Consider the following 115343-nt stretch of genomic DNA (forward strand, 5'->3'; position numbering starts at 1 on the left):
AGATTCAGACGCAAGTGCGCAATAGTTTGCACAGCAGCAAGGCGGCAAGCGAAGTAAAGGAAGGAGCATACAAAGGTATGTGACTGAGTTTACGAGAGCAGCCAACGCGGCTGATGTGATAAATTATTGCGTACAGAGCACCAAGAATTTGCCTGGCGGCTGTAGCGCGGTGGTCCCACCTGACCCCATGCCGAACTCAGAAGTGAAACGCCGTAGCGCCGATGGTAGTGTGGGGTCTCCCCATGCGAGAGTAGGGAACTGCCAGGCATCAAATTGAAAAACCTGAAGTAGTCTTCGAGGCAGTTCACTACTCGATGAGAGTAGGACAAAAGCAAAGCTTTTGAACGTTGCGAAGCAACGGCCCGAAGGGTGAATCACGAAGTGATTCATAAACTGCCAGGCATCAAATTAAGCAGTAAACTGGTGTCAAAACCAGTGGTTGTAGAAAAATTCGGTGGAGCGGTAGTTCAGTTGGTTAGAATACCTGCCTGTCACGCAGGGGGTCGCGGGTTCGAGTCCCGTCCGTTCCGCCACCCTAATTAGGGGCGTAGTTCAATTGGTAGAGCACCGGTCTCCAAAACCGGGTGTTGGGAGTTCGAGTCTCTCCGCCCCTGCCAGAAAATAATCCTTAGCATTTGCTAAGGATTTTTTTTGTCTGTAGAAAACCACTTCAGATACCGATCTCCTCCTTTTCTGGCATCCTTGCCAGCGTCATTTTTACTTACTCTTCCAGCACATCTATCTTTAGAAGATCTTTGATCAGCGCATGTTTATCACTATTTTGCAGCCAGATAGCGTACAACGGACGCGAAAGCGTTGCGCTGTCTGCAACGGTATGCAACTCACCCTTTTCTTTGGCCCAACGCGTGGGTAACCAGGTGCAACCATTCAGAGCGTGAAGTTGCTGTCTGGCCAGTTCAGCAGAACTGGTGGTCAGTACCGGGACTTCATCGGCGGCAATTAATCCCACTTCATGTTGTTGAAAGTCCGGCCCCCACTCCAGACGCAGATAATTCAGCGCCTCTTTCATCGTCGAAGGGCTGGCGCAATAGAGTGCCAGGGTGAAATACCCCAGCAACTGGCTGCTGAACTCATCCATTTTTGGGGCTTCTGTGGTGATAAGCAGATCAAGCTGGCGTTCATGCAACTGTTTTACCAGTGACTGACGCTGTGCGATGCGGGCTTCGAATTGCAAACCGTTCTGGGGCTCTTGTGCCTGGTACAAGCGTCCTAACCAGTCGTTGAGCATACACTCCCACAACGACGCACTGGCACCGATTGAAAACTCATTATGCCTTGATGTATGGGCGACCTCTTTACGTGCCGCCTGCCATGTATTCATCAACGTTTCTGCATAGGGCAGAAGCTTCTCGCCGGCCGCCGTTAAGCGGATATTATTTCTGTGGCGGGTAAAAAGATTCACACCGAGTTGGTTTTCCAACTGTCTGATGCGAAAGCTGACCGCCGACTGAGTCAGGTAGAGCGCTTCCGCAGCCCGGCCAAAATGGCGCGTTCGGCTAACTTCCAGGAAAGTTTTTAACAATTCCGTATCCACAGTGCTCTCCGCAAAATTATTTGTCGTTATGATTTAAATGTTTTGTTTTACACTCTGTCAAGCGTAACTAATACTCCGCGCCATAAATAGCTCGGCCAAAAGAATTAGGAGCGTGCAGGATGGCGGAAAGCTTTACGACGACTAATCGATATTTCGACAATAAATATTATCCACGCGGTTTCTCTCGTCATGGTGATTTCACCATCAAAGAGGCGCAATTGCTTGAACGTCATGGTTATGCCTTCAATGAGCTGGATCTGGGCAAACGTGAGCCGGTTACTGAAGAAGAGAGGCTCTTTGTTGCGGTATGTCGTGGTGAACGTGAGCCAGTGACCGAAGCGGAACGCGTCTGGTCTAAATACATGACGCGTATCAAGCGTCCAAAACGTTTTCACACCCTGTCTGGCGGTAAACCGCAGATGGAAGGCGCTGAGGACTACACTGAGTCTGATGACTAATAAAAAAGGGCCCCGGCCCTTTTTTTATGTCAGTTGCTTCTGCAGGTGAGCAAGCAGTCGATCTATCGCCCGGTAGCTGACTGCTTCCTGCAAGTGTCGTCGTGAAATATGTTCGGCTTGCGCAAGATCGGCAATGGTCCTTGAGACCTTCAATAACCGCTGCCAGGCCCGTATAGACAACCCAAGATGGATGAGTGTCTCCTCAAGCCATTGCGCGTCTTCATCCGCTAACGGACAGTGTTCACGTATCTCCCTGTTTTGCAGGTGTGCATTCAGTTTGCCCTGGCGTTTATGCTGACGTTCCTGCGCGGCAATGACCCGCTGTTTAACCGTAAAGCTGTTTTCTCCTTTTACACCGGGTTGGCTGAGTATGCCTGGCGGAGGCAAAGGGATCTCGAGAGAAAGATCAAAGCGGTCCAGAAAGGGGCCAGAGAGTCGACTGAGATAGCGTAATGTCTGTTCAGGTGTACTCCGGTTATGGTTACCCTGATAGTGTCCTGTAGGACTGGGATTCATTGCAGCCACCAGTTGAAAGCGCGCAGGATAGGTGATCTTAGCGCGCGTGCGCGAAAGGTGGATCTGGCCAGACTCTATGGGTTCACGTAGGGCATCTAATGTCCGTCGTTCAAACTCAGGCAACTCATCAAGAAACAGTATTCCGTTGTGCGCCAATGAAATTTCGCCTGGCGCGGGGAAGGTACCGCCACCAACCATCGCGGTCAGGGATGCGCTGTGGTGCGGTGCGCGAAAAGGTCGTTGCTTCCACCGTTTTTGCACGCTGGTTGAGTTGACCAGGCTGAGGATGGCGGCGCTTTCCAGGGCTTCTTTGTTACTCAACGCCGGTAACAGGCCATTAAGGCGGCTGGCAAGCATCGTTTTTCCTGTACCCGGTGGGCCAACCAACAGCAGGTTATGCCCGCCCGCGGCGGTGATCTCAAGGCTGCGTTTTCCTTGCTCCTGACCAATAATATCGCTGAGATCGTCAGATGACGCGCAGGCCACCCTGTCGCTGACTCCGGGATGGCTAAGATCATGCTTTCCTTCCAGGAAGGCACAGACGGCTTGCAGATGATCGGCAATCAGACATCCCTTGCCATCAATTAATCCGACCTCTTCTTCATTCTCTTTAGCCACAATAATGCATCTTCCCGCTCGTATCGCTTCGGTTGCACTGGATATGGCACCGGGAACGCCGCGTAATGCACCTGTAAGCGCTAATTCACCCACTAACTCATATTGGTCGAGTTTATGTGTTGTAAGCTGCTCAGAGGCAACCAGAAGCGCCACAGCAATAGGTAAATCATATCTCCCGCCCTCTTTGGGAAGATCGGCAGGGGCGAGATTGATGGTGATTTTCTTTGCGGGAAAGTCATACCCGCTATTAATGATCGCGCTGCGTACCCGGTCGCGCGCCTCTTTAACGGTTGTTTCTGGTAACCCCACCAGTGTTAAACCGGGCAGGCCGTTACTGATATGCACTTCGATGGTAATCGCCGGTGCATTCACCCCCAGCGCTGCGCGTGTATGAACAATTGACAGTGACATAATCCCTCCCGATGCCACTATTATGTCTGAACTCTTCTATGCAGTATTATTGCTAAATGACGTTTATTCGCTGCGGTTTCCGCACTTTTAATGCAATTTGTCTGCATTTTCTCTTTTACTGGAAGGGCGCTCGCAGTCCGCTTTCCATCACCTTTGGCGTTCTGAAAAAGGGTTTTACTTCCGCCCCGAAAGTGAAATTTTTTCAATTCCTGGTTTTTGTATAAAAAACAATGGTTTTTAGCTAATCCGTTAGCTGAGTCAGAAAAATGAAAAGAAAAAAATCTTGTGCTATTGGCGAAATCTATGGTAACTCTTTAGGTATTCCTTCGAACAAGATGCAAGAATAGACGAAAATGACAGCCCTTCTACGAGTGATTAGCCTGGTCGTGATTAGCGTGGTGGTGATTATTATCCCATCGTGCGGGGCTGCACTTGGACGAGGAAAGGCTTAAAAATCAAGCCTTAACGAACTAAGACCCCCGCACCGAAAGGTCCGGGGGTTTTTTTTGACCTTAAAAACACAACAGAGGAACAGAAAATGAATAACAGCATAAAATTCTGTTTCTTAAGATTTACGACGGGGAACTAACTATGAATGGAGCACAGTGGGTGGTACATGCGTTGCGTGCACAGGGTGTCGAGACAGTATTCGGCTATCCCGGTGGCGCAATTATGCCGGTCTACGATGCATTGTACGACGGTGGCGTGGAACACCTGCTGTGCCGACACGAACAGGGGGCGGCGATCGCGGCCATTGGTTATGCCCGTTCCACCGGTAAAACAGGCGTTTGCATCGCCACCTCTGGTCCGGGGGCAACCAACCTGATCACCGGCCTTGCCGATGCGCTGTTAGATTCGGTCCCTGTTGTGGCGATCACCGGGCAGGTTGCTGCGCCGCTCATTGGCACCGACGCGTTTCAGGAAGTGGACGTATTAGGACTGTCTCTGGCCTGTACCAAGCACAGTTTTCTTGTGCAGTCGCTGGAAGAGTTGCCACGCATCATGGCTGAGGCGTTTGAGGTTGCTAACTCTGGCCGTCCTGGCCCGGTTCTGGTGGATATCCCAAAAGATATCCAGTTAGCCCGCGGGGCGCTGGAACCGTATTTCACAACAGTCGAAAACGCGGCGGTTTTCCCTCATGCCGACGTTGAGCAGGCGCGAAAAATGCTGGCCCAGGCGCAAAAACCGATGCTGTACGTGGGCGGTGGCGTCGGGATGGCGCAGGCGGTTCCGGCGCTGCGTGAGTTTATTGCGGTAACGCAAATGCCGGTTACCTGCACGCTGAAAGGGCTGGGCGCTGTCGAGGCGGATTATCCCTACTATCTGGGGATGCTGGGCATGCATGGCACCAAAGCTGCGAACTTCGCCGTGCAGGAGTGTGATTTGCTGATTGCGGTTGGTGCTCGTTTTGATGACCGGGTGACCGGCAAACTGGATACCTTCGCGCCGCATGCCAGCGTGATTCATATGGATATCGACCCGGCTGAACTGAACAAACTGCGCCGGGCGCATGTCACCTTGCAGGCCGATTTGAATGCGTTGCTGCCAGCTCTGCAGCAGACGATCAACATTGATGAATGGCGTCAGCGTAATGCGGAACTGCGTACTGACCACACCTGGCGCTACGATCATCCAGGGGAAGCCATCTATGCGCCACTGTTGTTGAAACAGCTGTCGGAACGAAAACCCACCAACTGTGTGGTGACGACGGATGTCGGTCAGCATCAGATGTGGTCCGCGCAACATATGACGTACACTCGCCCGGAGAATTTCATCACCTCCAGCGGCTTAGGGACGATGGGTTTTGGTTTACCGGCTGCCGTTGGCGCGCAGGTTGCGCGACCGGACGACACCGTTATCTGTATCTCCGGTGACGGCTCCTTCATGATGAATGTTCAGGAGCTGGGCACCGTAAAACGTAAGCAGTTACCGTTGAAGATAGTCTTACTGGATAACCAACGGTTAGGCATGGTTCGACAATGGCAACAGCTGTTTTTCCAGGAACGATATAGCGAAACCACCCTCACCGATAACCCCGATTTCCTCACGTTGGCCAGCGCCTTTGGCATCCCTGGCCAACACATCACCCGAAAAGACCAGGTTGAAGCGGCACTCGATACCCTGTTGAGCAGCGACGGGCCATACCTGCTTCATGTCTCAATCGACGAACTTGAGAATGTCTGGCCACTGGTGCCGCCTGGCGCCAGCAACTCTGAAATGCTGGAGAAATTATCATGATGCAACATCAGGTCGCCGTAGAAGCCCGCTTTAATCCGGAAACACTGGAACGTGTATTACGTGTGGTACGCCATCGTGGTTTTCAGGTGTGCGCCATGAATATGGGTTCCGCTCGCGACGCGCAGAATATAAATATTGAATTGACCGTTGCCAGTCCGCTGTCGGTCGACTTACTGTTTAGTCAGTTAAGTAAGCTGGTCGATGTGGCACATGTTGCCATCTGCCAGAGCACAACCACATCACAACAAATCCGCGCGTAAGCGCAACAGGAAGAAGAAATGACGACGAAAAAAGCTGATTACATTTGGTTCAATGGCGAGATGATTCGTTGGGAAGACGCGAAAGTTCACGTGATGTCCCACGCGCTGCACTACGGTACGTCTGTCTTTGAAGGCATCCGTTGCTATGACTCGCACAAAGGCCCGGTGGTGTTCCGTCATCGCGAACACATGCAGCGCCTGCATGATTCAGCCAAAATTTATCGTTTCCCGGTCTCTCAGAGTGTGGATGAGCTGATGGAAGCCTGCCGTGAGGTGATCCGTAAAAATAACCTGACCAGCGCCTATATTCGTCCACTGGTGTTTGTTGGTGATGTGGGGATGGGCGTGAATCCACCTCCGGGATACTCCACCGACGTTATTATCGCTGCGTTCCCGTGGGGCGCGTACCTGGGTGCCGAAGCGCTGGAACAAGGGATCGATGCGATGGTGTCCTCGTGGAACCGTGCCGCGCCGAACACCATCCCGACTGCGGCAAAAGCCGGTGGTAACTACCTTTCGTCACTGCTGGTGGGTAGCGAAGCACGTCGTCATGGCTATCAGGAAGGTATTGCGCTGGATGTGAATGGTTACATTTCCGAAGGTGCCGGTGAAAACCTGTTTGAAGTGAAAGACGGTGTGCTGTTTACCCCGCCGTTTACCTCTTCCGCGCTGCCGGGGATCACCCGTGACGCCATCATCAAACTGGCAAAAGAACTGGGTATTGAAGTACGCGAGCAGGTTCTGTCCCGCGAATCCCTGTATCTGGCGGACGAAGTGTTTATGTCCGGTACGGCGGCGGAAATCACCCCGGTTCGCAGCGTTGACGGTATCCAGGTGGGCGAAGGCCGCTGTGGTCCTGTCACCAAACGCGTCCAGCAAGCCTTCTTCGGTCTGTTTACTGGCGAAACCGAAGACAAATGGGGTTGGTTGGATTCAGTAAACCAATAACAAAATTAATATTTCCCCCAAATACTTCACGTTGCAGCCAACGCACCTGCAGCGTGAAGTATGCAGGGGAAAGACAGACGGGAGTTAATCAAGCATGCCTAAGTACCGTTCCGCCACCACCACTCATGGCCGCAATATGGCAGGAGCCCGCGCGCTGTGGCGCGCCACCGGAATGACCGATGCCGATTTTGGTAAACCGATCATTGCCGTTGTGAACTCATTCACCCAGTTTGTGCCAGGGCACGTGCATTTGCGCGACCTCGGTAAACTGGTCGCCGAACAGATTGAAGCATCGGGCGGCGTGGCTAAAGAGTTCAACACCATTGCTGTCGATGATGGTATCGCCATGGGCCACGGGGGCATGCTTTATTCACTGCCGTCGCGCGAGCTGATCGCCGATTCGGTGGAGTACATGGTGAATGCCCATTGCGCCGATGCAATGGTTTGTATCTCCAACTGCGACAAAATCACCCCAGGGATGCTGATGGCCTCCCTGCGCCTGAACATTCCGGTGATCTTCGTTTCCGGCGGTCCGATGGAGGCCGGGAAAACCAAGCTTTCTGACAAAATCATCAAGCTCGATCTGGTTGATGCCATGATTCAGGGCGCGGACCCGAAAGTTTCTGATGACCAGAGCAATCAGGTTGAACGTTCCGCCTGCCCGACCTGCGGGTCCTGTTCCGGGATGTTTACCGCAAACTCGATGAACTGCCTGACCGAAGCGCTGGGCCTGTCGCAGCCGGGTAACGGTTCACTGCTCGCGACCCACGCCGATCGTAAGCAGTTGTTCCTCAATGCCGGTAAACGCATTGTTGAGCTGACTAAACGTTACTACGAGCAGGATGATGCCTCCGCGCTGCCACGCAATATTGCCTGCAAGGCGGCGTTTGAAAATGCGATGACGCTGGATATCGCGATGGGCGGCTCCACCAATACTGTTCTGCACCTGCTGGCTGCGGCGCAGGAAGCAGAGATCGACTTCACGATGAGTGATATCGACAAGCTTTCCCGCAAAGTCCCGCAGCTGTGCAAAGTGGCGCCGAGTACGCAGAAATATCACATGGAAGATGTTCACCGTGCGGGCGGCGTGCTGGGGATTCTGGGCGAACTGGATCGCGCGAGCCTGTTGAACCGGGACGTAAAAAACGTGCTGGGTCTGACGCTGCCGCAAACCCTTGAGCAGTACGACATCACGGTGACACAAGATGACGCCGTGAAGCTGATGTTCCGCGCAGGCCCGGCGGGTATTCGCACCACAGAAGCATTCTCGCAGGATTGTCGCTGGGATTCGCTGGATGACGATCGCGCCGAAGGCTGTATCCGTTCTCTGGAACACGCTTACAGCAAAGACGGTGGCCTGGCGGTACTTTACGGTAACTTCGCGGAAAATGGCTGCATCGTTAAAACCGCCGGCGTGGATGACAGCATTCTGAAATTCACTGGCCCGGCCAAAGTGTATGAAAGCCAGGATGAGGCGGTTGACGCAATCCTCGGCGGCAAAGTGGTGGAAGGCGACGTGGTTGTGATCCGCTACGAAGGGCCAAAAGGTGGGCCGGGGATGCAGGAAATGCTCTACCCGACGACTTTCCTCAAATCGATGGGTCTGGGCAAAGCGTGCGCGCTGGTCACCGACGGTCGTTTCTCTGGCGGCACCTCCGGACTTTCCATTGGCCACGTCTCACCGGAAGCGGCCAGCGGCGGCAATATCGCGATCATTGAAGATGGCGACATGATTGCTATTGATATTCCAAACCGTGGCATTCAGTTGCAGTTGAGCGATGCGGAAATTGCGGCGCGTCGTGAAGCGCAGGAAGCGCGCGGTGACAAAGCCTGGACACCGAAAGATCGTCAGCGTCAGGTGTCGTTTGCGCTGCGCGCCTATGCCAGCCTGGCGACCAGCGCAGATAAAGGCGCGGTACGCGATAAATCGAAACTGGGAGGCTGATGATGGCCGAATCACAACCTCTGTCAGCTGCCCCGGAAGGGGCAGAATATCTGCGTGCGGTGCTCCGCGCGCCGGTATACGAAGCGGCGCAGGTGACACCGCTGCAAAAAATGGAAAAGCTTTCGTCGCGCCTTGATAACGTGATCCTTGTGAAGCGCGAAGACCGGCAGCCGGTTCACAGCTTCAAGCTTCGCGGTGCTTACGCGATGATGGCGGGGCTGACCGAGGCGCAAAAAGCTCACGGGGTGATCACCGCGTCTGCGGGCAACCATGCCCAGGGCGTGGCGTTCTCTTCCGCTCGTCTGGGCGTGAAGGCACTGATCGTGATGCCGGTTGCGACGGCGGATATCAAAGTCGATGCCGTTCGTGGTTTCGGCGGCGAAGTGCTGCTGCATGGCGCAAATTTTGATGAAGCGAAAGCGAAAGCGATTGAACTGTCGCAGCAGCAGGGCTTTACCTGGGTTCCACCGTTCGATCACCCCATGGTGATCGCCGGTCAGGGGACGCTGGCGCTGGAATTGCTCCAGCAGGATGCCCATCTCGATCGCGTGTTTGTGCCAGTCGGCGGCGGCGGTCTGGCGGCGGGCGTCGCGGTTCTGATCAAACAGCTGATGCCGCAAATCAAAGTTATTGCGGTGGAGGCGGAAGACTCCGCCTGTCTGAAAGCGGCGCTGGAGGCGGGTCATCCGGTCGATCTTCCCCGCGTCGGTCTGTTTGCGGAAGGCGTGGCGGTGAAGCGCATTGGGGATGAAACTTTCCGCCTTTGTCAGGAGTATCTCGACGATATCATCACCGTGGATAGCGATGCGATTTGCGCGGCGATGAAAGACCTCTTTGAAGATGTGCGCGCAGTGGCGGAGCCTTCCGGTGCGCTGGCGCTGGCGGGAATGAAAAAGTACGTCGCCCAACACAACATTCGCGGCGAACGCCTTGCGCATATCCTTTCCGGCGCTAACGTCAATTTCCATGGCTTGCGCTATGTTTCTGAGCGTTGTGAACTGGGCGAACAGCGCGAAGCGCTGCTGGCAGTGACCATTCCGGAAGAAAAGGGCAGCTTCCTGAAGTTTTGCCAGTTACTGGGTGGTCGCTCAGTTACCGAGTTTAACTATCGCTTTGCCGATGATAAGAATGCCTGCATTTTTGTCGGCGTCCGGTTGAGCAGGGGCATGGAAGAGCGCACCGAGATCCTGAATCTGCTGCGCGACGGCGGTTATAGCGTGGTCGATCTCTCCGATGACGAAATGGCGAAACTGCACGTGCGCTACATGGTTGGCGGGCGTCCCTCCAAACCGCTTCAGGAGCGCTTATTCAGCTTCGAGTTCCCGGAATCTCCAGGTGCGCTGCTCAAGTTTTTGCATACGCTGGGCACCCACTGGAATATCTCGTTGTTCCATTACCGCAGCCACGGTACGGACTATGGCCGCGTACTGGCTGCGTTTGAACTGGGCGAGCACGAACCGGATTTCGAAACGCGCTTGCAAGAACTGGGTTATGAGTGTCACGACGAAACAAATAACCCGGCATTCCGTTTCTTCCTCGCGGGTTAAGTGTGTTGGCATAAGCCTGATGGCGTCGTGCTTTGCGCCACCATCAGGCAATTATTTATAGAGGCAAGCAGATGGCTGGACGCTTTCAGGGATTTGCGCAGGAAGGGCTGACGTTTCTTCAGCAGGTAAAAATTGAAAACGATAAAACGTGGTTTGAGGAGCACCGTTTTATTTACGATCGCAGCATACTCACGCCGTTTCGGGCGCTGGTGGACGACTTAGCGCCGGTGATGTCAGAGATTGATCCGCTGCTGGAAACCCGTTCCGCCATCGGCAAAACGCTATCGCGCATTCACCGTGATACCCGTTTTTCCAATGACAAATCGCTTTATCGCAGCCGGATGTGGCTGACCTTCAAACGTTCAGCTAAAAACTGGACCGATGCCCCCGCGTATTTTTTTGAAATCAGCCCCGATACGTTGCGTTATGGACTGGGTTATTACAGCGCCAGTAAGCCGACGATGGATCTGTTTCGTCATACGCTAAAACAGCGACCCACGCAGTTTCTGGAAGTGGCTGACTGTTGTCGGGCGCCGTTTGAACTGGTGGGGGAGCGCTATAAGCGGCTGCTGGTAAAGGATCTTGATCCGACGATTTCCGACTGGTATCACCGCAAATCCTTTGCAGCAATGGCTACGGATACCGACGTGGAAAAACTCTTCCGCGCCGATCTGGTGACGCTGCTGGCAGACGGTTTCCGTCAACTGGAACCGCTGTACCAGTGGTTAATACAGGTGGAAACCCTGAAGCAAATTGACCCGGCGGATCTGTAACCGTTACCGACTTTCGTCGATTTTCCTCTCGAGGACAATTTTCCAGAACGCATCGATGAGCGGCTCATGCAGCCGCTTTTTCGGCGCGCAGACGCCCAGCTCAAACGGCGTTTTCTCGTCGCTACGCTCTAAAATCATCACGCGATTGCGCACCGGTTCGGGGCTGTTTTCCAGTACCACTTCGGGCAACAACGCCACGCCGCAGCCAAGCGCGACCATCGACACCATCGCTTCATGACCGCCCACGGTAGCGTAAATTTGCGGATTGCTGATTTTATGGCGACGGAACCACAGTTCAATGCGGCGGCGCACCGGTCCCTGATCGGCCATGATGAATGGCACTGTAGACCAGTCGGGTTTCTCCACCGAAACCTGATTGCGTACCGGGCAGGGCAGCGCCGGGGCAATGAGCACCACCGCCAGATTTTCCAGCATCGAAAACGCCACTGCGCCGGGCAGCGTTTCCGGTTTCCCGGCTATCGCCAGATCCGCTTCGCCGGTCACCACCTTTTCCATGGCATCGGCGGCGTCGCCAGTGGTGAGTTTAATTTCTACCGAGGGATGCTCAGCGCGAAATCTGTCGAGGATCGGCGGCAGATGGCTATAGGCTGCGGTCACCGAACAGAAAATATGCAGTTCCCCCGACAGCGACGGGCCTTGCTGATCGAGGGTGTGGCGTAATTGCTGATACTGCAACAACGTCTGCTGGGCAAACGTCCGCAGCTCTTCACCTGCTTCGGTCAGCGTGACCGTGCGGTTATCGCGAACAAACAGCGGTTGGCCGAGATCTTCCTCAAGGCGCTGGATCTGCCGTGATAACGTAGAAGGGCTGACGTGCATCGCCCGCGCGCTGCGGCCAAAGTGACGGCTTTCCGCCAGATGCAGGAACATTTTCAGGTCGCGTAAATCCACGGACTCCACTCCACCTTTTTACATTGCATAAATTGCAACGTGACGTTGTGAATATATCAATTTCCGCAATAAATTTCCTGTCATATAGTGGGTTCATTCTCTCTTGCCATGACACGGCAAGCGAACCGAACAATAAAGCACGACAAAACAACATCACGAGGAATCACCATGGCTAACTACTTCAACACACTGAATTTGCGTCAGCAGCTGGCGCAGCTGGGTAAATGTCGCTTTATGGGCCGCGACGAATTTGCCGATGGCGCAAGCTACCTTCAGGGTAAAAAAGTGGTCATCGTCGGCTGTGGCGCGCAGGGTCTGAACCAGGGCCTGAACATGCGTGATTCCGGGCTGGATATCTCCTATGCGCTGCGTAAAGAGGCGATTGCTGAGAAGCGCGCGTCCTGGCGTAAAGCGACTGAAAACGGCTTCAAAGTCGGCACTTACGAGGAGCTGATCCCGCAGGCGGATCTGGTGGTTAACCTGACGCCGGACAAACAGCACTCCGACGTGGTGCGTTCCGTACAGCCGCTGATGAAAGACGGCGCGGCGCTGGGTTACTCTCACGGTTTCAACATCGTTGAAGTGGGCGAGCAGATCCGTAAAGACATCACCGTGGTGATGGTGGCACCGAAGTGTCCGGGTACCGAAGTGCGTGAAGAGTACAAACGTGGTTTCGGTGTGCCGACGCTTATCGCCGTTCACCCGGAAAACGATCCGAAAGGCGAAGGCATGGCGATTGCGAAAGCCTGGGCCGCGGCGACCGGCGGTCACCGTGCGGGCGTACTGGAATCTTCCTTCGTTGCAGAAGTGAAATCCGACCTGATGGGCGAGCAGACCATTCTGTGCGGCATGCTGCAGGCTGGTTCTCTGCTGTGCTTCGACAAGCTGGTGGAAGAAGGCACCGATCCGGCCTATGCCGAAAAACTGATTCAGTTCGGCTGGGAAACCATCACCGAAGCGCTGAAGCAGGGCGGTATCACGTTGATGATGGACCGCCTGTCCAACCCGGCGAAACTGCGCGCTTATGCACTCTCCGAACAGCTGAAAGAGATTATGGCGCCGCTGTTCCAGAAACATATGGATGACATCATCTCCGGCGAATTCTCTTCCGGCATGATGGCGGACTGGGCCAACGACGATAAGAAACTGCTGACCTGGCGTGAAGAGACCGGCAAAACCGCGTTTGAAACCGCCCCGCAGTTTGACGGTAAAATCGGCGAGCAGGAGTACTTCGATAAAGGCGTACTGATGATCGCAATGGTGAAAGCGGGCGTTGAACTGGCGTTCGAAACCATGGTGGATTCCGGCATCATTGAAGAATCTGCGTACTACGAATCACTGCACGAGCTGCCGCTGATTGCGAACACCATTGCGCGTAAGCGTCTGTACGAAATGAACGTGGTTATTTCTGATACCGCTGAATACGGTAACTACCTGTTCTCTTACGCTTGCGTACCGCTGCTCAAAGAGTTCATGACCACGCTGCAGGCAGGCGATTTGGGTAAAGCGATCGCCGAAGGCGCGGTGGATAACGCTCAGTTGCGTGATGTGAACGAAGCCATTCGCAGCCATGCTATCGAGCAGGTAGGTAAGAAACTGCGTGGGTATATGACCGACATGAAGCGTATTGCAGTCGCGGGTTAATCCTGGCAAGAATTGCCGGATGGCGGCGTAATCGCCTTATCCGGCCTACAAAAAAATGACCGTTTCGTAGGCCGGATAAGCGTAGCGTCATCCGGCAAAAAAAGCCCAGAGTCTGAACGCTCTGGGCTTTTGCTTAATTACGGTACAGCACTTTAATGATGTGGTAACCGAACTGGGTATGCAGCGGACCGGTAGGCTCCAGCACCGGGCAGGAAAAGACCACTTTATCGAACGCCGGAACCATCTGGCCCTGGCGGAATTCGCCTAAGTCACCGCCTCTTTTGCCTGACGGACAGATAGAGTGTTTCTTCGCCAGCTTGCCAAAGTCGGCGCCGTTTTTAATCTGCTCCAGAAGATCCTGTGCCAGTTTCTCTTCTTTAACAAGGATATGCAGTGCTGCTGCGGTTTTTGCCATTATTACGTTCTCATCTCTCAAAGGTTGCCCGCTACTTTATCATTCCTCCGGGCGTCAGACATATACTCTTCGCCAGCGCAGGACAGATGTCTCATCGGGTGTATGCCAGTTTGCTGCTTCAGGTGTTCTTCTTTGCAGCGCAGGTATGCGTGTCGTCGCCAGAATGAGGAACCAGGGGCAGCAAACGCTGGTTCTGGGCATTGTTGTCTTGATCCACAAGTATGTGGAAAACGGGTTGCTGTGGGGGGCTAATTGATGTCATTAGCGTGGTGATCTCTGCTTACCCGGTATCGGGATGAGGTTTGCCATCACTTTCAGGCTGCCTGACAGGCAGCCTGTTTCTCCCTCTGCCTCGCTTTCTGCTACAATCCCTCCCCCGTTCGAAGATTGAGCACTTTTTCCTATGCGTTTAAACCCCGGCCAACAACAAGCTGTCGAATTCGTCACCGGACCTTGCCTGGTGCTGGCGGGTGCGGGTTCCGGTAAGACACGCGTTATCACCAATAAGATTGCTCACCTGATCCGTGGCTGCGGCTATCAGGCGCGACACATTGCGGCCGTGACCTTTACCAACAAAGCGGCGCGCGAGATGAAAGAGCGTGTCGGACAGACGCTGGGACGCAAAGAGGCGCGCGGGTTAATGATCTCCACTTTCCATACGCTGGGGCTGGAGGTGATTAAACGCGAATACGCCGCGCTGGGGATGAAATCGAATTTCTCGCTGTTTGACGATACGGACCAGGTTGCGCTGCTAAAAGACCTGACGGAAGGGCTGATTGAAGACGACAAAGTGGTGCTGCAACAGCTGATCTCGACGATCTCGAACTGGAAGAACGATCTCAAAACGCCAGCGCAGGCGGCCGCCAGTGCGAAAGGCGAACGCGATCGGATCTTCGCGCACTGCTACAGTCTGTACGATGCGCATATGAAAGCCTGTAACGTCCTCGATTTTGACGATTTGATTTTGCTGCCGACGTTGCTGCTACAGCGCAATGAAGAGGTGCGCGAGCGCTGGCAGAACAAGATTCGCTACCTGCTGGTGGATGAATACCAGGATACCAACACCAGTCAGTACGAACTGGTGAAACTGCTGGTGGGAAGCCGGGCGCGATTCACCGTCGTGGGGGATGACGATCAGTCAATCTACTCCTGGCGCGGTGCGCGTCCGCAAAACCTGGTACTGTTAAGTCAGGATTTCCCGGCGTTACAGGTGATCAAACTGGAGCAAAACTACCGTTCTTCCGGACGGATCCTGAAGGCGGCGAACATCCTCATTGCCAACAACCCGCACGTTTTTGAAAAGCGTCTCTTTTCCGAACTGGGATACGGTGCGGAGCTTAAAGTCCTGAGTGCGAATAATGAGGAACACGAAGCCGAGCGGGTAACCGGGGAGCTGATCGCCCATCACTTTGTGAATAAAACGGAATATAAGGATTACGCCATTCTGTATCGCGGCAACCACCAGGCGCGGGTGTTTGAAAAATTCCTCATGCAGAACCGTATTCCATACAAAATCTCCGGCGGGACGTCGTTCTTCTCGCGTCCGGAGATTAAAGATTTGCTGGCTTACCTGCGGGTATTGACCAACCCGGATGATGACAGCGCGTTCCTGCGGATTGTGAATACGCCAAAGCGCGAAATCGGCCCCGCCACGCTGCAAAAGCTGGGCGAATGGGCGATGACGCGCAATAAAAGCCTGTTTACCGCCAGTTTTGATTTGGGGTTGAGCCAGACACTCACCGGGCGCGGCTATGACTCGCTCACCCGTTTTACCCACTGGCTGGGCGAGGTTCAAAGGCTGGCTGAACGCGAGCCGATTGCCGCCGTCCGCGATCTCATCCACGGAATTGATTACGAATCCTGGCTTTATGAAACCTCGCCCAGCCCAAAAGCGGCTGAAATGCGTATGAAAAACGTCAACCAGTTGTTTAGCTGGATGACCGAAATGCTGGAAGGGAGCGAACTGGATGAGCCCATGACGCTCACTCAGGTTGTCACCCGTTTCACGCTGCGCGACATGATGGAGCGCGGCGAGAGCGAGGAAGATCTGGATCAGGTGCAACTGATGACGCTGCACGCCTCGAAAGGGCTGGAGTTCCCGTATGTGTTTATGGTGGGAATGGAAGAAGGATTCCTGCCGCACCAGAGCAGTATCGATGAAGACAACATCGACGAAGAGCGGCGTCTGGCCTATGTCGGGATCACCCGTGCGCAGAAAGAGCTGATTTTTACGCTGTGTAAAGAGCGGCGTCAGTACGGTGAACTGGTGCGCCCGGAGCCGAGTCGTTTCCTGCTGGAGTTACCGCAGGACGATCTGATCTGGGAGCAGGAGCGTAAAGTAGTGAGCGCCGAAGAGCGAATGCAGAAAGGGCAAAGCCATTTGGCGAATCTGAAAGCCATGATGGCGGCAAAGCGCGGCCAATAAAATAATGCCGGGTGGCGGCTTCGCCTTACCCTGCCTACAATTTATTTATATATCAACGAATTGAAAAAAACTCTCTGTAGGTCGGATAAGCGTAGCGCCATCCGACATCAGGTTTACCAGCCGCTTTCTTACTGTACTTCTAAAGGCCAGTGGACATAGCTCTGCCACTGGCTTTCTTGTTCAATCAACTCTTTGCCCAGCGGATGCTGTTCCAGCCAGTCCGGCGGCAGCGTTAACGCGAGAATTTCATTCGACGCACGCAGCGTAATGGCTGGCACCAGATCGTCACGACGGCGACTGGCAAAGATAATCGCCAGTCTGAGCAGACGACAGAGATGCTCCGCCACGCGCGGCGGTACGGCGTTTTGCTGATGCAACGACGAGAGATCGACCGGGTTGGTCTGATTTAACAGCAGCGTGGCGAGCAGTTTTTTCTGCGCTGGCGTGAAGCCCGGCAGATCCAGATTGCGGACCAGATAGGCGGCATGCGAAGGCGCTTGCTTGAAATCAACGCTCAGACCTATCTCGTGCAACTGACAGGCGCTGATCAGCAGTTCGCGGCTGATCGGTTCAAGGTGCCACTCATTTTCGACCTGATCGAGAAAACTCACCGCCAGATTTGCGACGCGATGCGCCTGATCGGTATCCACCATAAACCGGCGCTGAATGTTACGCAGCGTGCGGCTGCGAATATCCTGATCCACCGCGAGATGCAGCATTCCGTAGACCAGTCCTTCACGCAACGCTCCACCGGCCAGGGTCATGCACTGAATATTCAGTTCGGTGAAGATCGCGATCAGAATGGCCAGTCCGCTGGGGAACACCAGCGCGCGTTCCAGCGTTAACCCTTCAATTTCCAGCTCTTCCAGACGGCCACAGTGAATCGCTCGCTGTTTCAACTGCTGCAGTTTCGCCAGCGTGATGCGCTCATCCATTCCCTGCGCCATCATGATTTCCTGCAACGCCTGAACGGTCCCAGAGGCGCCGACGCAGACTTTCCAGCCGTGATAGCGAAGTTCATCGGCAACCGGACGCAGCACATCGCGCGCCGCTTTTTCCGCTTCATCGAAATTTTCTTGCGCCAGATTGCGATCGGTAAAGTAACGTTCAAGCCAGGTGACACAGCCCATCGACAGGCTAAACAACGAGGTGGTTTGCGCGCCCGTTCCGGTGACCAGTTCGGTACTGGCGCCGCCAATATCAACGACCAGACGCTGATCCGCGCCGCCAGTGGTGTGCGCCACGCCCTGATAAATCAGGCGCGCTTCTTCTTCACCGCTGATGACCTGAACCGGACAACCGAGGATTTCCTGCGCTTTAGCGATAAATTCGCTGGCATTCACCGCGATACGCAAGGTTGCCGTGGCGACCACGCGAATTTGAGGTTGTGGAATATCCTGAAGGCGCTCGGCGAACAGACGCAGGCATTGCCAGCCGCGCTCCATTGCATCAGCAGAAAGGACATTGTGACTGTTCAAACCAGCGGCCAGACGCACCTTGCGTTTAATGCGCGTGAGCGTCTGGATGCTACCTGCCACCTCGCGTACTACCAGCATGTGAAAACTATTGGAACCGAGATCGATTGCTGCGTACAACGAGGTCGAATTCATACACTTCATCCTTCAACCCGTATCTGTGTTGGCTGCGTTCTCTCACCCGAATCACTGACCAAAGTAAGCTCATCGGGATTCGTTTTCTTGCCGCCTTGATACAGGCTGAATGATTTTGTGTATGGCATAACTTTTCTTAACCTGAACGGCGACGATTGCGCGGGGCACCGCCAGAGCGACGCGGGCCATTGCCAGGACGCGTGCGTGTCAGACGCAGCGGCTTCGGCAGATTGTTCATCAACGCATCCGGATTATATTTACTCACCGGAATCGAGTGACCAATGTAGGTTTCAATCGCAGGCAGGTTCAGGGCGTACTCTTCACAGGCCAGACTGATGGAGTGACCGCTTGCGCCAGCGCGGCCCGTACGACCAATACGGTGTACGTAGTCTTCGCAATCGTCAGGCAGATCGTAGTTAAAGACGTGCGTGACGGCAGGAATGTGCAGGCCGCGCGCGGCGACGTCGGTTGCGACCAGGATATCCAGATCGCCACGGGTGAATTCGTCGAGGATACGCAGACGTTTTTTCTGCGCTACGTCACCCGTCAGCAAGCCGACGCGATGACCGTCAGCGGCAAGGCTACCCCAGATATCTTCGCAACGGTGTTTGGTGTTAGCGAAGACAATGGCGCGATCCGGCCACTCTTCTTCGATTAGCGTTTGCAGTAAGCGCATTTTCTCTTCGTTAGACGGATAGAAAAGCTCTTCTTTAATACGGTGACCCGTTTTCTGTTCCGGCTCGACTTCGACGTATTCGGCGTTGTTCATTTGTTCGAACGCCAGTTCACGTACGCGATAAGAGAGGGTAGCAGAGAACAACATGTTCAGGCGCTGGTTGGCCGGCGGCATGCGGCGGAACAGCCAGCGGATATCTTTAATAAAGCCAAGATCGTACATGCGATCGGCTTCATCGAGGACCACCACCTGGATGGCGCCCAGATTGATGTGATTCTGTTTCGCGTAGTCGATCAGACGACCCGTGGTGCCGATTAAAATGTCGACGCCGCTTTCCAGCACCTTCAGCTGTTTGTCGTAACCGTCGCCGCCGTAAGCGAGGCCCAGCTTCAGACCCGTCGTCTGTGCCAGCGGCTCGGCATCGGCGTGGATCTGCACGGCTAACTCACGCGTCGGCGCCATAATTAAGGCGCGTGGCTGGTTCACCTTGCGATCATCAATCGCGGGATGAGAGAGGAGATAATGAAACGTTGACGTCAGGAACGCCATCGTTTTTCCGGTACCGGTTTGCGCCTGCCCGGCAACATCGCGACCAGCCAGCGTAAGCGGCAGTGCGAGGGCCTGAATGGGCGTGCAGTTATGAAAGCCTTTATTTTCAAGGGCTTCGATAACCTTTGGGTGCAGGGCGAAGTCGGAAAACTTCTGTTCTGTTAAATGTGTTTTGCTCATAGTGTGGTAGAATATCAGCTTACTATTGCTTTACGAAAGCGTATCCGGTGAAATAAAGTCAACCTTTAGTTGGTTAATGCTATACACAAATCATTCATGATGCGTCGAGCCGGCAAGTGAATCAGTCCACAGAAGCGTACAGAGTACGTGACTGGGGCGATGAGCGAAGCCAACAAAGAGGCAGCTTGAAAGAGGATGTGTATATACCAACACACCAGGCTTTTTCCTGTGGAGTTTATATGAGCGATAAAATTATTCACCTGACTGACGACAGTTTTGACACGGATGTACTCAAAGCGGACGGGGCAGTCCTCGTTGATTTCTGGGCAGAGTGGTGCGGACCGTGCAAAATGATCGCCCCGATTCTGGATGAAATCGCTGACGAATATCAGGGTAAATTGACGGTTGCTAAACTGAACATTGACCAAAACCCAGGCACTGCGCCGAAGTATGGTATCCGCGGCATCCCGACCCTGCTGCTGTTTAAGAACGGTGAAGTTGCCGCGACCAAAGTGGGCGCACTGTCCAAAGGTCAGTTGAAAGAGTTCCTCGACGCTAACCTGGCGTAAGCCGGACGTCTCATGTTCGGGTGACCAGGATCCTAAATGATTCGGATGACTGGACGCCCGACGTGAGTCGTGCTAAGTTAGTGTTGACTTCGTATTAAACATACCTTATTAAGTTTGAATCTTGACAATTCCAATACTTCCCGTTTTTTCTCGCACGTGAAGTGGACAGATTCCTGGCTTATCATTCAATCCGTCTTGTCGTTTCAGTTCTGCGTACTTTCCTGTGACCAGACAGCGAACAGACATGAGTTGATGGCCGTAAACAGGCATGGATGACCCTGCCATACCATTCACAAATTAAGTTCGAGATTTACCCCAAGTTTAAGAACTCACACCACTATGAATCTTACCGAATTAAAGAATACGCCGGTTTCTGAGCTGATCACTCTCGGCGAAAATATGGGGCTGGAAAACCTGGCTCGTATGCGTAAGCAGGACATTATTTTTGCCATCCTGAAGCAGCACGCAAAGAGTGGCGAAGATATCTTTGGTGACGGTGTGCTGGAGATATTGCAGGATGGATTTGGTTTCCTCCGTTCTGCAGACAGCTCCTATCTCGCCGGTCCTGATGACATCTACGTTTCCCCCAGCCAAATCCGCCGTTTCAACCTCCGCACTGGTGATACCATCTCTGGTAAGATTCGCCCGCCAAAAGAAGGCGAACGCTACTTTGCGCTGCTGAAAGTTAACGAAGTTAACTATGACAAACCGGAAAACGCCCGTAACAAAATTCTCTTCGAAAACTTAACCCCGCTGCACGCAAACTCTCGTCTGCGTATGGAACGTGGTAACGGTTCTACCGAAGACTTAACGGCGCGTGTTCTGGATCTGGCTTCGCCAATCGGTCGTGGTCAGCGTGGTCTGATCGTCGCACCGCCGAAAGCCGGTAAAACCATGCTGCTGCAAAACATTGCGCAGAGTATTGCTTACAACCACCCAGACTGTGTGCTGATGGTCCTGCTGATTGACGAACGTCCGGAAGAAGTGACCGAGATGCAGCGTCTGGTGAAAGGTGAAGTTGTCGCTTCTACCTTTGACGAACCGGCATCCCGTCACGTTCAGGTTGCGGAAATGGTTATCGAGAAAGCGAAACGTCTGGTTGAACATAAAAAAGACGTTATCATTCTGCTCGACTCCATCACCCGTCTGGCGCGTGCTTACAACACCGTGGTTCCGGCCTCCGGTAAAGTACTGACTGGTGGTGTGGACGCTAACGCCCTGCATCGTCCGAAGCGTTTCTTCGGTGCGGCACGTAACGTGGAAGAGGGCGGCAGCCTGACCATCATCGCCACGGCGCTGATTGATACCGGCTCTAAGATGGATGAAGTCATCTACGAAGAGTTTAAAGGCACCGGTAACATGGAATTGCACCTCTCTCGTAAGATTGCTGAAAAACGCGTCTTCCCGGCTATCGACTACAACCGTTCCGGTACCCGTAAAGAAGAGCTGCTCACCACCCAGGAAGAGCTGCAGAAAATGTGGATCCTGCGTAAGATTATTCACCCGATGGGCGAAATCGACGCAATGGAATTCCTCATTAATAAACTGGCAATGACCAAGACTAACGACGACTTCTTCGACATGATGAAGCGCTCGTAAACTCGCTCTCAGCCGAAAACGCCACGTTTTTACGTGGCGTTTTGCTTTTATGTCTGTAATCTTAACGACACGCTAACAAATAATGGATTATCACCCCTGACGCGCACACGGTAGTCATCAAGTGCGACGCATGGTTAATAATTATACAAAACAGACGGTTCGGGATGGAGTTTCCCTTCTGAATACAGACCGTCGTGGTTATACTTCTGCTAATAATTTTCTCTGAGAGCATGCATTGTGAATTTACTGACAGTCAGTACTGATCTCATCAGTATTTTTTTATTCACGACACTGTTCCTGTTTTTTGCGCGCAAGGTCGCAAAAAAGGTCGGTTTAGTGGATAAACCCAACTTCCGTAAACGCCACCAGGGATTGATACCGTTAGTTGGGGGCATCTCAGTTTATGCGGGGATTTGTTTCACATTCAGCATTGTGAATGTCTATATTCCCCATGCGGCTCTCTATCTGGCTTGTGCAGGTGTTCTGGTTTTTATCGGCGCACTGGACGATCGTTTTGATATTAGCGTAAAAATTCGTGCCACCATTCAGGCCGCTATCGGCGTGATCATGATGGTGGTGGGAAAACTCTATCTCAGTAGCCTCGGCTACATCTTTGGTCCGTGGGAGATGGTGCTCGGGCCGTTTGGTTATTTCCTCACACTCTTCGCCGTGTGGGCTGCGATCAACGCATTCAACATGGTGGATGGTATCGACGGCTTATTAGGCGGACTCTCAAGCGTCTCATTTGCTGCGATGGGGCTTATCCTGTGGTTTGATGGACAGACAAGTCTGGCTATCTGGTGCTTTGCCATGATCGCCGCCATCCTGCCGTATATACTGCTGAACCTCGGTGCGCTTGGCCGTCGCTATAAAGTGTTTATGGGCGACGCGGGCAGTACGCTGATTGGTTTTACCGTTATCTGGATCCTGCTTGAAACCACCCAGGGGCGAACGCACCCGATAAGCCCGGTTACCGCACTGTGGATCATCGCCATTCCGCTGATGGATATGGTGGCCATCATGTACCGTCGTCTGCGTAAAGGGATGAGCCCGTTCTCGCCAGACCGTCAACATATTCATCATTTGATCATGCGCGCAGGGTTTACTTCACGTCAGGCGTTTGTCCTGATAACGCTTGCCGCTGCGATACTGGCCTCGATTGGCGTGCTGGCGGAATATTCTCATTTTGTCCCGGAATGGGCCATGCTGGTGCTCTTTTTGCTAGCATTCTTCCTCTACGGTTACTGCATTAAACGTGCCTGGAAGGTGGCGAGGTTCATCAAGCGCATGAAGCGCAGATTACGAAGAAACCGTGATAACAATCCGAAATTAACCAAGTAAATGAGGGTGCGATGACTCAACCATTGCCGGGGGCACACGCTGTGAGCGCTGAGAATGAACTGGATATACGTGGGTTGTTTCGTACCTTGTGGGCCGGGAAGGTGTGGATTGTCGGTATCGCGCTGTTATTTGCGCTGATCGCGCTGGCGTATACGTTTTTTGCTCGTCAGGAGTGGAGTGCGACCGCGATCTCCGATCGCCCCACGGTGAACATGCTGGGCGGTTACTACTCCCAGCAGCAGTTTTTGCGCAATCTCGATACGAAAGCCGACAACGCATCAGGTGAGCAACCTTCGGTCATGGATGAAGCCTATAAAGAGTTCGTCATGCAACTGGCCTCCTGGGATACGCGTCGCGATTTCTGGCTGCAAACCGACTACTACAAGCAGCGGATGGTCGGCAACAGCAAAGCCGATGCCGCGATGCTGGATGAGCTTATCAATAACATCCAGTTCACCCCCGGTGATTTCGCCCGCGCGATTAACGACAGCGTCAAACTCATTGCCGAAACGGCGCCTGATGCAAACAATTTGCTGCGCCAGTATGTGGCGTTCTCCAGTCAGCGTGCGGCAAGCCATCTCAACGAAGAACTGAAAGGCGCGTGGGCCGCGCGGACTGTGCAAATGAAGGCGCAGGTCAAACGTCAGGAAGAGGTGGCGAAAGCCATTTTCTCCCGCCGCGTGAGCAGCATTGAGCAGGCGCTTAAGATTGCAGAACAGCACAATATCTCCCGCAGTGCGACAGATGTGCCGGCAGATGAATTACCGGATTCTGAGCTGTTTCTGCTCGGACGTCCGATGCTCCAGGCACGCCTTGAAAATTTACAGGCGGTTGGCCCCTCCTTCGATCTGGACTACTTCCAGAATCGAGCCATGCTAAATACATTGAATGTGGGTCCAACTCTGGACCCGCGTTTTCAGACCTATCGCTATTTGCGTACGCCGGAAGAACCGGTAAAACGCGATAGCCCACGCCGTGCCTTCCTGATGGTGATGTGGGGCATCGTGGGGGGGCTTATCGGCGCAGGTGTTGCGTTAACCCGCCGCCGCACGATTTAGCACGACTGCCGCAGTGAGGGGCTGGGCCCTCACTGACTATTCGAAGAGAATCGATGTGAAAGTACTGACTGTATTTGGCACGCGACCGGAAGCCATAAAAATGGCGCCTCTGGTGCATGCGCTGGCAAAGGATCCTGATTTCGACGCAAAAGTCTGCGTCACCGCGCAGCACCGGGAGATGCTCGATCAGGTATTGAACCTCTTTTCTATTGTCCCTGACTACGATCTCAACATCATGCAGCCAGGTCAGGGATTGACAGAAATTACCTGTCGGATACTGGAAGGGCTGAAGCCTATCCTCGCAGACTTCAAGCCGGATGTGGTGCTGGTTCACGGAGATACCACGACCACTATTGCGACTAGCCTGGCCGCGTTTTACCAGCGTATACCGGTTGGTCATGTCGAAGCCGGGTTACGCACTGGCGATCTCTATTCCCCGTGGCCGGAAGAGGCAAACCGTACGCTGACCGGGCATCTGGCGATGTATCACTTTGCGCCGACAGAGAATTCGCGGCAAAACCTGCTGCGCGAGAATATTGCCGATAACCGCATCTTTGTCACCGGCAATACGGTGATTGATGCGCTGATTTGGGTGCGCGACCGTGTTCTGGCGAGCGATACGCTGCGTTCAGAACTGGCCGAGCAGTATCCGTTCCTTAGCTCGGATAAAAAGCTGATCCTGGTGACCGGTCATCGTCGCGAAAGCTTTGGTCGCGGATTTGAGCAGATTTGCCATGCCCTGGCGGAGATTGCGGCCGCTAATCAGGATGTGCAGATTGTTTATCCGGTGCACCTGAACCCGAACGTCAGCGAGCCGGTCAACCGCATTCTCGGCCATGTTGAAAACGTGACGCTGATTGAACCGCAGGACTATCTGCCTTTTGTCTGGCTGATGAATCACGCCTGGCTGATTCTGACGGACTCCGGCGGGATTCAGGAAGAGGCACCATCACTGGGTAAACCGGTACTGGTGATGCGTGAAACGACCGAACGGCCCGAGGCGGTTACCGCGGGTACCGTGCGTCTGGTGGGGACAGACTCACAGCGCATTGTTGAAGAAGTCACGCGTTTGCTGCATGACGAAAACGAATATCAAGCCATGAGCCACGCCCATAACCCATACGGCGACGGGCAGGCCTGTGGCCGCATTTTACACGCGTTAAAAAACAATCGGGTATCGCTATGAGTTTTTCTACCATTTCTGTTATTGGGCTGGGATATATCGGTTTGCCGACGGCGGCTGCCTTTGCTTCGCGCCAAAAGCAGGTCATTGGGGTGGACGTTAACCCGCATGCGGTGGAGACCATCAATCGCGGTGAAATCCATATTGTTGAGCCGGATCTGGATAAGGTAGTGAAAACGGCGGTGGAAGGCGGCTTCTTGCGCGCTACCACTACGCCTGTCGACGCCGATGCGTATCTGATTGCGGTGCCGACGCCGTTTAAAGGCGAGCATGAGCCGGACATGACCTATGTCGAAGCGGCGGCGAAATCCGTTGCGCCGGTACTGAAAAAAGGCGCGCTGGTGATCCTCGAGTCGACCTCTCCGGTTGGTGCGACCGAACAGATGGCGGTGTGGCTGGCAGAAATGCGTCCGGATCTCACCTTCCCGCAGCAGGCGGGAGAGCAGGCGGATGTGAATATCGCCTATTGCCCTGAGCGCGTTCTGCCGGGCCAGGTAATGGTTGAACTGATTAAAAATGACCGGGTGATCGGCGGCATGACGCCGGTGTGCTCGGCGCGCGCCAGTGAGCTGTACAAGATATTCCTTGAAGGCGAGTGTGTAGTGACGAATTCCCGTACGGCCGAAATGTGCAAGCTGACGGAAAACAGCTTCCGCGACGTCAACATCGCTTTTGCCAACGAACTGTCGCTGATTTGCGCCGAACAGGGGATTAACGTCTGGGAGCTTATTCGCCTGGCGAACCGCCATCCGCGCGTCAACATTCTCCAGCCGGGACCGGGCGTCGGTGGGCACTGTATTGCTGTCGACCCGTGGTTTATCGTGGCGCAGAATCCGCTACAGTCGCGTCTGATTCGTACCGCGCGCGAAGTGAATGACGCTAAACCACACTGGGTTGTTGATAAGGTTAAAGCCGCCGTTGCGGACTGCCTGGCAGCGACGGACAAGCGCGCCAGCGAAGTGAAAATCGCCTGCTTTGGCCTTGCATTCAAACCTAATATCGACGATCTGCGTGAAAGCCCGGCGATGGGGATTGCGAAGAGTATCGCCCAGTGGCACAGCGGTGAAACGCTGGTGGTGGAACCGAACATCCACCAGTTGCCGAAAAAGCTGGATGGTCTTTGCACCCTGGCAGAACTGAACGACGCGCTGGCGACGGCCGACGTGCTGGTGATGCTGGTCGATCACAGCCAGTTTAAAGCCATTCAGGGTGATGCCGTGCAGCAGCAGTACGTCGTGGATACCAAAGGAGTGTGGCGTTAATGAAACGGATTCTGGTGACCGGTGGCGCAGGTTTCATCGGCTCAGCGGTGGTACGGCATATCATTAATGAGACGGCAGATGCGGTGGTGGTAGTGGATAAACTCACCTACGCCGGCAATCTGATGTCGCTGGCGCCGGTTGCGCAGAGCGATCGTTTTGCCTTCGAGAAGGTGGATATTTGCGATCGCGCCTCGCTGGATCGGGTTTTTCAACAGTATCAACCAGACTGCGTGATGCATCTGGCCGCCGAGAGTCATGTCGATCGCTCTATCGACGGCCCGGCGGCGTTTATCGAAACCAACATTGTGGGCACCTACACGCTACTGGAAGCGGCGCGGGCGTACTGGAGTGAACGGGCTGACGAGAAAAAATCGGCGTTTCGCTTCCATCATATCTCGACGGATGAAGTGTATGGCGATCTGCACTCGACGGATGATTTCTTTACTGAGACGACGCCGTACGCCCCAAGCAGTCCCTATTCCGCGTCAAAAGCCAGTAGCGATCACCTGGTGCGCGCCTGGCTGCGTACTTACGGTTTCCCGACGCTTATCACCAACTGTTCCAACAACTATGGCCCATACCACTTTCCGGAAAAACTGATCCCGTTGATGATTCTCAATGCGCTGGTGGGTAAACCGCTGCCGGTGTATGGCAACGGACAGCAGATCCGCGACTGGCTGTATGTGGACGATCACGCCAGAGCGCTGTACTGCGTGGTGACCACCGGGGAAGTCGGGGAAACGTATAACATTGGCGGTCATAACGAGCGTAAGAACCTGGACGTGGTGGAGACGATTTGCGACCTACTGGAAGAACTGGCACCGAATAAACCGCAGGGTATCGCGCGCTATCGCGACCTGATTACCTTTGTGGATGACCGTCCGGGTCACGACGTACGCTACGCCATTGACGCGTCGAAAATCGACCGTGAGCTTGGCTGGACGCCGCAGGAAACCTTTGAAAGCGGCATGCGTAAAACCGTGCAGTGGTATCTGGCGAATGAGGCATGGTGGAAGCCCGTGCAGGACGGCAGCTATCAGGGCCAACGTTTGGGTCTGAAGGGCTGATTACCCGGAGGAGGAAGGCATGAAAGGTATCATTCTGGCGGGCGGTTCTGGCACCCGTTTGCATCCTATCACGCGCGGCGTGTCTAAACAGTTGCTGCCCATTTACGATAAGCCGATGATTTATTATCCATTATCGGTGCTCATGCTGGCAGGTATTCGCGAGATCCTGATCATTACCACGCCGGAAGATAAAGGGTATTTTCAGCGTCTGCTGGGTGACGGTTCCGAATTCGGCATTTCTCTGCAATACGCTGAACAACCGAGTCCGGATGGTCTGGCACAGGCGTTTATCATCGGTGAGACGTTCCTTAACGGTGAGCCTTCCTGCCTGGTGTTAGGCGACAATATCTTCTTTGGTCAGGGGTTCAGCCCCAAATTGCGTCATGTGGCTGCGCGTACCGAAGGGGCGACCGTGTTTGGCTATCAGGTGATGGATCCAGAACGGTTTGGCGTAGTGGAGTTTGATGACAATTTCCGCGCCATCTCGTTAGAAGAGAAACCGAAACAGCCTAAATCTAACTGGGCGGTGACCGGGCTCTATTTCTACGACAGCAACGTGGTGGAGTACGCAAAGCGCGTGAAACCCTCCGAGCGCGGCGAACTGGAGATCACCTCTATCAATCAGATGTACCTTGAAGCAGGCAATCTGACGGTTGAGCTACTGGGGCGCGGTTTTGCCTGGCTCGATACGGGAACGCATGACAGCCTGATTGAGGCGAGTACCTTTGTGCAGACGGTTGAAAAGCGTCAGGGATTCAAAATTGCCTGTCTGGAAGAGATTGCCTGGCGCAATGGCTGGCTGGATGATGACGGTGTGAAACGTGCCGCCAGCGCCTTAGCGAAAACGGGCTACGGCCAATATTTGCTGGAGCTGCTTCGTGCACGTCCGCGCCAGTATTGAGCCGCTGGGCTGGGAAAATCGCTTCTTTGGCGTCAACAGCGCGATTGTCCGGCTGGATCCCGCCGCGCCGTTATTAACCGCAGACGTCTTACAGCCCTGGTCACGGGTGCAGGCTAAAATTCCGGCGGCCAATACCGCCGGTCTGGATGTTCTGCAACAGCTGGGTTTCTCGCTGGTGGAAGGGGAAGTGGATCTTGCCGTCAGCGTCGGGGAAACCGGCGGGCAAACTGGCGCAGAAATTGCACAACTGACGGACATTCCGGCATTGCGTCAACTCGCTGCGGCGGCCTTTGCGCAAAGTCGTTTTCGTGCGCCGTGGTACGCGCCTGATGCCAGCGCCCGCTTTTATGCGCAGTGGATTGAAAACGCGGTACACGGCACGTTTGATCATCAGTGTCTGGTTCTTCGCACCGCAAACGGCGCTATTCGCGGCTATGTTTCGCTGCGTGAACTCAATGACCGTGAGGCGCGCATCGGCTTACTCGCCGGGCGTGGCGCAGGAGCCGAACTGATGCAGGCGGCGCTGAGCTGGGCGCAGGCGCGCGGCAAAACAACATTGCGGGTGGCGACCCAGATGGGCAACACCGCCGCGCTTAAACGTTATATACAAAGCGGTGCGAATGTAGAAAGCACCGCGTACTGGTTATACAGGTGACAACATGATTCCGTTTAACGCACCGCCGGTGGTGGGAACCGAACTCGATTATATACAGTCCGCGATGGGCAGCGGCAAACTGTGCGGCGATGGCGGTTTTACTCGTCGTTGTCAGCAGTGGCTGGAGCAGCGTTTTGGCAGCGCGAAGGTGTTGCTGACGCCTTCCTGTACCGCTTCCCTGGAGATGGCGGCACTGCTGCTGGATATCCAGCCTGGCGATGAAGTGATCATGCCGAGTTATACCTTCGTATCGACCGCGAATGCGTTTGTGCTGCGCGGCGCCAAAATCATCTTTGTGGATATCCGTCCGGATACCATGAACATCGACGAAACGCGTATTGAAGCGGCGATCGGCGAAAAAACGCGGGCGATTGTGCCTGTGCATTACGCGGGTGTGGCCTGTGAGATGGACACCATCATGGCGCTGGCGGAGAAGTACAACCTGTTTGTCGTGGAAGATGCCGCGCAGGGCGTCATGTCGACTTACAAAGGCCGTGCGCTGGGAACGATAGGCCACATCGGCTGCTTCAGTTTTCACGAAACGAAAAACTACACGGCGGGTGGCGAAGGCGGCGCAACGTTGATTAACGATCGCAGCCTTATCGAGCGTGCGGAAATCATTCGCGAAAAAGGCACTAACCGCAGCCAGTTCTTCCGCGGTCAGGTCGACAAATATACCTGGCGCGATATTGGTTCCAGCTATTTGATGTCCGATCTACAGGCCGCCTATCTCTGGGCGCAACTGGAAGCGGCGGACCGCATTAATCAGCAGCGTCTGGCGCTGTGGCAGACCTACTACGATGCCCTCGCGCCGCTGGCGCGCGCCGGCAGAATTGAACTGCCGTCCATTCCGGATGACTGTAAACAAAACGCCCATATGTTTTATATCAAGCTGCGTGACATTGACGATCGTAGCGCGCTGATTAACTTCCTGAAAGAAGCCGAAATTATGGCGGTGTTCCATTACATTCCGCTGCATGACAGCCCGGCTGGCGACAAGTTTGGTGAGTTTTGCGGCGAGGATCGCTACACCACCAAAGAGAGTGAACGCCTGCTGCGCTTACCGCTGTTCTATAACCTGTCGGCAGTGAATCAGCGTACGGTGATAACGACATTGCTTAACTATTTCGCCTGATATGTCGCTTGCGAAAGCGTCCTTGTGGACGGCGGCCAGCACGCTGGTCAAAATTGGCGCGGGGTTACTGGTCGTTAAGTTGCTGGCGGTGTCTTTCGGTCCGGCGGGCGTCGGGCAGGCGGGAAACTTCCGTCAGATGGTCACCGTACTCGGTGTTCTGGCGGGGGCCGGGATTTTCAACGGCGTCACCAAATACGTTGCGCAGTCCCATGATAATCCGGAACAACTGCGGCGAGTCGTCAGTACGTCCTCGGCTATGGTGCTGGGATTTTCGACGCTGCTGGCGCTGGTCTTTCTGCTCGCGGCGGCACCGATTAGCCAGGGGCTGTTCGGCCATACTCAGTATCAGGGGCTGGTGCGCTTAGTGGCGCTGGTGCAGATGGGGATAGCCTGGGCCAACCTGCTGCTGGCGTTGATGAAAGGATTTCGTGATGCGGCCGGAAATGCGCTGTCACTGATTGTCGGCAGCCTGGTGGGTGTTGTTGCTTACTATGGCTGTTACCGGTTGGGAGGCTATGAAGGCGCGCTCCTCGGTCTGGCGTTGGTGCCCGCGCTGGTGGTGATCCCTGCGGCGGCCATGCTGATGAAACGCGGGATGATCCCGCTGTGCTATCTGCGACCATCCTGGGACAAGGGGCTGGCGGGGCAACTCAGCAAATTTACGTTGATGGCGCTCATCACCTCCATCACGCTGCCCGTGGCGTATGTGATGATGCGAAACCTGCTGGCGGCGCACTACAGTTGGGACGACGTCGGGATCTGGCAGGGGGTGAGCAGTATTTCGGATGCTTATCTACAATTTATTACCGCTTCGTTCAGCGTCTACCTGTTGCCGACGCTGTCGCGCCTCACCGAAAAGCGGGATATCACGCGAGAAGTGGTGAAGTCGCTGAAGTTTGTTCTGCCTGCGGTAGCCGTCGCGAGTTTCACCGTCTGGCTGCTGCGTGATGTTGCTATCTGGTTGCTGTTCTCTGAGAAATTCACCGCCATGCGCGATCTGTTTGCCTGGCAGTTAATCGGAGATGTGTTGAAAGTCGGGGCGTATGTCTTCGGTTATCTGGTGATCGCCAAAGCATCACTGCGATTTTATATTTTGGCTGAAATCAGCCAGTTCATTTTATTGACGGCATTTGCGCACTGGCTGATCCCGGCGCACGGCGCGTTGGGTGCGGCACAGGCCTATATGGCCACGTACGTCGTCTATTTCTCTCTGTGTTGTGGCGTATTTTTACTCTGGCGTAGGCGGGCATGACTGTACTGATTCACGTACTGGGATCGGATATCCCTCACCATAATCAAACCGTGCTGCGGTTTTTCAACGATACGCTGGCATCAACCAGCGAGCATGCTCGTGTCTTTATGGTTGCCGGTCAGGATGGCGGGCTGACGGAAAGCTGCCCGGCGCTGTCCCTTCGTTTCTTCAGCGGTAAAAAATCGCTGGCGGAGGCGGTGATTGCGCAAGCCAAAGCGAACAGACAGCAGCGCTTCTTCTTCCACGGTCAGTTTAATACGACGCTGTGGCTGGCATTACTGAGTGGCGGAATCAAGCCCAGCCAGTTTTACTGGCACATCTGGGGCGCGGATCTGTATGAAGTCTCCAGCGGACTGAAATTCAAACTGTTTTATCCGATTCGTCGCCTGGCGCAAAGCCGTGTCGGGGGCGTTTTTGCCACCCGGGGCGATCTGAGTTATTTCGCCCAACAGCACCCGCGCGTGCCGGGTGAACTGCTCTATTTCCCGACGCGAATGGATCCCTCGCTCAACAATATGGTGAACTTCCGCCAACGCAGCGGAAAAATGACCATTCTGGTAGGCAACTCAGGCGATCGCAGTAACGAGCATATTGCCGCGCTGCGGGCGGTGCATCAGCAGTTTGGCGACACGGTAAACGTGGTGGTCCCGATGGGTTATCCGGCGAACAACGAGGCGTATATTGCGCAAGTCCGCCAGGCGGGGCTGAGCTTGTTCAGCGCAGATAACCTGCAGATCCTCAGCGAGAAGCTGGCGTTCGACGACTATCTGGCGCTGCTGCGTCAGTGCGATCTCGGATACTTTATTTTTGCCCGTCAGCAGGGAATTGGCACCTTGTGCTTGCTGATTCAGGCTGGCGTGCCGTGCGTGCTGAACCGCGAGAATCCGTTCTGGCAGGACATGGTGGAACAGCATCTTCCGGTGCTCTTCACAAGCGACGAGCTGAACGAACAGGTGGTGCGCGAGGCGCAGCGCCAACTGGCGTCCGTGGATAAAAATACCATTACCTTCTTTAGCCCGAACTATTTGCAGCCCTGGCATCACGCATTGCAGGTCGCCGCAGGGGAGGCGCTATGAGCCTGATGCAGTTCAGCGGCCTGTTTGTCGTCTGGCTCCTCTCCACGTTGTTTATTGCTACGCTGACCTGGTTTGAATTCCGCCGCGTGCGCTTCAACTTCAACGTGTTTTTCTCGCTGCTGTTTTTGCTGACCTTCTTTTTTGGCTTTCCGCTGACCAGCGTGCTGGCGTTCCGCTTTGACGTCGCCGTCGCGCCGCCGGAAATCCTGCTACAGGCGCTGCTTTCCGCCGCCTGTTTCTACGCGATTTACTATGTGACCTATAAGACCCGCTTACGCAAACGGGTTGCGGATGCGCCGCGCAAACCGCTGTTCACCATGAACCGGGTGGAAACCCATCTCACCTGGGTGATGCTGATGGGGATTGCGCTCATCAGCGTGGGCATCTTCTTCATGCACAACGGTTTCTTGCTGTTCCGCCTGCAGTCGTACAGCCAGATTTTCTCCAGTGAAGTCTCCGGGGTGGCGCTAAAGCGCTTCTTTTACTTTTTTATCCCGGCGATGCTGGTGGTCTATTTCCTGCGCCAGGACAGCAAAGCGTGGCTGTTCTTCCTGGTCAGCACCGTCGCATTTGGCCTGCTGACGTATATGATCGTCGGCGGTACCCGCGCCAATATCATCATTGCCTTCGCCATTTTCCTGTTCATTGGCATCATTCGCGGCTGGATCTCGCTGTGGATGCTGGCGGCGGCGGGCGTGCTGGGGATTGTCGGTATGTTCTGGCTGGCGCTGAAGCGCTACGGGCTGAACGTCAGCGGCGACGAAGCGTTCTACACGTTCCTCTATCTCACCCGCGACACGTTTTCTCCGTGGGAGAACCTGGCGCTGCTGCTGCAAAACTACGACAAGATCGAATTCCAGGGACTGGCGCCGATTGCCCGAGATTTCTACGTCTTTATTCCCTCCTGGCTGTGGCCAGGGCGACCGAGTATGGTGCTGAATACCGCGAACTATTTTACGTGGGAAGTGCTGAACAACCATTCCGGTCTGGCGATCTCGCCGACGCTGATTGGGTCGCTGGTAGTGATGGGCGGGGCGTTGTTTATCCCGCTGGGCGCAGTTGTGGTGGGGTTGATTATCAAATGGTTCGACTGGCTGTATGAGCTGGGTAATCGTGAGACCAACCGCTACAAGGCCGCGATTTTGCATAGTTTCTGCTTTGGCGCGATTTTTAATATGATCGTGCTGGCGCGAGAAGGACTGGACTCGTTTGTCTCGCGTGTTGTTTTTTTCCTGGTGGTTTTTGGTGCCTGTTTGCTGGTGGCAAAACTTCTGTTCTGGCTGTTTGACCAGGCTGGACTGATCCATAAACGTTTGCGAGCCCTGCCAGACAAACGGGTTGAAGGATAGCAATGACTGATAATACAACTGCACCGATTTACGATCTGCGCGGGCTCCAGTTGATTGGCTGGCGAGATATGCACCATGCGCTTGATTATCTCTACGCTGGCGGCCAGCTTAAGCAAGGTACGCTGGTGGCGATTAACGCAGAAAAGGTACTGACGGCGGAAGATAATCCGGAAGTCCGCACCCTGATTGAGGCGGCAGAGTATAAATATGCCGACGGGATCAGCGTTGTGCGTTCGGTACGCAAAAAATTTCCGGATGCCCAGGTTTCTCGCGTGGCGGGTGCCGATCTCTGGGAAGCGTTGATGGCCCGTGCGGGCGAGGAAGGCACGCCGGTATTCCTGGTTGGCGGAAAACCAGACGTGCTGGTGCAAACACAAGCGAAACTGCGCGCCCAGTGGAATGTGAACATTGTGGGTAGCCAGGACGGCTATTTTACGCCGGAGCAGCGTCCTGCGCTGTTTGAGCAGATCCATACCAGCGGGGCGAAAATCGTTACCGTGGCGATGGGATCGCCGAAACAGGAAATCTTTATGCGCGATTGCCGACAGGTACATCCGCATGCGCTTTATATGGGTGTCGGCGGCACCTATGATGTCTTCACCGGCCACGTAAAACGCGCGCCGAAAGTGTGGCAGAACCTGGGGCTGGAGTGGCTGTACCGCCTGCTGTCGCAGCCAAGCCGCATTACTCGTCAGCTCCGTTTACTGCGTTACCTGCGCTGGCACTACAGCGGAAATATCTGAAACCTCTTCCTCATGCCGGTAGCGCATTCTGCTCCATGCGCTACCTCACTGCCGCATTTTTGCTCCGTTATTACATAAAATATGCATTTTTTTAATGCTTCGTTTGCCATTTTGCCAAATTTGCGAAAACATGCGCCCCCAGCGATGTACCCATAACAATAACCGGTAATGCCGGAAAGCAAGCAAACACGACAAGAGGATTTATGGCAGAGAAAAAACCTGAGCTACAGCGTGGGCTGGAGGCTCGTCATATCGAATTGATTGCCCTTGGGGGCACCATTGGCGTCGGTCTGTTTATGGGGGCGGCAAGCACCCTGAAATGGGCGGGACCATCGGTGTTGCTGGCGTATATCGTCGCTGGCCTGTTCGTCTTTTTCATTATGCGCTCAATGGGCGAGATGCTGTTCCTGGAGCCCGTTGCCGGCTCGTTCGCCGTTTATGCTCACCGCTACATGAGCCCGTTCTTCGGTTATCTCACCGCGTGGTCATACTGGTTTATGTGGATGGCGGTCGGTATCTCGGAAATCACCGCGATCGGCGTCTATGTTCAGTTCTGGTTCCCGGATATGGCGCAATGGATACCGGCGCTGATTGCTGTCGGACTGGTGGCGCTGGCAAATCTGGCGGCCGTTCGTCTGTATGGCGAAATTGAGTTCTGGTTTGCGATGATTAAAGTCACCACCATCATCGTGATGATTGTGGTGGGGCTGGGTGTGATTTTCTTTGGCCTGGGCAACGGCGGTCAGCCGATTGGTTTTGGCAACCTGACTGAGCACGGCGGCTTCTTTGCCGGTGGCTGGAAAGGCTTCCTCACCGCATTGTGTATTGTGGTCGCCTCTTATCAGGGTGTGGAGCTGATCGGGATTACGGCGGGTGAAGCCAAGAACCCGCAGGTTACGCTGCGTAGCGCGGTTGGCAAGGTGTTGTGGCGTATTCTGATCTTCTATGTGGGCGCGATTTTCGTGATCGTCACTATCTTCCCGTGGAACGAAATTGGCAGCAACGGCAGTCCGTTCGTCCTGACGTTTGCCAAAATTGGGATCACCACCGCAGCGGCGATTATCAACTTTGTGGTGCTGACCGCTGCGCTGTCTGGCTGTAACAGCGGAATGTACAGCTGTGGGCGTATGCTCTACGCGCTGGCGAAGAACCGTCAACTGCCGGCGGCGATGGCGAAAGTCTCCCGTCATGGCGTTCCGGTGGCGGGTGTGGCGCTGTCGATTCTGATCCTGCTGGTCGGTTCGTGCCTGAACTACATCATTCCTAATCCGCAGCGCGTTTTCGTCTATGTTTATAGTGCAAGTGTGCTGCCGGGGATGGTGCCGTGGTTTGTGATCCTGATTAGCCAGTTGCGTTTTCGTCGGGCGCATAAAGCGGCGATGGCCAGCCATCCGTTCCGATCAATTTTGTTCCCGTGGGCAAACTATTTGACGATGGCCTTCCTGGTTTGCGTACTGATCGGCATGTACTTTAATGAAGATACCCGTATGTCACTGTTTGTCGGTATCATCTTCCTGTGCGCCGTGACGCTCGTTTACAAGGTTTTTGGCCTCAACCGTCAGGGTATTGCCCAGAAAACGGGGGAATAAGCGACAAAACGCGCAAAGCGTAACCAAACGCGCATTTTATTTAAAAAGGCACTAGACAGCGGGGTGTGAAGTCCGTATTATCCACCCCCGCAACGGCGCTAAGCGCCCGTAGCTCAGCTGGATAGAGCGCTGCCCTCCGGAGGCAGAGGTCTCAGGTTCGAATCCTGTCGGGCGCACCATTCACCCGGTGCTGGAGCTGCGGTGGTTTCGATACCGCGTAAAAAGATTTGTAGTGGTGGCTATAGCTCAGTTGGTAGAGCCCTGGATTGTGATTCCAGTTGTCGTGGGTTCGAATCCCATTAGCCACCCCATTATTAAAAGTTGTGAAATGCGAAGGTGGCGGAATTGGTAGACGCGCTAGCTTCAGGTGTTAGTGTCCTTACGGACGTGGGGGTTCAAGTCCCCCCCCTCGCACCACGACTTAAAGAGTTGAACTAAAAATTCAAAAAGCAGTACATCGGCGAGTAGCGCAGCTTGGTAGCGCAACTGGTTTGGGACCAGTGGGTCGGAGGTTCGAATCCTCTCTCGCCGACCAATTTTGAACCCCGCTTTGGCGGGGTTTTTCTTTTTCTGCATCACTCTCTTTCTTCTTCTTTTCTGCTGTTGCTTTCCTGAGACAACCCTGTTTGCCATTGTCGCCATTTGGTGACGATTAACATGCTGATATTTCAGCACTTTCGTGTATCGGATGAGATCTGTCTCTGCTGAGCGACAATTCATTGCGTGCCCAGCAGATAGAAAGAGGGAAAGCTGCCGACAACCCGCGCCAACACAGGGATCGTGAATTGTCTTAATCCCTATTTTTAGCGGTGCAATCCTGGCATGCAATGTGCAATAATAGACGGGTAGATGCTCATTCCATCTCTTATGCTCGCCATAGTGCCTCATAAACTCAGGAATGATGCAGAGCCGTTTACGGTGCTTATCGTCCAAAGACAGATGTCGCTTCGGCCTCATCAAACACCATGGACATAACGTTGAGTGAAGCACCCATTTATGTTGTCATACAGACCTGTTTGACGCCTGCTCCAAAAGAGCAGGCGTTTTTTTATTTCTGCGGTGGGGATATTTGTAGGCCCGGTAAGCGTCGCGCCACCGGGCGTTAGGGCGTTACTGCGGGGGTGTGTTCTGTAACGTCAGCATCAGACCGTCACGGCGCATGGTGGCCGCTTCTTCCGGCTGATGCAGGCGATCGAGCGCGTCGGCAAGCCAGGCGTAATCGTACGCGTCCGGACGTTGCTTGAGCGCCGCGCGGAAGGCGACGGTCGCTTCCTGCCATTCGCCGTGCTTCATCAGCGACTGACCCAGCGTGCTCCATAGCAACGGACGATCGCCGACGGTCTTGATCTGCTGGCGCAGCACTTTCTCCAGTTGTTCCGGGTTATTGGTTTTCAGACGCGGAATGGGCAGCACCAGGCGATCGTCATATTGACGCTTCAGGCCGTCGATAATAATCTGCTGCGCCATGTCGTGATCGTCGCATTCAATCAGATGCTCAGCCATTGCCACCTGCAGGGCGACCTGATGGCGGGTTTTACGGCTCTGGTTTTTCCACCATTCGCGTAGACCATCACTGCCCTGATCGGCACGTGCCTGATCCATCAAACCAATCCACGACTGCTGTTCAAGCATTGCACGATGCTCTTCATCACCGACGTTCGCTTTCGCCATTGACGGGATGATATCAAGCAGCGAACTCCAGGCGCCGGTGCGGATGTAGGCCTGTTCCGCCAGGCGTAATACTTCCGGATGACGCGGCGTCACCTCCAGCAGTTTATCCACGCCGTGGCGCGCGGCATGGTTCTCGTTGCGCGCCAGTTGCAGGCGGACACGCGCAATCTCAACCGGGATTGTGTCGTTGCCCGCGAGTTCTGCCGCGCGTTCCAGATGCTGGTTCGCGCGCGCTTCGTCACCGCGCTGTTGCGCTGCTTCTGCGGCGAGCAGGTAGTTCACCACCGGCTGTTCAGCATGATCGGCATTTTTCGCCATCAGCTTCTCAACCTGCTGATAATCACCTTCCGCCAGTTTCAACAGCGCCTGTTCAGTCTGTTTGCGGGCGCGACGACGTTTGCGGCCAACAAACCAGCCGCGCGTATGTGCGCCGGTACGGAAGATGCGGCGTAGCAGCCACTCAATGGCAAACAGGACGACCATCGCCAGGATCAGGATGATGACCAGTCCTGTTACGCTGGTTTCAATGTTGTACGTGTCGGTCTGGATCAGGACGTAACCCTGATGACCGGCAATCATTGGGCCTATCACGATACCCGCGATCAGCAGCACAAAGAGCAATAATACTTTTAGCATCATTATTCTCCTTGCGGCGCGGCTGCCGGGGTTTCTGCCTGCGGTGCTTCAGGCGCAGGAGCCGTGGCGGGTGCCGCTTCAGACGGTGCGGCAGCCGGTTGCGCCAGCAGGTTGCGCACGCGGGTTTGCATCAGTTTTTCGAGGATCGCCTGGCTTTGCAGCGTTTCCGGTACGTCCATCGTGATGCTCTGCTGGCTTAGCTTGTCCACTTCCTCAAGGAATGCTTTCGTCGTGGCGTCGTCGGTATCGTAGTAAGCGCGTACCCAGGTGGAGACGTTATCCAGCGCCTGACGGTAGGTCTCTTCCTGGTGGCGCGGCACCGCCTGTGCGGCAACCAGCAAACGAGAGCGGATGTTTTCTCGCAGATAAACATCCTGATTCGGCGCTAACAGCGGGACGGCGGTATCATCGCGACGGCGGATGGTGATAAAGCTGTCCATAAAGTTCTGCCAGCTTTTTTGCAGATTGACGCGCCACTCGCTGATCGAGCTGGAAAGCTCGGGGCTGTCGGAGTCCATCGGTGAACCGTCGCTGTCGTTGTCCGCCAGACGCAGGTTATCGATCTGGTTAGAAAGCTGGTTAATTTTCAGGATGATGCCGTCGTAATCGACCTGAGCCACAGAAGAAAGGCTGGCGATATCATCGGTGATTGCCCGGCGCGCGGTAATCAGGCTGGGATCGTTCATGTCCGCGAGGCTCGCATCCGCACTCTTCAGTAGCGCGGCCGCCGTTGTGACATCCTGATCGCTCCACAGCTTACGCCCGGCCAGTTTGACCAGGAAATCGGCCTGCGCGAGCAGCCAGGTTTTGGCATCGCTGCCGGAGATGGTGGCGATTTTCTGTTGGACTTCATCCAGCTGTTTCGTCAGCTCAGTTTGCTGACGGTTGGCCTGCTCCAGTTGTGCAGTCTGCTGTTTAATGACGCCTTCCAGCTCCGCTTTTTGGCTTTCCTGCGCTTTTTGCAGCGCGGTCAGCTGATTAGCCAGCGCATCGCTGGTCGCGGTCTGCGTGGTTGCCTGTTGCTTTCCCCAGCCATAGAGCCCAACACCGGCGGCCAGCGCAATGGCAATCGCCACCGCACTCAGTATCAGCGCAGTGCCGTTTTTACTCTTTTTTTCAGCAGTAGCTGGCTGTGGCTGAGTCTCCACGGCCTCCCTGGTCTCTTCAACCACGGCGGAGGATTTTTCTTGTTCCGTCATTATGGCTTCCCATTATGAGAGTTATTGTAATGCGCGCAGTAGCGCATCGTTGTCGGCGTTATCAGCGACCTTAATATCTTGCCAGCCCAGTTCCCGGGCGAGGTGCGCCAGACGCTCGCTGACGACGATAAGCCGACAGCGTAGTAACCAGTTTTCACGATACCACTGCGGGATCAGCGCGTTGAGCTGTTGCAGCATTTCCCCGCTGGTGACCACCACCGTTGTCACGCCGCGCGACTGCCAGCGCATCGCTTCTTGTGCGCCATCGTAATGTTTAGCACTGCGTTGATAACATTCATAAAACGTAACATCAGCGCCGCGTGCCGTCAGGGTTTCACCTAACAGCTCACGACCGCCGTTACCACGTAAAATCAGCGCACGTTTGCCCGCAATATTTTGTAATTCCGGTAATTGTAGCAAGACTTCGCTGATTTCCCGATCCAGCGGATAGCGAATGTCGTATCCACTGACGGTATGCAGTGCCAGCGCGGTCGTGCGACCAATGGCAAAATAGTGCGCGGCGGCGGGCCATTTCAGTCCTTCGCGTTCCAGTTGCGCGTGGGCAAAAGAGACCGCGTGCTGTGACAGTACAAAGAGCAGATCGTTATCGGTGATCGCCGAAAACGCCCCGGCCAGCCGCGATAAATCCCGACCCGGGGTAAATTCGATGAGCGGAAAACTCCAGGCCTCCTGCCCCAGTGTGCGCAGACGGCTCACTAACGCTTCCCCTGCGGGAGACGGGCGGGTGACCAGGATACTCATGCGGGAGATTCTCCGTTATAAACCTCGGTCAGAATGGCGCGCGCACCGTTGTCCAGCAGCTCTTCGGCCAGTGAAATGCCCATCTGTTCCGCCCGATCGGGCGAGCCACGGCGCTCTCCGCGTACCATTTGTGAACCGTCCGGCGCACCGACCAGCGCACGTAGCCATATCTCACCGTTATTGAATTCAGCATAGCTGCCAATTGGCACCTGACAGCCTCCTTCCAGGCGGGTATTCATCGCGCGCTCAGCTTTGACGCGAAGTGCGGTGATTTCATCATTCAGCGGCGCCAGCAACGCCTGAGTCCGGCTGTCGTCGAGGCGACATTCAATGCCAACCGCGCCTTGCCCCACGGCTGGCAGCGACACTTCTGGCGGTAGCGCAGTGCGAATACGTGATTCCAGCCCTAAGCGTTTTAAACCGGCAACGGCCAGGATAATGGCATCGTAGTCGCCGTTATCCAGCTTGCTCAGGCGGGTTCCTACGTTGCCGCGCAGTGAACGGATGACGAGATCCGGACGGCGTTCTGCCAGTTGACACTGGCGACGCAAACTGGAGGTGCCTACGATGCTGCCAGCAGGCAGGTCATCAAGGGTGTTGTAAGTGTTCGAGACAAAGGCGTCGCGCGGATCTTCGCGTTCGCAGATGGTGACCAGTCCCAGACCTTCCGGGAATTCGACCGGAACATCCTTCATCGAGTGCACCGCGATGTCGGCACGTTTTTCGAGCAGCGCCACTTCCAGCTCTTTTACGAACAAGCCTTTACCGCCTACTTTCGCCAGTGGGGTATCAAGAATTACGTCGCCACGCGTCACCATTGGCACCAGTTCCACGACCAGGCCGGGGTGGTTCGCCATCAGCGCATCTTTGACATAATGTGCCTGCCAGAGCGCAAGGGGGCTTTGGCGTGTGGCAATTCTTAAAACATTGTCTAACATGCTTGTTACCGTCATTATCGTCCGTGGCTCATCCTAACATCCTTACAAGTGGGATGTCAGTGTTAGGGTCAAAGGTAAGACAAGGATAAGACGCTGCGTTGCGGCTGGCACTATTTAATGACGAGAAACCGTCCGAGCGTACTTCAGAATTTACGCGAAGCGATTGGTGCTACACTTGTATGTAGCGCATCTTTCTTTACGGTCAATGAGCAAGGTGTTAAATTGATCACGTTTTAGACCATTTTTTCGACTGAACGCACAAAAAAAAGGTCGTAAAAGGTAACGGTTATTTTTGTCATTTGGTTTATCCCGAATGGTGGCGGTTGTTGGTAAGCGGATCGCGCGGCGACAATCGACAGCATGACGGGTAGCAACATCAGGCGATACGTCTTGTACCTCTATATTGAGACTCTGAAACAGAGACTGGATGCCATTAATCAACTGCGTGTCGATCGCGCGCTTGCAGCCATGGGCCCTGCTTTCCAGCAGGTGTACAGTCTTCTGCCGACATTATTGCACTATCACCATCCGCTGATGCCAGGGTACCTTGATGGTAACGTTCCCAGAGGCATTTGCTTCTACACGCCTGATGAAACCCAACGCCACTATCTGAACGAACTGGAACTGTATCGCGGTCTGGCGCCGCAGGATCCGCCAAAAGGTGAACTGCCGATCACCGGCGTTTACTCGATGGGCAGCACCTCCTCTGTTGGACAAAGCTGTTCGTCGGATCTTGATATCTGGGTGTGCCACCAGTCCTGGCTCGACAGCGATGAACGACAATTGTTGCAGCGTAAATGCAGCCTGCTGGAAAGCTGGGCCGCCTCGCTGGGAGTGGAAGTCAGCTTCTTCCTGATTGATGAAAATCGTTTCCGCCATAATGAAAGCGGCAGTCTGGGTGGTGAAGACTGTGGCTCGACGCAGCATATCCTGCTGCTGGATGAATTCTATCGCACCGCGGTGCGCCTCGCCGGTAAGCGTATTCTGTGGAATATGGTGCCGGGCGATGAAGAAGAGCATTACGACGACTACGTCATGACGCTCTATGCCCAGGGCGTGCTCACGCCGAACGAATGGCTGGATCTGGGTGGCTTAAGCTCGCTTTCCGCTGAAGAATATTTTGGCGCAAGCCTCTGGCAGCTGTATAAAAGCATCGATTCACCGTACAAAGCGGTGCTGAAAACGCTGCTGCTGGAAGCCTACTCCTGGGAATACCCCAATCCGCGCCTGTTGGCGAAAGACATTAAACAGCGCCTGCATGACGGTGAGATCGTCTCGTTTGGTCTTGACCCGTACTGCATGATGCTGGAACGCGTAACCGAATACCTCACGGCGATTGAAGACCCGACGCGCCTGGATTTGGTGCGCCGATGTTTCTACTTAAAAGTGTGCGAGAAACTGAGCCGCGAACGCGCCTGCGTGGGCTGGCGTCGCGAAGTGCTCAGTCAGTTAGTGAGCGAGTGGGGATGGGATGACGCCCGTCTGTCCATGCTCGACAACCGGGCAAACTGGAAGATCGATCAGGTGCGTGAAGCGCACAACGAACTGCTCGATGCCATGATGCAGAGCTACCGTAATCTGATCCGCTTTGCGCGTCGTAATAATCTCAGCGTCAGCGCCAGCCCGCAGGATATTGGCGTTCTGACCCGTAAGCTGTATGCCGCGTTTGAAGCGTTGCCGGGTAAAGTCACGCTGGTGAACCCGCAGATTTCGCCGGACCTTTCCGAACCGAATTTAACGTTTATCCATGTTCCGCCGGGCCGTGCCAACCGTTCGGGTTGGTATCTCTACAACCGTGCGCCAAACATGGATTCCATCATCAGCCATCAGCCGCTGGAATATAACCGCTATCTGAATAAGCTGGTGGCCTGGGCATGGTTTAACGGTCTGCTGACGTCGCGCACGCATCTGTTTATTAAGGGTAACGGCATTGTCGATCTGCCGAAGTTGCAGGAGATGGTGGCCGATGTGTCGCACCACTTCCCGCTGCGCCTGCCTGCGCCGACGCCGAAAGCGCTCTACAGCCCGTGTGAAATTCGCCATCTGGCGATCATCGTCAATCTCGAGTATGACCCGACGGCGGCGTTCCGCAATCAGGTGGTTCATTTTGACTTCCGTAAGCTGGATGTCTTCAGCTTTGGCGAAGAACAGAATTGCCTGGTAGGTAGCGTAGACCTGTTGTATCGCAACTCGTGGAACGAAGTCCGAACGCTGCATTTCAACGGCGAACAGGCAATGATTGAAGCGCTGAAAACGATTCTGGGCAAAATGCACCAGGACGCCGCGCCGCCGGACAGCGTGGACGTGTTCTGCTACAGCCAGCATCTGCGCGGTTTGATTCGTACCCGCGTGCAGCAACTGGTTTCAGAGTGCATTGAGCTGCGTCTTTCCAGCACCCGTCAGGAAACCGGCCGCTTTAAGGCGCTGCGCGTTTCCGGTCAGACCTGGGGTCTGTTCTTTGAACGCCTCAATGTGTCAGTACAGAAGCTCGAAAACGCCATCGAATTCTACGGCGCGATATCGCATAACAAACTGCATGGCCTGTCCGTTCAGGTGGAAACCAATCAGGTGAAACTGCCGTCGGTCGTGGATGGTTTCGCCAGCGAGGGAATCATTCAGTTCTTCTTTGAAGAGACGGGCGATGAGAAGGGCTTTAACATCTACATTCTGGACGAGAGTAATCGGGCGGAAGTGTATCACCACTGCGAAGGCAGCAAAGAAGAGCTGGTGCGCGATGTCAGTCGTTTCTACTCCTCATCGCATGACCGCTTTACCTACGGATCCAGCTTCATCAACTTCAACCTGCCGCAGTTCTATCAGATTGTGAACACGGAAGGGCGCGCACAGGTGATCCCGTTCCGCGCGCAGTCACTTGGCAACGTTCCGCCAGCCAATCAGGATAACGACACGCCTCAGCTGCAGCAGTATTTCTCGTAAGGGTTTTGCCGGATGTCATCCGGCAAATAAGACCTAACGGAAGCTGACTTCCTCGCCCGCCTGGTGCGTAGCCGCCTGTTCCAGCAGATCCCAGAAGGTTTCTCCGCTTCGGTCGCAAACCCATTCGTCGTCTTTCAGATCGAAATGGTAGCCGCCCTGTTTGGTCGCCAGCCACACCTGGTGCAACGGCTCCTGACGGTTGATAATGATTTTGCTGCCGTTTTCAAAGCTAATGGTCAGCACGCCGCCGTTGATTTCACAGTCGATATCGCTGTCGCCATCCCAGTCGTCAAGACGCTCTTCGATGGTCATCCACAGGGTATCGGCCAGGCGATGAAATTCACTGTCGTTCATTGTCGTTTCCCGTTTTTTCGTGATGGCGGCAGTATAACCTGAAACAAATCGCGTTGCAGATTACAGGCAAACTCTTGCTTTTACGCCTTCTCCTGCGATGATAGAAAACAGAAAGTATGAACTTACAGGCAATCCATAATGAAAAACGTGTTTCAGGCACTCGCTGTTCTTCTCACTCTGTTCAGCCTGACGGGTTGTGGCCTCAAAGGGCCGCTCTATTTCCCTCCGGCTGATAAAAACGCACCGCCGCCGACTAAACCGGTTGATACACAAACGCAATCAACAATGCCCGATCAAAACGATCGCGCCACGGGAGATGGGCCTTCCCAGGTGAACTACTGACGGTGTGTTTCTGTACCCGCGTGAACGGAGTGAATAATGCAATTCTCTAAAATGCATGGCCTTGGCAACGATTTTATGGTCGTCGACGCGGTAACGCAGAATGTCTTTTTTTCGCCAGAATTGATCCGTCGCTTGGCAGACAGGCATCTGGGGGTGGGATTTGATCAACTGCTGGTGGTTGAACCTCCGTACGATCCTGAGCTGGATTTTCATTACCGCATTTTTAATGCCGATGGCAGCGAAGTGTCGCAATGCGGGAATGGCGCGCGCTGCTTTGCCCGTTTTGTGCGCCTCAAAGGGTTAACCAACAAACGTGACATTCGCGTCAGCACGGCAAATGGACGGATGGTGCTGAGCGTGACGGACGATGAACTCGTGCGTGTCGACATGGGCGAACCCAACTTTGAGCCGTCGCAGGTGCCTTTTCGCGCTAACAAAGCGGAAAAGACCTATATTATGCGAGCGGCAGAACAAACAATATTGTGCGGTGTGGTTTCAATGGGCAACCCGCACTGCGTGATTCAGGTCGATGATGTTGATACGGCGACCGTGGAAACGCTGGGACCGGTTCTGGAAAGCCACGAACGTTTTCCTGAACGGGCAAATATTGGTTTTATGCAGGTCGTGAAGCGCGAGCATATTCGCTTACGCGTTTATGAGCGCGGTGCGGGAGAGACGCAGGCTTGCGGGAGCGGCGCATGCGCGGCCGTCGCCGTCGGCATCCAACAAGGTTTGCTGGCGGAAGACGTCCGCGTGGAATTACCGGGCGGTCGCCTTGATATCGCCTGGAAAGGCCCGGGTCATCCGTTATACATGACTGGCCCGGCGGCACATGTCTACGACGGGTTTATCCATCTATGAAGCAACCAGGGGAAGAACTACAGGAAACGCTTACGGAACTCGATGACCGGGCGGTCGTCGACTATCTGCAGAAAAACCCTGAGTTTTTTATCCGCAATGCGCATGCCGTGGAAGCGATGCGGGTGCCGCACCCGGTGCGGGGCACCGTCTCGCTCGTTGAGTGGCATATGGCCCGCGCGCGCAACCACATCAATGTTCTTGAAGAAAACATGTCGCTGTTGATGGCGCAGGCGAATGCGAACGAAAGTCTGTTTTATCGCCTGCTGCATTTGCAGGGGCGTCTGGTCGCGGCGACCAGTCTGGACGATATGCTGATGCGCTTTCATCGCTGGGCGCGTGAACTGGGCCTTGCCGGTGCGACGGTGCGTCTGTTTCCCGATCGCTGGCGTCTCGGCGCGCCGTCGAGCTATACCCATCTGGCGTTGAGTCGTCAGGCCTTCGAACCGCTGCGTATTCAGCGACTGGGGCAGGAACAGCACTATCTGGGTACTTTGAATGGTCCGGAACTGCTGGTGGTGTTGCCAGAGGCGAAGGCGATTGGTTCGGTGGCGATGTCGATGCTGGGACGTGACGGCGATCTGGGCGTCATTCTGTTCAGCAGTCGCGATGTACATCACTATCAGGCAGGCCAGGGAACGCAACTCCTGCATGAAATTGCGCTGATGATGCCGGACCTGCTGGAGCGCTGGATTGAACGCGTATGACGGATTTCACCACCGATGTCACCCGCTTTCTGCGCTATCTGGGCGTAGAACGTCAGCTTAGCCCCATTACGCTGAAGAACTATCAGCGTCAGCTTGATGCCATCATCGCCTTAGCCGGAGAAGCCGGACTGCAAAGTTGGCAACACTGTGACGCTGCAATGGTGCGCAGTTTCGCGGTGCGCAGTCGCCGTAAAGGGCTTGGGCCCGCGAGCCTCGCGCTACGTCTATCTGCGCTGCGCAGCTTCTTCGACTGGATGGTCAGAGAAGGCAAACTGAAAGCCAATCCGGCGAAAGGGGTGCAGGCACCTAAAGCGCCGCGCCATCTGCCGAAAAATATCGACGTTGACGACATTAACCGTTTGCTGGATATCGACCTTAACGATCCGCTCGCCGTACGCGACCGCGCGATGCTGGAGGTGATGTACGGCGCGGGTCTGCGTTTGTCGGAGCTGGTGGGGCTGGACATCAAACATCTGGACCTCGACACCGGCGAAGTGTGGGTGATGGGGAAAGGCAGCAAAGAGCGTCGCCTGCCCATTGGTCGCAATGCGGTGGCGTGGATTGAGCACTGGCTGGATCTGCGTGGGCTGTTTGGCAGCGATGAAGACGCGCTGTTTTTGTCAAAGCTGGGCAACCGTATCTCCGCGCGCAATGTGCAAAAGCGTTTTGCCGAATGGGGCATTAAGCAGGGGTTAAACAGCCATGTGCATCCACATAAACTGCGCCACTCCTTTGCCACGCATATGCTGGAGTCGAGCGGTGACCTGCGAGGCGTACAGGAACTGTTGGGGCACGCCAACCTCTCGACCACGCAAATCTATACTCATCTTGATTTTCAACACCTGGCCTCGGTGTACGATGCGGCGCATCCACGCGCCAAACGGGGGAAATAATGCGTTTTTACCGGTCTCCAGGACCCATCTCGGCGATCACGTTCGATCTCGATGACACCCTTTACGATAACCGTCCGGTTATCCTGCGCACCGAGCAGGAAGCGCTCGCGTTTATGCAAAACTACCATCCGGCGCTACGGACGCTGCAAAATGCCGACCTGCAACGTTTGCGTCAGGCGGTGCGTGAAGCGGAGCCGGAAATTTATCACGACGTGACCCGCTGGCGGCATCGTGCCGTCGAGCGTGCCATGCTGAACGCCGGGCTCTCTGCGGAAGAGGCGGTGGCTGGCGCGAACGCCGCGATGATGAACTTTGCGAAGTGGCGCAGTCGGGTCGATGTCCCGCAAGAGACACACGACACGCTGAAAACCTTAGCGAAAAAGTGGCCGCTGGTGGCGATCACCAACGGTAATGCGCAGCCGGAACTGTTTGGCCTCGGCGATTACTTCGAATTTGTACTGCGTGCCGGTCCGGACGGACGCTCAAAACCGTTCAGTGATATGTACTTCCTGGCGGCGGAAAAGTTGAATGTCCCGATCGGCGAGATCCTGCACGTGGGCGACGATCTGACGACCGACGTTGCCGGGGCGATCCGCAGCGGATTGCAGGCTTGCTGGATCAAGCCAGAAAATGCCGACCTGATGCACACCTTTGACAGTCGTTTACTGCCGCATATCGAAATTTCACAGTTGGCATCTCTGACCTCGCTGATATAATCACCAACAGTTCTGTATAAAATTCCAGGGTTTTGGCGGATGGCGCTACGCTTATCCGCCCTACGCTGACTGCGATCACGTAGGCCCGATAAGCGAAGCGCCATCAGGCATTTCGCAGTTTATCTATTCCTAACGCGGCGGTGCCAATGGACGTTTCTTACCTGCTCGACAGCCTCAATGATAAACAGCGCGAAGCGGTGGCCGCGCCACGTAGCAACATGCTGGTTCTCGCGGGGGCGGGGAGTGGTAAAACACGCGTGCTGGTACACCGTATCGCCTGGCTGTTGACGGTAGAAAATAACTCGCCGTACTCGATTATGGCGGTCACCTTTACCAACAAAGCGGCGGCGGAGATGCGTCACCGCATCGGCCAGATTATGGGCACCAGCCAGGGCGGCATGTGGGTGGGCACCTTCCACGGTCTGGCGCACCGACTGCTGCGCGCGCATCACATGGATGCGAATTTGCCGCAGGACTTCCAGATCCTCGACAGCGAAGACCAGTTGCGCCTGCTTAAGCGTCTGATCAAGGCGATGAATCTCGACGAGAAGCAGTGGCCGGCGCGTCAGGCGATGTGGTACATCAACGGGCAGAAAGACGAAGGTCTGCGCCCGCATCATATTCAGAGCTTCGGTAACCCGATTGAGCAAACCTGGCAAAAGGTTTATCAGGCCTATCAGGAAGCGTGCGATCGTGCGGGACTGGTGGATTTCGCCGAACTGCTGCTGCGCGCGCATGAGTTGTGGCTCAACAAGCCGCATATTCTTCAGCACTATCGTGAACGTTTCACCAATATCCTGGTGGACGAGTTCCAGGATACCAACAACATTCAGTATGCCTGGATTCGTCTGCTGGCTGGCGATACCGGCAAAGTGATGATTGTGGGCGATGACGACCAGTCTATCTACGGCTGGCGCGGCGCGCAGGTTGAGAACATCCAGCGCTTCCTGAACGATTTCCCTGGCGCACAAACGATCCGCCTTGAGCAGAACTACCGCTCAACCAGCAATATCCTCAGCGCAGCGAACGCCCTGATCGAGAACAACAACGGGCGTCTGGGTAAAAAACTGTGGACCGATGGCGTCGAAGGCGAACCGATTTCGCTCTACTGCGCGTTTAACGAACTGGATGAAGCGCGCTTTGTCGTCAACCGGATCAAAACCTGGCAGGATAACGGCGGCGCGCTTGAGCAGTGTGCCATTCTCTATCGCAGTAACGCCCAGTCGCGTGTGCTCGAAGAGGCGTTGTTACAGGCCAGCATGCCGTACCGTATCTACGGCGGCATGCGCTTCTTCGAACGTCAGGAAATCAAAGACGCGCTCTCTTATCTGCGTTTGATTGCAAACCGCAATGATGACGCGGCCTTTGAACGCGTGGTGAATACCCCAACGCGCGGGATTGGCGATCGGACGCTGGACGTGGTGCGCCAGGCTTCGCGCGATCGCCAGCTCACGCTGTGGCAGGCGTGTCGCGAACTGTTGCAGGAAAAAGCGCTGGCCGGTCGTGCCGCCAGTGCGCTGCAACGTTTTATGGAACTGATCGACGCGCTGGCCCAGGAAACCGTCGACATGCCGCTGCACGTGCAGACTGACCGGGTGATTAAAGACTCGGGCCTGCGCATGATGTACGAGCAGGAGAAAGGCGAGAAAGGCCAGACCCGCATCGAGAACTTAGAGGAACTGGTGACGGCGACGCGCCAGTTCAGTTACAACGAAGAAGACGAAGACCTGATGCCGTTGCAGGCATTTCTCTCCCATGCGGCGCTGGAAGCGGGCGAAGGGCAGGCGGATACCTGGCAGGATGCAGTACAGCTCATGACGCTGCACTCAGCGAAGGGGCTGGAGTTCCCGCAGGTGTTTATCGTCGGGATGGAAGAGGGGATGTTCCCCAGCCAGATGTCGCTGGATGAGGGCGGACGCCTTGAAGAAGAGCGCCGTCTGGCCTACGTCGGCGTGACTCGTGCGATGCAGAAACTGACCTTAACCTATGCCGAAACGCGCCGACTGTATGGCAAAGAGGTGTATCACCGTCCGTCGCGCTTCATCGGCGAGCTGCCGGAAGAGTGTGTTGAAGAGGTGCGTTTGCGTGCAACGATCAGCCGTCCGGTGAGCCATCAGCGCATGGGGACGCCGATGATGGAGAACGACACCGGATACAAGCTGGGCCAGCGTGTGCGTCATGCTAAGTTCGGAGAGGGTACCATTGTGAATCTGGAAGGCAGCGGTGAACACAGCCGGTTGCAGGTAGCCTTCCAGGGGCAGGGAATCAAATGGCTCGTCGCCGCGTATGCGAAGTTGGAAACGGTCTAACTTATAGATAAATATCACTTTAATTTCCCCCTCTGCTAACCTTTCTGCATAAGGGGAAATTATTACTTTTTCGCGTTTCGTTGCGTGTTGACGGCAAATTTTTGCTGGCGTAACATGCGCGCACGATTACGCTAAGAGGACATTCGCCTTGGACACACCCAGTAGATACTGGCTCATTATCCTGTCATCCAGGATCAACTCCTAAGGCTATCCCTTTTTGCTGATAGCCTTAGCGGTTGTCAGCGACCTTCTCTTCTTTTTCCCGTCGCGCTGAGTCAGGCTGTTTAATGGTCTGAAACCCAATTGTTTCTGTGTGCCCACCGAACTGTCCGATATTTTTAAGCATTGGGAGTCCCGGTCATGCTGAGCGCATTTCAACTGGAAAATAATCGACTCATTCGGCTGGAAGTCGAAGAGTCACAAACCCTGATTGATGCCGTCTGGGTCGACCTGGTCGAGCCGGACGACGACGAGCGACTGCGCGTACAATCTGAGCTGGGCCAGAGCCTGGCGACCCGTCCTGAACTGGAAGACATCGAAGCATCCGCCCGTTTCTTCGAAGACGAAGACGGCCTGCACATCCACTCCTTTTTCTTCTTCGAAGATGCGGAAGACCACGCGGGTAACTCCACCGTGGCATTCACCATCCGCGATGGCCGCCTGTTTACCCTGCGTGAACGTGAGCTGCCCGCGTTTCGTCTGTATCGTATGCGCGCCCGTAGCCAGGCGATGGTTGACGGTAACGCCTACGAACTGCTGCTGGATCTGTTCGAAACCAAAATCGAACAATTGGCGGATGAAATCGAAAACATCTACAGCGATCTGGAAGAGCTGAGCCGGGTGATTATGGAAGGCCATCAGGGCGATGAGTATGATGAAGCGCTTTCGACGCTGGCGGAACTGGAAGATATCGGCTGGAAAGTTCGCCTGTGTCTGATGGATACCCAGCGCGCACTGAACTTCCTGGTCCGCAAAGCGCGTTTGCCGGGCGGACAACTGGAACAGGCGCGCGAGATCCTGCGAGATATCGAATCCCTGCTGCCACACAACGAATCCCTGTTCCAGAAAGTGAACTTCCTGATGCAGGCGGCGATGGGCTTTATCAACATCGAGCAGAACCGCATCATCAAGATCTTCTCGGTGGTTTCCGTGGTTTTCCTGCCGCCGACGCTGGTGGCATCCAGCTATGGGATGAACTTCGAGTTTATGCCTGAGCTGCGCTGGAGCTTTGGTTATCCGGGCGCGATTATCTTCATGCTGCTCGCCGGTCTGGCACCGTATCTGTACTTTAAGCGCAAGAACTGGCTGTAATATCCTGCCCGGTGGCGCTACGCTTACCGGGCCTACAGACCCCAGGTTTGCTCATTCTTAACCTTCAGCAGATAGAACCAGATATTCGCTTTGAAACCGACTAATGCGGATATTGCGTATCCGATGATACTTATGTCATAGGCCATGGAGATAGCACCTACTGCCAGAAAGAGGAGTAATACGGTAATGCCTTTCTTCCACAGGCCTAAATAAAAAAGGTAAATGAAAGAAAACACTAATGCCCAAATATTTAACCCCATACTCATTTTCTGGCTGAAAGAGAGGGTTTTGTAGCCTGAAGCGTAAAGCGGGGGTGTCTTCCAGAAACCAGGAAGACCGTACTGGTCATAAAATGCAAATCTGGCCTGCCACTTTTCGCTAAGTTCTTCGATCCTATTCTCGTTCTTTTCCATAACATTCCCTTCTTCGCGACATAATAAACATGCTAAGCATTAGTCAGTGAAAAAAAGAACGAAACAAGATTATGGGGAAGTGGCGTTATTTCAGAATTTATAAAGATTTTTCCGGCAGAAGAACGTTGCCGGATGGCGCTTCGCTTATCCGGCCTACAAAAGTACATCATCGTAGGCCTGATAAGGCGTAGCCGCCATCAGGCATATCACGACTATATTCCCCTGCGCGTTCTGCGTTGCGTATAAATCGCATCCGTCACGAAGATCGCCAGCGCGACCCAGATAAAGGCGAACGTCACCATTTTATCCGATCCTGGCACTTCGCCGTAGAACGTCACGGCCAACAGGAACATCAGCGTCGGGCCGATGTACTGGAAGAAACCCAGCGTAGAAAGCCGCAGACGCGTCGCCGCACCGGTAAAGCACAGCAACGGAACCGTGGTCACCACCCCGGCGGCAATCAGCAGCAGGTTGAGCGACATCGGGTTTTGTCCCATATGGCTGGTTGAGCTGTCGGCGATACCGAACAGGTAGATTGCGGCAACGGGCAGCAGCCACAGGGTTTCCACCAGCATCCCGGTTTGCGCTTCAACGGCGATTTTCTTGCGCACCAGACCGTAAAACGCAAAGCTGAACGCCAGTCCCAGCGCAATGATGGGGAGCGAGCCGAAGGTCCAGAGCTGCACCAGAACGCCACAGGTCGCGAGAATTACCGCCAACCACTGCATCCGGCGAAAGCGTTCACCGAGGAAAAGCATCCCCAACACAATGTTCACCAGCGGGTTGATAAAGTAACCCAGGCTGGCTTCCAGCATATGGTGGTTGTTGACCGCCCAGATAAACAGCAGCCAGTTCCCCCCCACGAGCACCGCCGAGAGCGCCAGCAGGAAGATCTTTTTCGGCGTTTTCAGCAGCGCTTTTACGCTCGACCACTGCCGGCTGATGCTGATCAGCGCCACCATAAAGAAAAACGACCAGATCACGCGATGGGTCAGGATTTCATCTGCGGGGACGTAATAAATAAGCTTGAAGTACGCCGGAGCGATCCCCCAAATAAAATAGGCAGCAAGAGCGAGTAACACGCCCAGCCGCGTTTGTTTTGCATCCATCGGGAAAACTCATGTCTGAAATGTAACAACAGTTTACCTGTTTTTACCCCACCATATAAGTGGCGGTGGCGCTGGCAATATAAAGCTGGTCTTCGTTGTGCAATTCCACACGTGCCACGGCGACTTTGTTTCCCGCGCGCAGCAGACTGCTGGTGGCGGTAAAGCGATTGCCCCGACCCGGACGCAGGTAGTCCACGCGCAGATCGATGGTCCCCATGCGGGACAGACGCTGGCGCAGTTCGTCTTCACTGATGGTCTCGTGCCGCGTTAGGGTACTGCCGACGCACACCAGCCCGGCTGCCACGTCCAGAGCAGAGGCGATCACTCCGCCATGCAGAATGCTCTGCGCCCAGTTCCCGACCATCATTGGCTGATTATTAAAGGCCAGTTGGGCAAATGCTTTTTCGTAGCGTTCCAGTTCCAGCCCCAGCGCCCGATTAAACGGCATGTGATAGACAAACATTTCGCCCACGAGCTTCAGGGCTTGCTCAGCAGTCAGTACGGCAGACATACGATTCCGACACTCCATTGGTTAATAAAATGTTGATGTTATGCTTCTTAAATGTTGTTTTCCACTTTAAGACGGGATAACTAACGAGGTTGTGTGTAAATATGTAAAATGGTTGGCAGAATAATAGACAAATCAAAAATCTTTCGTTCAGGAGAACAACAAGAATGCGGGCGATTCTGGCTTGGTTGCTACCAGCAGCAATGCTGCCGCTGACGGCGTATGCGCAAGAGGCGACGGTGAAAGAGGTTCATGATGCACCGGCGGTGCGGGGCAGTATTATCGCCAATATGCTGCAGGAGCATGATAATCCTTTTACGCTTTACCCCTACGATACGAACTACCTGATCTACACCAATACCAGCGACATGAACAAAGAAGCGATCAGTTCCTACAACTGGTCCGAAAACGCCCGCAAAGATGAAGTAAAGTTCCAGTTGAGTCTGGCGTTTCCGATCTGGCGTGGGATTGCGGGCCCGAACTCGGTTCTGGGTGCCTCTTATACGCAGAAGTCCTGGTGGCAGTTGTCCAACACAGAAGAGTCGTCGCCCTTTCGTGAAACCAACTACGAACCGCAGCTGTTCCTGGGTTTTGCGACAGATTATCGCGTTGCCGGATGGACACTGCGCGACGTAGAAATGGGTTATAACCATGATTCGAACGGGCGTTCCGATCCGACATCACGTAGCTGGAACCGTCTTTACACGCGCCTGATGGCGGAAAACGGCAACTGGCTGGTGGAGGTTAAACCGTGGTACGTCATCGGCAGTACCGACGATAACCCGGATATCACCAAATACATGGGCTATTATCAGCTTAAGGTCGGCTATCATCTGGGCGATGCGGTGCTGAGTGCGAAAGGCCAGTACAACTGGAATACCGGTTACGGCGGCGCGGAGTTGGGGTTGAGTTACCCGATGACGAAGCATATTCGTCTCTATACCCAGGTGTATAGCGGGTACGGCGAATCGCTGATCGACTATAACTTTAATCAGACGCGCGTCGGTGTGGGTGTGATGCTCAACGATATCTTCTGATCGATGATTGTGTTTTAAACATTGCAGTTTCTCCCTCAGGCGCTGAAAATAGCGCCTGTTTTGATTTAAGCGAACGGGGTTAATGTGGCGCAGGCGGAAGTGTTGAATCTGGAATCAGGAGCTAAGCAGGTTTTGCAAGAAACCTTTGGCTACCAACAGTTTCGCCCGGGTCAGGAAGAAATCATCGACACCGTCGTTTCGGGGCGCGACTGCCTTGTCGTGATGCCGACCGGTGGAGGGAAATCCCTCTGCTATCAAATCCCTGCCTTATTGCTCAACGGCCTGACCGTGGTCGTTTCGCCGCTGATCTCCCTGATGAAAGATCAGGTCGACCAACTGCTGGCAAACGGCGTGGCGGCCGCCTGTCTGAACTCGACGCAAACCCGCGAGCAGCAGCTTGAAGTGATGACGGGGTGTCGTACCGGGCAAATCCGTCTGCTCTATATCGCCCCTGAACGCCTGATGCTGGATAACTTCCTTGAGCATCTGGCGCACTGGAATCCGGTGTTACTGGCCGTGGACGAAGCGCACTGTATCTCGCAGTGGGGACATGACTTCCGCCCGGAATATGCCGCACTCGGTCAGCTCAGACAGCGTTTTCCCGCACTGCCGTTCGTCGCGCTAACCGCGACAGCCGATGAAACCACGCGGCTGGATATTGTTCGCCTGCTGGGGCTGAACGACCCCTTAATCCAGATCAGCAGCTTTGACCGCCCGAACATTCGCTACATGCTGATGGAGAAGTTTAAACCGCTCGATCAGTTGATGCGTTACGTGCAGGAACAGCGCGGTAAATCCGGGATTATTTACTGTAACAGCCGTGCGAAGGTGGAAGACACCGCCGCGCGTCTGCAAAGCCGGGGCATTAGCGCCGCGGCGTACCATGCGGGGCTGGAAAATCACATCCGTGCCGACGTGCAGGAGAAATTCCAGCGCGACGACCTGCAAATCGTGGTGGCGACCGTCGCCTTTGGCATGGGCATCAACAAACCGAACGTGCGTTTTGTGGTGCATTTCGATATTCCCCGCAACATTGAATCCTACTACCAGGAGACCGGTCGCGCCGGGCGTGACGGTTTGCCTGCGGAGGCGATGCTGTTTTACGATCCGGCGGATATGGCGTGGTTGCGCCGCTGTCTGGAAGAAAAACCGCAGGGGCAGCTACAGGATATTGAACGGCACAAGCTGAACGCGATGGGCGCGTTTGCCGAGGCGCAAACCTGCCGTCGTCTGGTGCTGCTTAACTACTTCGGCGAAGGGCGTCAGGAGCCGTGCGGCAACTGCGATATCTGCCTCGACCCGCCAAAACAGTACGATGGTGTGAAGGACGCGCAGATTGCGCTCTCAACCATTGGCCGAGTAAACCAGCGCTTTGGAATGGGTTACGTGGTGGAAGTGATTCGCGGGGCTAACAGCCAGCGCATTCGCGAACTCGGCCACGACAAGCTCAAAGTGTACGGTATGGGACGCGAGCAGAGCCACGAGCACTGGGTGAGCGTGATCCGCCAGTTGATTCACCTGGGCTTTGTTACTCAGAATATCGCCCAGCATTCCGCGCTACAGCTCACCGACGCTTCACGTCCGGTGCTGCGTGGCGAGGTCGCCCTGCAACTCGCGGTGCCACGTATTGTCGCCCTGAAACCGCGCGTGATGCAGAAATCCTTCGGCGGCAATTACGATCGCAAACTGTTCGCCAAACTGCGCAAGCTGCGCAAAGCCATTGCCGATGAAGAGAATATCCCGCCATACGTCGTCTTTAACGATGCCACGCTGATCGAGATGGCGGAACAGATGCCGGTTTCTGCAAGCGAAATGCTCAGCGTCAACGGGGTGGGAATGCGTAAACTGGAGCGCTTCGGTAAAGAGTTTATGGCGCTGATCCGCGCTCATGTCGATGGTGACGACGAAGAGTAGTCAGCCAGGCAAAAAAGTGCCAGGATGGTGACTCACTGAACTGTTTCCCCCGCGAGTATTTTCGATCATGCTAATGTTATTTCTCACCGTGGCGATGGTGCACATTGTGGCACTGATGAGCCCAGGGCCGGATTTCTTTTTTGTCTCGCAGACGGCAGTCAGCCGCTCGCGTAAAGAAGCGATGATGGGCGTGCTGGGCATTACCTGTGGCGTCATGGTCTGGGCGGGTATCGCGCTGCTCGGCCTGCATCTGATCATCGAAAAAATGGCCTGGCTACACACCATTATCATGGTGGGCGGCGGCCTGTATCTGTGCTGGATGGGCTACCAGATGCTGCGCGGCGCGTTGAAAAAACAGGATGTTGCCGCGCCCACGCCGCAGGTTGAGCTGGCGCAAAGCGGTCGCAGTTTCCTGAAAGGGTTGCTGACGAATCTGGCTAACCCGAAAGCCATCATCTACTTCGGTTCGGTCTTTTCTCTGTTCGTCGGCGATAGCGTCGGTACTGCCGCACGCTGGGGGATTTTCGTGCTGATTATCGTCGAAACTTTCGCGTGGTTTACCGTGGTCGCCAGCCTGTTTGCGCTGCCGAAAATGCGTCGCGGCTATCAGCGTCTGGCGAAGTGGATCGACGGTTTTGCCGGGGCGTTGTTCGCCGGTTTCGGCATCCATCTGATCATTTCACGCTAAGTCTTCGTGCCGGATACGCGCCAGCCGCTATCCGGCAACCTGTCAGGCGTGGCGTGCTGACGCCAGCAGCGCGCCTACCAGCATAAACAGTGAACCAAATACTTTGTTCAACGCTTTCATCTGCTTCGGCCCTTTGATCCACAAGGCGATACGCTGCGCCAGCGTGGCGTAACCGATCATCACCACGATATCGACTACAATGGTGGTCACGCCAAGCACGATGTACTGCATCAGTTGCGGTTCTTTTGGCATCACGAACTGCGGGAAAAGGGCCGCCAGAAAGACGATGCTTTTGGGGTTCGTCAGGTTCACGAATACCGCGCGTTTAAACAGGCGACCGCGCGACTGGGTCTGGGCCATGGTATTCAGGTCAATGGCACCGGCGGCGCGCCATTGCTGAATGCCTAACCAAATCAGATAGGCGGCGCCCGCCCATTTCAGCACCTCAAAGGCGATGACGGAGCGCGAAAACAGGGTGCCCAGACCGACGCCGACCAGCACGATATGAATACCCAGTCCGGTCTGTAATCCGGCAATCGACGCCGCAGCGCCGCGATAGCCGTGATTGATGGAGGTCGTCATGGTGTTGATGGCGCCAGAGCCAGGTGAAAGGCTCAAAATTATGGATGTCAGCAGGTAGGCGAACCACCATTCGAAGGTCATGAGAAATTCCTGGTTGTCTAAATTTATGCCACAATACGCTACTGTCGCAGCAAAGTGTTACGTGCTACTGAAAAAACGATTTTTACCTGGTAAACGAGGCTGGATACCCGATGTTTCAGCAGCAAAAAGACTGGGAAACGAGAGAAAACGCGTTCGCGGCTTTTTCCATGGGGCCGCTGACAGACTTCTGGCGTCAGCGCGAGGAAGCGGAATTGACCGGTGTGGGCCGAGTGCCGGTGCGCTTTGTCCGGTTTCGCGCTGAGCATAACGATCGTGTCATCGTCATCTGTCCGGGTCGAATAGAAAGCTATGTGAAGTACGCCGAACTGGCGTATGACCTGTTTCATCTGGGCTTTGATATTCTCATTATTGACCATCGCGGGCAGGGACGTTCAGGGCGCATGCTTTCGGATCCCAACCGCGGTCATGTCGACAATTTCAACGACTATGTTGATGATTTATCGGCATTCTGGGCACAGGAAGTTCAGCCGGGACCGTGGCGTAAACGTTATATTCTGGCGCATTCGATGGGCGGGGCGATTGCGACGCTGTTTTTGCAGCGTCATCCGCATCAGTGCGATGCTATCGCGCTCTGTGCGCCGATGTTTGGTATTGTGATGCGTCTGCCGGACTGGATGGTACGCCATATACTGGACTGGGCCGAAGGCCATCAGCGTATCCGGGAAGGGTATGCGATAGGCACCGGACGCTGGCGGGCATTGCCTTTTGGCATGAATGTATTAACCCACAGTCGACAGCGCTATCGGCGTAATTTACGTTTTTATGCGGACGAGCCGCAGCTGCGTGTCGGCGGTCCGACCTATCACTGGGTACGGGAAGGTATCCTGGCGGCCGAACAGGTGCTGGCAGGGGCGGGCGATGACGCCACGCCGACCTTGCTTCTTCAGGCCGAAGAAGAGCGTGTGGTGGATAACCGCATGCACGAACGTTTTTGTGAACGCCGCGCCGCAGCGGGCCATCCTGTCGAAGGGGGTCATCCGCTGGTCATTAAAGGCGCTTACCATGAGATCCTTTTTGAAAAGGACGCCATGCGCTCAGTCGCGCTTCAGGCTATTGTTGATTTTTTCAACAGGCATAACTCATCAGCGGAAACCGCTTTGCTTAGAGGTTGAATTTTTATATGTATCAGGTTGTTGCGTCTGATTTAGATGGCACACTGCTTTCTCCCGACCATACCCTATCTCCCTACGCGAAAGAAACGCTGAAGTTGCTGACCGCGCGCGGCGTTAATTTTGTCTTCGCGACCGGTCGTCACCATGTCGACGTGGGACAGATCCGCGATAACCTGGGGATTAAGTCCTGGATGATCACCTCCAACGGTGCTCGCGTGCATGACATGGACGGAAATCTGGTGTTTACCCATAACCTGGATCGCGATATTGCCAGCGATCTGTTTGGCGTGGTGAACGCTAATCCGGATATCATTACCAACGTCTATCGTGATGATGAATGGTTTATGAACCGCCATCGTCCGGATGAGATGCGCTTTTTCAAAGAGGCGGTATTCCATTACACGCTGTTTGAACCCGGTTTACTGGAGCCGGAAGGCGTCAGCAAAGTGTTCTTCACCAGTCACTCCCATGACATTCTGCTACCGCTGGAACAGGCTATTAACGCGCGCTGGGGCGATCGCGTAAACGTGAGTTTCTCTACGCTCACCTGCCTGGAAGTGATGGCGGGCGGCGTGTCGAAAGGTCATGCGCTGGAAGCGGTTGCCAAAGCGATGGGTTACAGCCTGAAAGACTGCATCGCCTTTGGTGACGGCATGAACGACGCTGAAATGCTGTCGATGGCGGGTAAAGGCTGCATTATGGGCAATGCGCATCAGCGCCTGAAGGATTTGCATCCAGAACTGGAAGTGATTGGCATCAACGTCGATGACGCGGTGCCGCACTACCTGCGCGATCTTTTCTTGCGCTAAAACGAACGCTCACTAATTAACCAGTTGTCAACTTAACTCTCCGCTACAATGGATACTCCTTATTCTCAGAGATATCCATTGTGGCGTTACTGATCATTACCACGATCCTGTGGGCCTTCTCCTTCAGTTTGTTTGGAGAGTACCTTGCCGGACACGTCGATAGCTACTTTGCGGTGCTGGTTCGGGTCGGTCTGGCGGCGTTGGTATTCCTGCCTTTCCTGCGTACGCGTGGGCACAGCCTGAAAACTATCGGCTTGTATATGCTGGTGGGTGCCATGCAGCTTGGCATCATGTATATGCTGAGTTTCCACGCCTATCTCTACCTGACCGTTTCTGAACTGCTGCTGTTTACCGTGTTGACGCCGCTCTATATCACGCTGATTTACGATCTGATGAGCAAGCGCCGCTTGCGCTGGGGCTATGCTTTCAGCGCGCTGCTGGCGGTGATTGGCGCAGGGATTATTCGCTATGACCAGGTGACCGATCACTTCTGGACGGGCCTGCTGCTGGTTCAACTTTCCAACATTAGCTTTGCCATCGGGATGGTGGGCTATAAGCGCCTGATGGAGACGCGCCCGATGCCGCAGCATAACGCATTTGCGTGGTTTTACCTCGGCGCGTTTCTGGTGGCCGTGGTTGCCTGGTTCATGCTGGGCAATGCGCAGAAAATGCCGGAGACGACACTCCAGTGGGGTATTCTGGTGTTCCTTGGCGTGGCGGCTTCAGGGATCGGCTACTTTATGTGGAACTACGGCGCCACACAGGTCGATGCGGGCACGCTGGGCATTATGAACAACATGCATGTGCCTGCAGGACTGCTGGTTAACCTGGCGATTTGGCACCAACAGCCTCACTGGCCGAGCTTTATTACGGGTGCGGCTGTGATACTGGCGTCACTGTGGGTCCATCGAAAATGGGTCGCTCCGCGCTCCGTACAAACGGCAGATGATCGCAGGCGTGATTGCGCGCCGATCGAATAAACGCCTCAGTCACCGGCTGGCGCTGCTCGCCGTCGCGCACGGCGGCGTACAGGCGGCTCCACAAGCCATTCCCCAGGGTTCTGGTCACCACCAGACCCTGGCGTTCAAAACTCTCCACGACCCAGTGCGGCAGAGCGGCAATGCCCATGTTTGCTGCCACCATCTGAATCAACAGCAGGGTGTTATCCACGCTTTTCAGTGACGGACTGACCCCTGCGGGCTGAAGAAAATGACGCCAGACGTCCAGTCGACTGCGCTGTACCGGATAGATCAGCAGCGTTTCGCTGGCTAAATCTTCCGGCGTTACCTGAGTCTTGCTGGTCAGCGGATGATCGGGTGCCAGCACCAGGCGGACTTCGAAATCAAACATCGGCGAATAGTGCAGTCCGCTGCGCGGCAGAATGTCAGAGGTCATCACCAGATCCAGTTCGTCCTGCTGGAGTGCAGGCTGGGGGTCAAACGTCACGCCGGATTTAAAATCCATCTCCACCTGCGGCCATTTGGCGCGGAAGTTTTCCAGCGCCGGGGTCAGCCACTGAATACAGCTATGACACTCAATCGCGATGCGCAGACGGGTCTGCTGCGGTTCGTTGCAGGCCTGCAACGCACGGTTAATTTGCGGCAGGACCTGACCGGCCAGTTGCAGCAGGATCTCACCCTGAGGGGTGAAACGCAGCGGCTGGCTTTTACGAATAAATAACCGAAAGCCAAGGCGCTGCTCCAGATCGCTGAACTGGTGAGACAGGGCGGATTGGGTCTGATGCAGCGTCGCCGCGGCGGCTGCCAGCGACCCGGTATTCCGCAACGCCTGGAGCGTTTTCAGGTGTTTAATCTCGATCATGAAAGTCCTTCACTTCGGCATGAACAAATTGCGCTTGAGGAATATACAGTACTTGCGAATTATAGAAGTGTAAACATCTGGACGTCCAAAACTCGTCATATTTCGACTTGCAGGTGCGTTGGCTTCCTCGCTTACCCCAGTCACTTACTTCAGTAAGCTCCTGGGGATGCGCTGTGTCGCCGCCTTCCTGCCAGCCGAACTATTTAGAGTTTTACCTTCAGATTCAATAAAATAATTAGAGGAAGTAAAATGACAATATTGAATCACACCCTCGGTTTCCCTCGCGTTGGCCTGCGTCGCGAGCTGAAAAAAGCGCAAGAAAGCTACTGGGCGGGCAATGCGACCCGTGAAGAGCTACTGGCGGTGGGCCGCGAGTTGCGGGCGCGCCACTGGGATCAACAAAAGCAAGCGGGTATCGATCTTCTGCCGGTAGGTGACTTCGCCTGGTATGACCATGTTCTGACCACCAGCCTGCTGCTCGGCAACGTGCCGGCTCGTCATCAGAACAAAGACGGTTGTGTCGATATCGACACGCTGTTCCGCATTGGTCGTGGTCGTGCGCCGACCGGTGAACCAGCGGCCGCGGCGGAAATGACCAAGTGGTTTAACACCAACTATCACTACATGGTGCCGGAGTTCGTTAAAGGCCAGCAGTTCAAACTGACCTGGACACAACTGCTGGATGAAGTGGACGAGGCGCTGGCGCTGGGTCACAAGGTGAAACCCGTACTGCTGGGGCCGGTGACGTACCTGTGGCTGGGGAAAGTGAAGGGCGAATCGTTCGACCGCCTGAGCCTGTTGAATGATATTCTGCCGGTGTACAAACAGGTGCTGGCTGAGCTGGCAAAACGCGGTATTGAGTGGGTACAGATTGATGAACCCGCGCTGGTGCTGGAGCTGCCGAAGGCGTGGCTGAATGCCTTCAAACCGGCCTATGATGCGCTTTCCGGGCAGGTGAAACTGCTGTTGACCACTTACTTTGAAGGCGTGACGCCGAACCTCGACACCATTACCGCGCTGCCGGTACAGGGACTGCACGTTGACCTGGTCCACGGGAAGGATGACGTGGCGGCGCTTCATAAACGCCTGCCGTCTGACTGGCTGCTGTCTGCCGGTCTGGTCAATGGGCGTAACGTCTGGCGTGCCGATCTGACAGAAAAATATGCCCAGATTAGCGATATCGTAGGCCTTCGCGCGCTGTGGGTGGCGTCGTCCTGCTCGCTGCTGCACAGCCCGATCGACCTGAGCGTCGAAACGCGTCTGGATGCGGAAGTGAAGAGCTGGTTTGCCTTCGCCCTGCAAAAATGTGGCGAACTGACGCTGCTGCGCGATGCGCTGAACAGCGGCGATACTACCGCCATCGCCGAATGGAGCGCACCGATTCAGGCGCGTCGCCACTCAACCCGTGTGCACAACGCGGCAGTGGAAAAACGTCTGGCGGCTATCACCGCCCAGGACAGCCAGCGAGCGAACCCGTACGATGTGCGTGCAGAGGCCCAGCGTGCGCGCTTCAACCTGCCGGCCTGGCCAACAACGACCATTGGCTCCTTCCCGCAAACGACGGAAATTCGCGGCCTGCGTCTGGACTTCAAAAAAGGCAATCTCGATGCCAACCACTACCGTACTGGTATTGCGGAGCATATCAAGCAGGCGATTGTTGAGCAGGAGCGGCTGGGGCTGGACGTGCTGGTTCACGGCGAAGCCGAGCGTAATGACATGGTGGAATACTTTGGTGAGCATCTGGACGGTTTCGTCTTCACCCAGAACGGTTGGGTGCAGAGCTACGGTTCGCGCTGTGTGAAACCGCCGGTGGTGATCGGTGACGTCAGCCGTCCGCAAGCGATTACCGTCGAGTGGGCGAAATACGCCCAGTCTCTGACCGATAAACCAGTGAAAGGGATGTTGACCGGCCCGGTGACCATTCTCTGCTGGTCGTTCCCGCGTGAAGATGTCACCCGCGAAACCATCGCCAAACAGATTGCGCTGGCGCTACGTGACGAGGTGGCGGATCTGGAAGCCGCAGGCATTGGCATCATCCAGATTGATGAACCGGCACTGCGTGAAGGGCTTCCGCTGCGCCGTAGCGACTGGGCGGCCTATCTGGCGTGGGGCGTGGAGGCATTTCGCATCAACGCAGCGGTGGCGAAGGATGATACCCAAATCCACACCCACATGTGTTACTGCGAGTTTAACGACATCATGGATTCTATCGCCGCGCTGGACGCGGATGTGATCACCATTGAGACCTCACGTTCCGACATGGAGTTGCTGGAGTCGTTCGAAGAGTTCGACTATCCAAACGAAATTGGACCGGGCGTGTATGACATTCACTCGCCGAACGTCCCGAGCGTAGAGTGGATTGAGGCGCTGTTGCAAAAAGCAGCACAGCGTATCCCGGCTGAACGCCTGTGGGTGAACCCGGACTGCGGCCTGAAAACCCGCGGCTGGCCGGAAACCCGCGCCGCGCTGGCGAACATGGTCCAGGCAGCGCAGAATCTGCGTCAGGCGTGATCCTGAAAAATCTGGCCCGGGTGTTTCCGGGCCAGAACTTATTTCTTACTGCCGTACTGCGCAAACCATGCCAGCATTCTTTGCCAGCCGTCTTTGGCAGATTCTTCGTGATAGCTCGAGCGATAGTCGGCATTGAAGGCATGACCGGCATCGGGATAGACGATAATCTCCGTGTTGGCGTTAGCGGCGCGTAGCGCCTGGCGCATGGTCTCCACGCTTTCCTGAGAAATACTGTTATCCTGACCGCCGTACAAACCCAGCACCGGGGCGTTCAGATCGGTCGCCACATCGACAGGATGCTTCGGCGAATTCAACGACTTATCACCCACTAGTTTTCCATACCAGGCCACAGCGGCTTTCAGCTGCGGGTTATGCGCCGCATACAGCCAGGCAATACGTCCGCCCCAACAAAAACCGGTGATCATCAGGCGATGAACATCCCCACCGTTACGGGACGCCCAACTGGCGACGTGATCCAGATCGGCCAGGACCTGAGAATCCGGCACTTTCGCCACCAGACCGCTGAGCAGGGTGGGAATATCGGCGAAATCATTCGGATCGCCCTCGCGGAAATAGAGTTCTGGCGCGATAGCCAGATACCCGTCCAGCGCCAGACGACGGCAGACGTCGCGGATATGTTCATGCACGCCAAAGATTTCCTGCACTACAATGACCACAGGCAGGGGGCCATCGCTCTTTTTCGGGCGCGCGTGATACGCCGGCATATCATCACCCTGGGAAGGGATCGACGTAATGCCCGCGACAATGGCGTCGTCCGGGGTATGAACTGAGGTAGAGGCAATCGGGGATGCTGCAGGTGCAAAACCGGTTTGTGGTGTTGATGTCATGGTATTCTCCGTACCCTTAGAAAAATAGCGCACTATTAACTATAGACAGCCTTTAACCATTCACACTGCCTCAAACGGCTCGCTTTTTGTGCGAAGAAAGCGTAAATCGGGCCGTTAATGTGACTTGAATCACTTTTCATTGGTAAGCCTATGCAACTGATTTACATCATGGTGATGATGGTCACGAAAATATCTTAAGTCCTTCGGTAAAGTGTCTTTTTGCTTCTTCTGACAAAAACCGAATCACAGAGGAGTTTTATATGTCCAGGTCTGACGTTTTTCATCTCGGCCTCACCAAGAACGATTTACAAGGGGCTACGCTGGCTATCGTCCCTGGCGATCCGGAACGTGTGGAAAAGATCGCCGCGCTGATGGAGAAGCCGGTTAAGCTGGCATCTCACCGTGAATTCACCACCTGGCGTGCAGAACTGGACGGTAAAGCCGTCATCGTCTGCTCGACCGGTATTGGCGGCCCGTCTACTTCTATTGCGGTGGAAGAACTGGCTCAGTTGGGCATTCGTACTTTCCTGCGTATTGGCACCACTGGTGCCATTCAGCCGCACATCAATGTCGGCGATGTTCTGGTCACCACGGCGTCCGTTCGTCTGGATGGCGCGAGCCTGCACTTTGCGCCGATGGAGTACCCGGCAGTCGCTGACTTTGAGTGCACCACCGCGTTGGTTGAAGCGGCAAAATCTATCGGTGCCACCACTCACGTGGGCGTCACCGCTTCTTCTGACACCTTCTACCCAGGCCAGGAACGCTATGACACCTTCTCCGGTCGCGTGGTGCGTCGTTTCAAAGGCTCGATGGAAGAGTGGCAGTCAATGGGCGTGATGAACTATGAAATGGAGTCCGCCACGCTGCTGACCATGTGCGCAAGCCAGGGTCTGCGTGCCGGGATGGTTGCGGGCGTGATCGTCAACCGTACTCAGCAGGAGATCCCAAATGCTGAGACGATGAAACAGACCGAAAGCCATGCGGTGAAAATCGTGGTGGAAGCGGCGCGTCGTCTGATCTAATTCTCTTCCCTTCCGTAAAAGGCCGACGCGTTCGGCCTTTTGCTTTTACGCGATTATTTGCGTAGCGCCTCGCAGGAAAGTGCTTTAAAACTGGACGTTTATACAGCACAATTCTATTTTGTGCGGGTGATGTATGGCGTCGGGAGGCACTTTGGATATCTCAATCATCATTTATGCGGTTATTGCGCTGGTGGGCATTGCGCTTGGCTGGCTGCTGGCCAGCTATCAGCATGCGCAACAGAAAGCCGAGCAATTCGCTGAACGTGAAGAGATGGTTGCGGCATTAAGCGCAGCAAAACAACAGGTTGCCCAAAGCGAACACTGGCGCGATGAGTGTGAGTTGCTCAATAACGAATTACGTAGCCTGCGCAGTATTAACACCTCGCTGGAAGCGGATCTGCGTGAAGTGACTACGCGGATGGAAGCAACGCAGCAACATGCGGAAGATAAAATCCGCCAGATGATCAACAGCGAGCAGCGTCTGAGCGAACAGTTTGAAAACCTGGCAAACCGAATCTTTGAACAGAGCAATCGCCGGGTTGATGAGCAAAACCGGCAGAGCCTGAATGGTTTGCTGACGCCGCTACGTGAGCAACTGGACGGCTTCCGTCGCCAGGTCCAGGAGAGCTTTGGTCAGGAAGCGCGCGAGCGTCACACCCTGGCGCATGAAATTCGCAACCTCCAACAGCTTAATGCGCAAATGACCCAGGAAGCGGTCAACCTGACCCGTGCGCTAAAAGGCGATAACAAAACGCAGGGGAACTGGGGCGAGGTGGTGCTCACCCGCGTGCTGGAGGCGTCCGGACTGCGCGAAGGGTACGAGTACGAAACGCAGGTCAGCATCGAAAATGACGTCCGCTCCCGCATGCAGCCCGACGTGATCGTGCGTTTGCCGCAGGGCAAAGATGTGGTGATCGACGCCAAAATGACGCTGGTGGCCTATGAGCGCTATTTTAATGCGCAAGATGATGACACCCGTGAAAGCGCGCTCCAGGAGCACATTGCCTCGGTGCGTAACCATATTCGTCTGCTGGGACGTAAGGATTACCAGCAGCTTCCGGGGCTGCGCACGCTGGATTACGTGCTGATGTTTATCCCGGTGGAGCCCGCTTTTCTGTTGGCGCTCGACCGACAACCCGAACTGATTACCGAGGCGCTTAAAAATAATATTATGCTGGTCAGCCCAACGACATTACTGGTGGCGTTGCGGACCATTGCGAATCTGTGGCGCTACGAACATCAAAGTCGTAATGCGCAACAGATTGCGGACCGTGCGAGCAAGCTCTATGACAAAATGCGCCTCTTTGTCGATGATATGTCCTCCATCGGGCAGAGTCTGGATAAAGCGCAAGATAACTATCGTCAGGCGATGAAAAAACTCTCGTCGGGGCGTGGTAACGTGCTGGCGCAGGCCGAAGCGTTTCGCGGCTTAGGGGTGGAAATTAAGCGCGGGATTAATCCTGAACTGGCGGAACAGGCCACGACGCAGGATGAAGAGTATCGGTTGCGATCGGTACCCGAAGAGCAGGAAAACACGCCTTATTCCGACGATGGCGGGATAAAGCAGCAATCGAATTAGTCCGTTCGGGGCAGCCGGGACGGGCGGAAGGGTAGGGCAATGAGCCCCAATCTGTTACACTTCTCGAACAATTTTTAGATGAGCAGGCACTGAGATGGTGGATAATTCACAAGAAACGACGCACTTTGGTTTTCAGACTGTCGCTAAAGAGCATAAAGCGGACATGGTGGCCCACGTTTTTCATTCTGTGGCATCAAAATATGATGTCATGAATGATTTGATGTCTTTTGGCATTCATCGTTTGTGGAAACGCTTCACCATCGACTGTAGCGGCGTCCGCCGTGGTCAGACAGTGCTGGACTTAGCCGGGGGGACCGGCGATCTGACGGCCAAATTCTCTCGCCTGGTCGGGGAGACCGGCAAGGTGATTCTGGCAGACATCAATGACTCCATGCTTAAAATGGGTCGCGAGAAGCTGCGCAATATCGGCGTGATTGGCAACGTGGAATACGTTCAGGCCAATGCGGAAGCGCTGCCGTTCCCGGACAATACCTTTGACTGCATTACCATTTCTTTCGGTTTGCGTAACGTCACGGACAAAGACAAAGCCCTGCGCTCCATGTACCGAGTTCTTAAACCGGGCGGCCGTCTGCTGGTGCTGGAATTTTCTAAACCGATTATCGAGCCGCTGAGCAAAGCGTACGACGCCTACTCTTTCCATATCCTGCCGCGTATCGGTTCTATGGTCGCCAATGATGCCGACAGCTATCGCTATCTGGCGGAATCCATCCGTATGCATCCCGATCAGGACACATTGAAAGCGATGATGCAGGACGCCGGATTCGAAAGCGTCGACTATTACAACCTGACAGCGGGTGTGGTTGCGCTGCATCGCGGCTATAAGTTCTGACAGGAGAACGGGGATGCCTTTTAAACCCTTAGTGACTGCAGGGATGGAAAGTCTGCTTAATTCATTCCTGTATCGTTCGTCGGCGTTGAAAACGGCGCGAGCGCGTCTGCTGGGAAAAGTGCTGCGTGTGGAGCTAAAAGGCTTTTCGACTTCATTAATTCTGCTGTTTAGCGAGCGTCAGGTTGACGTGCTGGGCGAGTGGGCTGGCGAGGCCGACTGCACGGTAATTACCCATGCCAGCGTATTACCAACATTACGCGACCGCCAGCAGCTGACCGCGTTGATTCGCAGCGGCGAACTGGAAGTGCAGGGTGATATTCAGGTTGTACAGAATTTCGTTGCCCTTGCCGATCTGGCGGAATTCGATCCTGCTGAACTATTGGCACCTTATACCGGCGACATTGCAGCAGAAGGAATCAGCAAAGTCCTGCGTGGCGGAGCCAAATTTCTCCGTCATGGGATCCAACGTCAGCAACGTTATGTTGCTGAAGCCATTACGGAAGAGTGGCGAATGGCACCCGGACCGCTTGAGGTTGCCTGGTTTGCGGAAGAGACGGCAGCCGTGGAGCGTGCTGTCGATGCGCTGACCCGGCGGCTGGAAAAACTGGAGGCTAAATGACGCCAGGTGAAGTACGGCGCCTATATTTCATCATTCGCACTTTCTTAAGTTACGGACTTGATGAGCTCATCCCCAAAATGCGGATCACGCTGCCGCTGCGGTTATGGCGTTATTGCCTGTTCTGGATGCCAAACCGGCATAAAGAAAAACTACTGGGAGAGCGTCTGAGACTGGCTCTGCAGGAGTTAGGACCGGTGTGGATCAAGTTTGGCCAAATGCTCTCAACCCGACGCGATCTCTTTCCCCCGCATATTGCCGATCAGCTGGCGTTGTTACAGGACAAAGTCGCTCCCTTCGATGGAAAGCTGGCGAAAGCGCAAATCGAAGAAGCCATGGGCGGACTGCCTGTTGACGCCTGGTTTGATGAATTTGATATTCAACCGCTGGCGTCGGCGTCAGTTGCCCAGGTCCACACGGCGAAACTGAAATCGAACGGCAAAGAGGTTGTCATCAAAGTCATCCGCCCGGACATTCTGCCGGTTATCAAAGCGGATCTGAGACTAATCTATCGTCTTGCTCGCTGGGTGCCGCGCTTGTTGCCGGATGGCCGCCGTCTGCGCCCGACGGAAGTGGTGCGGGAATATGAAAAGACACTGATTGATGAGCTGAATCTGCTGCGCGAATCGGCCAACGCGATTCAACTGCGGCGAAACTTTGAAGACAGCCCAATGCTCTACATCCCGGAAGTCTATTCTGACTACTGCAGTGAGAATATGATGGTGATGGAACGCATTTACGGCATCCCGGTTTCCGATGTGGTGACGCTGGAGAAAAACGGCACCAACATGAAGTTGCTGGCGGAGCGCGGCGTACAGGTATTTTTCACTCAGGTCTTTCGTGACAGTTTCTTCCACGCGGATATGCACCCCGGTAACATCTTTGTCAGCTATGAACACCCGGAAAACCCGAAATATATTGGCATTGATTGCGGCATTGTCGGCTCCTTAAACAAGGAAGATAAGCGTTACCTGGCGGAGAACTTCATCGCGTTTTTTAATCGTGATTACCGCAAGGTTGCGGAACTGCACGTCGATTCTGGCTGGGTGCCACCGGACACCAACGTTGAAGAGTTTGAATTTGCGATTCGTACAGTGTGCGAGCCGATATTTGAGAAACCGCTGGCAGAAATCTCGTTTGGTCACGTTTTGTTAAACCTTTTCAATACAGCGCGTCGATTTAACATGGAAGTGCAGCCGCAACTGGTATTGTTGCAGAAGACATTACTGTATGTTGAGGGCGTAGGTCGCCAGCTCTATCCGCAGTTGGATCTCTGGAAAACGGCGAAGCCTTTTCTGGAGTCATGGATCAAAGATCAGGTCGGTATTCCAGCGCTGGTCAGGGCATTTAAGGAAAAAGCGCCGTTCTGGGTCGAAAAAATGCCAGAACTGCCTGAACTGGTGTACGACAGTTTGCGCCAGGGCAAATATTTACAGCACAGTGTTGATAAGATTGCGCGCGAGCTTCAGGAGAATCATGTGCGTCAGGGTCAATCCCGTTACTTATTGGGAATTGGCGCAACGTTACTGCTAAGTGGGACATTCTTGCTGATTAATCGCCCTGAATGGGGCTATATGCCCGGTTGGTTAATGGCGGGCGGTCTGGTCGCCTGGATTGTCGGCTGGCGCAAAACTCGCTGATTTTTTCATCGCTCAAGGCAGGCCGGGTAACGTATACTACGGCCTTAATAATTCATCATCTATCACAGAGGAACATGTATGGGTGGTATCAGTATTTGGCAGTTGGTGATCATTGCCGTCATCGTTGTACTGTTGTTTGGCACCAAGAAGCTCGGCTCCATCGGTTCCGATCTTGGCGCATCCATCAAAGGCTTCAAAAAAGCCATGAGTGATGATGAGGCTAAACAGGATAAAGCCAGTCAGGACGCTGACTTTACCGCGAAGTCTATTACTGACAAACCGGCAGACGCTGATAAAGAAACTGCGAAAAAAGAAGACGCGAAAAGCCACGATAAAGAGCAGGTGTAATTCGTGTTTGATATCGGTTTTAGCGAACTGTTACTGGTGTTTATTATCGGCCTCGTTGTTCTGGGGCCGCAGCGATTGCCGGTAGCCGTCAAAACGATAGCTGGCTGGGTACGCGCATTGCGATCCCTTGCGACAACCGTTCAGAATGAACTGACCCAGGAGCTTAAGCTTCAGGAGTTTCAGGACAGCCTGAAAAAGGTTGAGAAAGCGAGCCTGGAAAACCTGACTCCCGAGCTGAAAGCTTCGATGGATGAGCTGCGTCAGGCGGCAGAGTCAATGAAGCGTTCCTATAGCGCAAACGAGCCCGAAAAAGCGAGCGACGAAGCGCATACCATCCATAACCCGGTGGTGAAAGGGAGCGAAGAACAGCATGAAGGCGTCACGCCCGCCACTGCTGAAGTCCAGGCCAGTGCACCGGAACAGGCTCCTGAGATTGCCGGGGAGACACCCCCAATTGTCAACGTGAAGGACGCTGAACCGAAATCCGCTGCCCCTGTTGCTGGCTCCTCCCCTACGTCGAGTGATAAACCGTAAACATGGCTGTAGAAGATACTCAACCGCTTATCACGCACCTGATTGAGCTGCGTAAACGTCTGCTTAACTGCATTATTGCGGTTATCGTGATCTTTCTGGCATTGGTCTATTTTGCCAATGACATCTATCACCTGGTTTCCTCGCCACTCATCAAACAGTTGCCGCAGGGTGCGACCATGATCGCGACGGATGTCGCATCACCGTTTTTCACCCCGATCAAATTGACCTTCATGGTGTCGCTGATCCTGTCAGCGCCGGTGATCCTTTATCAGGTCTGGGCGTTTATCGCGCCAGCGCTGTATAAGCATGAACGCCGCATGGTGGTACCGCTGCTAGTCTCCAGTTCGTTACTGTTCTATATCGGTATGGCGTTTGCCTATTTTGTCGTGTTCCCGCTGGCGTTTGGCTTCCTTGCCAATACCGCGCCGGAAGGTGTGCAGGTCTCGACGGATATTGCCAGCTATCTGAGCTTTGTCATGGCGCTGTTCATGGCATTCGGCGTCTCGTTTGAGGTGCCTGTTGCCATCGTGCTGCTTTGCTGGATGGGGGTGACGACACCGGATGATTTGCGTAAAAAACGGCCTTACGTGCTGGTTGGTGCGTTTGTGGTTGGGATGTTGCTGACGCCGCCGGATGTTTTTTCGCAGACGTTACTGGCGATTCCGATGTACTGCCTGTTTGAGGTCGGCGTTTTCTTCTCACGTTTCTATGTCGGCAAGCGACAGACGCGGGATGAAGATAACGAGGCGGAATCAGAAACCGACGCTGAGAAAGCCGAGAAGACAGAAGAGTAAATTCAACCGCCCGTCAGGGCGGTTGTCATATGGAGCGAAGCATGTTTGACATCGGCGTTAATTTAACCAGTTCGCAGTTCTCGAAAGACCGTGATGACGTTGTAGCACGCGCGACTGCTGCTGGCGTGAAGGGCCTGCTTCTTACCGGAACCAATCTACATGAAAGCCAGCAGGCGCAACGGCTGGCGCAGACCTATCCTCACTGTTGGTCAACGGCTGGTGTTCATCCGCATGACAGCAGCCAGTGGCAGCCTGCAACAGAGGAAGCGATTGTGGCGCTGGCGAACAGGCCGGAGGTCGTGGCGATTGGCGAGTGTGGCCTCGATTTCAATCGCAACTTTTCCACCCCGCAGGAACAAGAGCGGGCGTTTGACGCGCAGTTGCGTATTGCCGCTGAGTTACAGATGCCGGTCTTTATGCATTGTCGTGACGCGCACGCGCGATTCCTGGCACTGCTGGAACCATGGCTGGATAAACTCCCGGGCGCGGTGCTGCACTGTTTTACCGGTACGCGCGAGGAGATGCAGGCGTGTGTCGACAGGGGCATGTACATCGGAATTACGGGCTGGGTATGTGATGAACGTCGTGGGCTTGAGCTGCGCGAATTGCTACCGTTTATTCCGGCCGAACAATTGCTGATCGAAACCGACGCGCCGTATCTGTTGCCGCGCGATCTCTCACCGAAGCCCGCGTCGCGGCGTAACGAACCGGCACATCTGCCACATATTCTTGAGCGTATCGCCCACTGGCGTGGAGACGATCCGCAATGGCTTTCCGCCACAACGGATGCGAATGTCAGGAAGCTGTTTGGAATTACGTTCTGAGTCGTCGTTAAAGCTTACGGAAACCGGTATTTTTCACGCTCTGCTTCACCTCTTTATTCAACAGGTTGAGCAGTAGCATGGAGCGCGCTTCGCCGTCCGGTTCAGTGAAGATCGCCTGCAGGCCTTCAAAAGCTCCCTCCGTGATAACCACGTGGTCGCCGGGGTAAGGCGTTTCAGGGTCGACAATCCCTTCCGGTTTATAGACGGAGAGCTGGTGAATCACTGTGGAAGGGACTATCGCGGGCGATGCGCCAAAGCGGACAAAATGGCTGACGCCGCGCGTGGCATTGATCGTCGTGGTATGAATCACTTCTGGATCAAATTCCACGAACAGGTAGTTAGGGAATAGCGGTTCGCTGACTGCAGTACGTTTCCCTCGCACCATTTTTTCCAGGGTGATCATCGGCGTCAGGCAGCTCACGGCCTGTCTTTCGAGGTGTTCCTGGGCCCGCTGAAGTTGCCCACGCTTGCAGTACAGTAAATACCAGGATTGCATAATAACTCTTATCCGCTTGTCCGGGGCGCAAGCATAGCAAAAGCCAAGTGTGAAGTTAATTATAATCCCGGTGGAACCGGTGGGCTGCCAGAGTTCACGCTAATTTAACAAAAATACAGCATCACAATGATGAACGCCGTATAATGAGGCGCTTACGAAGAGGCCACAATGGACGCCATGAAATATCACGATTTACGCGACTTCCTGACGCTGCTTGAACAACAGGGTGAACTCAAACGCATCACGCTTGAAGTGGATCCACACCTGGAAATCACAGAAATTGCTGACCGCACGCTACGTGCCGGTGGTCCTGCACTGCTGTTTGAAAACCCCAAAGGCTATTCGATGCCGGTGTTGTGCAACTTGTTTGGTACGCCAAAGCGTGTCGCGATGGGCATGGGACAGGATGATGTCTCTTCGCTGCGGGAAGTGGGTAAATTACTGGCATTTTTGAAAGAGCCGGAGCCGCCGAAAGGCTTTCGCGATCTGTTTGATAAGCTGCCGCAGTTCAAGCAGGTGCTGAATATGCCGACGAAGCGACTGCGCGGCGCGCCGTGTCAGCAAAAAATCATCTCTGGCGATGACGTCGACTTAAATCGTATTCCCATCATGACCTGCTGGCCAGAAGACGCCGCGCCGCTCATCACCTGGGGGCTGACCGTGACGCGAGGCCCGCATAAAGAGCGGCAGAATCTGGGCATTTATCGCCAGCAGTTGATTGGCAAAAATAAACTGATCATGCGCTGGCTATCCCATCGCGGCGGCGCGCTTGATTATCAGGAATGGTGTGCGGCGCATCCGGGTGAACGTTTCCCGGTCTCCGTTGCGCTGGGTGCTGACCCTGCCACCATTCTTGGTGCGGTGACGCCAGTACCGGATACCCTCTCAGAGTACGCGTTTGCCGGTCTGCTGCGCGGTACAAAAACCGAAGTGGTCAAATGCCTGTCTAACGATCTTGAAGTGCCCGCCAGTGCGGAGATTGTGCTGGAAGGGTATATCGACCCGAGTGAAATGGCGCCGGAAGGCCCGTATGGCGACCATACGGGGTATTACAATGAAGTGGATAGCTTCCCGGTCTTTACCGTCACGCATATTACCCAGCGTGAGGACGCGATTTACCATTCAACCTACACCGGTCGTCCGCCGGACGAACCCGCCGTGCTCGGCGTCGCGCTAAACGAAGTGTTTGTGCCGATTCTGCAAAAACAGTTCCCGGAAATCGTCGATTTTTATCTTCCACCGGAAGGATGCTCTTATCGCCTGGCCGTTGTGACGATCAAAAAACAGTACGCGGGTCATGCGAAACGCGTCATGATGGGCGTTTGGTCATTTTTACGCCAGTTTATGTACACTAAATTTGTTATCGTTTGTGATGATGACGTCAACGCACGCGACTGGAACGATGTGATTTGGGCGATTACCACCCGTATGGATCCGGCAAGGGACACGGTACTGGTAGAAAACACGCCAATTGATTATCTGGATTTTGCCTCGCCGGTTTCCGGTCTGGGTTCAAAAATGGGGCTGGATGCCACGAACAAATGGCCAGGTGAAACCCAACGTGAGTGGGGACGTCCAATTAAAAAAGATCCTGACGTTACCGCCCGTATCGATGCGATTTGGGATGAACTGGCCATCTTTAATGACGGTAAAGGCGCCTGAGGCGCTCGTTTTGCCCTACAGACCCATAGAGGGAGCGCATGACAACCTTAAGCTGTAAAGTGACCTCGGTAGAAGCTATCACTGATACCGTATACCGTGTTCGTATCGTACCCGACGCGGCATTTTCTTTTCGTGCTGGTCAATATTTGATGGTCGTGATGGATGAGCGGGATAAGCGCCCGTTCTCGATGGCTTCTACGCCGGATGATCAGGGTTTTATTGAGCTCCACATTGGCGCGTCAGAAATTAATCTCTATGCCAAAGCGGTGATGGATCGCATCCTGAAAGACCATGAGATAACGATAGATATTCCGCACGGCGACGCATGGCTGCGTGACGATGAAGAGCGTCCGCTGATCCTGATTGCCGGTGGTACGGGTTTTTCCTACGCCCGTTCCATTCTGCTGACGGCGCTGGCGCATAATCCCAATCGTGAGGTCACGATTTACTGGGGGGGTCGCGAAGAGAAGCACCTCTACGATCTCTCTGAACTTGAAGCGCTCTCTGTCAACCATCCTAACCTGCGCGTTGAAGCGGTGGTGGAACAGCCTGAAGCCAGCTGGCGTGGGCGTACAGGGACAGTTTTAACAGCGGTGATGCAGGATCACGGAACGCTGGCTGAGCATGACATCTACATCGCTGGTCGCTTTGAGATGGCGAAAATCGCGCGTGACCTGTTTTGTAATGAGCGCGGCGCGCGGGAAGACCGCCTGTTTGGCGATGCGTTTGCCTTTATCTAAGAAGAGAACCGCAGAAGAAAAAACCCGCCCCTGACAGGCGGGAAGAACGGCAACTAAACTCTCTCTTCGCCATTGTCACCAATGGCTTTGAGATAACACTGTTGTAGGCCGGGCAAGCGAAGCGCCCCCGGCAAACATGCCGGATGGCGACGCTGGCGCGTCTTATCCGGCCTACATGAACTTAAACCCGCTCAAACACCGTCGCGATCCCCTGACCCAACCCAATACACATCGTCGCCAGCCCGAACTGGACGTCCTTGCGTTCCATCAGGTTCAGCAGCGTGGTGCTGATACGCGCACCAGAGCAACCCAGCGGGTGACCGAGCGCGATCGCGCCGCCGTTAAGGTTGATCTTCTCGTCGATCTGTTCCATCAAACCCAGATCTTTAATGCACGGCAGGATCTGCGCAGCAAACGCTTCGTTCATCTCAAACAAACCGATATCGCTGACGGAAAGTCCCGCTTTTTTCAACGCCAGTTTTGATGCCGGAACCGGGCCGTATCCCATGATGGAAGGGTCACAACCCACCACGGCCATTGAGCGCACGCGGGCGCGTGGTTTCAGACCCAGCTCACGCGCACGACTTTCGCTCATCACCAGCATGGCGGCTGCGCCATCGGAGAGTGCGGAAGAGGTCCCTGCGGTGACCGTGCCGCTGACCGGGTCAAACGCCGGACGCAAGGTAGACAGCGTTTCAACCGTGGTTTCCGGACGGATCACTTCGTCGTAGTTAAACTGCTTCAGCACGCCATCGGCGTCATGACCGCCAGTCGGGATGAGTTCATTGTTAAACGCGCCGGACTGCGTTGCGGCCCAGGCGCGGGCGTGTGAACGTGCGGCAAAGGCATCCTGCATTTCACGGCTGATGCCGTGCAGGCGGGAGAGCATCTCTGCGGTCAGCCCCATCATGCCCGCCGCTTTGGCGACGTTGCGGCTCAGACCCGGATGGAAATCAACACCGTGGCTCATCGGCACATGACCCATATGCTCCACGCCACCCACCAGACAGGCCTGCGCATCGCCGGTCATGATCATTCGCGCCGCGTCATGCAATGCCTGCATGGAGGAACCGCACAGTCGGTTGACTGTCACCGCCGGAACGGAATGCGGAACTTCCGCCAGCAGCGCCGCGTTACGAGCGATGTTAAAGCCCTGCTCCAGCGTCTGCTGCACGCAGCCCCAGTAGATATCGTCAAGCGCTGCCGCTTCCAGCGCTGGATTTCGCGCCAGCAGGCTACGCATTAAATGCGCGGAGAGATCTTCCGCGCGCACATTGCGAAATGCGCCCCCTTTCGAACGGCCCATCGGGGTACGGATCGCATCAACAATTACAACCTGTTCCATTGTGACTCCTTAAGCCGTTTTCAGGTCGCCAACCGGACGGGCAGGCTCAACCGGGGGATAATACGGTTCGTTATGACGCGCTTTATTACGCAGACCTTCCGGAACGTCGTATAACGGACCGAGGTGCTGATACTGTTGCGCCATATCGAGATATTTCGCGCTGCCGATCGTATCCAGCCAGCGGAATGCGCCGCCGTGGAACGGAGGGAAACCCAGACCATAAACCAGCGCCATATCGGCCTCTGCCGGGCTGGCGATAATGCCTTCTTCGAGACAGCGCACCACTTCGTTGACCATTGGGATCATCATGCGGGCGATAATCTCTTCGTCGCTGAAATCCCGCTTCGCTTTACTGACGTCAGCCAGCAGGCCGTCAACGGTGGCATCCTCTTCTTTTTTCGGCTTACCTTTGCTGTCTTCTTTATAGCGCCAGAAACCCAGCCCGTTCTTCTGACCAAAACGACTGGCGTCAAACAGCGCATCAATCGCGTCGCGATAATCTTTTTGCATTCGCTGCGGGAAGCCTGCGGACATCACGGCCTGCGCGTGATGCGCAGTATCAATGCCCACGACATCAAGCAGGTAGGCCGGGCCCATCGGCCAGCCGAACTGCTTTTCCATCACCTTGTCGACTTTGCGGAAGTCCGCACCGTCGCGCAATAACTGACTGAATCCAGCGAAGTAAGGGAACAGCACACGGTTAACAAAGAAGCCTGGGCAGTCGTTGACCACGATCGGCGTTTTGCCCATTTTGCTGGCCCAGGCGACCACTTTCGCGATGGTTTCATCGGAGCTTTTCTCGCCACGAATGATCTCAACCAGCGGCATCCGGTGAACCGGATTAAAGAAGTGCATCCCGCAGAAATTTTCCGGACGCTTCAGGACGCTTGCCAGTTCGCTGATGGGAATGGTGGAGGTATTCGATGCCAGCACGGTGTCCGGGCGAACTTTATCTTCGGTTTCCGCCAGCACGGCTTTTTTCACTTTTGGATTTTCAACCACCGCTTCGACGACGACGTCGACACGCTCAAAACCGGCGTAGTCCAGCGTAGGATGAATGGTCGAAATCACGCCTGCCATCTTCAGACCGTCAATTTTGCCCCGCTCAAGCTGTTTGTTCAGCAGCTTCGCGGCTTCGGTCATCCCGAGGGTCAGGGATTTGTCGTTGATATCTTTCATGACAACCGGCACGCCTTTCCATGCCGACTGATACGCGATGCCGCCGCCCATAATGCCCGCGCCCAGCACAGCAGCCTGCTTTGGCGTCTCAACGTTTTTGGTCAGCGTCTTCGCTTTGCCTTTCACATACTGATCGTTAAGGAAAATACCGACCAGCGCGCGGGCTTCATTGGTGTGCGCCAGCGGGACAAAACTTTTGTTTTCCAGATTCAGCGCTTCTTCACGACCAAAGCGCGCGGCGGCCTCGATGGTTTTCACTGCGGTCATCGGAGCCGGGTAGTGTTTGCCTGCCGTTTGCGCGACCATGCCTTTAGCAATAGTAAAGCTCATGGTGGCTTCAATCTTGCTGAGCTTCAGCGGTTCCAGCTTCGGTTGACGCTTCGCTTTCCAGTCCAGATCGCCGTTGATGGCCTGACGTAATACCGCTGTTGCGCCCTCAATCAGCTTTTCTGCTTTCACAACGCCATCGACCAGGCCGATTTTCAGCGCCTGTTCGGCCCCAACGTCTTTACCGGCTGCAATGATTTCCAGCGCGCTGTCCGCGCCTAGCATGCGCGGCATACGTACGGAGCCGCCAAAGCCTGGCATGATGCCCAGCTTTGTTTCAGGCAGACCGATACGCAGATCCGGCGTCGCCAGACGATAATCGGTCGCCAGTACGCATTCGCAACCGCCGCCCAGCGCATAGCCGTTAACAGCAGAAAGGGTCGGGACCGGCAGATCTTCCAGACGGTTAAAGACGCTGTTGGCGAAATGCAACCACTGGCTGAGCTGTTCTTCGGGAACGAGAAACAGCGACAGGAATTCGGTGATATCCGCACCGACGATAAAGGCCGCTTTGTTCGAACGCAGCAGCAGCCCTTTTAAATCTGTTTGTTTTTCCAGTACGTCCAGCGCCTGGCCGAGGCTGGCGACGGTTGCCGTGTCGAGTTTGTTCACTGAGCCTGGGGCATCGAACACCAGTTCGGCGATGCCATCTTCCAGCCAGTCGAGGTACAGGTTGTCGCCTTTGTAAAGCATGTCAGTCTCCTGAATCCGCAAGGTGATCTGGTCATACCAGATGAAGCGAAGTGTGTATTTTATGTTAATAAAATGCAAATGACTGATTAAAGAAATGCCGATCCGATCACACCTGGCAGAAATCACGCTCTCTTGAATCGATGTGCTAAGATGCGGAGACTTGAGGTCGAAAAAACAGAAGGATAGAAAATGGAATCACTGGCCGCACTCTATAAAAATCATATCGTTACCTTACAAGAACGGACGCGTGATGCGCTGGAACGCTTTAAGCTTGATGCGCTACTTATTCACTCCGGCGAGCTGTTTAATGTTTTCCTCGACGATCATCCTTACCCGTTTAAGGTCAATCCACAGTTTAAAGCCTGGGTACCGGTGACTCAGGTGCCGAATTGCTGGTTGTTGGTTGATGGGGTGAACAAGCCCAAACTGTGGTTCTATCTGCCGGTCGACTACTGGCACAACGTTGAGCCGCTGCCGACTTCCTTCTGGACGGAAGACGTTGAGGTGATTGCCCTGCCGAAAGCGGATGGCATTGGCAGTCAACTGCCTGCCGCGCGCGGCAATATTGGTTATATCGGCCCGGTTCCGGAGCGTGCGCTACAGCTGGATATTGCGGCCAACAACATCAACCCGAAAGGGGTGATCGACTATCTGCATTATTACCGCGCCTACAAAACGGATTACGAACTGGCCTGCATGCGTGAAGCGCAGAAAATGGCAGTGAATGGTCACCGTGCGGCGGAAGAAGCCTTCCGTTCGGGGATGAGTGAGTTCGACATCAACCTGGCTTATCTGACCGCGACCGGTCATCGCGACACCGATGTGCCGTACAGCAATATCGTGGCGCTGAATGAGCATGCGTCGGTTCTGCATTACACGAAGCTGGATCATCAGGCGCCGTCTGAAATCCGCAGCTTCCTGCTGGATGCCGGCGCAGAGTACAACGGTTATGCCGCAGATCTGACCCGTACCTGGTCGGCAAAAAGCGACAATGAGTATGCGCAGTTAGTGAAAGATGTGAATGACGAACAGCTGGCGCTGATTGCCACCATGAAAGCGGGCGTCAGCTATGTGGATTATCACGTTCAGTTCCATCAGCGTATTGCGAAACTGCTGCGTAAACACCAAATCGTCACCGGCCTGAGTGAAGAAGCGATGGTCGAAAATGATCTCACCGGACCGTTTATGCCGCACGGTATCGGCCATCCGCTGGGTTTGCAGGTGCATGATGTTGCGGGCTTTATGCAGGATGACTCCGGTACGCATCTCGCCGCGCCGTCTAAATATCCGTATCTGCGCTGCACCCGTGTGCTCCAGCCAGGTATGGTGCTGACCATTGAACCGGGCTTTTACTTCATCGAATCGCTGCTCGCGCCGTGGCGTGAAGGGCAGTTCAGCAAACACTTCAACTGGCAGAAAATTGAAGCGCTGAAACCGTTTGGCGGTATTCGTATTGAAGACAACGTGGTGATCCACGAAAACAACGTTGAGAACATGACGCGGGATCTGAAACTGGCGTAATGGACAGTTGGTTAATTCCTGCGGCGCCGGTCACCGTTGTTGAAGAGATCAAAAAAAGCCGCTTCATTACGCTGCTGGCGCATACCGATGGCGTAGAGGCGGCAAAAGCGTTTGTGGAGTCAGTAAGAGCGGAGCACCCTGGCGCCCGTCACCATTGCGTGGCGTGGGTGGCGGGTGCGCCGGATGACTCACAACAACTGGGCTTTTCCGATGACGGTGAACCGGCGGGAACGGCAGGTAAGCCGATGCTCGCGCAGTTGATGGGCAGCGGCGTTGGGGAAATCACCGCCGTTGTGGTGCGCTACTACGGCGGAGTCTTGCTCGGCACTGGCGGACTGGTTAAAGCCTACGGCGGTGGCGTAAACCAGGCATTGCGTCAGTTGACGACGCAGCGCAAGACGCCATTAACCGAATATACTTTGCAGTGTGAGTACGCGCAGCTGGCTGGCGTTGAAGCACTTCTGGGCCAACATGACGGCAAAATCGTCGCCAGTGATTACCAGGCATTCATTCGGCTACGGGTGGCGCTTCCTTATGCGAAAGTGGATGAATTTTCAGCAAAGCTGGCGGATTTTAGTCGTGGTTCATTGCAATTGTTAGCGATTGAAGAATAATCCCCACCTCATTTTGAAGAACTAAGGAAGCGGCAGAGATGCATTTTCGCGCCATTACCCGAATCGTAGGACTGCTGGTCATCTTATTTTCGGGCACGATGATCCTCCCGGGGCTGGTAGCGCTTATCTATCGTGATGGGGCGGGACGCGCATTTACGCAAACCTTTTTTGCCGCGCTGGTGATTGGCTCCATGCTGTGGTGGCCGAACCGTCGTGAGAAAGGCGAACTGAAATCCCGCGAAGGGTTTTTGATCGTCGTGCTGTTCTGGACTGTGCTGGGCAGCGTGGGTGCGTTGCCCTTTATCTTTTCTGAAAGCCCGAACCTTACAATTACCGATGCGTTCTTCGAATCATTCTCCGGACTGACCACGACCGGCGCCACTACGCTGGTGGGGCTGGATTCGCTACCGCATGCGATCCTCTTTTATCGCCAGATGCTGCAATGGTTTGGCGGGATGGGGATCATTGTGCTGGCCGTCGCGATTCTGCCAATACTCGGTGTCGGTGGGATGCAGCTCTATCGTGCGGAAATGCCCGGACCGCTGAAAGATAACAAGATGCGCCCGCGTATTGCCGAGACGGCAAAAACGCTGTGGCTGATCTACGTCCTGCTGACGGTGGCCTGCGCACTGGCGCTATGGTTTGCCGGCATGCCGGCGTTTGACGCCATCGGACACAGTTTTGCCACAATCGCGATCGGCGGGTTTTCCACCCATGATGCCAGCGTGGGCTATTTCGACAGCCCAACGATTAACACCATTATTGCTATCTTCTTATTAATCTCCGGTTGTAACTACGGTCTGCACTTCTCATTACTGAGTGGCCGCAGCCTGAAAGTTTACTGGCGTGACCCCGAATTTCGCATGTTCATCGGCGTCCAACTGACGCTGGTGGTCATCTGCACATTAGTGCTCTGGTTCCATAACATCTATAGCTCCGCGCTGACTACGCTCAACCAGGCCTTTTTCCAGGTGGTGTCGATGGCGACCACGGCCGGATTTACGACCGACAGTATTGCGCGCTGGCCGCTTTTCCTGCCGGTACTGCTGTTATGCTCCGCGTTTATCGGTGGCTGTGCGGGATCAACGGGCGGGGGACTGAAGGTTATCCGTATCCTCTTGTTGTTCAAACAGGGGAACCGCGAGCTGAAGCGTCTGGTGCATCCCAATGCGGTCTATAGCATCAAGCTGGGGAATCGCGCGCTGCCGGAACGTATTCTGGAAGCGGTCTGGGGATTTTTCTCGGCGTATGCGCTGGTCTTCATTATCAGTATGTTGGCGATTATCGCGACCGGTGTGGACGATTTCTCCGCCTTTGCTTCCGTGGTGGCAACGCTGAACAACCTTGGGCCTGGGCTGGGCGTCGTGGCGGACAACTTTGCCAGTATGAATCCGGTGGCGAAATGGATCCTGATTGCCAACATGCTGTTCGGTCGTCTGGAAGTCTTCACTTTGCTGGTACTTTTTACCCCGACCTTCTGGCGTGAATAATGGAGTAACACGTGAAAACATTGATTCTTTTCTCATCCCGTGATGGGCAAACCCAGGAAATCGCCGCGTATCTGGCGTCAGAACTCAAAGAACTTGGCATCAGCACGGATGTGGTCAATCTGCATCGTACCGATGAACCTGACTGGGAACGCTATGATCGAGTGGTCATTGGCGCATCTATTCGTTATGGGCACTATCATTCTGCCTTCCTCGCGTTTGTGAAGAAACATGCAACACGACTGAATCGCATGCCCAGCGCGTTTTACTCCGTCAACCTGGTGGCGCGGAAACCGGAAAAGCGGACGCCGCAAACCAACAGCTACGCGCGTAAGTTTTTAATGAACTCGCAGTGGCGGCCAGACCGTTCTGCGGTTATCGCCGGGGCGCTACTCTATCCGCGCTATCGCTGGTATGACCGCATGATGATTCAACTCATTATGAAAATGTCGGGCGGCGAGACGGATACGCGTAAAGAAGTTATCTATACCGACTGGGCGCAGGTCGCGAGCTTTGCCCGAGAAATTGCTCAGTTAACCCCCGATTCGTTGGTTAAATAAACGTAAAGAATAAAAAATGCGCACTCGGAAGATTATTTTAAATTTCCCCTTGTCAGCCCGAAATTACTCCCTATAATGCGCCTCCACTGACACGGAACAACGGCACGCAAGCCGCCGGGTCAGCAGGGTTTCTCCGGAAATTCTGACAGAGAAAAGCAAAAATAAATGCTTGACTCTGAAGCGGGAAAGCGTATTATGCACACCCCGCGCCGCTGAGAAAAAGCGAAGCGGCACTGCTCTTTAACAATTTATCAGACAATCTGTGTGGGCACTCAAAGTGACATGGATTCTTAACGTCCTCGGACGAAAAATGAATACCAAGTCTCAAGAGTGAACACGTAATTCATTACGAAGTTTAATTCTTTGAGCATCAAACTTAAATTGAAGAGTTTGATCATGGCTCAGATTGAACGCTGGCGGCAGGCCTAACACATGCAAGTCGAACGGTAACAGGAAGCAGCTTGCTGCTTCGCTGACGAGTGGCGGACGGGTGAGTAATGTCTGGGAAACTGCCCGATGGAGGGGGATAACTACTGGAAACGGTAGCTAATACCGCATAACGTCGCAAGACCAAAGAGGGGGACCTTCGGGCCTCTTGCCATCGGATGTGCCCAGATGGGATTAGCTAGTTGGTGAGGTAACGGCTCACCAAGGCGACGATCCCTAGCTGGTCTGAGAGGATGACCAGCCACACTGGAACTGAGACACGGTCCAGACTCCTACGGGAGGCAGCAGTGGGGAATATTGCACAATGGGCGCAAGCCTGATGCAGCCATGCCGCGTGTATGAAGAAGGCCTTCGGGTTGTAAAGTACTTTCAGCGGGGAGGAAGGGGATGTGGTTAATAACCGCATCCATTGACGTTACCCGCAGAAGAAGCACCGGCTAACTCCGTGCCAGCAGCCGCGGTAATACGGAGGGTGCAAGCGTTAATCGGAATTACTGGGCGTAAAGCGCACGCAGGCGGTCTGTCAAGTCGGATGTGAAATCCCCGGGCTCAACCTGGGAACTGCATTCGAAACTGGCAGGCTTGAGTCTCGTAGAGGGGGGTAGAATTCCAGGTGTAGCGGTGAAATGCGTAGAGATCTGGAGGAATACCGGTGGCGAAGGCGGCCCCCTGGACGAAGACTGACGCTCAGGTGCGAAAGCGTGGGGAGCAAACAGGATTAGATACCCTGGTAGTCCACGCCGTAAACGATGTCTATTTGGAGGTTGTTCCCTTGAGGAGTGGCTTCCGGAGCTAACGCGTTAAATAGACCGCCTGGGGAGTACGGCCGCAAGGTTAAAACTCAAATGAATTGACGGGGGCCCGCACAAGCGGTGGAGCATGTGGTTTAATTCGATGCAACGCGAAGAACCTTACCTGGTCTTGACATCCACAGAACTTGGCAGAGATGCCTTGGTGCCTTCGGGAACTGTGAGACAGGTGCTGCATGGCTGTCGTCAGCTCGTGTTGTGAAATGTTGGGTTAAGTCCCGCAACGAGCGCAACCCTTATCCTTTGTTGCCAGCGGTCCGGCCGGGAACTCAAAGGAGACTGCCAGTGATAAACTGGAGGAAGGTGGGGATGACGTCAAGTCATCATGGCCCTTACGACCAGGGCTACACACGTGCTACAATGGCATATACAAAGAGAAGCGACCTCGCGAGAGTAAGCGGACCTCATAAAGTATGTCGTAGTCCGGATTGGAGTCTGCAACTCGACTCCATGAAGTCGGAATCGCTAGTAATCGTGGATCAGAATGCCACGGTGAATACGTTCCCGGGCCTTGTACACACCGCCCGTCACACCATGGGAGTGGGTTGCAAAAGAAGTAGGTAGCTTAACCTTCGGGAGGGCGCTTACCACTTTGTGATTCATGACTGGGGTGAAGTCGTAACAAGGTAACCGTAGGGGAACCTGCGGTTGGATCACCTCCTTACCTGAAAGAACCTTTCCTTTGCAGTGTCCACACAGATTGTCTGATGAAAAACGAGCAGTAAAACCTCTACAGGCTTGTAGCTCAGGTGGTTAGAGCGCACCCCTGATAAGGGTGAGGTCGGTGGTTCAAGTCCACTCAGGCCTACCAGATTTTCCCTGAATACTGCGTTGTGAAACGACTCGCATACTTTAGTATGCTTCGCCATTCCACGCCTTGTCTCAGGAAAAATTATCGGTACAGAGGTTCTGACTACACTGTATGGGGCTATAGCTCAGCTGGGAGAGCGCCTGCTTTGCACGCAGGAGGTCTGCGGTTCGATCCCGCATAGCTCCACCATACTGTAGAACGTAATCAAGAAAACTTCAGAGTGTACCTGAAAAGGTGCACTGCGAAGTTTTGCTCTTTAAAAATCTGGATCAAGCTGAAAATTGAAACGACACACAGTCAATGTGTGTTCGAGTCTCTCAAATTTTCGCAACACTGACGGTGTTTTACGAAACATCTTCGGGTTGTGAGGTTAAGCGACTAAGCGTACACGGTGGATGCCCTGGCAGTCAGAGGCGATGAAGGACGTGCTAATCTGCGAAAAGCGTCGGTAAGGTGATATGAACCGTTATAGCCGGCGATGTCCGAATGGGGAAACCCAGTGCAATTCGTTGCACTATCGTTAAGTGAATACATAGCTTAACGAGGCGAACCGGGGGAACTGAAACATCTAAGTACCCCGAGGAAAAGAAATCAACCGAGATTCCCCCAGTAGCGGCGAGCGAACGGGGAGCAGCCCAGAGCCTGAATCAGCATGTGTGTTAGTGGAACGGTCTGGAAAGGCCGGCGATACAGGGTGACAGCCCCGTACACAAAAGTGCATGTGTTGTGAGCTCGATGAGTAGGGCGGGACACGTGGTATCCTGTCTGAATATGGGGGGACCATCCTCCAAGGCTAAATACTCCTGACTGACCGATAGTGAACCAGTACCGTGAGGGAAAGGCGAAAAGAACCCGGCGAGGGGAGTGAAAAAGAACCTGAAACCGTGTACGTACAAGCAGTGGGAGCCTCTTTTATGGGGTGACTGCGTACCTTTTGTATAATGGGTCAGCGACTTATATTCTGTAGCAAGGTTAACCGAATAGGGGAGCCGAAGGGAAACCGAGTCTTAACTGGGCGTTAAGTTGCAGGGTATAGACCCGAAACCCGGTGATCTAGCCATGGGCAGGTTGAAGGTTGGGTAACACTAACTGGAGGACCGAACCGACTAATGTTGAAAAATTAGCGGATGACTTGTGGCTGGGGGTGAAAGGCCAATCAAACCGGGAGATAGCTGGTTCTCCCCGAAAGCTATTTAGGTAGCGCCTCGTGAACTCATCTTCGGGGGTAGAGCACTGTTTCGGCTAGGGGGTCATCCCGACTTACCAACCCGATGCAAACTGCGAATACCGAAGAATGTTATCACGGGAGACACACGGCGGGTGCTAACGTCCGTCGTGAAGAGGGAAACAACCCAGACCGCCAGCTAAGGTCCCAAAGTCATGGTTAAGTGGGAAACGATGTGGGAAGGCTCAGACAGCCAGGATGTTGGCTTAGAAGCAGCCATCATTTAAAGAAAGCGTAATAGCTCACTGGTCGAGTCGGCCTGCGCGGAAGATGTAACGGGGCTAAACCATGCACCGAAGCTGCGGCAGCGACACTATGTGTTGTTGGGTAGGGGAGCGTTCTGTAAGCCTGCGAAGGTGTGCTGTGAGGCATGCTGGAGGTATCAGAAGTGCGAATGCTGACATAAGTAACGATAAAGCGGGTGAAAAGCCCGCTCGCCGGAAGACCAAGGGTTCCTGTCCAACGTTAATCGGGGCAGGGTGAGTCGACCCCTAAGGCGAGGCCGAAAGGCGTAGTCGATGGGAAACAGGTTAATATTCCTGTACTTGGTGTTACTGCGAAGGGGGGACGGAGAAGGCTATGTTGGCCGGGCGACGGTTGTCCCGGTTTAAGCGTGTAGGTGTGTGTTCCAGGTAAATCCGGTTCACTTTAACACTGAGGCGTGATGACGAGGCACTACGGTGCTGAAGTAACAAATGCCCTGCTTCCAGGAAAAGCCTCTAAGCATCAGGTAACATCAAATCGTACCCCAAACCGACACAGGTGGTCAGGTAGAGAATACCAAGGCGCTTGAGAGAACTCGGGTGAAGGAACTAGGCAAAATGGTGCCGTAACTTCGGGAGAAGGCACGCTGATGGTAGGTGAAGCGACTTGCTCGTGGAGCTGAAATCAGTCGAAGATACCAGCTGGCTGCAACTGTTTATTAAAAACACAGCACTGTGCAAACACGAAAGTGGACGTATACGGTGTGACGCCTGCCCGGTGCCGGAAGGTTAATTGATGGGGTTATCCTTAGGGAGAAGCTCTTGATCGAAGCCCCGGTAAACGGCGGCCGTAACTATAACGGTCCTAAGGTAGCGAAATTCCTTGTCGGGTAAGTTCCGACCTGCACGAATGGCGTAATGATGGCCAGGCTGTCTCCACCCGAGACTCAGTGAAATTGAACTCGCTGTGAAGATGCAGTGTACCCGCGGCAAGACGGAAAGACCCCGTGAACCTTTACTATAGCTTGACACTGAACACTGGTCCTTGATGTGTAGGATAGGTGGGAGGCTTTGAAGTGTGGACGCCAGTCTGCATGGAGCCAACCTTGAAATACCACCCTTTAATGGCTGGTGTTCTAACGTGGGCCCGTAATCCGGGTTGCGGACAGTGTCTGGTGGGTAGTTTGACTGGGGCGGTCTCCTCCTAAAGAGTAACGGAGGAGCACGAAGGTTAGCTAATCCTGGTCGGACATCAGGAGGTTAGTGCAAAGGCATAAGCTAGCTTGACTGCGAGCGTGACGGCGCGAGCAGGTGCGAAAGCAGGTCTTAGTGATCCGGTGGTTCTGAATGGAAGGGCCATCGCTCAACGGATAAAAGGTACTCCGGGGATAACAGGCTGATACCGCCCAAGAGTTCATATCGACGGCGGTGTTTGGCACCTCGATGTCGGCTCATCACATCCTGGGGCTGAAGTAGGTCCCAAGGGTATGGCTGTTCGCCATTTAAAGTGGTACGCGAGCTGGGTTTAGAACGTCGTGAGACAGTTCGGTCCCTATCTGCCGTGGGCGCTGGAGAATTGAGGGGGGCTGCTCCTAGTACGAGAGGACCGGAGTGGACGCATCACTGGTGTTCGGGTTGTCATGCCAATGGCACTGCCCGGTAGCTAAATGCGGAAAAGATAAGTGCTGAAAGCATCTAAGCACGAAACTTGCCCCGAGATGAGTTCTCCCTGACCCTTTAAGGGTCCTGAAGGAACGTTGAAGACGACGACGTTGATAGGCCGGGTGTGTAAGCGCAGCGATGCGTTGAGCTAACCGGTACTAATGAACCGTGAGGCTTAACCTTACAACGCCGAAGCTGTTTTGGCGGATTTGAGAGAATATTTTCAGCTTAGATTCAGACGCAAGTGCGCAATAGTTTGCACAGCAGCAAGGCGGCAAGCGAAGTAAAGGAAGGAGCATACAAAGGTATGTGACTGAGTTTACGAGAGCAGCCAACGCGGCTGATGTGATAAATTATTGCGTACAGAGCACCAAGAATTTGCCTGGCGGCTGTAGCGCGGTGGTCCCACCTGACCCCATGCCGAACTCAGAAGTGAAACGCCGTAGCGCCGATGGTAGTGTGGGGTCTCCCCATGTGAGAGTAGGGAACTGCCAGGCATCAAACAGTGAAAAAGCCCATCCTGACGGATGGGCTTTTTTGCGTCGGTGCACCACGGAAAATGCCGGATGGCGGCTTCGTTGACCTGCCCCCACGATTAGATACAACACTCAGTTAGTAACGTCGGAATCTTCATTCTCAGAATGACCCTTTCTCCAGCCCGCTGCAAATTCAGACGGTGTCTGATAATTCAGCGTGGAGTGCGGGCGGCATTCGTTATAATCCTGCCGCCAGTCATTAATAATTTTCCTGGCATGAACGATATCGCTGAACCAGTGCTCATTCAAACATTCATCGCGAAATCGTCCGTTAAAGCTCTCAATAAATCCGTTCTGCGTTGGCTTGCCCGGCTGGATTAAGCGCAACTCAACACCATGCTCAAAGGCCCATTGATCCAGTGCACGGCAAGTGAACTCCGGCCCCTGGTCAGTTCTTATCGTCGCCGGATAGCCTCGAAACAGTGCAATGCTGTCCAGAATACGCGTGACCTGAACGCCTGAAATCCCAAAGGCAACAGTGACCGTCAGGCATTCCTTTGTGAAATCATCGACGCAGGTAAGACACTTGATCCTGCGACCGGTGGAAAGTGCGTCCATGACGAAATCCATCGACCAGGTCAGATTGGGCGCCGCCGGACGGAGCAGCGGCAGACGTTCTGTTGCCAGCCCTTTACGACGTCTTCTGCGTTTTACGCCCAGGCCACTGAGGTGATAAAGCCGGTACACGCGCTTATGATTAACATGAAGCCCTTCACGGCGCAGCAACTGCCAAATACGACGGTAGCCAAAACGCCTGCGCTCCAGTGCCAGCTCAGTGATGCGCCCTGATAAATGCGCATCAGCAGCCGGACGGTGAGCCTCATAGCGGCAGGTCGACAGGGATAAACCTGTAAGCCTGCAGGCACGACGTTGCGACAGACCGGTCGCATCACACATCAACATCACGGCTTCCCGCTTCTGGTCTGTCGTCAGTACTTTCGCCCAAGAGCCACCTGAAGCGCCTCTTTATCCAGCATGGCTTCGGCAAGCAGCTTCTTGAGTCTGGCGTTCTCTTCCTCAAGCGACTTCAGGCGCTTAACTTCAGGCACCTCCATACCGCCATACTTCTTACGCCAGATGTAAAACGTGGCATCGGAAATGGCATGCTTGCGGCAGAGTTCACGGGCGGGTACCCCAGCTTCGGCTTCGCGGAGAATACTGATGATCTGTTCGTCGGAAAAACGCTTCTTCATGGGGATGTCCTCATGTGGCTTATGAAGACATTACTAACATCGGGGTGTACTAATCAACGGGGAGCAGGTCATCGTCTTATCCGGCCTACATGAATCCTTACCTGGCCGGATAGCGGCGTTTTATCCGACTTGTAGGCCTGATAAGCGCAGCGCCATCAGGCAATCCAAATAGCACGGCTCATAAACTCCGCATCCATTGCTCAATGAAATCAGCGAGTTGCTCAACATCATTGATATCTAATTGCGGAACATCAATCCTTAATGGCATATCGCTGGCAACGGCAATCACATGTGCATCAATCATCAGTTCTTCCTGAGTGTGCCCGGTCCCCTCGCGAAACAACACAATCTTCGCGATGTCCTCATGCTTAAACCCTTCTACCAGAATCAAATCCAACGTTGAGGTATCCATTCTGCTGGCCAGAAATGCGAGATCCAGTTCCTCTTCATCCGGTGTTTCAGTCATCAATGCCCAACGTTGCTGACTGGCGACCAGCGTTTGCGCAGCCCCCGCTTTGCGCAGCTCGTAGCTGTCTTTGCCCGGCTTATCCACATCCATATCGTGATGCGTATGCTTGATAAGCCCAGGACGAATCCCCCTGGCGCACAATTCCGGGATCAACTTTTTGAGCAGCGTCGTTTTTCCCGTTCCGCTCCACGCGGCGATAGCCAGGAGAGGGATCATTGTTTTTCCTGCCATTTATCGAGTTCCTCAAGGGTATTCACATTCACAAACGCGTCCTTGCAGTCGCTGAAGTCAACGGCATGTCCACCGGCCTGACGCATAAAAACCATTACCCGCCGCTCGCCAGACTGCAGGTAGGTCTGCAAAAACGGCTGAACCGAGCGGTGAACCAGCGCAATGGTGGGATGATCCCGTTCACCATCGTGCACCCATACCACCGGTGCCTGATTGCGTTGGGCCCTTAATCGGGCAACCAGCGTCTGCGGGATAAAAGGGGTGTCACAGGGGCAAAACAGAAACCAGTCGTCTCTCTCCTGTTGGAAAACAGAAAGCATACCCGCCAGAGGACCAGGAAAATCTGCTATCACATCTGAAATGACCTTCAGGCCGCCAGAGCGATAAATATCCTGATGGCGATTGGCATTCACAACCACCGTCTCCAGTTGCGATAACAGCGTATCAGCGACATGTTTCCACAGTGGTTTTCCTTTAAGTTCAAGCAGGCCTTTATCAATGCCGCCCATCCGCCTGGCCTTTCCGCCAGCGAGTACAACCCCTGTTATTGCACTATCCTGATTCACTGATATCGCCTCTTTTATTGTGGGATTGACCCTGCTAACGTGTCTGTATCAAGAGTAAGGAGCACGACCATGAAATGTAAACGCCTGAATGAAGTTATTGAACTCCTCCAGCCAGCCTGGCAAAAAGAGCCCGACCTTAACCTGATGCAATTTTTGCAGAAACTGGCGAAAGAGTCAGGTTTTGACGGTGAACTGGCGGATTTAACCGACGACATTCTGATCTATCACCTGAAAATGCGCGACTCTGCAAAAGACGCTGTTATTCCTGGTATCCAGAAAGACTACGAGGAAGATTTCAAAACGGCGCTGCTACGCGCCCGTGGCGTAATTAAAGAGTAAAAGCTTGTAAGCGGGGCCACCGAAGTGGTTATGAAATGATATCCTGAATCATTCGACGTATTTTCCGGATGATGGGATGAACAACAACGCTTTCAATTTCCAGACATTACACCCGGATACCATCATGGATGCGCTGTTTGAGCAGGGGATCCGGGTGGATTCTGGTCTTACCCCGCTTAACAGCTATGAAAACCGTGTCTACCAGTTTCAGGATGAAGACCGTCAGCGCTTTGTCGTCAAATTTTATCGTCCTGAGCGCTGGTCGGTTGATCAGATTCTGGAAGAGCACCAGTTTGCAATTGAACTGCTTGAAGATGAAGTCCCGGTTGCTGCACCGCTGGCTTTTAGTGGTCAGACGCTGTTGTCGCATCAGGGGTTCCACTACGCGATTTTTCCAAGCGTAGGCGGTCGACAGTTCGAAGCGGACAACATCGATCAAATGGAAGCTGTGGGCCGTTATCTGGGACGTCTGCATCTGACCGGTCGCAAGCGGCCATTTACCTGGCGACCAACCATTGGGCTGGACGAATACCTCGTCGAGCCGCGTAAACTCTTCGAGTATGCTCAACTCATTCCGTCAGGGCAAAAGGCTGCTTTTCTGAAGGCGACGGATGCGCTGATTGTGGCCGTCACTGACCGGTGGCATACGAATTTTGACATGTTACGTCTACACGGCGACTGCCACGCCGGGAATATCCTCTGGCGCGATGGGCCGCTGTTTGTCGATTTAGATGATTCCCGCAACGGTCCTGCTATTCAGGATCTGTGGATGCTTCTTAATGGTGATAAAGCTGAGCAACGTATGCAGCTTGAGTCGATTATTGAAGCTTATGAAGAAGTTAATGAGTTCGAAATTTCTGAAATTGAACTGATTGAACCTTTACGTGCTATGCGTTTGGTTTATTATCTTGCCTGGCTGATGCGTCGTTGGGACGATCCTGCGTTCCCTAAAAACTTCCCGTGGTTAACCGGGGAAGATTACTGGCAACGACAGACCGCGACATTTATCGAGCAGGCAAAAATTCTGCAAGAACCCCCATTACAATTAACACCTATGTATTAATCGGAGACGTAATCATGAAAAAGATTTGGCTGGCGCTGGCTGGTATGGTTTTGGCTTTTAGCGCATCGGCAGCGCAATTCGAGGATGGTAAGCAGTATACCACCCTGGAAAAGCCCGTTGCCGGTGAACCACAGGTGTTGGAGTTCTTCTCTTTCTATTGCCCACACTGCTATCAGTTTGAAGAAGTTCTTCATGTTTCTGAAAATGTGAAGAAAAAACTTCCGGAAGGCGTCAAGATGACCAAATACCACGTTGAGTTCCTGGGCCCATTGGGCAAGGATCTGACACAAGCGTGGGCCGTCGCGATGGCACTGGGTGTCGAAGATAAAGTGACTGTGCCGATGTTTGAAGGTGTACAGAAAACCCAGACCGTACAGAGCGTTGCGGATATCCGCAAAGTGTTCGTGGATGCCGGCATTAAAGGCGAAGATTACGATGCGGCGTGGAACAGCTTTGTCGTGAAATCACTGGTTGCGCAGCAGGAAAAAGCCGCTGCCGATCTGCAACTGCAGGGCGTTCCGGCGATGTTTGTTAACGGCAAATATCAGGTGAATCCGCAGGGCATGGATACCAGCAGCATGGATATCTTTGTTCAGCAATATGCGGACACGGTGAAATACCTGGTCGGTAAGAAATAAAAGCAGCGCCGGTCAGCGACCGGCGTTTTTATTTGTCGCTTTAATCTCTTCTATTAGCGCGTCTTTTTCGCTCCACAGCGTATTCAGCCACTGCTGAAAACGGCGCTTAAATCCTTTATCGTTAACGTAATCACCGTGCAGTTCTTCCTTAATGGGTTGCATATCCACGCGAACCACAATGCGCGTCAGTTTCCCGCTCAGCATATCGAAGAATGGCGTCTGGTCGTTTTCTGGATAGCACAGCGTAACATTAAGTAATTTATCGAATTGCGAACCTAACACGTTCAGCGCCATTGCGATGCCTGCGGCTTTTGGCGGTAACAGATGCTTATACGGTGAGCGAGTCTGCTGACGTTTTTCTTCAGTAAAGCGAGAGCCTTCGACGAAATTGACGATCGTGGTGGGATGTGCGCGAAATTTCTCGCAGGACCGGCGGGTGGTCTCAACATCTTTACCGCGACGTTCGGGATGGCGCAGGAGATACGCGCGTGAGTAACGTTTCATAAACGGCATATCCAGCGCCCAGCAGGCGAGGCCGATAAAGGGTACCCAGGCCAGTTGCTGTTTGAGGAAATACTTATTCATGGGAATGTGTTTACGGAAGAGCACACACAGCACCACGATGTCTGCCCAGCTGTGGTGATTACACACCAGCAGATACCAGTTTTTCTTGCTTAGCCCTTCCAGACCCTGAACATCCCATTTCAACCACGGGTTGAGATGCAGCAGCAGGGCGAGCCCTTCACACCAGCAGTACATCATGAAATTACAAAACAGCGATACCTTGCGCCAGACGAAAGGAACGGGTAGCAGGAGCTTTACCAGTCCGGCAAGAATGATCGGTACAGAGCACAAAATCGTGACCACAATGGTCAATGTGATGCTCAGCAACAGGGTGACTGTAGCGAGCAATCTCGCCATGATTAAATTATTCAAAGGATTAGCCATAAACAGTACGCTAAAGTCGCGCAAGGGGGCTGATTTTATCAGAAAATGACTCAAATGACGGTTCTTCACGACAGAGAAAAACACGCCATATCTATCCACATTCCGTAATTCAATGAAAATATAAAGGGTTTATTTTGTCGTTTTTATAACTAACTGAAATTAAACAATATAATAAATAATGGTTAAAGCATTGATTTGAAATTAATGTGATGAAAATTAATTATGCACAAAGTTATCCACAAGCGGCTTTGCGAGCGATCCAGAAGATCTACAAAAGATTTACGACAAATGTGGTGAAAAACTCATGTTTTCATCCCGTCTGTGGCATCCTTTATCCATAATCTGATAAACAGGCACGGACATTATGGTTCAGATCCCAGAAAACCCACTTATCCTTGTAGATGGCTCCTCTTATCTCTATCGCGCATACCATGCGTTTCCGCCGCTGACCAATAGCGCAGGTGAACCGACAGGCGCGATGTACGGTGTCCTCAATATGCTGCGCAGCCTGATCCTGCAGTATCAGCCAACGCATGCCGCAGTGGTATTTGATGCCAAGGGTAAAACCTTCCGTGACGAATTATTTGAGCATTACAAATCGCATCGCCCGCCAATGCCGGACGATCTGCGGGCGCAGATCGAACCGCTGCATGCGATGGTGAAAGCGATGGGGCTGCCGCTTCTGGCCGTATCCGGCGTGGAAGCGGACGATGTTATTGGCACCCTGGCGCGCGAAGCAGAAAAAGTAGGGCGCCCGGTGCTGATCAGTACCGGTGATAAAGATATGGCTCAGCTGGTCACGCCAAACATCACACTCATCAATACCATGACTAACACCATTCTTGGTCCGGATGAGGTTGTGACGAAATACGGCGTGCCACCCGAACTGATCATCGATTTCCTGGCGTTGATGGGCGATTCCTCCGATAACATTCCGGGCGTGCCGGGCGTTGGGGAAAAGACCGCTCAGGCGCTGTTACAGGGGCTGGGCGGCCTGGATACGCTTTACGCTGAGACAGATAAAATTGCCGGGTTGACGTTCCGTGGTGCGAAAACCATGGCGGGTAAACTTGAGCAAAATAAAGAGGTTGCCTACCTCTCCTATAAACTGGCGACGATCAAAACAGACGTTGAGCTGGAACTGACCTGCGAACAGCTGGAAGTACAACAGCCACAGGCTGACGAACTGGTAGAGCTGTTTAAAAAGTATGAGTTCAAACGCTGGACCGCCGATGTTGAAGCAGGCAAGTGGCTTCAGGCGAAAGGGGCGAAACCGGCGGCAAAACCGCAGGAGACGATCGTCGTTGATGACGCACAGGAAGAAGCCGCTGCCGTACTTTCCTACGATAACTACGTGACCATTCTTGATGAGCCGACGCTGGAAACGTGGATTGCGAAGCTGAAAAAAGCGCCCGTGTTTGCCTTCGATACCGAAACCGACAGTCTGGATAACATCTCTGCCAATCTGGTGGGGCTCTCATTCGCCATTGAGCCGGGCGTGGCGGCTTATGTGCCCGTGGCGCATGACTATCTGGATGCGCCGGATCAAATCTCCCGCGACCGCGCGCTGGCGATGCTCAAGCCGCTGCTGGAAGATGAAAACGCGCGTAAGGTCGGACAAAACCTGAAGTACGATCGCGGCATTCTGGCGAATTATGACATCGAACTGCGTGGCATCGCTTTTGATACCATGCTCGAATCGTACATTCTGAACAGTGTTGCCGGACGTCACGATATGGACAGCCTGTCCGATCGCTGGCTGAAGCACAAAACCATCACCTTCGAAGAGATTGCGGGTAAAGGGAAGAACCAACTGACCTTTAATCAGATCGCGCTGGAAGAGGCCGGGCGTTACGCGGCAGAAGATGCTGATGTCACCTTGCAACTGCATTTGAAAATGTGGCCAGAACTGCAGCAGCATAAAGGGCCGTTGAATGTTTTTGAAAACATCGAAATGCCGCTGGTACCGGTGTTATCTCGCGTAGAGCGTAACGGCGTGAAGATAGACCCAGCGGTGCTGCATAAGCACTCCGAGGAGATCACCCTGCGTCTGGCGGAGCTGGAACAGAAAGCGCATGACATCGCAGGAGAAGTGTTTAACCTCTCTTCAACTAAGCAGTTGCAGACGATCCTGTTCGAAAAACAGGGCATTAAGCCACTGAAGAAAACCCCAGGCGGCGCGCCATCGACGTCTGAAGAGGTGCTGGAAGAGTTGGCGCTGGATTACCCGCTGCCTAAAGTGATTCTTGAGTATCGTGGTCTGGCGAAGCTGAAATCGACCTACACCGACAAACTGCCGCTGATGATCAACCCAAAAACCGGGCGTGTGCATACGTCGTATCATCAGGCCGTGACTGCGACGGGCCGCTTGTCATCGACCGATCCAAACCTGCAAAACATTCCGGTACGTAATGAGGAAGGACGTCGTATCCGCCAGGCATTTATCCCGCCGAAGGATTACCTGATTGTTTCTGCAGACTACTCGCAGATCGAACTGCGAATTATGGCGCACCTGTCACGCGACAACGGTCTGCTGACGGCGTTTGCCGAAGGAAAGGACATTCACCGCGCCACCGCCGCAGAAGTATTTGGTCTGCCGCTGGAGACGGTGACCAGTGAACAGCGTCGCAGCGCGAAGGCGATCAACTTTGGTCTGATCTACGGCATGAGCGCATTCGGTCTGGCACGTCAGCTGAATATTCCGCGTAAAGAAGCACAGAAGTACATGGACCTTTATTTCGAACGTTATCCTGGCGTCCTGGAGTACATGGAACGCACTCGCGCTCAGGCGAAAGAGCAGGGCTATGTTGAAACGCTGGAAGGTCGTCGCCTGTATCTGCCGGATATCAAATCCAGCAACGGTGCGCGTCGTGCTGGCGCTGAGCGTGCGGCGATTAACGCCCCAATGCAGGGAACCGCAGCCGATATCATCAAACGGGCGATGATTGCGGTTGATGGCTGGCTGGAAACGGAGAAACCTCGCGTGCGTATGATCATGCAGGTGCACGATGAACTGGTATTTGAAGTACACAAAGACGACCTGGACGCGGCAGCGAAAAAGATCCATCAGTTGATGGAAAATTGCACGCGCATTGATGTGCCGCTGCTGGTGGAAGTCGGAAGTGGTGAAAACTGGGATCAGGCGCACTAAGTGACCGCTGAATAACGCGCTTTTTTCGTAATTAAGCAACATAAGTGCGCGCGTTTTGTGATGGGTATTGGAATTACCTATGTAAAGGATGAAAAAAAATTACAAAAAGTGCTTTCTGAGTCGCTCAAAAAAGAGTAAAGTTATTTGCGTAGGGTACAGAGGTAAGATGTTCTATCTTTCAGACCTTTTACTTCACGTAATCGGATTTGGCTGAATATTTTAGCCGCCCCAGTCAGTTTCTGACTGGGGCGTTTTTTATTTTACTTTTCATACTTCAAGCTGCAGGTGCGTTGGTTTCCTCGCTCACCTCAGTCACTTACTGATGTAAGCTCCTGAGGACTCACTGCCTTCCTGCAACATGAACTATTTTGAGTAAAAGCGAAAACACGATCTGTGGGCGGGATAAGACGCGTCGCGTCGTTATCCGCCGTCGCGAGGAATTATTCCCCGTCCTGACCCTCTTCAACCGGCGCCAGTTCGCTAAACCAGCTATCCAGCTTCTGCCGTAATTTGTCCACGCCCTGCTTTTTCAGTGATGAAAAGGTCTCAACCTGCACATCGCCGTTAAAGGCTAACACCGCTTCACGGACCATATTCAACTGGGCCTTACGCGCCCCACTCGCCAGTTTGTCCGCTTTCGTCAGCAGCACCAGCACCTGGATGTTACTCTCGACGGCCCACTGGACCATCTGCTGGTCGAGATCTTTCAGCGGGTGGCGAATATCCATCAACACCACCAGTCCCTGCAGGCTCTGGCGTTTTTCCAGGTACTCGCCCAGTGCGCGTTGCCATTTGCGCTTCAGCTCTTCCGGTACTTCGGCGTAACCATAGCCGGGTAAGTCAACAAGCCGTTTGCCGTCGACCACTTCAAACAGGTTAATAAGCTGAGTACGGCCAGGCGTTTTCGAGGTGCGCGCCAGGCTCTTTTGATTGGTCAGCGTGTTCAGCGCGCTGGACTTACCTGCGTTGGAACGGCCAGCAAATGCCACTTCGATTCCAGTATCGGAAGGTAAATGGCGAATATCAGGCGCGCTCATTACAAAGTGCGTCTGTTGATAATTCAGGTTAATCAAAGCGGTCGTCTCCGTCAGTTAAAGCTTTGCCGCGATTATACCTGAACAGGAGCAAAAGACTGATTTTTCGACATAGGCCTGCTGTGAGTAAAAACCTTGCTCGTTGTGAGACATTGCCGATCGTTCTTATACGAAATTTAGGAGTAATTGCAGGGCAAATAATTAAATAAATCAACTAAATCATGGTATTAAAAGTATGTAATATTCTGAAAATATCAGAACTGTGCGACCAGTGACTTGTTACTTTACTTCAAAAGAGTAGAGTAGCCCCCATAGCGAGGATAGCTGTACAGGAAGACGACTCAGGATGAGGGTCAGGAGCGCCAGGAGGCGAAGACACAGGATTGTCAGGATGACAGGCGTTCGGAGACGTTGGAATACGGAAACGGAAAAGACACGGAATGTTCCAGGCTGAAGGATAGACAGGGTGTGTTGACAGCCGACAGGGATTGTAGGACCCGTTTAGGGTTGTGAGTAAGGTGAAAAGGCGGCAGAGCAATCTGTCGCCTTTTTTCTTTATTTCTGCTAGATTCCGGCGCAATTATATACTGAATAAAACAGCCAAAGACGAATCACTATGAAATCCACTTCTACACCACGCGGCAAAGGTCCTGCAAAGGCACGCCGTAAAACCCGTGAAGAGCTAAACCAGGAAGCTCGTGACCGCAAGCGTCAGAAAAAACACCGTGGACACGTGGCGGGTAGCCGTGCTACCGGTGGCGATGCGGCGTCAGGCGGCAAAAACAAGAACCAACAGAAAGATCCACGCATCGGCAGTAAAACCCCTATTCCATTGGGCGTGACCGAAAAAGTCACCAAACAGCACAAACCGAAGAGTGAGAAACCTATGCTTTCACCGCAGGCTGAGTTGGATTTACTGGAAACGGATGAGCGCCTGGATGCGCTGTTAGAACGTCTGGAAGCAGGCGAAACCCTGAGCGCGGAAGATCAATCCTGGGTGGATGCCAAACTGGATCGCATCGATGAACTGATGCAGAAGCTGGGCCTCTCCTATGATGATGACGAAGAAGAAGAGGAAGATGACGAGAAGCAGGAAGATATGATGCGCCTGCTGCGGGGTGGTAACTAACGGTTTACGCCGTGGGCCTACCCGTCCTGCTTATAACCCTTCCGGTTATATGTTATCTGGTGTGGTTATTCGTTAAACTACAGCGGTTGTCGCGGCGACAGAAGTGGCTGCGCAGCCGGCTTAGCACTCGAAATGGAGTGAGGCCGGTACGCCGTACCCGCCAGAGACGCCATCGGAAGGAGTGAGCATGTCTGAACAACAAATCGACTGGGATCTGGCCCTGATCCAGAAATATAACTATTCCGGGCCACGCTATACTTCGTACCCGACCGCACTGGAATTTTCAGACGCGTTTGGCGAACCGGCGTTTTTACAGGCCGTCGCGCGCTATCCTGAGCGCCCGCTCTCGCTTTATGTCCATATCCCGTTCTGCCATAAGCTCTGCTACTTCTGTGGCTGCAATAAGATTGTGACCCGACAGCAGCATAAGGCCGATCAGTATCTGGATGCGCTGGAACAGGAAATTCTTCATCGTGCGCCGCTGTTTGCCGGACGTCAGGTAAGCCAGTTGCACTGGGGCGGCGGTACGCCAACCTACCTGAATAAAGCGCAAATCAGCCGTCTGATGACGTTGCTGCGAAATCATTTCCACTTCAATGCGGATGCAGAGATTTCGATCGAAGTCGATCCCCGTGAGATTGAACTGGATGTGCTCGATCATTTACGCGCAGAAGGCTTTAATCGTCTCAGCATGGGCGTGCAGGACTTCAACAAAGAGGTCCAGCGACTGGTAAACCGCGAGCAGGATGAAGAATTTATCTTTGCGCTGCTCAATCACGCGCGTGACATCGGCTTTACCTCGACCAATATCGATCTGATCTACGGTTTACCCAAACAGACGCCGGAAAGTTTCGCGTTTACCCTGAAGCGGGTGGCGGAATTAAGTCCCGATCGTCTGAGCGTCTTTAACTATGCGCATTTGCCGACGCTGTTCGCCGCACAGCGCAAAATTAAAGATGCCGATCTGCCCAGCGCGCAGCAGAAGCTGGATATTTTGCAGGAAACCATCTCCTCGCTGACAGAGGCCGGCTATCAGTTTATCGGCATGGACCACTTTGCCCGCCCGGATGACGAACTGGCAATTGCCCAGCGCGAAGGTGTTCTCCATCGTAATTTCCAGGGGTACACCACCCAGGGCGACACCGATCTGTTGGGGATGGGCGTTTCTGCCATCAGCATGATTGGCGATTGTTATGCTCAGAACCAGAAAGAGCTGAAACTCTACTATCAGCAGGTGGATGAACAGGGGAACGCCTTGTGGCGCGGCATCGCGCTAACCCGTGATGACGGTATCCGTCGTGATGTCATCAAGTCGCTGATCTGCAACTTCCGTCTCGACTATGCCGCGGTTGAGCAGCAGTGGGATCTGAATTTCGCTGATTACTTTACCGAAGATCTGAAGCTGTTGGCGCCGCTGGCGAAAGATGGGCTGGTGGATGTGACAGAGAAGGAGATTCAGGTCACGCCGAAAGGCCGCCTGCTGATTCGTAACATTTGCATGTGCTTTGATGCGTATCTGCGCCAAAAAGCGCGAATGCAGCAGTTTTCGAGAGTGATTTAATCTGTTGCCGGATGGCGCTTCGCTTATCCGGCCTACAACGTGTAGAGCCATTAAGCATTAGCGCCATCCGGCACAGCGTTAGCTGAACAGCCCAACCAGCGCGGCACACAGTACTGCGGCAACCGCAGTTTGTGGCGTATGGCTGTCGACCGCTCCGCTTGATAGCAGATTTATAATCGATTCCAGCATGTTAAGTCCCCCGTTTGCCGGGCACGATCATACTGAACTCATCGGAACAGTAAAGTGCAAAATAACGGCAATTTGCGCTCAATTATTAATCTTTACACAAGCGTGTGACGTTACTCCATTCCCAGCTCTTTTAACTTACGCGTCAGGGTATTACGCCCCCATCCGAGCAAGCGTGCCGCTTCCTGTTTATGGCCCTGTGTATGACGCAGCGCAGTGGTCAGCAACGTGCGTTCCATTTCAGGTTGTGCTTCCGACAGCAGGTTTTGATGACCGGAACGCAGTGCCCGATCCGCCCACTGCGCCAACAGCGTGGCCCAACTGTCCGGCTGGAGATGAGACGGACTTTCCGGCGCGGTGGCTTCAAACAGTTCAGCGGGGAGATCCTGAATCAATACCTCTTGCCCGGCCGCCATCACGGTTAACCAGCGACAGGTATTTTCCAGTTGGCGAACGTTGCCAGGCCACGCCAGTCGCGTCAGCGCGGCTTCGGTTTCCGGGTGCAGTAGCTTGGCTTCTACGCCCAGTTCGCGAGCAGCAACTTGCAGGAAATGGCGAGCCAGGCGGGGAATATCCTCCCGACGCTCACGCAGCGGCGGCAGGTGCACGCGGATGACATTCAGACGGTGGAACAAATCCTCACGAAACTTGCCTTCCTGGACGCGTAATTCCAGGTTCTGGTGGGTTGCAGCGATAATTCGCACATCCACCTTCACCGGCGCATAACCGCCAACGCGGTAAAACTGACCGTCGGCTAACACGCGCAACAGGCGTGTTTGCACATCCAGCGGCATGTCACCTATCTCATCAAGAAACAGCGTGCCGCCATCGGCCTGTTCGAAGCGTCCCTGACGAATGGTATTGGCCCCGGTAAACGCCCCTTTTTCATGGCCAAACAGCTCGGACTCGATCAAATCTTTCGGTATCGCTGCCATGTTCAGCGCGATAAACGGCGCTTTGGCGCGTGGGCTGTGACGATGCAGGGCATGCGCAACCAGTTCTTTACCTGTCCCGGATTCCCCGTTGATCAACACGCTGATGGAGGAGCGAGAGAGCCGTCCGATAATACGAAACACATCCTGCATGGCCGGCGCTTCACCGATGATGTCGGTTGTCGGGCCGTTGAGCTGAATATTGCGCGGCTGCTGCTGTTCCTGATAATGGCTGATGGCGCGTTCAACCAGCGCCACCGCTTCATCAATATCAAAGGGTTTCGGCAGATAATCAAACGCCCCTTGTTGATAGGCGCTGACGGCGGCATCCAGATCGGAATGCGCGGTCATTATGATGACCGGAAGCATCGGATGGCGCTGTTTAATCTGTTTTAACAGCGCCAGCCCGTCCATCCCCGGCATGCGAATATCGGACAACAGCACGTCCGGCGTTTTGCTTGCCAGCGCACCCAGCACGTCGTTACCGTTTTCAAAGGTCGTACAACTCAGACCCGCTCCGGCGAGAGCACGTTCAAGCACCCAACGGATGGAACTATCGTCATCAACTACCCAGACTATCCCTCGTTGCATAAGCACCTCTATTTCCGAATCGGCAGATAAACCGAGAACTCGGTATGACCTGGCCAACTGGTAAATTCAATTTTGCCGGAATGCTGATCGATCAAATTACGGGCGATGGATAATCCCAGCCCGGTGCCGCCTTCGCGGCCGCTGACCATAGGGTAAAACAGCGTATCCTGTAAGTGGGAAGGGATCCCCGGCCCGTTGTCCTCGACGTCGATACGCGCCGCCAGCCGATAGCGCTCGCCGTGCAGCGTGAGCTGGAAAGCGGTGCGGGTACGCAGCACGATCTCCCCGCCGTCGGGCCCCAGCGCCTGCAACGCATTGCGGACAATGTTCAACAACACCTGCTCAATCTGTTCCGGGTCGTGCGGCAGCTCCGGCAGGCTGGGATCGTAATCGCGGACCAGCGTGACGTTGGCCGGTAACTCCATAGAAACCAGGGCCACCACACGCTCAGCCACCTTATGAATGCTTTCCGTGACATGTGTTCCTGGCATCTGTGGGCCCAATAGCCTGTCGACCAGATTACGCAGGCGGTCAGCTTGTTCAATAATGACTTTGGTGTATTCCAGCAGTGCCGGATCGGGCAGGGCTTTACTTAATAGCTGTGCTGCGCCGCGTAAGCCACCGAGCGGGTTTTTAATCTCGTGCGCCAGTCCACGTACCAGATCGCGTGCGGCGACCTGCTGAGCGTGCTGTAGCTGCTCCTGGCTCAGGCGACGCTGATTATCCATCGGCGCCATTTCAAGCAGGATCTGTCCGTCCGGCAAACGCTGCGCGGTGAGCGACAGAATGTGCGAACGCCCGTCAATCACCAGCGTGACCTCGTTGTCGGTAAACCCTTGCCCTGCCTCTAAGCTTTCGTGCATCAGCCCGATATTCAACGAAAAATAGCTCAGGAGTTCAGGAAGCGGCGTACCAAACAGTTTGCGGGAGCTCTGAGCGAGTAACTGCTGCGCGGCCGGGTTGGCGTAATGCACGGCGAGTTCATCGTCGACCAGTAAGATGCTGTTGATTAACGAATTGAGGATCTGCCCAGCATCGGGCAGCGTGCCTGTTGCCATACAGCAGTCTCCTGAATAGTTTGCACCAATTTAGTGCATTATAGCTTTTTATGTAGAAAAAGCGCGAAGGATCAGGTTGTTGACGGTGAAAAAAGCCCATCTTGTGATGGGCTAAAAGTTTCCACGGCAACTAAAATTCTCCGTATCTTTCTTACCGCAGCGGTGTTGGCTGCTCTCAGTCACCCGAATCACTTAGTGGACTAAGCTCATCGGGATTCCTTCGATTGCCGCCTTGCTGCAATAAGAAATCTACGGGAATTACAACTAATTATCATTAAACGCTGTAGTACAGCTCAAACTCTACCGGGTGCGGCGTCATGCGTACGCGGTCATTTTCTTCAATGCGCAGCGCGATGTAAGCATCGATGGCTTCATCAGTGAACACGCCACCCGCTTTCAGGAATTCGCGATCCAGATTCAGCTCGTTCAGTGCTTCTTCCAGAGAGCCTGCAACCTGTGGGATCTCTTTCGCTTCTTCCGGCGGCAGGTCGTACAGGTTTTTGTCCATCGCTTCGCCCGGGTGGATCTTGTTCTTAATACCGTCAAGACCAGCCATCAGCAGGGCAGCAAAGCACAGGTACGGGTTCGCCGCTGGGTCCGGGAAGCGCACTTCGATACGACGTGCTTTTGGAGAAGCCACCACCGGAATACGGATAGAAGCAGAACGGTTACGCGCAGAGTAAGCCAGCATGACCGGCGCTTCGTAACCCGGGACCAGACGCTTGTAAGAGTTGGTGGTCGGGTTCGCCAGGGCGTTGATCGCTTTAGCGTGTTTGATTACGCCGCCAATATAGTACAGCGCTTGCTCAGACAGACCCGCATATTTGTCACCAGAGAACAGGTTGGTGCCGTTCTTGGACAGAGACATGTGGCAGTGCATACCGGAACCGTTATCGCCGAACATGGGTTTCGGCATAAAGGTCGCGGTTTTGCCGAAGCGGTGAGCGACGTTGTGCACCACATATTTGTAAATCTGAATTTCATCCGCTTTTTTGGTCATGGTGTTGAAGCGGGTCGCCACTTCGTTCTGACCAGCTGTTGCCACTTCGTGGTGGTGAGCTTCAACAACCAGACCCATCTGCTCCATCACCAGACACATTTCAGAACGGATGTCCTGAGCGGAATCTACTGGCGGAACCGGGAAGTAACCGCCTTTCACTGCCGGACGGTGACCTTTGTTACCACCTTCGTACTGGGTGGAGGAGTTCCATGCGCCTTCGATGTCATCGATGGCAACGTGAGAACCGGAGATTGATGCGCCGAAGCGGATGTCATCAAACAGGAAGAATTCAGGTTCTGGCCCAAACAGAACGGTATCCGCGATACCGGTGGAGCGCAGGTACTCTTCAGCACGCTTGGCGATAGAACGCGGGTCGCGGTCATAGCCCTGCAGGGTGCCGGGTTCCAGGATATCACAACGGATGATCAGCGTAGAATCCGCGAAGAACGGGTCGATAACCGCAGTAGATGCATCTGGCATCAGCACCATGTCGGATTCGTTGATGCCTTTCCAGCCACCAATCGAAGAGCCGTCAAACATTTTGCCTTCTTCGAAGAATTCGGCATTTACCTGATGAGCAGGAATCGTGACGTGCTGTTCTTTACCTTTGGTATCAGTGAAGCGCAAATCGACAAACTTCACTTCGTGCTCATTCAGCATCGTCAAAACGTGTTCAGCGGACATACTTAACTCTCCAGATTGGTCATAGTCGTCGTGGTAACGAGGTGTTCAATTCTTTAATCATTGGCCGTGTCGCCGTAAAAAAGATAAAGCGAAATCTGTGCCAACTTTTAAATTGCCCCTAAAAGGCGTTATCATGCGCACCATCGTGCAAAAGGGTTGCACCATGTTGTGTATGTTGCACCAGTATAGTGCTTTAATGTGAACATTGAGCACCATATTGGTGCAATGGACCGTGTATAACCCTTTTAACGCTCCGTGAAAGCGATCACAAAGAAACTCTGCAATACTTGTTTGCGGAGGATGTTTGTGATCCTGTTTTGTAGTGCGATTAATCCGTGTACAATAACGCGCTATTTCTAATGCCTGAGGCAAAGTTGTGATCGAAAATTTGCGTAACATCGCCATCATCGCGCACGTTGACCATGGTAAAACTACCCTGGTTGATAAGCTGCTGCAGCAATCCGGTACGTTCGACTCTCGTGCCGAAACTCAAGAGCGTGTGATGGACTCCAACGATTTGGAGAAAGAGCGTGGGATTACCATCCTCGCGAAAAACACCGCTATCAAATGGAATGATTACCGTATCAACATCGTTGATACCCCTGGGCACGCAGACTTCGGTGGTGAAGTTGAGCGTGTCATGTCCATGGTTGACTCTGTGCTGCTGGTGGTTGACGCATTTGACGGCCCGATGCCGCAGACGCGCTTCGTGACCAAAAAAGCCTTTGCGCATGGCCTGAAGCCGATCGTGGTCATCAACAAAGTTGACCGTCCTGGCGCGCGCCCGGACTGGGTTGTCGATCAGGTATTTGATCTGTTCGTGAACCTCGACGCGACCGACGAACAGCTGGACTTCCCTATCATCTACGCTTCAGCGCTGAACGGTATTGCCGGTCTGGATCACGAAGATATGGCGGAAGATATGACTCCGTTGTATCAGGCGATTGTCGACCACGTACCTGCGCCGGACGTTGACCTTGATGGTCCGTTCCAGATGCAGATCTCTCAGCTGGACTACAACAACTACGTTGGCGTTATCGGTATCGGCCGCATCAAACGCGGTAAAGTGAAGCCGAACCAGCAGATCACTATCGTGGATAGCGAAGGCAAAACCCGTAACGGTAAAGTCGGTAAAGTCCTGACTCACCTGGGTCTGGAGCGTATTGAATCCACCGAAGCCGAAGCGGGCGACATCATCGCGATCACCGGTCTGGGCGAGCTGAGCATCTCTGACACCATCTGCGATCCGCAGAATGTGGAAGCGCTGCCGGCGCTGTCTGTTGATGAACCGACCGTCACCATGTTCTTCAACGTCAACACCTCTCCGTTCTGTGGCAAAGAAGGTAAATACGTTACCTCTCGTCAGATCCTTGACCGCCTGAACAAAGAGCTGGTGCACAACGTTGCGCTGCGTGTTGAAGAGACTGAAGATGCGGACGCGTTCCGTGTATCGGGTCGCGGTGAGCTGCACCTGTCAGTGCTTATCGAAAACATGCGTCGTGAAGGTTTCGAAATGGCGGTTTCCCGTCCGAAAGTTATCTTCCGCGAAATCGACGGTCGTAAACAAGAGCCGTTCGAAAACGTGACACTGGACGTCGAAGAGCAGCACCAGGGTTCTGTCATGCAGGCACTGGGTGAGCGTAAAGGCGACCTGAAAAACATGAATCCAGATGGTAAAGGTCGCGTACGTCTCGACTACGTGATCCCAAGCCGTGGTCTGATTGGCTTCCGTTCAGAATTCATGACCATGACCTCCGGTACGGGTCTGCTGTACTCCACTTTCAGTCACTATGACGATGTCCGTCCGGGTGAAGTGGGTCAGCGTCAGAACGGTGTTCTGATCTCCAACGGTCAGGGTAAAGCTGTCGCGTTTGCGCTGTTCAGCCTGCAGGATCGCGGTAAGCTGTTCCTGGGTCACGGTGCGGAAGTGTACGAAGGCCAGATCATCGGTATTCACAGCCGTTCTAACGACCTGACCGTAAACTGCCTGACCGGTAAGAAACTGACCAACATGCGTGCTTCCGGTACTGACGAAGCCACGGTTCTGGTTCCGCCGGTTAAGATGACCCTGGAGCAAGCTCTGGAGTTCATCGATGACGACGAACTGGTAGAAGTGACTCCACAGTCTATCCGTATTCGTAAGCGTCACCTGACGGAGAACGATCGCCGCCGTGCGAACCGTGGTCCGAAAGAAGATTAATTCACGCTCTTGCTGTGAAAAAGCCGCTGATATCAGCGGCTTTTCTTTTTCCAGCACAGTTAAAAGAAATATTTCACCCCAACGCGAATCTGGTTTTGTTCGCGATGATAGGGTTCCACGTTACGGTCCAGCCAGCGCAGTTCGAAGTAGGGTAACCAGTTCTGGTTGATCCGATAACGGAAGGTATTGGTAATTTCCCAGTGATGATCCTTACCATTGCTGCTATTAAAATCATTCACCCGCATAAAATAGTGGGGTTCAAAGGTATACGAGAACTTATCGGTAATAATAAAGTTCCAGTAGTTGCCGATCTCATAGGTATCATTATTATCCCGATCGCCATTTAAATCGACTGAGCTGTAATTATTATGGTTGTAGCGGTTACGTACCGTCAGATTAAACCACGGAGTAAACTTGTAATTGACGTCCAGATAGACTGCACCGCTGGAACCTATGCTCTTGTCGGTAATCAACCCGCCAGGTTGGATCGTTAATTTATCCGTGGGTTTGAATAACGGGTACCAGCCCTCAATCTCATTATAGCCGTGCTTTAATTCGTCTTCACGCTGGAGCGTGTAAGTGTTGGTGAGCATGATGCCCGCACCCATGTCGAAGTTATAGCCAACGCGTAACATGATTTCTTGCTGGTCGGAGGCCAGATTATAAGCCTCCCGGTTTTCGACATAAGCACCGGCAAAAACAGAGGTCGATATCACTGAAGATAACAGAATGATTGAGTTTAACGTTTTCATCATAAATCCATTTTTAAGCGTAGGGAAGCCGCCATCCATCAGGATGGAAATAGCGGCAAGGTTTATTTATAGATTTACAGTAGCGATGTTTTTATTGTTATTAGTTACGTCAGGAATATTTTTGTTCTTTTTTCGTTGATTAATTTCCTCGATAATAAAAGCGAAGCGCGCTTCATTGAGTTTATAAAAGAACCCCATGGTTAATGCGGCAATAATCGCCAGACCACAGGGCCAGAGAAATATTAACTGGCGTAATCCCAGTAGTGTGGTGTCGCTTTGCGCGATGTTTGGCACATAGCCAATCTGGGTCAACATAATACCGGGCAGGAACCCCGCCAGCGCGGCGGAAATCTTCCGCGAAAAGGTATATCCCGTGTAGACGGAACCTTCCGCGCGAATCCCCGTTTTCCATTCGCCGTAGTCCACAGTATCCGGCACCAGCGCCCAGTTCAGGCTGTTGACGAAAGCGGTACCGAAGAAGGCAATACAGGAGAAAATGATAAAGGTGAAAGAACTGTTGCCCCAGAAATAATTTAAGATATCGCCCAGCGCCCATAACATCATACCGGCTAAGTACACCTGTTTTTTACCGAAGCATTTAACCGTCCAGGGGACAAGAATGACGCCAATCAACACACATCCCATGCTGAAGAATCCCATCCATGATAATAGATGCGGATCGTTCAGGACATATTGTGTGTAATAGACCTGAATGGCTAATTTAATATTGAATGCGGCCAGCGTACATAAGTTCGCGATACAAAGAACGAGCAGCGGCGGATTATGAAAAATGGCGAAGAATGATTTGAGGATACCCATCTTATGCTCTGTTGAAACGGTTTCCCGGTAATGTTCCTTAACGCCTTTAAAGCACAGCATCATGAACCCGAATCCGCAGACAGAAAAAATGAAGGCGGCACATGCATAACCGAAAGCTGAAGAGGAAAAGAGCGCTTGCAGAGGAATAAATGCCACCGTGCAAACTAATAAACCTATGGTTGCGCCTCCCTGCCGGAAAGCCGCCAGTTGCGCCCGTTCGTTTGAGTTTTTTGTCATTGCCGGGATCATTGCGCCATAGGAGCAATTCATCAGACTGTAGAACAGGCCAAATAACATAAACAATCCCGTCGCGAGGGCGGTTTTAATCGGCAGGCTAAATGTTGTGGTAATAAATTGTACCGTTGCAATGATCGCTGAAGGGATCGCCGCATACAGGATAAAGGGGCGGAATTTCCCCATCGGTCCAATATTTCTGCGTGAATCAAGCAGGAATCCGGTGAGCATATCGGTGAATGCGGTAAAGAATTTTGCCACCAGAAAGATAATTCCCCCGTAATATGCGGGCATTCCCAATTCATCAGTATAAAATTTCAGCAGATATAATGTGCCGACGCTCAACATGAGATTAGAGCCAATATCACCCACGCCGTAGGCCAGTTTTTCTCGCAAACTCAGTTTCAGGGTTAGTGGATCATGGTCAGACATAATTAATCCTCGTGAAGTCCCGCAAGTTGCCATTCATTTTCACACTGCCATGGCACGTTTACGGGCTTCGATTTCGCCAACGATGCGGACATACATCTTTTCGTTGAGATCGTAGAAACAGCCCATCGCAATAATGGTGACAACCGCCAGTGCACACGGATAAATAAAGATCAGCTGCCGTAACCCCTCGACCGTTCCCGCTGACTGTACCACGTTGGGCACATAGCCAATTTGGGTCAGCATCCATCCCGGGAAGAAACCCGCCAGCGCTTGTGAGACTTTACGAAAAAAGGTAAAACCGGTGTAGACCGTCCCCTCAGAACGCACACCAGTACGCCATTCGCCGTATTCCACCGTATCGGAGACCAGCGCCCAGTTCAGGCTGTTGACAAACGCGGAACCGAAGAACGCCAGGCAGGAGAAGGCGACAAAGCTGACCGATCCTCCACCGAAGACGTAGTTAAGCAGATCTCCTGCGACCCAAATCAGCAGGCCGCCGATATAGACCTTTTTCTTGCCAAAGCGGCGGACCATCCCCGGCATTAAAAAGACGCCGATAAAAATACATCCCATGCTGAAAAAGCCCATCCATGACAGCAAAATCGGGTCGTTCAGTACGTACTGGGTGTAATAGACCTGAATCGCCAGCTTGACGTTAAACGCGCCGAGCGTACAGAGGTTGGCAATACACAGAATGAACAGCGGGCGGTTACCGGCGATGGCGCGAAATGACTGCAATAATCCAGGTTTCTGCGCATCGTCGACGGGTTTCACTTCGACATAACGCTCTTTTACCCCAGCGTAGCAGCACCACATAAAAAACAGCCCACACAGGGAAAACAGCGTCGCGGCGAAGATATAGCCCAACTGCGAATTGCCCTCGATCAGGTTCATGACCGGCACAAAACCAACGGTGCACAGCAGCAGGCCAAGCGTCGCGCCACCCTGTCGCCAGGCGGCGAGCGAGGCGCGTTCGTCCGGGTTTTTAGTGATGGCGGGCACCATTGCCCCGTAGGAGCAGTTCATCATGCTGAAGAACAGCCCGTAGAGCATAAACAGGACGGTCGCCATTACCGTTTTACCGGTGATTTCAAACGGCGTACCGACAAAGTTAGCGATAGCCAGCAGGGTCACCGGAAACGCAGCGTACATAACGAAAGGACGGAATTTACCTTTTGGACCGATTTTACGCCGTGAATCGAGCATAATACCGGTTCCCATATCGGTAAACGCGGTAAAGAACTTGGCGATAAGGAAAATAATGCCGCCATATGTGCCCGGTAAACCGAGAACATCGGTGTAAAACTTCAGTAAATAGAGCGTACCGATATCCAGCAGAATATTGGAGCCTAAATCACCTATCCCATAGGCGATTTTTTCCTTAAAAGGCAAGCGTAGGGTTGCCGGATTGGTTATGTTTTGACTCATGATTATCCCTCATTTGCCCGTGAGTCTTCCCCACGGGCGAGCCGTATTAGATGTGGCGTAAAGAGGCAAACAGCGACGCCCACTCACTTTTCGCGCGATAAAAGACCGGAGGTTTGCCCAGTGGTGCGTCCACGGTTACCTCACCACCCCGGTGGGTTTCACCGGTCCAGAGGTTCACCCAGTTATCCTCCGGCAGATACAGCGTCCAGTCGCTGCGGCCCTGCTCATATACCGGGGCGACCAGTAGATCTTGTCCCAGCAGGTATTGGTATTTCAGGGTGTAGGTGCGCGCATCGTCCTCGTAATGCAGGAATAGCGGACGCATGACGGGCAAACCGATGGCGGCGTTTTGTGCGACGGCTTGCTTGAGGTACGGCTTCAGGGTGGTAAAGACGGTCGTCATTCTGGCGAAATGGGCGATGGTTTCGTCGTCGCCGTCAAACTGCCAGTTATCACCAGGACGGTTACCTTCATGGGTGCGCATCATCGGCGTGAAGGCGCTGAAATCACACCAGCGCAGCAGCAGCTCTTTGCTGCGTTTCATCTCAAACAGGGTGGTGTAACCACCGATGTCGCTGTGGTGCAGGCCGTGACCGGTCATGGCCAGCGAGAGCGCGGCAGGGACGACAGAGGCAAGTCCATCATCCAGACTCCAGTCCACGTTCTGATCGCCTGCCCACATCATGGTGGAGTACTTCTGACTGCCGGTATAACCCGCACGCATGAAGAACAGGATTTCGCCGAGTTTGCCGGTTTCCTGGAGCGCCTCGTAGTTACATTTTGCCCACAGTGCAGGCCAGGCGTTATGCATGATCTCCGCGCTGACGCCGTTATGCAGAACCGTGTCGGTCGGCAGGTACTCGCCAAAGTCCGCCATCCAACCGCCGCAGCCGAGCTCGATCATGTTTTTCTTGATGACGCCTTTGAACCAGTCATAGGCCGCCGGGTTGGTCAAATCAACCACGCCGCCGTAAAACTCACCAAATTCAACAAAATAATCATTACCCGACATATCTTTTGCCAGATAGCCGTGCTTTGCCGCTTCGGCGCACAGGTCTTTATCGCTGGCGACATACGGGTTGATATACGAAAGGAATTTCACGCCTTCGGCGTTCCACTGTTTGATACGGCTGTCCAGTTGTGGATAGTTGTCGCTGTTCCACTTCCAGTTCCACATCACGCGCTTACCGAATGAAGTCATGCGGATCCCGGACCAGTCCTGCGCCCAGATGCCGTTCACTTTCACGCCAGCACGGCGCATCGTGTCCAGTTTTTTCTGACAAACGTCGGTGCCGCCCTGAATGCCCAGCGTGACGCCATCATAAATCCAGTCTGGTAACTCGGGTTGGCGACCTAACAGTGCGGTCAGTTTTTCCAGCAGCGCGATATAGCTGTCGGCGCATTCAAAACGCAGAGTGGTTTTATCCTCCCACAGCGCCAGTTCGTGATAATCCGGCGCGCTGAAGTCAAAATTCATGTAGCAGCTGTTATCAACGTGGCAGTAGTACTTCTGCGTACTGACAAACGTAGGCTGCGGGAAGAAAGTCCAGTAGTAGTCCCCGCCAGCGTTCTCTTTGCAGTCGGCCTGCCAGGTGACGTAGCTAGTTTTGTTACGGCCCACCCCCTGTTCGCTGGTCCACAGCGGGAACGGTTTACCACGCAGGTCGAAGTAAGAGAACTGTTCGCCGCAGCCGTAGATATGGTCGTCCGGGTTGGCCGCCAGCCGCAGCCAGATGCGGTTATGGCTGAGATCGTCGTTGTGCAGATCCAACTGCAGACGACCCGCTTCATCGACAGAGATATGTAGCATCGCATTGACGGCATCACCACGGCTAAAGCGTATCCGCCAACCGTCGGCTGATTCGCTGACCGCGGCGTCGGTCAGGGCAATTTTCTCGTTAAGCTTATCTTTAATACTGAAGTTACCGCGAAACATGTCGATATCCGCGACGCCTGCACCGACCCACAGACAGGGGTTCTCTGTCGTATGGCGTAAGATCACACGCTGCCGATAACGTAATGCAAAACCATCAATAATTTTTTCGACCTGAACAAAGGATAAATGTCGGGTTTGCGTACTCATATAAAACTCTCCATGAAATTGGGAACGCGAGCACAGTAATGGATTATGGTTTGCTATTTTTCATTCGCTTTAAACCGTTACGCGCGACCGTCAGGTCACGCGTAAAAAAGATAATTCGTTATTATTTTCCGGTATCCGCCTTACGGATCGCCGCTATTTTTTTACCCAGTAATAACTGTAACACCGCCAGCAGGACAAAAGGTGGCAGGAGCGCAGCAAGCGCGGGAATACCCATTGCCCCTTTTATTAACATGGCCCCTGAGGCGATCAACAATAAAAAGACCAGAATACGGAATACTTTTACGGAAATACGTTTATGCACATATTGTCCCACCAGTGAACCGAGGATCATGGTAGGAATACAGAAAATAACCAGTTTAAACGTTGAGATTGTCAATATTCCGCTGGTTGCCAGACCGCCAACCACGGCAATATTATTTGCCGTAAAGAACGCATTCAACGTACCGCGAAAAGCCGCCGGTCCTAAATTACGTAACATGCCGTACATCACAACCGGCGGTCCATTCGTGGAAAAGGCGGCACCCAACGCAC

The 115343-nt window shown here is 54.0% G+C and carries 99 protein-coding genes, 8 tRNA genes, 4 rRNA genes and 1 pseudogene (1 of these 112 cut by a window edge); 78 read left to right on the forward strand and 34 right to left on the reverse strand.

Annotated elements, in window-relative coordinates; translation table 11 throughout:
* Window positions 1-151 precede the first annotated feature (151 nt).
* From rrf (F384_RS20450) to F384_RS20460, 3 genes are all read left to right on the forward strand, one after another.
* Window positions 152-267, forward strand: a 5S ribosomal RNA gene (gene rrf / locus F384_RS20450).
* A gap of 189 nt (window positions 268-456) precedes the next feature.
* Window positions 457-533: transfer RNA gene (locus tag F384_RS20455), tRNA-Asp, on the forward strand.
* An 8-nt stretch (window positions 534-541) separates the two neighbouring features.
* Window positions 542-617 (forward strand) — tRNA-Trp (locus F384_RS20460).
* Window positions 618-721: 104 nt separating this feature from the next.
* Here F384_RS20460 and hdfR read toward each other — a convergent pair.
* Complete coding sequence (hdfR, locus tag F384_RS20465) at window positions 722-1555, reverse strand: HTH-type transcriptional regulator HdfR (RefSeq protein WP_046492900.1); 834 nt, start codon at window positions 1553-1555, stop codon at window positions 722-724.
* Window positions 1556-1674: 119 nt separating this feature from the next.
* Here hdfR and maoP point away from each other — a divergent pair, with 119 nt between their 5' ends.
* The gene (gene maoP, locus F384_RS20470; RefSeq protein WP_012131115.1) at window positions 1675-2013 is read left to right on the forward strand and encodes a macrodomain Ori organization protein MaoP; all 339 of its coding nucleotides are present in this window, start codon (window positions 1675-1677) and stop codon (window positions 2011-2013) included.
* 24 nt (window positions 2014-2037) lie between these two features.
* On the opposite strand, the gene F384_RS20475 is transcribed toward maoP, so the two are convergent.
* Entirely contained in the window at window positions 2038-3558 is a 1521-nt protein-coding gene (locus tag F384_RS20475) for a YifB family Mg chelatase-like AAA ATPase (protein WP_046492902.1), read from the reverse strand.
* A gap of 353 nt (window positions 3559-3911) precedes the next feature.
* Here F384_RS20475 and ilvL point away from each other — a divergent pair, with 353 nt between their 5' ends.
* From ilvL to F384_RS20505, 8 genes are all read left to right on the forward strand, one after another.
* A complete protein-coding gene (gene ilvL / locus F384_RS29310; protein WP_042326053.1) occupies window positions 3912-4010 on the forward strand; it encodes an ilv operon leader peptide in 99 nt (32 codons plus the stop codon).
* An 86-nt stretch (window positions 4011-4096) separates the two neighbouring features.
* Window positions 4097-4147 carry a peptide IlvX gene (ilvX, locus tag F384_RS30240; protein ID WP_193388322.1) on the forward strand — a complete coding sequence of 17 codons (51 nt, stop codon included), beginning with the start codon at window positions 4097-4099 and terminating at the stop codon, window positions 4145-4147.
* A gap of 2 nt (window positions 4148-4149) precedes the next feature.
* Window positions 4150-5796, forward strand: a complete 1647-nt coding sequence (gene ilvG / locus F384_RS20480; RefSeq protein ID WP_046492903.1) for an acetolactate synthase 2 catalytic subunit — start codon at window positions 4150-4152, stop codon at window positions 5794-5796.
* Window positions 5793-6056, forward strand: coding sequence for an acetolactate synthase 2 small subunit (gene ilvM / locus F384_RS20485; RefSeq protein ID WP_046492904.1), 264 nt, complete (start codon window positions 5793-5795; stop codon window positions 6054-6056). Before ilvG ends, ilvM begins: the two co-directional genes overlap by 4 nt.
* Before the next feature lie 18 nt (window positions 6057-6074).
* A complete protein-coding gene (gene ilvE, locus F384_RS20490) occupies window positions 6075-7004 on the forward strand; it encodes a branched-chain-amino-acid transaminase (protein WP_046492905.1) in 930 nt (309 codons plus the stop codon).
* 94 nt (window positions 7005-7098) lie between these two features.
* Window positions 7099-8949 carry a dihydroxy-acid dehydratase gene (gene ilvD / locus F384_RS20495; protein WP_046492907.1) on the forward strand — a complete coding sequence of 617 codons (1851 nt, stop codon included), beginning with the start codon at window positions 7099-7101 and terminating at the stop codon, window positions 8947-8949.
* A gap of 2 nt (window positions 8950-8951) precedes the next feature.
* Window positions 8952-10496: a threonine ammonia-lyase, biosynthetic gene (gene ilvA / locus F384_RS20500; RefSeq protein WP_052747013.1), complete on the forward strand. Its 1545-nt coding sequence runs from the start codon at window positions 8952-8954 to the stop codon at window positions 10494-10496.
* A 71-nt stretch (window positions 10497-10567) separates the two neighbouring features.
* Window positions 10568-11269, forward strand: a complete 702-nt coding sequence (locus F384_RS20505; protein ID WP_046492910.1) for a DUF2461 domain-containing protein — start codon at window positions 10568-10570, stop codon at window positions 11267-11269.
* A 3-nt stretch (window positions 11270-11272) separates the two neighbouring features.
* Here F384_RS20505 and ilvY read toward each other — a convergent pair whose 3' ends face one another.
* Window positions 11273-12181, reverse strand: coding sequence for an HTH-type transcriptional activator IlvY (ilvY, locus tag F384_RS20510; protein WP_046492912.1), 909 nt, complete (start codon window positions 12179-12181; stop codon window positions 11273-11275).
* 168 nt (window positions 12182-12349) lie between these two features.
* On the opposite strand from ilvY, the gene ilvC reads away from it, so the two are divergent.
* Window positions 12350-13825 (forward strand): ketol-acid reductoisomerase, encoded by a 1476-nt coding sequence (gene ilvC / locus F384_RS20515; protein WP_046492914.1) that lies wholly within the window; start codon window positions 12350-12352, stop codon window positions 13823-13825.
* A 133-nt stretch (window positions 13826-13958) separates the two neighbouring features.
* Here ilvC and ppiC read toward each other — a convergent pair whose 3' ends face one another.
* Window positions 13959-14240 (reverse strand): peptidylprolyl isomerase PpiC, encoded by a 282-nt coding sequence (gene ppiC / locus F384_RS20520; protein ID WP_006812396.1) that lies wholly within the window; start codon window positions 14238-14240, stop codon window positions 13959-13961.
* Between the two features lie 403 nt (window positions 14241-14643).
* On the opposite strand from ppiC, the gene rep reads away from it, so the two are divergent.
* Window positions 14644-16665 (forward strand): DNA helicase Rep, encoded by a 2022-nt coding sequence (gene rep / locus F384_RS20525; RefSeq protein ID WP_046492916.1) that lies wholly within the window; start codon window positions 14644-14646, stop codon window positions 16663-16665.
* 128 nt (window positions 16666-16793) lie between these two features.
* Here rep and gppA read toward each other — a convergent pair whose 3' ends face one another.
* Window positions 16794-18275, reverse strand: coding sequence for a guanosine-5'-triphosphate,3'-diphosphate diphosphatase (gene gppA / locus F384_RS20530; RefSeq protein WP_046492917.1), 1482 nt, complete (start codon window positions 18273-18275; stop codon window positions 16794-16796).
* 136 nt (window positions 18276-18411) lie between these two features.
* Window positions 18412-19680, reverse strand: coding sequence for an ATP-dependent RNA helicase RhlB (gene rhlB / locus F384_RS20535; protein WP_046492918.1), 1269 nt, complete (start codon window positions 19678-19680; stop codon window positions 18412-18414).
* 239 nt (window positions 19681-19919) lie between these two features.
* Between rhlB and trxA the strand changes: the two genes are divergently transcribed.
* The 20 genes from trxA to F384_RS20630 all read left to right on the forward strand — a co-directional run bounded on the left by trxA (window position 19920) and on the right by F384_RS20630 (window position 36994).
* Window positions 19920-20249, forward strand: a complete 330-nt coding sequence (gene trxA, locus F384_RS20540) for a thioredoxin TrxA (RefSeq protein ID WP_046492920.1) — start codon at window positions 19920-19922, stop codon at window positions 20247-20249.
* A 169-nt stretch (window positions 20250-20418) separates the two neighbouring features.
* Complete coding sequence (locus F384_RS30015) at window positions 20419-20502, forward strand: rho operon leader peptide (protein ID WP_155404057.1); 84 nt, start codon at window positions 20419-20421, stop codon at window positions 20500-20502.
* Window positions 20503-20588: 86 nt separating this feature from the next.
* Window positions 20589-21848 carry a transcription termination factor Rho gene (gene rho / locus F384_RS20545; protein WP_002437993.1) on the forward strand — a complete coding sequence of 420 codons (1260 nt, stop codon included), beginning with the start codon at window positions 20589-20591 and terminating at the stop codon, window positions 21846-21848.
* Window positions 21849-22085: 237 nt separating this feature from the next.
* Entirely contained in the window at window positions 22086-23189 is a 1104-nt protein-coding gene (gene wecA, locus F384_RS20550) for a UDP-N-acetylglucosamine--undecaprenyl-phosphate N-acetylglucosaminephosphotransferase (protein WP_046492924.1), read from the forward strand.
* 11 nt (window positions 23190-23200) lie between these two features.
* Entirely contained in the window at window positions 23201-24247 is a 1047-nt protein-coding gene (wzzE, locus tag F384_RS20555; RefSeq protein WP_046492925.1) for an ECA polysaccharide chain length modulation protein, read from the forward strand.
* A gap of 55 nt (window positions 24248-24302) precedes the next feature.
* Window positions 24303-25433, forward strand: a complete 1131-nt coding sequence (gene wecB / locus F384_RS20560) for a non-hydrolyzing UDP-N-acetylglucosamine 2-epimerase (RefSeq protein WP_046492926.1) — start codon at window positions 24303-24305, stop codon at window positions 25431-25433.
* Window positions 25430-26692: a UDP-N-acetyl-D-mannosamine dehydrogenase gene (gene wecC / locus F384_RS20565; protein WP_046492928.1), complete on the forward strand. Its 1263-nt coding sequence runs from the start codon at window positions 25430-25432 to the stop codon at window positions 26690-26692. The genes wecB and wecC overlap by 4 nt, the downstream gene beginning before the upstream one ends.
* Entirely contained in the window at window positions 26692-27759 is a 1068-nt protein-coding gene (gene rffG, locus F384_RS20570; RefSeq protein WP_046492929.1) for a dTDP-glucose 4,6-dehydratase, read from the forward strand. Before wecC ends, rffG begins: the two co-directional genes overlap by 1 nt.
* A gap of 19 nt (window positions 27760-27778) precedes the next feature.
* A complete protein-coding gene (gene rfbA / locus F384_RS20575) occupies window positions 27779-28660 on the forward strand; it encodes a glucose-1-phosphate thymidylyltransferase RfbA (protein WP_046492931.1) in 882 nt (293 codons plus the stop codon).
* Window positions 28638-29315: a dTDP-4-amino-4,6-dideoxy-D-galactose acyltransferase gene (gene rffC / locus F384_RS20580; RefSeq protein WP_046492932.1), complete on the forward strand. Its 678-nt coding sequence runs from the start codon at window positions 28638-28640 to the stop codon at window positions 29313-29315. Before rfbA ends, rffC begins: the two co-directional genes overlap by 23 nt.
* A 4-nt stretch (window positions 29316-29319) precedes the next feature.
* Complete coding sequence (gene rffA, locus F384_RS20585) at window positions 29320-30450, forward strand: dTDP-4-amino-4,6-dideoxygalactose transaminase (protein ID WP_046492933.1); 1131 nt, start codon at window positions 29320-29322, stop codon at window positions 30448-30450.
* A gap of 1 nt (window position 30451) precedes the next feature.
* Window positions 30452-31702 carry a lipid III flippase WzxE gene (gene wzxE / locus F384_RS20590; protein WP_046492934.1) on the forward strand — a complete coding sequence of 417 codons (1251 nt, stop codon included), beginning with the start codon at window positions 30452-30454 and terminating at the stop codon, window positions 31700-31702.
* A complete protein-coding gene (locus F384_RS20595; protein ID WP_046492936.1) occupies window positions 31699-32778 on the forward strand; it encodes a TDP-N-acetylfucosamine:lipid II N-acetylfucosaminyltransferase in 1080 nt (359 codons plus the stop codon). The genes wzxE and F384_RS20595 overlap by 4 nt, the downstream gene beginning before the upstream one ends.
* Complete coding sequence (wzyE, locus tag F384_RS20600) at window positions 32775-34127, forward strand: ECA oligosaccharide polymerase (RefSeq protein ID WP_046492938.1); 1353 nt, start codon at window positions 32775-32777, stop codon at window positions 34125-34127. Before F384_RS20595 ends, wzyE begins: the two co-directional genes overlap by 4 nt.
* A gap of 2 nt (window positions 34128-34129) precedes the next feature.
* Complete coding sequence (gene wecG / locus F384_RS20605; RefSeq protein WP_046492940.1) at window positions 34130-34870, forward strand: lipopolysaccharide N-acetylmannosaminouronosyltransferase; 741 nt, start codon at window positions 34130-34132, stop codon at window positions 34868-34870.
* Between the two features lie 203 nt (window positions 34871-35073).
* Window positions 35074-36459 carry a bifunctional threonine/serine APC transporter ThrP gene (gene thrP / locus F384_RS20610; protein ID WP_046492942.1) on the forward strand — a complete coding sequence of 462 codons (1386 nt, stop codon included), beginning with the start codon at window positions 35074-35076 and terminating at the stop codon, window positions 36457-36459.
* 102 nt (window positions 36460-36561) lie between these two features.
* A tRNA-Arg gene (locus F384_RS20615) sits at window positions 36562-36638 on the forward strand.
* A gap of 56 nt (window positions 36639-36694) precedes the next feature.
* Window positions 36695-36770 (forward strand) — tRNA-His (locus F384_RS20620).
* A 19-nt stretch (window positions 36771-36789) separates the two neighbouring features.
* Window positions 36790-36876 (forward strand) — tRNA-Leu (locus F384_RS20625).
* Between the two features lie 41 nt (window positions 36877-36917).
* Window positions 36918-36994, forward strand: a tRNA-Pro gene (locus F384_RS20630).
* Window positions 36995-37569: 575 nt separating this feature from the next.
* Here F384_RS20630 and hemY read toward each other — a convergent pair.
* Genes hemY through hemC form a run of 4 tightly spaced genes read right to left on the reverse strand, consistent with a single transcriptional unit; the run spans window position 37570 to window position 41665 of the window.
* Window positions 37570-38766, reverse strand: coding sequence for a protoheme IX biogenesis protein HemY (gene hemY, locus F384_RS20635; RefSeq protein WP_046492943.1), 1197 nt, complete (start codon window positions 38764-38766; stop codon window positions 37570-37572).
* Window positions 38767-38768: 2 nt separating this feature from the next.
* Window positions 38769-39965 (reverse strand): uroporphyrinogen-III C-methyltransferase, encoded by a 1197-nt coding sequence (gene hemX, locus F384_RS20640; protein ID WP_046492944.1) that lies wholly within the window; start codon window positions 39963-39965, stop codon window positions 38769-38771.
* A gap of 21 nt (window positions 39966-39986) precedes the next feature.
* Window positions 39987-40727 (reverse strand): uroporphyrinogen-III synthase, encoded by a 741-nt coding sequence (hemD, locus tag F384_RS20645; protein ID WP_046492946.1) that lies wholly within the window; start codon window positions 40725-40727, stop codon window positions 39987-39989.
* Complete coding sequence (gene hemC, locus F384_RS20650) at window positions 40724-41665, reverse strand: hydroxymethylbilane synthase (protein WP_046492948.1); 942 nt, start codon at window positions 41663-41665, stop codon at window positions 40724-40726. Before hemC ends, hemD begins: the two co-directional genes overlap by 4 nt.
* A gap of 390 nt (window positions 41666-42055) precedes the next feature.
* Here hemC and cyaA point away from each other — a divergent pair, with 390 nt between their 5' ends.
* Window positions 42056-44602: a class I adenylate cyclase gene (gene cyaA / locus F384_RS20655; RefSeq protein WP_046492949.1), complete on the forward strand. Its 2547-nt coding sequence runs from the start codon at window positions 42056-42058 to the stop codon at window positions 44600-44602.
* Between the two features lie 33 nt (window positions 44603-44635).
* Here the strand turns inward: cyaA and cyaY are convergent, their stop codons facing one another.
* Window positions 44636-44956, reverse strand: coding sequence for an iron donor protein CyaY (cyaY, locus tag F384_RS20660; RefSeq protein WP_046492950.1), 321 nt, complete (start codon window positions 44954-44956; stop codon window positions 44636-44638).
* Between the two features lie 138 nt (window positions 44957-45094).
* On the opposite strand from cyaY, the gene lptM reads away from it, so the two are divergent.
* The 8 genes from lptM to corA all read left to right on the forward strand — a co-directional run bounded on the left by lptM (window position 45095) and on the right by corA (window position 52092).
* Complete coding sequence (gene lptM, locus F384_RS20665) at window positions 45095-45298, forward strand: LPS translocon maturation chaperone LptM (protein ID WP_046492952.1); 204 nt, start codon at window positions 45095-45097, stop codon at window positions 45296-45298.
* 36 nt (window positions 45299-45334) lie between these two features.
* Window positions 45335-46159 (forward strand): diaminopimelate epimerase, encoded by an 825-nt coding sequence (gene dapF / locus F384_RS20670; RefSeq protein ID WP_046492953.1) that lies wholly within the window; start codon window positions 45335-45337, stop codon window positions 46157-46159.
* The gene (locus F384_RS20675; protein WP_046492955.1) at window positions 46156-46863 is read left to right on the forward strand and encodes a DUF484 domain-containing protein; all 708 of its coding nucleotides are present in this window, start codon (window positions 46156-46158) and stop codon (window positions 46861-46863) included. Before dapF ends, F384_RS20675 begins: the two co-directional genes overlap by 4 nt.
* A complete protein-coding gene (gene xerC, locus F384_RS20680; RefSeq protein ID WP_046492956.1) occupies window positions 46860-47756 on the forward strand; it encodes a tyrosine recombinase XerC in 897 nt (298 codons plus the stop codon). The genes F384_RS20675 and xerC overlap by 4 nt, the downstream gene beginning before the upstream one ends.
* Window positions 47756-48472 (forward strand): 5-amino-6-(5-phospho-D-ribitylamino)uracil phosphatase YigB, encoded by a 717-nt coding sequence (gene yigB / locus F384_RS20685; RefSeq protein ID WP_046492958.1) that lies wholly within the window; start codon window positions 47756-47758, stop codon window positions 48470-48472. The genes xerC and yigB overlap by 1 nt, the downstream gene beginning before the upstream one ends.
* 146 nt (window positions 48473-48618) lie before the next feature.
* Window positions 48619-50781 carry a DNA helicase II gene (uvrD, locus tag F384_RS20690; protein WP_046492959.1) on the forward strand — a complete coding sequence of 721 codons (2163 nt, stop codon included), beginning with the start codon at window positions 48619-48621 and terminating at the stop codon, window positions 50779-50781.
* A 148-nt stretch (window positions 50782-50929) separates the two neighbouring features.
* Window positions 50930-50986, forward strand: coding sequence for a YsgD/CorL family protein (ysgD, locus tag F384_RS30490; RefSeq protein WP_212723238.1), 57 nt, complete (start codon window positions 50930-50932; stop codon window positions 50984-50986).
* 155 nt (window positions 50987-51141) lie between these two features.
* Window positions 51142-52092, forward strand: coding sequence for a magnesium/cobalt transporter CorA (corA, locus tag F384_RS20695; protein WP_046492960.1), 951 nt, complete (start codon window positions 51142-51144; stop codon window positions 52090-52092).
* A 32-nt stretch (window positions 52093-52124) separates the two neighbouring features.
* Here corA and F384_RS20700 read toward each other — a convergent pair whose 3' ends face one another.
* The 3 genes from F384_RS20700 to yigI form a co-directional block, all read right to left on the reverse strand.
* On the reverse strand, window positions 52125-52505 hold the full coding sequence (locus F384_RS20700; protein ID WP_046492962.1) for a DUF2628 domain-containing protein: 381 nt from the start codon (window positions 52503-52505) through the stop codon (window positions 52125-52127).
* 212 nt (window positions 52506-52717) lie between these two features.
* A complete protein-coding gene (rarD, locus tag F384_RS20705) occupies window positions 52718-53614 on the reverse strand; it encodes an EamA family transporter RarD (protein WP_046492963.1) in 897 nt (298 codons plus the stop codon).
* A gap of 43 nt (window positions 53615-53657) precedes the next feature.
* Window positions 53658-54125 carry an acyl-CoA thioesterase YigI gene (gene yigI / locus F384_RS20710; RefSeq protein WP_001277136.1) on the reverse strand — a complete coding sequence of 156 codons (468 nt, stop codon included), beginning with the start codon at window positions 54123-54125 and terminating at the stop codon, window positions 53658-53660.
* A gap of 164 nt (window positions 54126-54289) precedes the next feature.
* Here yigI and pldA point away from each other — a divergent pair, with 164 nt between their 5' ends.
* The 3 genes from pldA (at window position 54290) to rhtC (ending at window position 57761) form a co-directional block, all read left to right on the forward strand.
* The gene (pldA, locus tag F384_RS20715) at window positions 54290-55159 is read left to right on the forward strand and encodes a phospholipase A (protein ID WP_046493012.1); all 870 of its coding nucleotides are present in this window, start codon (window positions 54290-54292) and stop codon (window positions 55157-55159) included.
* Between the two features lie 84 nt (window positions 55160-55243).
* Window positions 55244-57073 (forward strand): ATP-dependent DNA helicase RecQ, encoded by a 1830-nt coding sequence (gene recQ, locus F384_RS20720; protein WP_046493014.1) that lies wholly within the window; start codon window positions 55244-55246, stop codon window positions 57071-57073.
* 67 nt (window positions 57074-57140) lie between these two features.
* Window positions 57141-57761, forward strand: coding sequence for a threonine export protein RhtC (gene rhtC, locus F384_RS20725; protein ID WP_042326133.1), 621 nt, complete (start codon window positions 57141-57143; stop codon window positions 57759-57761).
* 42 nt (window positions 57762-57803) lie between these two features.
* Here rhtC and rhtB read toward each other — a convergent pair whose 3' ends face one another.
* On the reverse strand, window positions 57804-58424 hold the full coding sequence (gene rhtB, locus F384_RS20730) for a homoserine/homoserine lactone efflux protein (RefSeq protein ID WP_046493017.1): 621 nt from the start codon (window positions 58422-58424) through the stop codon (window positions 57804-57806).
* A gap of 110 nt (window positions 58425-58534) precedes the next feature.
* Between rhtB and pldB the strand changes: the two genes are divergently transcribed.
* From pldB to bioP, 3 genes are all read left to right on the forward strand, one after another.
* On the forward strand, window positions 58535-59557 hold the full coding sequence (pldB, locus tag F384_RS20735; RefSeq protein WP_046493019.1) for a lysophospholipase L2: 1023 nt from the start codon (window positions 58535-58537) through the stop codon (window positions 59555-59557).
* A gap of 8 nt (window positions 59558-59565) precedes the next feature.
* Window positions 59566-60366, forward strand: a complete 801-nt coding sequence (gene yigL / locus F384_RS20740; protein ID WP_046493020.1) for a sugar/pyridoxal phosphate phosphatase YigL — start codon at window positions 59566-59568, stop codon at window positions 60364-60366.
* An 80-nt stretch (window positions 60367-60446) separates the two neighbouring features.
* Window positions 60447-61346 carry a biotin transporter gene (bioP, locus tag F384_RS20745; RefSeq protein ID WP_046493022.1) on the forward strand — a complete coding sequence of 300 codons (900 nt, stop codon included), beginning with the start codon at window positions 60447-60449 and terminating at the stop codon, window positions 61344-61346.
* Here the strand turns inward: bioP and metR are convergent.
* The gene (gene metR, locus F384_RS20750; protein WP_046493023.1) at window positions 61234-62187 is read right to left on the reverse strand and encodes an HTH-type transcriptional regulator MetR; all 954 of its coding nucleotides are present in this window, start codon (window positions 62185-62187) and stop codon (window positions 61234-61236) included. The genes bioP and metR overlap by 113 nt on opposite strands.
* 249 nt (window positions 62188-62436) lie before the next feature.
* Here metR and metE point away from each other — a divergent pair, with 249 nt between their 5' ends.
* Window positions 62437-64698 (forward strand): 5-methyltetrahydropteroyltriglutamate--homocysteine S-methyltransferase, encoded by a 2262-nt coding sequence (gene metE, locus F384_RS20755; protein WP_046493025.1) that lies wholly within the window; start codon window positions 62437-62439, stop codon window positions 64696-64698.
* A gap of 38 nt (window positions 64699-64736) precedes the next feature.
* Here metE and F384_RS20760 read toward each other — a convergent pair whose 3' ends face one another.
* Window positions 64737-65546, reverse strand: a complete 810-nt coding sequence (locus tag F384_RS20760) for a dienelactone hydrolase family protein (RefSeq protein WP_046493029.1) — start codon at window positions 65544-65546, stop codon at window positions 64737-64739.
* A gap of 260 nt (window positions 65547-65806) precedes the next feature.
* Between F384_RS20760 and udp the strand changes: the two genes are divergently transcribed.
* The 9 genes from udp (at window position 65807) to tatD (ending at window position 73753) form a co-directional block, all read left to right on the forward strand.
* A complete protein-coding gene (udp, locus tag F384_RS20765) occupies window positions 65807-66568 on the forward strand; it encodes a uridine phosphorylase (RefSeq protein WP_042998824.1) in 762 nt (253 codons plus the stop codon).
* Between the two features lie 151 nt (window positions 66569-66719).
* Entirely contained in the window at window positions 66720-68147 is a 1428-nt protein-coding gene (gene rmuC / locus F384_RS20770) for a DNA recombination protein RmuC (RefSeq protein WP_046493032.1), read from the forward strand.
* Window positions 68148-68241: 94 nt separating this feature from the next.
* Window positions 68242-68997 carry a bifunctional demethylmenaquinone methyltransferase/2-methoxy-6-polyprenyl-1,4-benzoquinol methylase UbiE gene (gene ubiE / locus F384_RS20775; protein WP_046493037.1) on the forward strand — a complete coding sequence of 252 codons (756 nt, stop codon included), beginning with the start codon at window positions 68242-68244 and terminating at the stop codon, window positions 68995-68997.
* Window positions 68998-69010: 13 nt separating this feature from the next.
* Window positions 69011-69616 carry a ubiquinone biosynthesis protein UbiJ gene (gene ubiJ / locus F384_RS20780; protein ID WP_046493038.1) on the forward strand — a complete coding sequence of 202 codons (606 nt, stop codon included), beginning with the start codon at window positions 69011-69013 and terminating at the stop codon, window positions 69614-69616.
* Window positions 69613-71253 carry a ubiquinone biosynthesis regulatory protein kinase UbiB gene (gene ubiB, locus F384_RS20785; protein ID WP_046493041.1) on the forward strand — a complete coding sequence of 547 codons (1641 nt, stop codon included), beginning with the start codon at window positions 69613-69615 and terminating at the stop codon, window positions 71251-71253. The genes ubiJ and ubiB overlap by 4 nt, the downstream gene beginning before the upstream one ends.
* A 78-nt stretch (window positions 71254-71331) precedes the next feature.
* Window positions 71332-71601, forward strand: coding sequence for a Sec-independent protein translocase subunit TatA (tatA, locus tag F384_RS20790; protein WP_046493045.1), 270 nt, complete (start codon window positions 71332-71334; stop codon window positions 71599-71601).
* A 3-nt stretch (window positions 71602-71604) separates the two neighbouring features.
* On the forward strand, window positions 71605-72135 hold the full coding sequence (gene tatB / locus F384_RS20795) for a Sec-independent protein translocase protein TatB (protein ID WP_046493047.1): 531 nt from the start codon (window positions 71605-71607) through the stop codon (window positions 72133-72135).
* A gap of 2 nt (window positions 72136-72137) precedes the next feature.
* Window positions 72138-72929 carry a Sec-independent protein translocase subunit TatC gene (gene tatC / locus F384_RS20800; protein ID WP_046493048.1) on the forward strand — a complete coding sequence of 264 codons (792 nt, stop codon included), beginning with the start codon at window positions 72138-72140 and terminating at the stop codon, window positions 72927-72929.
* 41 nt (window positions 72930-72970) lie between these two features.
* A complete protein-coding gene (tatD, locus tag F384_RS20805; RefSeq protein WP_046493050.1) occupies window positions 72971-73753 on the forward strand; it encodes a 3'-5' ssDNA/RNA exonuclease TatD in 783 nt (260 codons plus the stop codon).
* Between the two features lie 7 nt (window positions 73754-73760).
* Here the strand turns inward: tatD and rfaH are convergent, their stop codons facing one another.
* Window positions 73761-74249: a transcription/translation regulatory transformer protein RfaH gene (gene rfaH, locus F384_RS20810; RefSeq protein WP_046493052.1), complete on the reverse strand. Its 489-nt coding sequence runs from the start codon at window positions 74247-74249 to the stop codon at window positions 73761-73763.
* Between the two features lie 168 nt (window positions 74250-74417).
* On the opposite strand from rfaH, the gene ubiD reads away from it, so the two are divergent.
* Both ubiD and fre read left to right on the forward strand, forming a co-directional pair.
* Complete coding sequence (ubiD, locus tag F384_RS20815) at window positions 74418-75911, forward strand: 4-hydroxy-3-polyprenylbenzoate decarboxylase (protein ID WP_046493055.1); 1494 nt, start codon at window positions 74418-74420, stop codon at window positions 75909-75911.
* A 38-nt stretch (window positions 75912-75949) separates the two neighbouring features.
* Window positions 75950-76651 (forward strand): NAD(P)H-flavin reductase, encoded by a 702-nt coding sequence (gene fre / locus F384_RS20820; RefSeq protein WP_046493057.1) that lies wholly within the window; start codon window positions 75950-75952, stop codon window positions 76649-76651.
* Window positions 76652-76832: 181 nt separating this feature from the next.
* Here the strand turns inward: fre and fadA are convergent, their stop codons facing one another.
* Window positions 76833-77996 (reverse strand): acetyl-CoA C-acyltransferase FadA, encoded by a 1164-nt coding sequence (gene fadA, locus F384_RS20825; protein ID WP_046493059.1) that lies wholly within the window; start codon window positions 77994-77996, stop codon window positions 76833-76835.
* Between the two features lie 9 nt (window positions 77997-78005).
* Window positions 78006-80195 (reverse strand): fatty acid oxidation complex subunit alpha FadB, encoded by a 2190-nt coding sequence (gene fadB / locus F384_RS20830; protein ID WP_046493061.1) that lies wholly within the window; start codon window positions 80193-80195, stop codon window positions 78006-78008.
* A 189-nt stretch (window positions 80196-80384) separates the two neighbouring features.
* On the opposite strand from fadB, the gene pepQ reads away from it, so the two are divergent.
* The 9 genes from pepQ to rrf (F384_RS20875) all read left to right on the forward strand — a co-directional run bounded on the left by pepQ (window position 80385) and on the right by rrf (F384_RS20875) (window position 90031).
* Window positions 80385-81716, forward strand: a complete 1332-nt coding sequence (gene pepQ, locus F384_RS20835) for a Xaa-Pro dipeptidase (protein ID WP_046493062.1) — start codon at window positions 80385-80387, stop codon at window positions 81714-81716.
* Window positions 81716-82330, forward strand: a complete 615-nt coding sequence (locus F384_RS20840) for an IMPACT family protein (protein WP_046493064.1) — start codon at window positions 81716-81718, stop codon at window positions 82328-82330. The genes pepQ and F384_RS20840 overlap by 1 nt, the downstream gene beginning before the upstream one ends.
* Before the next feature lie 38 nt (window positions 82331-82368).
* Window positions 82369-83820 (forward strand): Trk system potassium transporter TrkH, encoded by a 1452-nt coding sequence (gene trkH, locus F384_RS20845; RefSeq protein ID WP_046493066.1) that lies wholly within the window; start codon window positions 82369-82371, stop codon window positions 83818-83820.
* Between the two features lie 11 nt (window positions 83821-83831).
* Window positions 83832-84377, forward strand: coding sequence for a menaquinone-dependent protoporphyrinogen IX dehydrogenase (gene hemG / locus F384_RS20850; protein WP_046493069.1), 546 nt, complete (start codon window positions 83832-83834; stop codon window positions 84375-84377).
* A gap of 378 nt (window positions 84378-84755) precedes the next feature.
* Window positions 84756-86297: ribosomal RNA gene (locus F384_RS20855) — 16S ribosomal RNA — on the forward strand.
* Window positions 86298-86367: 70 nt separating this feature from the next.
* A tRNA-Ile gene (locus tag F384_RS20860) sits at window positions 86368-86444 on the forward strand.
* 113 nt (window positions 86445-86557) lie between these two features.
* Window positions 86558-86633 (forward strand) — tRNA-Ala (locus F384_RS20865).
* Window positions 86634-86812: 179 nt separating this feature from the next.
* Window positions 86813-89717: ribosomal RNA gene (locus F384_RS20870) — 23S ribosomal RNA — on the forward strand.
* Between the two features lie 198 nt (window positions 89718-89915).
* Window positions 89916-90031, forward strand: a 5S ribosomal RNA gene (gene rrf / locus F384_RS20875).
* Together the 16S, 23S and 5S rRNA genes with 2 tRNA genes alongside form the textbook arrangement of a ribosomal RNA operon.
* Before the next feature lie 111 nt (window positions 90032-90142).
* On the opposite strand, the gene F384_RS20880 is transcribed toward rrf (F384_RS20875), so the two are convergent.
* From F384_RS20880 to mobA, 3 genes are all read right to left on the reverse strand, one after another.
* Window positions 90143-91263 (reverse strand): IS3-like element ISSen4 family transposase gene (locus F384_RS20880; RefSeq protein WP_096147877.1). Its coding sequence is split into 2 segments (ribosomal slippage): window positions 90143-91005 and window positions 91005-91263, totalling 1122 coding nucleotides; the frame shifts between segments, so codons are not numbered across the junction.
* Window positions 91264-91441: 178 nt separating this feature from the next.
* The gene (gene mobB / locus F384_RS20890) at window positions 91442-91963 is read right to left on the reverse strand and encodes a molybdopterin-guanine dinucleotide biosynthesis protein MobB (protein WP_046493071.1); all 522 of its coding nucleotides are present in this window, start codon (window positions 91961-91963) and stop codon (window positions 91442-91444) included.
* On the reverse strand, window positions 91945-92529 hold the full coding sequence (gene mobA / locus F384_RS20895; protein ID WP_080950002.1) for a molybdenum cofactor guanylyltransferase MobA: 585 nt from the start codon (window positions 92527-92529) through the stop codon (window positions 91945-91947). The genes mobB and mobA overlap by 19 nt, the downstream gene beginning before the upstream one ends.
* 69 nt (window positions 92530-92598) lie before the next feature.
* Between mobA and F384_RS20900 the strand changes: the two genes are divergently transcribed.
* From F384_RS20900 to dsbA, 3 genes are all read left to right on the forward strand, one after another.
* A complete protein-coding gene (locus tag F384_RS20900) occupies window positions 92599-92868 on the forward strand; it encodes a YihD family protein (RefSeq protein ID WP_042325406.1) in 270 nt (89 codons plus the stop codon).
* A 76-nt stretch (window positions 92869-92944) separates the two neighbouring features.
* Window positions 92945-93931 carry a serine/threonine protein kinase gene (locus F384_RS20905; protein WP_046493078.1) on the forward strand — a complete coding sequence of 329 codons (987 nt, stop codon included), beginning with the start codon at window positions 92945-92947 and terminating at the stop codon, window positions 93929-93931.
* Between the two features lie 14 nt (window positions 93932-93945).
* Window positions 93946-94569 (forward strand): thiol:disulfide interchange protein DsbA, encoded by a 624-nt coding sequence (gene dsbA / locus F384_RS20910; protein ID WP_042325410.1) that lies wholly within the window; start codon window positions 93946-93948, stop codon window positions 94567-94569.
* A 12-nt stretch (window positions 94570-94581) separates the two neighbouring features.
* Here dsbA and F384_RS20915 read toward each other — a convergent pair whose 3' ends face one another.
* Complete coding sequence (locus tag F384_RS20915) at window positions 94582-95517, reverse strand: acyltransferase (RefSeq protein ID WP_046498475.1); 936 nt, start codon at window positions 95515-95517, stop codon at window positions 94582-94584.
* 364 nt (window positions 95518-95881) lie between these two features.
* Between F384_RS20915 and polA the strand changes: the two genes are divergently transcribed.
* Window positions 95882-98668 (forward strand): DNA polymerase I, encoded by a 2787-nt coding sequence (polA, locus tag F384_RS20920; protein ID WP_046493082.1) that lies wholly within the window; start codon window positions 95882-95884, stop codon window positions 98666-98668.
* A 440-nt stretch (window positions 98669-99108) separates the two neighbouring features.
* Here polA and yihA read toward each other — a convergent pair whose 3' ends face one another.
* On the reverse strand, window positions 99109-99741 hold the full coding sequence (yihA, locus tag F384_RS20925; RefSeq protein ID WP_046493084.1) for a ribosome biogenesis GTP-binding protein YihA/YsxC: 633 nt from the start codon (window positions 99739-99741) through the stop codon (window positions 99109-99111).
* A 272-nt stretch (window positions 99742-100013) separates the two neighbouring features.
* Between yihA and F384_RS30825 the strand changes: the two are divergent.
* The 3 genes and pseudogenes from F384_RS30825 to hemN all read left to right on the forward strand — a co-directional run bounded on the left by F384_RS30825 (window position 100014) and on the right by hemN (window position 102392).
* A pseudogene (locus tag F384_RS30825) lies at window positions 100014-100215 on the forward strand (hypothetical protein).
* Between the two features lie 103 nt (window positions 100216-100318).
* The gene (gene yihI / locus F384_RS20930) at window positions 100319-100831 is read left to right on the forward strand and encodes a Der GTPase-activating protein YihI (RefSeq protein ID WP_046493087.1); all 513 of its coding nucleotides are present in this window, start codon (window positions 100319-100321) and stop codon (window positions 100829-100831) included.
* 187 nt (window positions 100832-101018) lie between these two features.
* Window positions 101019-102392 (forward strand): oxygen-independent coproporphyrinogen III oxidase, encoded by a 1374-nt coding sequence (gene hemN, locus F384_RS20935; RefSeq protein ID WP_046493092.1) that lies wholly within the window; start codon window positions 101019-101021, stop codon window positions 102390-102392.
* A gap of 78 nt (window positions 102393-102470) precedes the next feature.
* Here hemN and F384_RS30020 read toward each other — a convergent pair whose 3' ends face one another.
* The 4 genes from F384_RS30020 to glnA all read right to left on the reverse strand — a co-directional run bounded on the left by F384_RS30020 (window position 102471) and on the right by glnA (window position 106843).
* Complete coding sequence (locus F384_RS30020; protein WP_090050632.1) at window positions 102471-102581, reverse strand: YshB family small membrane protein; 111 nt, start codon at window positions 102579-102581, stop codon at window positions 102471-102473.
* 110 nt (window positions 102582-102691) lie between these two features.
* Complete coding sequence (gene glnG, locus F384_RS20940) at window positions 102692-104101, reverse strand: nitrogen regulation protein NR(I) (protein ID WP_042325420.1); 1410 nt, start codon at window positions 104099-104101, stop codon at window positions 102692-102694.
* A gap of 8 nt (window positions 104102-104109) precedes the next feature.
* Window positions 104110-105159 carry a nitrogen regulation protein NR(II) gene (gene glnL / locus F384_RS20945; RefSeq protein ID WP_046493093.1) on the reverse strand — a complete coding sequence of 350 codons (1050 nt, stop codon included), beginning with the start codon at window positions 105157-105159 and terminating at the stop codon, window positions 104110-104112.
* A gap of 274 nt (window positions 105160-105433) precedes the next feature.
* Entirely contained in the window at window positions 105434-106843 is a 1410-nt protein-coding gene (gene glnA, locus F384_RS20950) for a glutamate--ammonia ligase (RefSeq protein ID WP_042325425.1), read from the reverse strand.
* 376 nt (window positions 106844-107219) lie between these two features.
* On the opposite strand from glnA, the gene typA reads away from it, so the two are divergent.
* Window positions 107220-109043, forward strand: a complete 1824-nt coding sequence (typA, locus tag F384_RS20955; protein WP_046493094.1) for a ribosome-dependent GTPase TypA — start codon at window positions 107220-107222, stop codon at window positions 109041-109043.
* Between the two features lie 59 nt (window positions 109044-109102).
* Here typA and ompL read toward each other — a convergent pair whose 3' ends face one another.
* The 5 genes from ompL to F384_RS20980 all read right to left on the reverse strand — a co-directional run.
* Window positions 109103-109834 (reverse strand): porin OmpL, encoded by a 732-nt coding sequence (ompL, locus tag F384_RS20960; RefSeq protein ID WP_226991611.1) that lies wholly within the window; start codon window positions 109832-109834, stop codon window positions 109103-109105.
* A gap of 27 nt (window positions 109835-109861) precedes the next feature.
* Window positions 109862-111280, reverse strand: a complete 1419-nt coding sequence (locus tag F384_RS20965) for an MFS transporter (RefSeq protein ID WP_046493097.1) — start codon at window positions 111278-111280, stop codon at window positions 109862-109864.
* A 39-nt stretch (window positions 111281-111319) separates the two neighbouring features.
* The gene (locus F384_RS20970; protein WP_046493099.1) at window positions 111320-112708 is read right to left on the reverse strand and encodes an MFS transporter; all 1389 of its coding nucleotides are present in this window, start codon (window positions 112706-112708) and stop codon (window positions 111320-111322) included.
* Between the two features lie 46 nt (window positions 112709-112754).
* Window positions 112755-114791 carry an alpha-glucosidase gene (locus F384_RS20975; protein WP_046493101.1) on the reverse strand — a complete coding sequence of 679 codons (2037 nt, stop codon included), beginning with the start codon at window positions 114789-114791 and terminating at the stop codon, window positions 112755-112757.
* Window positions 114792-114912: 121 nt separating this feature from the next.
* Window positions 114913-115343: the final stretch of a sulfite exporter TauE/SafE family protein gene (locus F384_RS20980; RefSeq protein ID WP_046493103.1), read on the reverse strand. The gene runs 445 nt beyond the window's last position; 431 of the gene's 876 nt are visible here — the last part of the coding sequence; its start codon lies off the right edge, out of view — the gene reads right to left on this strand; it ends in the stop codon at window positions 114913-114915.

The sequence above is a fragment of the Citrobacter amalonaticus Y19 genome (genome assembly GCF_000981805.1).
In the GTDB taxonomy this organism is placed as follows: Bacteria; Pseudomonadota; Gammaproteobacteria; order Enterobacterales; family Enterobacteriaceae; genus Citrobacter_A; species Citrobacter_A amalonaticus_C.

What these genes read in the sequence shown, in the direction of transcription:
- rfbA (WP_046492931.1), top strand. Translation starts at nt 27,779, where the DNA reads ATGAAAGGTATCATTCTGGCGGGCGGTTCTGGCACCCGTTTGCATCCT.
- hemX (WP_046492944.1), bottom strand. Translation starts at nt 39,965, where the DNA reads ATGACGGAACAAGAAAAATCCTCCGCCGTGGTTGAAGAGACCAGGGAG.
- glnA (WP_042325425.1), bottom strand. Translation starts at nt 106,843, where the DNA reads ATGTCCGCTGAACACGTTTTGACGATGCTGAATGAGCACGAAGTGAAG.
- F384_RS30020 (WP_090050632.1), bottom strand. Translation starts at nt 102,581, where the DNA reads ATGCTGGAATCGATTATAAATCTGCTATCAAGCGGAGCGGTCGACAGC.
- uvrD (WP_046492959.1), top strand. Translation starts at nt 48,619, where the DNA reads ATGGACGTTTCTTACCTGCTCGACAGCCTCAATGATAAACAGCGCGAA.
- yigL (WP_046493020.1), top strand. Translation starts at nt 59,566, where the DNA reads ATGTATCAGGTTGTTGCGTCTGATTTAGATGGCACACTGCTTTCTCCC.
- hemD (WP_046492946.1), bottom strand. Translation starts at nt 40,727, where the DNA reads ATGAGTATCCTGGTCACCCGCCCGTCTCCCGCAGGGGAAGCGTTAGTG.
- ubiB (WP_046493041.1), top strand. Translation starts at nt 69,613, where the DNA reads ATGACGCCAGGTGAAGTACGGCGCCTATATTTCATCATTCGCACTTTC.
- rep (WP_046492916.1), top strand. Translation starts at nt 14,644, where the DNA reads ATGCGTTTAAACCCCGGCCAACAACAAGCTGTCGAATTCGTCACCGGA.
- fadB (WP_046493061.1), bottom strand. Translation starts at nt 80,195, where the DNA reads ATGCTTTACAAAGGCGACAACCTGTACCTCGACTGGCTGGAAGATGGC.
- ilvA (WP_052747013.1), top strand. Translation starts at nt 8,952, where the DNA reads ATGGCCGAATCACAACCTCTGTCAGCTGCCCCGGAAGGGGCAGAATAT.
- ubiE (WP_046493037.1), top strand. Translation starts at nt 68,242, where the DNA reads ATGGTGGATAATTCACAAGAAACGACGCACTTTGGTTTTCAGACTGTC.
- rhtB (WP_046493017.1), bottom strand. Translation starts at nt 58,424, where the DNA reads ATGACCTTCGAATGGTGGTTCGCCTACCTGCTGACATCCATAATTTTG.
- glnL (WP_046493093.1), bottom strand. Translation starts at nt 105,159, where the DNA reads ATGGCAACAGGCACGCTGCCCGATGCTGGGCAGATCCTCAATTCGTTA.
- rffG (WP_046492929.1), top strand. Translation starts at nt 26,692, where the DNA reads ATGAAACGGATTCTGGTGACCGGTGGCGCAGGTTTCATCGGCTCAGCG.
- rarD (WP_046492963.1), bottom strand. Translation starts at nt 53,614, where the DNA reads ATGGATGCAAAACAAACGCGGCTGGGCGTGTTACTCGCTCTTGCTGCC.
- F384_RS20975 (WP_046493101.1), bottom strand. Translation starts at nt 114,791, where the DNA reads ATGAGTACGCAAACCCGACATTTATCCTTTGTTCAGGTCGAAAAAATT.
- udp (WP_042998824.1), top strand. Translation starts at nt 65,807, where the DNA reads ATGTCCAGGTCTGACGTTTTTCATCTCGGCCTCACCAAGAACGATTTA.
- polA (WP_046493082.1), top strand. Translation starts at nt 95,882, where the DNA reads ATGGTTCAGATCCCAGAAAACCCACTTATCCTTGTAGATGGCTCCTCT.
- F384_RS20675 (WP_046492955.1), top strand. Translation starts at nt 46,156, where the DNA reads ATGAAGCAACCAGGGGAAGAACTACAGGAAACGCTTACGGAACTCGAT.
- yihI (WP_046493087.1), top strand. Translation starts at nt 100,319, where the DNA reads ATGAAATCCACTTCTACACCACGCGGCAAAGGTCCTGCAAAGGCACGC.
- dsbA (WP_042325410.1), top strand. Translation starts at nt 93,946, where the DNA reads ATGAAAAAGATTTGGCTGGCGCTGGCTGGTATGGTTTTGGCTTTTAGC.
- wecG (WP_046492940.1), top strand. Translation starts at nt 34,130, where the DNA reads ATGACTGATAATACAACTGCACCGATTTACGATCTGCGCGGGCTCCAG.
- metR (WP_046493023.1), bottom strand. Translation starts at nt 62,187, where the DNA reads ATGATCGAGATTAAACACCTGAAAACGCTCCAGGCGTTGCGGAATACC.
- hemC (WP_046492948.1), bottom strand. Translation starts at nt 41,665, where the DNA reads ATGTTAGACAATGTTTTAAGAATTGCCACACGCCAAAGCCCCCTTGCG.
- yigB (WP_046492958.1), top strand. Translation starts at nt 47,756, where the DNA reads ATGCGTTTTTACCGGTCTCCAGGACCCATCTCGGCGATCACGTTCGAT.
- ompL (WP_226991611.1), bottom strand. Translation starts at nt 109,834, where the DNA reads ATGGATGGCGGCTTCCCTACGCTTAAAAATGGATTTATGATGAAAACG.
- rho (WP_002437993.1), top strand. Translation starts at nt 20,589, where the DNA reads ATGAATCTTACCGAATTAAAGAATACGCCGGTTTCTGAGCTGATCACT.
- ilvG (WP_046492903.1), top strand. Translation starts at nt 4,150, where the DNA reads ATGAATGGAGCACAGTGGGTGGTACATGCGTTGCGTGCACAGGGTGTC.
- maoP (WP_012131115.1), top strand. Translation starts at nt 1,675, where the DNA reads ATGGCGGAAAGCTTTACGACGACTAATCGATATTTCGACAATAAATAT.
- tatD (WP_046493050.1), top strand. Translation starts at nt 72,971, where the DNA reads ATGTTTGACATCGGCGTTAATTTAACCAGTTCGCAGTTCTCGAAAGAC.
- trkH (WP_046493066.1), top strand. Translation starts at nt 82,369, where the DNA reads ATGCATTTTCGCGCCATTACCCGAATCGTAGGACTGCTGGTCATCTTA.
- dapF (WP_046492953.1), top strand. Translation starts at nt 45,335, where the DNA reads ATGCAATTCTCTAAAATGCATGGCCTTGGCAACGATTTTATGGTCGTC.
- ilvM (WP_046492904.1), top strand. Translation starts at nt 5,793, where the DNA reads ATGATGCAACATCAGGTCGCCGTAGAAGCCCGCTTTAATCCGGAAACA.
- wzxE (WP_046492934.1), top strand. Translation starts at nt 30,452, where the DNA reads ATGTCGCTTGCGAAAGCGTCCTTGTGGACGGCGGCCAGCACGCTGGTC.
- rfaH (WP_046493052.1), bottom strand. Translation starts at nt 74,249, where the DNA reads ATGCAATCCTGGTATTTACTGTACTGCAAGCGTGGGCAACTTCAGCGG.
- F384_RS20595 (WP_046492936.1), top strand. Translation starts at nt 31,699, where the DNA reads ATGACTGTACTGATTCACGTACTGGGATCGGATATCCCTCACCATAAT.
- mobB (WP_046493071.1), bottom strand. Translation starts at nt 91,963, where the DNA reads ATGGCAGGAAAAACAATGATCCCTCTCCTGGCTATCGCCGCGTGGAGC.
- F384_RS20760 (WP_046493029.1), bottom strand. Translation starts at nt 65,546, where the DNA reads ATGACATCAACACCACAAACCGGTTTTGCACCTGCAGCATCCCCGATT.
- tatA (WP_046493045.1), top strand. Translation starts at nt 71,332, where the DNA reads ATGGGTGGTATCAGTATTTGGCAGTTGGTGATCATTGCCGTCATCGTT.
- F384_RS20505 (WP_046492910.1), top strand. Translation starts at nt 10,568, where the DNA reads ATGGCTGGACGCTTTCAGGGATTTGCGCAGGAAGGGCTGACGTTTCTT.
- ilvL (WP_042326053.1), top strand. Translation starts at nt 3,912, where the DNA reads ATGACAGCCCTTCTACGAGTGATTAGCCTGGTCGTGATTAGCGTGGTG.
- gppA (WP_046492917.1), bottom strand. Translation starts at nt 18,275, where the DNA reads ATGAATTCGACCTCGTTGTACGCAGCAATCGATCTCGGTTCCAATAGT.
- F384_RS20475 (WP_046492902.1), bottom strand. Translation starts at nt 3,558, where the DNA reads ATGTCACTGTCAATTGTTCATACACGCGCAGCGCTGGGGGTGAATGCA.
- F384_RS20965 (WP_046493097.1), bottom strand. Translation starts at nt 111,280, where the DNA reads ATGTCTGACCATGATCCACTAACCCTGAAACTGAGTTTGCGAGAAAAA.
- wzyE (WP_046492938.1), top strand. Translation starts at nt 32,775, where the DNA reads ATGAGCCTGATGCAGTTCAGCGGCCTGTTTGTCGTCTGGCTCCTCTCC.
- fre (WP_046493057.1), top strand. Translation starts at nt 75,950, where the DNA reads ATGACAACCTTAAGCTGTAAAGTGACCTCGGTAGAAGCTATCACTGAT.
- F384_RS20700 (WP_046492962.1), bottom strand. Translation starts at nt 52,505, where the DNA reads ATGGAAAAGAACGAGAATAGGATCGAAGAACTTAGCGAAAAGTGGCAG.
- thrP (WP_046492942.1), top strand. Translation starts at nt 35,074, where the DNA reads ATGGCAGAGAAAAAACCTGAGCTACAGCGTGGGCTGGAGGCTCGTCAT.
- ubiD (WP_046493055.1), top strand. Translation starts at nt 74,418, where the DNA reads ATGGACGCCATGAAATATCACGATTTACGCGACTTCCTGACGCTGCTT.
- corA (WP_046492960.1), top strand. Translation starts at nt 51,142, where the DNA reads ATGCTGAGCGCATTTCAACTGGAAAATAATCGACTCATTCGGCTGGAA.
- pldA (WP_046493012.1), top strand. Translation starts at nt 54,290, where the DNA reads ATGCGGGCGATTCTGGCTTGGTTGCTACCAGCAGCAATGCTGCCGCTG.
- fadA (WP_046493059.1), bottom strand. Translation starts at nt 77,996, where the DNA reads ATGGAACAGGTTGTAATTGTTGATGCGATCCGTACCCCGATGGGCCGT.
- cyaY (WP_046492950.1), bottom strand. Translation starts at nt 44,956, where the DNA reads ATGAACGACAGTGAATTTCATCGCCTGGCCGATACCCTGTGGATGACC.
- trxA (WP_046492920.1), top strand. Translation starts at nt 19,920, where the DNA reads ATGAGCGATAAAATTATTCACCTGACTGACGACAGTTTTGACACGGAT.
- wecC (WP_046492928.1), top strand. Translation starts at nt 25,430, where the DNA reads ATGAGTTTTTCTACCATTTCTGTTATTGGGCTGGGATATATCGGTTTG.
- pldB (WP_046493019.1), top strand. Translation starts at nt 58,535, where the DNA reads ATGTTTCAGCAGCAAAAAGACTGGGAAACGAGAGAAAACGCGTTCGCG.
- ilvC (WP_046492914.1), top strand. Translation starts at nt 12,350, where the DNA reads ATGGCTAACTACTTCAACACACTGAATTTGCGTCAGCAGCTGGCGCAG.
- ubiJ (WP_046493038.1), top strand. Translation starts at nt 69,011, where the DNA reads ATGCCTTTTAAACCCTTAGTGACTGCAGGGATGGAAAGTCTGCTTAAT.
- metE (WP_046493025.1), top strand. Translation starts at nt 62,437, where the DNA reads ATGACAATATTGAATCACACCCTCGGTTTCCCTCGCGTTGGCCTGCGT.
- tatC (WP_046493048.1), top strand. Translation starts at nt 72,138, where the DNA reads ATGGCTGTAGAAGATACTCAACCGCTTATCACGCACCTGATTGAGCTG.
- wzzE (WP_046492925.1), top strand. Translation starts at nt 23,201, where the DNA reads ATGACTCAACCATTGCCGGGGGCACACGCTGTGAGCGCTGAGAATGAA.
- F384_RS20905 (WP_046493078.1), top strand. Translation starts at nt 92,945, where the DNA reads ATGAACAACAACGCTTTCAATTTCCAGACATTACACCCGGATACCATC.
- F384_RS20840 (WP_046493064.1), top strand. Translation starts at nt 81,716, where the DNA reads ATGGACAGTTGGTTAATTCCTGCGGCGCCGGTCACCGTTGTTGAAGAG.
- rffA (WP_046492933.1), top strand. Translation starts at nt 29,320, where the DNA reads ATGATTCCGTTTAACGCACCGCCGGTGGTGGGAACCGAACTCGATTAT.
- pepQ (WP_046493062.1), top strand. Translation starts at nt 80,385, where the DNA reads ATGGAATCACTGGCCGCACTCTATAAAAATCATATCGTTACCTTACAA.
- ilvE (WP_046492905.1), top strand. Translation starts at nt 6,075, where the DNA reads ATGACGACGAAAAAAGCTGATTACATTTGGTTCAATGGCGAGATGATT.
- xerC (WP_046492956.1), top strand. Translation starts at nt 46,860, where the DNA reads ATGACGGATTTCACCACCGATGTCACCCGCTTTCTGCGCTATCTGGGC.
- rhlB (WP_046492918.1), bottom strand. Translation starts at nt 19,680, where the DNA reads ATGAGCAAAACACATTTAACAGAACAGAAGTTTTCCGACTTCGCCCTG.
- yigI (WP_001277136.1), bottom strand. Translation starts at nt 54,125, where the DNA reads ATGTCTGCCGTACTGACTGCTGAGCAAGCCCTGAAGCTCGTGGGCGAA.
- ilvD (WP_046492907.1), top strand. Translation starts at nt 7,099, where the DNA reads ATGCCTAAGTACCGTTCCGCCACCACCACTCATGGCCGCAATATGGCA.
- lptM (WP_046492952.1), top strand. Translation starts at nt 45,095, where the DNA reads ATGAAAAACGTGTTTCAGGCACTCGCTGTTCTTCTCACTCTGTTCAGC.
- F384_RS20900 (WP_042325406.1), top strand. Translation starts at nt 92,599, where the DNA reads ATGAAATGTAAACGCCTGAATGAAGTTATTGAACTCCTCCAGCCAGCC.
- F384_RS20915 (WP_046498475.1), bottom strand. Translation starts at nt 95,517, where the DNA reads ATGGCTAATCCTTTGAATAATTTAATCATGGCGAGATTGCTCGCTACA.
- hemN (WP_046493092.1), top strand. Translation starts at nt 101,019, where the DNA reads ATGTCTGAACAACAAATCGACTGGGATCTGGCCCTGATCCAGAAATAT.
- rhtC (WP_042326133.1), top strand. Translation starts at nt 57,141, where the DNA reads ATGCTAATGTTATTTCTCACCGTGGCGATGGTGCACATTGTGGCACTG.
- F384_RS20970 (WP_046493099.1), bottom strand. Translation starts at nt 112,708, where the DNA reads ATGAGTCAAAACATAACCAATCCGGCAACCCTACGCTTGCCTTTTAAG.
- ppiC (WP_006812396.1), bottom strand. Translation starts at nt 14,240, where the DNA reads ATGGCAAAAACCGCAGCAGCACTGCATATCCTTGTTAAAGAAGAGAAA.
- hemY (WP_046492943.1), bottom strand. Translation starts at nt 38,766, where the DNA reads ATGCTAAAAGTATTATTGCTCTTTGTGCTGCTGATCGCGGGTATCGTG.
- glnG (WP_042325420.1), bottom strand. Translation starts at nt 104,101, where the DNA reads ATGCAACGAGGGATAGTCTGGGTAGTTGATGACGATAGTTCCATCCGT.